Origin of the sequence: Streptomyces piniterrae (assembly GCF_005048155.1) — a bacterium.
GTDB lineage: Bacteria > Actinomycetota > Actinomycetes > Streptomycetales > Streptomycetaceae > Streptomyces > Streptomyces piniterrae.
Genome location: NZ_SUMB01000009.1, coordinates 1 through 115343, shown reverse-complemented (window position 1 = coordinate 115343; position 115343 = coordinate 1). Strand labels below are relative to the sequence as shown.

The window sequence follows — 115343 nt, the reverse complement described above, 5'->3', positions numbered from 1 at the left end:
GATGTCACGGTCGGTTATCAAGCCCTTGAGCTTGTTGTTGTCGCCACAGATAGGCAGACAACCGACGTTCAGCTCGCGCATCATCTTCGCCGCGTCCAGCAGCGTCTCGTGCGCGCCGACGCACTGCACACCGGCGGACATGATGTCTCGGGCCAGCAGCTTCTTAGCCATGATTCCTCCCGCCTTGGCACCTTTGCTTGCTTCCGCCTTCGATGACACCACGGATGGCTCAATGCCGCTTCCGGGGGCGGGGGAGCCGCGCGGTGCATGCCGTCGGCGTCGTCCGAACGGGTGAGGTGCCGCGACGGAGGGCGGGGTGGAGAACCGCCCGCGGTCCCGTTGGCGGACGAGTGATCGCTTCAAACAGGCGTGGGGATGCGAGGGGCGGTGGACGCCTGCACCCCCACGCCATTGAGGAGATCGTCACACTGCGCTTTGATCAAGAATCGGAGCGTGTTCGCACGGCGTCCCGACCGTCTCGACGAAGGAGATCCGGTGTCCCTGCTTTCCCGTATGTCCGCACCCGCCGCCACACATGAGCTGGCGGGCCTGGTGGCGGCCCTGCTGTCCCGGCCGGCAGGCGTGGCCCCGCGGGGGCTTCCCGGGGCAGCCGGACTCCAACAGGACTGCCTCGGCGGGAAGTTGACGGGGATGACGGGCCGGCGGCTGATCCGCAACCCCACCGGTCTGGGGACGTCCGCGGCCCGCATCCGGCCGCTGTCGATCACCGGCCCTCGCCGGCCTTCCGCCGCGCCGCCCGGCACGCAGGGCGCGGCGGAGGGCCGGCGGGAGCCCCGCCGAACGCGCGACTCCTCCCCGGCGGAGGGCGCCCCCCGCCCGCCCGGCGGTCCCACCGGGCCGGGAACCTCGGGGCTGAGACCGTGGTCCGCGCGGTCCCGCGGCGGAGCGTCCGTTCCCGACCTGTACTGCCCGCCGCCGGTCCGAGACGACCCGGCTCTCGGCGAGGAGGTCAACGAACGGCTCGTCGGGTGGGCCGAGCAGTGCGGCATCTACGAGGGGCGGCTCGACGACCTGCGCGCGGCCAACTTCGGGCGGCTGCTCATGCTCACCCACCCCGACACCGACGACCCCGACCGACTGCTGGCCGCCGCGAAGTGCGGCCTGGCCGAGTGGGCGGCCGACGACCACTACTGCGACGACGCCTCGGCCGGAGCGGACCCGAAACAGCTCGCACCCCGGCTGGCGATCGCCTACGCCGCGGTGGACCCGGCGCATCTCGTCGTCCGCTACGCCCCTGAGCTGGAGCGGGCCATGCGGGACGACCCGGTACTGGTCGCCCTGCGCTCCGCCGTCGAGCACATCTCCCGGTACGCCACCGCGCCCCAGGTGGCCCGGCTCCAGCAGGAGATGTCCGCGCTGTTCGGCGGCTTCAACGCGGAGGCGGGCTGGCGCACCACCGGACGGCTGCCATCGGTCTGGGAGTATCTGACGGACCGCCAGTTCAACAGCTTCATACCGATGACCGCGCTGATCGACGCGGTCGGCGGCTATGAGCTGAGCACCGCCGAGTACGCCGACCCGCGGGTACGCCGCGCCGTCCGGATGGCCTCCGCCGCGGCCACCCTCGTCAACGACCTGTACTCGATGTCCAAGGAAGACGCCGATTCGGGCTTCAACCTGCCCACCCAGATCGCCGCCGAGGAGAACTGCTCGCTGGCGGAGGCGGTCGAGCGGAGCGTCCAGGTCCATGACGAAATGGTGCACACCTTCGAGGCGGAAGCGACCACCCTGAGCCTCGTCGGCACCCCTCAGCTGCGACGTTTCCTCGCCGGGCTGTGGGCCTGGATGGGCGGCAACCGCGAGTGGCACAGCACCACCGACCGCTACCACGGCGCGCGCGCCGAGTAGACGACACTGTCGTGGAAACGGGACCGCCCCGGCTGGACGGAGTGCCAGCCGGGGCGGAACGGGATTCAGCCTGAGCGTCGGCCTCAGCCGAGGATCGACAGAGCCTGGTTGAGGGTCGTCGACGGACGCATCACCGCCGTGGCCTTGGCCACGTCCGGCTGGTAGTAGCCACCGATCTCGGCGGGCGAACCCTGGACCGCGATCAGCTCGTCGACGATCGTCTGCTCCTGCTCGGTCAGCGTCTTGGCGAGAGCCGCGAACGCCTCCGCGAGCTTCGCGTCGTCGGTCTGCTTGGCCAGCTCCTGCGCCCAGTAGAGCGACAGGTAGAAGTGGCTGCCGCGGTTGTCGATGCCACCGAGGCGGCGGCTGGGCGACTTGTCCTCCTCCAGGAAGGTCGCGGTCGCGCGGTCCAGGGTGTCGGCGAGCACCTGGGCGCGCGCGTTGCCGGTGGTCTGCGCGAGGTGCTCGAAGCTGGCCGCCAGCGCGAAGAACTCGCCCAGGCTGTCCCAGCGCAGGTAGTTCTCCTTGACCAGCTGCTGGACGTGCTTGGGCGCGGAGCCGCCGGCACCGGTCTCGAACAGACCGCCACCGTTCATGAGCGGGACGACCGACAGCATCTTGGCGCTGGTGCCCAGCTCGAGGATCGGGAACAGGTCGGTCAGGTAGTCGCGCAGCACGTTGCCGGTGACCGAGATGGTGTTCTCGCCGCGGCGGATGCGCTCCAGGGAGAACTTCGTCGCCTCGACCGGCGACATGATCTCGATCTGCAGACCCTCGGTGTCGTGCTCCGGCAGGTACGCCTTGACCTTCTCGATCAGCTTCGCGTCGTGCGCGCGGCCCTCGTCGAGCCAGAACACGGCCGGGTCGCCGGTCGCGCGGGCGCGGGTGACGGCGAGCTTGACCCAGTCGCGGATCGGCGCGTCCTTGGCCTGGCACATTCGGAAGATGTCGCCGGCGCCCACGGTCTGCTCCAGCACGACATTGCCGGCCTCGTCGACGACCCGTACCTCACCCGTGGTGGGGATCTCGAAGGTCTTGTCGTGGCTGCCGTACTCCTCGGCCTTCTGCGCCATCAGGCCGACGTTCGGCACCGAGCCCATCGTCGACGGGTCGAAGGCGCCGTTCGCGCGGCAGTCGTCGAGGACGACCTGGTAGACGCCGGCGTAGCTGCTGTCCGGGAGGACCGCGAGGGTGTCGGCCTCCTGGCCGTCCGGGCCCCACATGTGGCCGGAGGTGCGGATCATGGCCGGCATGGAGGCGTCGACGATGACATCGCTCGGCACATGCAGGTTGGTGATCCCGCGGTCGGAGTCGACCATCGCCAGCTCCGGGCCCTCGGCGAGCTCCGCGTCGAAGGACGCCTTGATCTCGGCACCCTCGGGCAGCGACTCCAGGCCCTTGTAGATGCCGCCGAGGCCGTCGTTCGGCGTGAGGCCGGCGGCCGCCAGCGTCTCGCCGTACTTGGCGAACGTCTTCGGGAAGAAGGCGCGCACCACGTGGCCGAAGATGATCGGGTCGGAGACCTTCATCATCGTGGCCTTGAGGTGCACCGAGAACAGCACGCCCTCCGCCTTGGCGCGGGCGACCTGCGCGGTGAGGAACTCACGCAGCGGCGCGACGCGCATGACGGACGCGTCCACGACCTCGTCCGCGAGCACCGGCACCGACTCGCGCAGGACCGTGTGGCTGCCGTCGTCCCCCGCGAGCTCGATACGGAGCGAGCCGGCCTCGGAGATGACCACGGACTTCTCGGTGGAGCGGAAGTCGTCGACGCCCATGGTGGCGACGTTCGTCTTCGAGTCGGCCGTCCAGGCGCCCATACGGTGCGGGTGCGCCTTGGCGTAGTTCTTGACCGACGCGGGGGCGCGGCGGTCGGAGTTGCCCTCGCGCAGCACCGGGTTCACGGCGCTGCCCTTGACCTTGTCGTAGCGCGCGCGGACGTCCTTTTCCTCATCGGTCTTCGGGTCGTCCGGGTAGTCCGGCAGCGCGTAGCCCTGCTGCTGCAGCTCGGCGATGGCCGCCTTGAGCTGCGGAATCGAGGCCGAGATGTTCGGCAGCTTGATGATGTTCGCCCCGGGGGTCTTGGCCAGCCGGCCAAGCTCGGCCAGCGCGTCGTCGATGCGCTGCCCCTCCTCGAGACGCTCGGGGAAGCTGGCGATGATCCGCCCCGCCAGGGAGATGTCACGCGTCTCCACACTCACTCCGGCCGTCGAGGCGTAGGCCTGGACCACGGGCAGGAACGAATGCGTTGCCAGGGCCGGGGCCTCGTCAGTGTGTGTGTAGATGATGGTCGAGTCAGTCACCGGGTGCTCCGCTCCACGTCTGCAACATTGCTCGACATCAAGATATCTCGTGATCGGACGAGTCTCGAAAGGGCCCTGGTCGGTCGGTGCGGTGGGCGGATGGCGTGGGCGCTGTCCGGGAAATCCCCGCTCGACCGGGTTTGCCCCGCCCTATGCGTCGTCCCTATGCGTCGTCCAGGGAGAACCGGTAGCCGGTCGACTCCCTGGCCTCGAAGCCAAGGCGCTCATAGAGCCGGTTCGCCGCCGTGCGGTCCGGGCGCGAGGTGAGGTCCACGGTGCGCGCACCCGCTTCCCGGGCCAGTCGCAGAGCGTGGCTAGTGAGCGCGGCCGCGATTCCTTGGCCCCGCGCTGCGATGTCGACCACCACGTCTTCCACGCGGGCCCGCAGCCCGGACGGCAGCGGGGACAGCAGCAGGGTCAGGGTTCCGACGATTTCGCCTTCCAGACGTGCGACCAGCAGCGTGCTCGCTTCGCACCGAAGGCGTCCACGATCTCCTGGCTCGCCTCGTGGGCGATCTCCACCTCAACAGTCATGCGGCTTCACCGACTTGAGTGCCGGTTTCCTGGGCGGGCCAGAGGGCCGCGTCACGGGCCGACCGCGTCGAGCGCTTCCGGTTCGGGCGCCGGCCCTGAGGAGGCGGCGGCGACGGCCGGCTTCCGGAGCAGGAGCAGTGCGGCGTCGTCGTGCAGCTGGCCACCCACATGCGCCAGCAGTTCGTCGTGCAGCGCGGCGAGGGTGCGGGACGGATCGTCCGACACATGACGCGCCACTCGCTCGACGAGCGGGTAGAACTCACGGCTGTGATCGCGTGCCTCGGTGACCCCGTCGGTGTAGAGGAGCAGTTGGTCGCCATCGGTGAACGGCAGCACCTGGAGGCTCGGGGACTCGCCGCTGAGGGCGCTCAGTCCGAGGGGCGGAGCGGGGTGGACCGGTTCGACGGCCAGAACGCCGGATTCGCGGAGCACCAGCGGAGGCGCGTGCCCGCAGTTGACCACCTCCATGCGTCCTGCCTGCGGGTATCCCACGACCACGGCGGTGACGAAGTCATCGGACCCGAGGTTGCGGGTCAGGCTCCGCTCGATCCGGCCGACGACTTCGAGGAGATCCGGCTCGTCATAGGCGGCCTCGCGGAACACGCCGAGCACCAGAGCGGCGGTGCCCACCGCGGGCAGCCCCTTGCCGCGCACATCGCCGACGATCAGGCGGACCCCGTACGGCGTGGGCACCAGCGCGTACAGGTCTCCGCCGATCCGGGCCTCCGCCGCGGCGGCGCTGTAGCGGACGGCCACCTGGAACGGGCCGACGGTGGCGGGCACGGGCTGAAGGAGGGCGTGCTGGGCGGCCTCGGCGACCGACCGGACGGCCGCCAGTACCCGCTCGCGACGCTCGCGCAGCGCGCTGGCCAGGCTGCTTGCCAGGGTTACGGCGGCCAGCGTGGTGAGCACGATCGCCTGGTCACGGCCGGGTGCGCCGCCGTGGATGCCGAGCGCCGCACCCAGTGCCACGGCGAGGACGCCGATACGAAGCACTCCCCAGGGCTTGCTGGTGGCGGCGGCCAGCGCCGGCCCGATGGCGAGCAGCGGCAGCCAGGTGATCCCGGCCCCGCTGAAGAGGGCGAGGAGGGCGACGGCGAGGACGATCAGTGCGGGCGCACCACCGGCGAGGTGGGTGGCGGCGAGGTGGGCGGCGGCGCGCGGCTGATGCGGCGCGGCCGAGCCGGAGGCCGAAGCCGGGGCCGGGTGCGGGGCCGTGGCCGGCCCGGATTCCTGCCCCGACGCCGGGCCGTCCTCCCGTCGACCGGCGGCCGACGCTTCGATCGCCCGCTTCGTCTCCTGGGGCCTGATGAGCTTCCGCGTACTGCGCTGCCGGGTACTGCATCCCTTCCGGTCCGGTCGGCGGTCGCTTTGATGATCTCGACGAGCCTGACTCATGTTCCTGACCGCAACTCCCTGCTCCAAGACCCTGCTCCGTTCGCGCCGCCTGAGCGTCCGATTTGTCCAGGAAACAGGGGTCCGGGGGTAGCCCACAAGGTCAGGGTTTTCAGATAGTGAACGAGGCCCCTCCGGCGGGGCGCGAAGGCGCCCGCCGACTCACGTGGCGAGCGAAAGACCCCTGGTCACACGGCTTGCCGTCGGGACCAGCCGGGCTCGGATCTGATCGAGGACGGCGAGCCGGTCCGACGGCAGGGAGACCCCGAGCGAGCCCAGCGTCTGCCCGCTGAATACCGGCACCGCGGCACACACCGTGCCGAGGGAGTACTCCTCCAGGTCCGTGACGCCCGGGGCGGCGCGCGGTTCGTCGAGCCGTCGGAGCAGCTCGGCACGGGCCGTGATGGTGCGGGGCGTGAGATCGGCGAGGGGGTGCCGGGAGAGGTAGTCGTTGCGGGCGTCGTCGTCCAGCTCGCGCAGCACGCACTTGCCCAGGGCCGTGGCATGCCCGGCATCCTCGAATCCCACCCAGAGGTCGGCGCGAGGCGCCCGGGGGCCGTCGATGATCTCGACGACCCGGATCTCGCCATCCTCGTAGAAGGTCAGGTAGGCGGCGGCCGACAGCTCGTCCCGCAGGGCGGTCAGCACGGGACGGACCCGGGTCAGCAGCGCCTGCCCGCGACTCCCGGCGTGCAGCAGGTCCAGCTTCTCCCCGATGACGAACCCGCCGTCGTCCAGCTTCCGCAGATAGCCGTCGTGGACCAGGGTCCGCAGCAGGTGGTACGTGGTGGCCAGGGGCAGCCCTGCCTCGCGTGCCAGCTGCTTCGCCGGGGCACCGCCCTCGTGTGCCCCCACGGCTTCCATCAGACGGAAGGCTCGCTGCACAGACGCGATCAACGTAGGGCCGTCCTGAACACCCACATCACAAGCTTGCGCCCGGCTTGCGGCGCTAGCAAGGTCCGCCGGGCCCGGGTGCGGCGGCAGCCGGCTGGTGTCGCCGTCCGCCGTCCGCCGTCCGCCACCGCCCACGAGCCACTGGCCCGACTCAGCCGTTACGCCCCGGCCGGGCGGCGGGTCCGCACACTCCACCGGCCGTCGGTGCGGGTGAGGTGTACCGGGTGGTCGAAGCACTTGCCGACCTGATCGCTGGTCAGGGTGTCGGCGACCGGCCCCGAGGCCAGACAGCGCCCGTCCCGCAGCAGCATGGCGTGCGTCGTACCGGGAGGCAGCTCCTCCAGGTGGTGGGTGACCAGAACCGACGACAGCTCCTGATAGGTGCGCTGGAGCGTGTCGATCCGTTCGATGAGCTGCTCCCGCCCGGCGACGTCCAGACCCGTCGCGGGCTCATCCAGCAACAGCAGCCGCGGACTGGGCATGAGCGCGCGGGCGATCAGTGCCCTGCCGCGCTCGCCCTGGGACAAGGTGGGCCATCGCGCGTCGCGCCGGTCGCCGAGACCGAGCAGCTCGATGAGGCGGTCGGCCATGGCGGCCTGCTCGGGCGTCGGACTCCACCGGGGGACACGTTCGACGGTGTTGGTCAGCCCGGTCAGCACGACGTCCCGGACCCGCAGGGGCGAGCTCGGCCCGTGGCGCGGGTCCACATGCCCCACGCAGTACCGCAGTTGGCGCAGGCCCACCCGGCCCAGCCGGTGCCCCAGGACCTCCACGGTGCCCCGCGTGGGATGGGCGAGCGCCCCCAGCAGACCGACACGAACATGGTCAAGTCCGCTCGGGGCACCGTCGAGGAGCGGGCGCCAACGTCAAGGCCAAGGCCGGGTTCAACCGCTCCAACCTCCAAGAGGCGTGGGGCCACACGGTCACGATGCTGACGTACAAGCTGGAGCGCCTCGGCGGCGAGCTGGTCAAGGTTCCCGCCCCGTACACCTCCCAGCGCTGCTCGGCGTGCGGCTTCATCACACCCGGCAGCGGGGAAGACCAAGCCACGTTGGTATGCAAGAACCCGGACTGCGGATGGTCAGGCAACGCCGACCACAACGCAGCCCGGAACATCTTGCACGTGTACCGGATCGGCCACGGAACCGTGGTCATCCCGGCTGCCGGGAGAGCAGTCGTCAGGCGCGCTCGCGGCGTCCAGCCCGCCGCCGCAAGGTAGGCGGGAATCCCCCGGCTCTGGCCGGGGAGAGCTTCAAGAAGTCCGCATGCTCATCGAGGTCGAGGCCGCGCAGATGGTTGCTCAGCGCCGTACGGACGACGATCTCGCCGCGGTCGAAGCGGCCCTGGCGAAGCGTCGTGACGCGGCGAAGGCCGGCCACGCGGAATTCGTCGACGCCGACATCGCCCTGCACGCGGCCGTGGTCGCTGCCGCACACAACCCCGTACTCACCGCCCTGTTCGGCGAGTTCGTACCGGTGCTGCGCCAGGGCCTGATCGACCTGGGGGAGCTGCTCGACCTGCGGACCGAAGACCCGAACCACGGTGACGAGGGGCACGCCCTCCTCGTCGAGGCCATCGCACGGGCAGACGCCGAAGCGGCCGGGCGCACCCTGCGGGAAGAGCTGAGGCAGACGCTCGACCGGCTACATGCCGTCTGACTCGAGCGGGCCACTCGATACGCAGGGGTCGGGAGTCGGGTCGGGAGCCGGGCTCCCGGGGGTGACGCACCATCGCAGGACGGTTTCGAAGTCCCTTGCCAGCGAGGCGTGGTCGCGGGGCATCGGCGGCGGGTGTGCGATGTCGTCGTAGACGAGGCCTTCTACGGCCGCCCGCACCAACCGGGCATCGCGATCGGGGGCGGGGGCGCCCAGGGCCGCCAGCAGCGCGCGGGTCTGTTCGAGGAAGCAGTCGGCCACGCGGGCGAGCGCCGCTGCCGGTTCGGGCTGTCCCGCAGCCAGCAGGGAGAGTTCCAGGCGGACGCGGGTGCGTTCGCGGGCCGGCCCCAGCCAGTGGCCGGTGACGCGGGCCATCATCGCCGCCGCGTCTGCCACGGAGGGTGTCGCCGCGTCTGCCACGGAGGCCACTGACTCGGCCGGCTGGGAGAGCACCGGTTCGGCGGGGCCGGAAGGGGCCTCCCGGGCGATGTCCGCCAGTTCCCTTTCGGCGATGACCTCAGCCATCCCGACGAGCAGCGCCTGGCGGGTGCGGAAGTAGTAGCTGGTGGAGCCCGGTGCCACCCCGGCGTGCGCGTCGACTGCGCGGTGGGTGAGCCCGCGCAGCCCGCTGGCGGCGGCGACGGTCACGGCGGCATCGAGCAGGACCTGGGCTCGCGCGGTACGAGACATGCGACTCACCCTACCCCGCCGCCTCTACAGGTGTAGAGTCATCTACGGAGCCCAATCCGGGAGGTGCCCTGTGACGAATCTGGTGGACCAGTTCCTGCCGTCACCCCATTTCCGTGAGAAGCACACCATCACCATCGCCGCTCCGGCCCCCGCCGTCTGGGCCGCCTGCCGGCGGCTCGACCCGCGCGACATCCGGCTGGCGCGCCCGTTGTTCGCTGCCCGCGACGGGATCGCCCGGCTGCGGCACGGCCACGGTCAACGCGACATGCCGACTCCGGGAGCGATGACTCGGCTCGCCGAGGAGCGTCATCGCGAGATCGTGGAGGGACTGGTGGGCCAGTGGTGGAAGTTCGGCGTCCCGGGCGGACACCAGGTCACCTCGGCCGAGGAGTTCCGGGATTTCCACCAGCCGGGGTACGCCAAGGCCACCCTGAGCCTCTTGCTGGAGGAGGCGGCCGACGGCCGGACCCGGCTGACCACCGAGACCCGGGTGCGGTGCCTGGACGACTCCTCGCGCCGGGTCATGGCGCGGTACTGGCTGCTGATCCGGCCGTTCAGCGGCTTCGTACGGCGGCTGATGCTGGCGGCCATACGACGGCGCGCGCTCACGGAAGCAGCCGCTGCTCCTTCGCCACCGCCACCGCGCCGGCTCTCGTGTCCACGCCCAACTTGTCGTAGATCCGGCCCAGATGGGTCTTCACGGTGGCCTGGCTGATGAACAGCGCGCGGGCGATGTCACGGTTTCCGAGGCCCTGCGCCAGCTGGCCGAGGATGTCGAGTTCGCGGGCGGTCAGAGCGGGCCGCGTGGCACCGCGCATCTGGTTCATGACGCGGCTGGCGATGGGCGGGGACAGTGTGGTGCGCCCCTGCGCGGCGGCGCGAATCGCCGCGAAGAGCTCCTCGGGACGCTCGGCCTTCAGCAGATAGCCGGTGGCGCCTGCGGCGATGGCGCGGGCGATGTCGGCGTCCGTGTCGTAGGTGGTGAGGACCAGCACATGGATGCCGGTGGCCGCGATGCGGCGGGTGGCCTCCACGCCGTCGATGCCGGGGCCGAGCTGGAGGTCCATCAGCACCACGTCCGGCCGGAGTTTCGCGGCCAGGGCCACCACCTCCTCACCGGTGCCCGCCTCTCCCACCACCTCGATGTCGGGTTCGCTGCCGAGCAGAGCGAGCAGCCCGGCACGCACCACGGCATGGTCGTCGCAGAGCAGGATGCGGACAGTGGCTTCGGTCATGACGAAGGGCCCAGGGGGATCGCGGCGGACAGGACGGTGCCCTCGCCGGGCGCCGACTCGATGACCAGGGTGCCGCCGAGCCGACGGGTCCGGGCGCGCATCGCGGGCAGCCCGTGCCCCCGTGCACCCGGTGCCGACTCCACCACGGCCGGCGGGTCGAAGCCGGCGCCGTCGTCGGCGACGTCCAGGACCACCTGGTCCTGCAGGTGGGTGAGGGTGAGGGTGGCCGTGGTGGCGCCGGCGTGCTCGCGTACGTTCGCCAGCGCGCCCTGTGCGATGCGCAGCAGCGCGGAGGCGACGCGGTCGGGCAGTGGAACGGCCGACGCACCCTCGACATGGCAGCGCACCGCAAGGCCGCCGGACTCCTTCGACTCGCGCGCGGCCAGGGCGCGCAGCGCCTGTTCCAGGGTGCCGCCGTCGTCGAGATCGGCGGGTGCGAGGTCATGGACGAAGCGCCGTGCCTCGGCCAGGTTCCGCTCGGTGATCGAGGCCGCCGTACGGACATGCCGGTGAGCGGTTCCGGGGTCGGCGGCCCAGACCCGGTCCGCCGCCTGGAGCAGCATCTGCTGGCTGGACAGGCCCTGGGCGAGGGTGTCGTGGATCTCCATCGACAGGCGCTGCCGTTCGGCGAGGGTGCCTTCGCGGCGCTCGGTGGCGGCGAGTTCGCGCCGGGTGCGGAGCAGATCGTCGATCAGCTGCCGCTGCCGGTCGGCCTGGCGTTGCATATGGACGAAAACGGCCGCCGCGATCGCCGCGACGGCGGGCGGGGCAAGGACCAGGTTGGGGTCGAAGCCGCCCGTGGACAGCTTCAGCTGAGCGGCGACCACGAAGGCCGTGAGCACCGCGACCAGCGCAAGAGAGGTGCGCGGGGTCAGGGTGCGCAGCCCCGTGAAGAACAGCGGCACCGCGCACCAGGCGAAACTCGGCGCGAGGACCACCAGCACCATCCAGACGGCGACCACCGCCCCCAGCCAGCCGAACCGACGCGGCACGGGCGACGAGGACGGCGGCGGGCCGAGCATGTACAGCAGGGCCAGACCGGCGGACAGCGCGATGATCCACGGAATGCGCGGCTCACCGGGGTGACGCAGCAGGAACCGGGCCAGCGACGCGCCGAGCAGCAGGAAGAACGCCGCGCGCATGACGAGCACGAGCCACCGCTCTCCAGGGGCCGTGGCCTCCGCCGTCGGGCCTCCACGTCGCATCCAACCCTCCTCGGCCTGCGCGTATCCGCCCACTCTGCCCCGGTGGAACCATCCTCGCATCAACCGATCGGCCGACCCGGGGGTCAGCCGTCACGCCCGGAACGAGCAGCCGCCGGGCCGAGGCGCCGGGCCGGTCCTCGGCCGGAGGATCGAGCCATGACCAAAACCAAGAAGCTCCTCGCCGCCACCGCCGCCGTCCTCGCCGCCGGAACGATCGGTGCCGTCGGCGCCAACGCGGCCGCCCCGGCGGCCGAGACCAGGACCACGGTCGAGGCCGACGCCGCCGACCGCAACCTCGTCCGGTCGACGCACCTGACGATCGCGGCCGCCACCGAGGCGGCCAAGGCCAGCCTCGACGCCGCCGCCAAGGAGGGCCAGAAGGTCTCGGTCGCCGTCGTCGACCGCAACGGCAACACCGTCGTCACGCTCCGCGGCGACGGCGCGGGCCCGCAGTCCTACGCCTCCGCCGAGAAGAAGGCCTTCACCGCCGTCTCCTGGAACGCGCCCACCTCCACCCTGGTGAGCCGCCTGTCCCAGACCCCGAACCTCAAGGACATCCCCGGCACGCTGTTCCTGCCCGGCGGCGCCCCGGTCCAGGTGAAGGGCGCCCCCATCGCGGGCATCGGCGTGGCCGGCGCTCCCAGCGGCGACCTCGACGAGAAGTTCGCCCAGGCCGGCGTGGCCGCGCTGAACAAGTAGCCGCGCCAGGGCCTGTCCGGCCCTGCCCTTTCTCGGCCGGCAAAAAGGGTTGGCGCCGCTGGGTGGGGCGGGGCTAAGGTCGGCGACGAACCGGATGGCGCCCGAGGGTGCCGTCGTTGGCCGTTGAGGAATCGGGAGGTGAGTACTGATGACTGTCGTTGCGATGGGCGTTGCCCGCATCCAGAAGATCATCAACTCCATTCCCGTGGTCTCCGGCTGATTCGCCTCTTTCCTTTCTCTCGCGCGTTGCGCGCAGCCGGGACCGCTCTTCCCTGAAGGGCCTTCCCGTTGTTCGACCTCGATTTCCCGCTTTCTGCCGCGCATCCGTTGATGTCCTATGGCTGGGACGACGGATTCGCGGAGAGTTTCACCCCCTTTGCCGGGCAGGGGGTCGTGCCCGGCCGTATCGTCCGCGTGGACCGCGGGCGGGTGGACGCCGTGGTGCCCGACGGCGACGGCATCCGGACGGTCCTGGCCGACACCGCACTCGTGGCGACCAGCGACCCGATGCGGGTGCCGTGCACCGGCGACTGGGCCGTGATCGACCTGGAGAACGGGCGTGGCGGCGACCATGTCGACGGCGTCGTAAGGGCGTTGCTGCCGCGCCGCACGGCGTTCGTACGGTCCACCTCGTCGAAGCGTTCCGAGGGCCAGGTGCTGGCCACCAACATCGACATCATCGTCATCTGTGTATCGCTCGCGGACCAGTTGGACCTCGGGCGGATCGAGCGGTTCCTCGCGCTCGCACAGTCCGGCTCGACGGGTGAGGGGGCGGCGCACCGGACCGCGCTCTCCCCGGAAGGCGGCGCTCGGCCGTTGGTGGTGTTGACCAAGGCGGATCTGGCCGGGGACGCGGCGGGTCTGGCGCATCTCGTCGCCGATGCGGAGGGCGCGGCTCCTGGCGTGCAGGTGCTGGCGGTCAGTTCCGCCACGGGGGAGGGGCTCGACGTGCTGTCCGCCGTGTTGGCCGGTGGCACGTCCGTGTTGCTGGGGCAGTCCGGTGCGGGGAAGTCCACGCTGGCCAACGCCCTGCTCGGGGAGAACGTCCAGGACGTGCGGGCCACCCGCGACCGGGACGGCAAGGGGCGGCACACCACGACGACACGGGACCTGCTGGCGCTGTCGTGGGGCGGGGTGCTGATCGATACGCCCGGACTGCGCGGCGTCGGGATGTGGGACGCGGGGACCGGGCTAGCCCGGACGTTCTCGGATGTCGAGGCGCTGGCCGAGGAGTGCCGGTTCCATGACTGCGCCCATGAGGCGGAACCCGGGTGCGCGGTTCAAGAGGCCGTCGCCAACGGGGAGTTGGCGGTACGGCGACTGGAGAGCCATCGGAAGTTGCTGCGCGAGAACCAGCGCATCGTCGCCAAGACCGACGCACGTCTGCGGGCGGAGATCCGGCGGGACTGGAAGCAGAAGCAGGCGCTGGGGCGCCACATGATGGAGCGGAAGAGGGGAGGGGGACGGCGCTAGCGGGGGCGCCGGCGGAGGGCATCGCCGGGGCGGTCCGGCCCGGCGGTGCGCCCCCACCCCCATGTCCGATTTCCGCCAGTGGTGGGGGTCGGGGCGGCGCACACTGGGGGTGTGATGGATGACGAGGCCAGGTACGAAGCGGTTTCCAGCCGGGATGCGCGGTTCGACGGGGAGTTCTTCTTCGCGGTGACGACCACCGGGATCTACTGCCGGCCGAGCTGCCCCGCGGTCACTCCCAAGCGGGTGAATGTGCGCTTCTTCCCGTCGGCGGCGGCCGCGCAGTCGGCCGGGTTCCGGGCCTGCCGGCGCTGCCGGCCGGATGCCGTCCCGGGTTCCGCGGCGTGGAATGTGCGGGCCGACCTGGTCGGGCGGGCCATGCGGTTCATCGGGGACGGGGTCGTCGACCGGGAAGGCGTCGGCGGGCTGGCGCGGCGGCTCGGCTACAGCGCGCGCCAGGTGCAGCGGCAGCTGACCGCCGAGCTCGGCGCGGGCCCGGTGGCACTGGCGCGGGCCCGCCGGGCGCACACCGCCAGGGTGCTGCTCCAGACCACGTCGCTGCCGGTCACCGAGCTGGCGTTCGCCGCCGGGTTCGCCAGCATCCGGCAGTTCAACGACACGATCCGGGAGATCTACGCCGGTACGCCGAGCGAGCTGCGGGCCGCGGCCCAGCGCCCCCATGGCGCCGCCGCCCGCCCGTCACCCAGCGGCATACCGCTCCGGCTGGCCTACCGCGGGCCGTACGCGGCGGCCGAGATCTTTGACTTTCTGCAGGTCAGAGCCGTTCCCGGGGTGGAGGAGATGCGGGGCGCCCGGGGCGACCGCACCTACCGCCGTACGCTGCGGCTCGCCTACGGCAGCGGGATCGCCGAGGTCGATGAGCACGGTGGCGCACGGCCGCGCCGTAAGCCGCCGGCGGGCCTGGTGTGCCCGGCGGCGCGCGGCGCGGACGGCGGCTGGCTGGAGTGCCGGCTGCGCCTGACCGATCTGCGGGATCTGTCGACGGCCGTGCAGCGGCTGCGCCGGCTCTTCGACCTGGACGCCGATCCGTACGCCGTCGCCGAGCGGCTGGGCGCGGATCCCCGGCTCGCCCGGCTCGTGGCGGAGCGCCCCGGGCTGCGTTCACCGGGCACCGTGGACCCCGAGGAACTGGCCGTACGGACCGTGCTCGGCGGGCCGCCGGAGCGCGCCGCGGAGCTGGTGCGGTCGTACGGGAAACCGCTGGATGTGGCGGACGGCGGGCTCACCCACCTCTTCCCCGCGCCCGGCGAGCTGACCGGCGCGGAGGTCGAGGAACCGGTGCGCGCGCTGTGCACGGCGCTCGCCGACGGCGCGGTCCTGCTGGACGCGGGCACGGACCGCGGCGCGGCGGAGCGGGCGCTGGCCGCCCTGCCGGGCGTCGGCCCGCGGACGGCGGCGTACATCAGGATGCGGGGGCTGGGCGACCCGGATGTGCGGACGGGGACCGGGACGGGGACCGGCTCGGCAGCGGGGACCGCGGGGGCCGCGGGTGTGGCGGATGCGTGGCGGCCTTGGGGCGCGTACGCCCTGCACTACCTGTGGAGCGCCGGGCGCCTTCGCCCGGGGGAGATGCCCGGATAGGGATCGGACAGGAGATCGGCAGGGGCTGGGGCAGGTGCACGGTCTGGGGCAGGGGGCGTTCGGCGCGTCCTCCCGCTTCGGCCTCACCCCGCGATCACCGCTCCCACCCATGCCCCGGCCACCATCAGGCACGCGAACAGTTCGATCAGCACGCTCAGGCCGATGGTCCGCATGACCGTGCGGGTGGACGCCAGCGCGTCCCCGTGGCCGCCGAGCCGGACGCGTTCCATGAGGTAGAGCCCGCCGATCGCGCCCACCAGCGCGCCCACGACGGGGATCACGACGAAGCCCACGATGCCGGCGACGCCGGCCAGGAACAGGGTGCGGTACGGCGCGCCGGCGGCCCGGAGATCGCGGGCCGGGAGCAGCCACTTGACGACCTGGTTGAGCAGCAGGACGGCGGTGGCGCCCATGAGGACCGTCCAGGCGAGCCCGGACCGCTCGGTCAGGGCCCACCACACGACGGCCGCCCAGACGATCGGCGGCCCGGGGACGCCCGGAAGCAGCACCCCGAGCAGACCGAGCAGCATGACCAGGCCGACCGCGACCAGCTGCGCCACACTCATGCGCCGGCCTCACTCCGTCCGGCGGACGCCCGCGCACAGCCGTCGGCCGCCGGCCACGCCCCGCCCGGCGCGCGGCACGCAGCGGCTCGTACACGGCGCTCCCTCATGGCCCGAACCCGCCGGACGCGCTCCCGGACAGCCTCATGGGCCAAGCCTGCCGGACCCGGCCGGTACGCGCTTCCCGGAGCGAGGCCGCCGCTTCGGCGCCGGTGCCGCCCCGCTAGCCCTTCCGCGCCACCCATCCCCGCTCATACGCATGCCAGCCCAGCTGCAGCCGGGTGGTCACCCCGGCCAGGTCCATCAGATGCTTGACGCGGCGCTGGACGGTGCGCAGGCCCAGGTCGAGCTGTTTGGCGACGCTCGCGTCCGTCAGGCCCGCCAGCAGCAGCGAGAGCACCTCCAGATCGGAGTTGTCCGGTGCGGCCGAGTCCTCTTCGTGGGTGGTTCCGTCGGCGGTCAGCCGGAGCGGTACGGCCTGCCGCCAGACCGCCTCGAACAGGCCCAGCAGCGATTCCAGCAGTCCGCTGTCGTGCACCACCAGGGCGGCCGGCTCCGCGGCGGCGGCGCCGGTCGTGCCCGCCGTGCCGCGGGTCCGCAGCGGCACCATCGCGATCGAACGATCCGCGATCACCAGCTTGGTGGGGACCTCGTCGAGCACCCGCACCTGCTGGTCGCGGCGGAGCGCCTCGGCCAGCCCGAGCAGCCCGCCGGGCGCGTCCAGCACCCCGCGCTCGATCACCACGCGATACTCGACGCCGCGCTCGACGGCCCGGTCCTCGGCGTCGTTCTCCATGTCCGTCACCGCCGCCGGAGTGGTCGTGACCAGGGCACACACCTCGTCCGCCGCGCCGAGCTGGAGCTGCAGAAAACGGTGCGCGACGGCGCCGGGGCCGGTCACCACCTCGACCAGATCGTGCACGGCGGGCTCGGCGGCCCGGCCGCGGAACTCCTCGGCGAGCAGCGCGGCGGCGAGCTCCGCGCGCTCCAGCTCGTGCCGCTGCTGGGTGAGCAGGGCGCCCAGCGCGACCGCGGGCGGCGCGGCGACCCAGCGGCCGGGACGGGTGGAGGACTGGGCGGCCAGCCCCTGCCGCTCCAAGTGGCGCAGGGTGCGGACGGTTTCGTCCTCGGGGAGCGCCAACCGGTGTGCCAGATAAGGGACTTCGGCCGCGCCGAGCCCCACCAGCGTCCGGTAGGCCGTCTCCTGCGCCTCGTCCAGTCCTATGGCACTCAGCATCCGAATCCCCTCCGACGCATCCCGTGTTGGGTGACGCATCCGCATGTTCCGTCACGCCTCAGCATGTCCTCCGAGGCATCCGCGCTGCTCCGGCGCCCCCGTATTCCCGCCGGTCGGCGGGTGGCGGGAATGAGTCATGGCGCAAATCCGCCGCCGACATCATCCCCGTACCACCTCGCGCTCTGCCAAGGTGTCGGAACCGCAGAAGCAGTTGGCGGCCGGTGGGGATGGGGTTTGCGATCCGCACCGGCTCGGGCAGCAGTTCACAAGGGGCTCGAAGATCCCGTATGTGGGGTACGGGGTATTCGAGGGGGCGACGGCCAGGGCGGATACCGGTCTCGGGGCGGCAACCGCCGGGCGTCCGGGCCGCCGCCCCGGCCGCGCCGTCCCGGGGGTACGGTCGGGCCGCGGGCATCCGTGCCGCGCGGCCCGTACGCCTTGCACCCCCGAGGACGTGCGCCGGCCTCTGAGCTCCGCCGGGCGGTCACCTGTGGGGGGTGGGCCGCCCGGCGGGATCCCGTTTTCGTACCGGATGGCGTGCCTGTCGGCAGGCCCGTTTTTGTGCCCTGTTTCCGGCGGGTCCGCCGATGGACAATACGGGCCATGAACCAGCACGGGGCACCACGCGGCCACGAGGACGACTGGTGGCGGCAGTTGTACGGCGAGGACGGCGGGACAGGGACCGGGGCAGGGACTGGAGCCAGGGCCGGGGGCGGAGGCGGTTCGGGAGACGGCGCGGTGCGGGACGCCGGGCCGTCCGACGCGTCGGACACGCTCGACGAGCGGGTGAACTCGGCGCTGCGGGCGGTGGGGTTACGGCCCCGGGGAACGTACGGGGCGGCGTCCGCGGAGTCGACGGCGGAGGCTTCCGTAGAGCCGGACGTATTGCCGACGGTGGAGGCGTCCGCGGAGCCGGCCGTGGAGCCCGCGGTTCCGGAGCCCGAACCGAATCCCGAACCGGAGCCCGAACCGCCCGCGCCATCAAGGCAGTTGACGCCCCACGACTTCATCGGTGACCGGCCGCCCACCTACCACCCCGAACCCGTCGCGCTGCCCGCCGCCGACCCCGCCGCCATCGACGCACTGGTGCCCGACACCACCCTGGACGGCGCCGCCTACGGCTCGCTGACGCTCCGCGCCGCCTCCGTGCGCGGCGACTCCGCCCGCTACCGCGGCGAACCGCGCCGCGACGCCCTGCTCGCCGCCCGCTTCGGCACCGGCCGGCACACCCTGATCCTGGTCGCCGTCGCCACCGGCCGCCCCGCCGTCGAGGGATCCCATCGCGCGGCCCGCGACGTCTGCGCCGGGATCGGCGGTGCGGTCGGCCGCAGCTACACCCGGCTGGCCGAGGACATCCGTACGGACAGCCGCGCCGCCCTCAAGTCCGGGCTGCGGCGGCTCACCGACCGCAGTTACGGCAGGCTGCGCGGCCGGGCGGCGGAACTGGGCGCCGCCCCGGAGGGGTACACCGCAGCGCTGCGCTGTCTGCTGCTGCCCGCCGACCCCGATTGCCGTACCCGGGTGTTCTTCGGCGTGGGCGAGGGCGGTCTCTTCCGGCTGCGCGACGGCTCCTGGCAGGACCTGGGGCCCACCGCGGGGGACCGTGATCCGGTCGAGGAGTTCGAGGAGCCGCCGGTCCCCGGCCTGCCCGCGGGCCCCTATACGGCGGAGAGCGCGGTGCCGCCGGAGCCGTTCCTCTTCCGGGCGTCCGCGGCGCGTCCCGGGGACACACTGCTGCTGTGCAGCGCGGGGCTGGCGGAGCCGCTGAGCGAGGAGCCCGCGTTCGCCGCCCGGCTGGCCGCCCAGTGGTCGGCCACCGAGGCGCCGGGCCTCCTCGACTTCCTGGCCGCGGCGCAGCTACGCGTCAAGGGACATGCGAAGGACCGGACGGCCGTGGGGGTTTGGGAGTCGTAGCGGGGCGGAGGGGGAGGGCCATGAACCCTCCAGATGCCTTCAGATGCCTGCAGATGGCGGACACCGCCTGATGGGTTCTGTGCGAGCCGCGCTTGCGCCGTAAGGGCCACTGCCCTCGCTCGCGCCTAGTATCGCCCGGTATGAGGCTTCTGCCCCAGTCCTGAGCGCGAACCCCGAGGAGCCGCCCCGTGCCCAAGCCCACCGTTGCCGAGCAGTTCGTCGACCTCCTGGTGCGTGCCGGGGTGCGGCGGCTGTACGGCGTCGTCGGCGACAGTCTCAATCCCGTTGTCGACGCCGTTCGCCGCAATTCCGCGATCGACTGGATCCAGGTCAGGCACGAGGAGGCCGCGGCCTTCGCGGCCGGCGCGGAGGCGCAGCTCACCGGCAAGCTGGCCGCCTGCGCCGGCTCCTGCGGACCCGGCAATCTGCACCTCATCAACGGCCTCTTCGACGCGCACCGCTCCATGGCCCCGGTCCTCGCGCTGGCCTCCCACATCCCCTCCAGCGAGATCGGCACCAGCTTCTTCCAGGAGACCCACCCCGACCGGCTGTTCAACGAGTGCAGTCACTACAGCGAGCTGATCTCCAGCGCCAAGCAGATGCCCCGGGTGCTGCAGACCGCGATCCAGCACGCCATCGGGCGGAGCGGTGTCTCCGTCGTCTCGCTCCCCGGCGACATCGCCGCCGAGCCGGCTCCCGAGCGCGCCATCGAGCACGCCCTGGTCACCTCCCGTCCCTCCGTACGCCCCGGCGACGCCGAGATCGACAAGCTGGCCCGGATGGTCGACGAGGCCGACAAGGTCACCCTGTTCTGCGGCAGCGGTACGGCGGGCGCGCACGCCGAGGTGATGGAGTTCGCGGAGCGGGTGAAGTCCCCGGTCGGGCATGCGCTGCGCGGCAAGGAATGGATTCAGTACAACAATCCCTATGACGTCGGAATGAGCGGGCTGCTCGGATACGGCGCGGCGTACGAGGCCACCCATGAGTGCGATCTGCTGATCCTGCTCGGCACGGATTTTCCGTACAACGCCTTTCTTCCCGACGACGTCAAGATCGCCCAGGTGGATGTCCGTCCCGAGCACCTGGGCCGCCGCTCCAAACTGGACCTCGCGGTGTGGGGCGATGCCCGCGAGACGCTGCGCTGTCTGATTCCCAGAATCCGGCCGAAGGCCGATCGCACATTCCTGGACCGGATGCTGAAGAAGCACGCCGACGCGCTGGAAGGGGTGGTCAGGGCATACACCCGCAAGGTGGAGAAGCACGTCCCGATCCACCCCGAGTTCGTCGCCTCCGTGCTGGACGAAGAGGCCGCCGACGACGCGGTCTTCACGGTCGACACCGGAATGTGCAATGTCTGGGCGGCGCGTTATCTCAGTCCCAACGGGCGCCGCCGGGTGATCGGTTCGTTCAGTCACGGGTCGATGGCGAACGCCCTGCCGCAGGCGATCGGTGCCCAGTTCATCGACCGTGGCCGGCAGATCGTCTCGATGTCCGGCGACGGCGGATTCACCATGCTGATGGGGGACTTTCTCACCCTCGTGCAATACGAACTGCCGGTGAAAATCGTCCTCTTCAACAATTCCTCCCTGGGGATGGTCGAGTTGGAGATGCTGGTTTCCGGCCTTCCGTCGTACGGCACCACCAACCGCAATCCGGACTTCGCGGCCATCGCCCGCGCGGCCGGAGCGCATGGCGTACGGGTGGAGAAGCCCAAGCAGCTGCGTGGCGCGCTGCGCGAGGCTTTCCAGCACGACGGGCCGGCGCTGGTCGATGTCGTGACCGACCCCAATGCGCTGTCCATTCCGCCGAAGATCAGCGCGGAGATGGTGTCCGGCTTCGCGCTGTCGGCCGGGAAGATCGTGCTGGACGGCGGGGTCGGGCGGATGCTTCAGATGGCCCGCTCCAATCTGCGCAACATTCCGGGGATGTAGGGCGGAAATGGGGATGTAGGGCGGACGCCGGTCAGGTGCCGGGCGGGTGCTGCGGGCGCAGCCGTAGCGTGAGGATCTGGAACGGGCGCAGCCGGACCGTCACGTCCGAGGTCGGTCCCGCCTCCTCGTCGTGCAGGGGGCGTTCCAACAGGTCGGTGACGGTGGCGTGTTCGACGGGGAAGCCGGGGGAGAGCGTGCCCGTGGCGCGTCCGCCGCGCGACTCGTAGAGCCGCACCACCACATCGCCGCTGCGGTCCTCGGCGAGCTTGACCGACTCGACGGTGATGGCCGGGTGGTCGACGCGCAGGAGAGGGGCGACCGGCGGTGCGGCGGCGGGCCTGAGGGGGAGGTTGAGCGCCAGGCCCTCGGCGACCGCGTCGCCGACCTCGGCCCCCGGCAGCAGTGCGTAGGTGAAGCGGTGCGGGCCCTGATCGGTCTCCGGATCAGGGCTGTGCGGGGCGCGCAGCAGCGTCAGCCGTACGGTCGTGCCCAGGCCCTCGGGGTGCGGGGTGCGGGTGACGTCATGGCCGTACGTCGAGTCGTTGAGCAGGGCGATTCCATAGCCGGGCTCGGCGACGCGCAGCCAGCGGTGTGCGCAGATCTCGAAGCGGGCCGCGTCCCAGCTGGTGTTGGCGTGCGTGGGGCGGTGGACATGGCCGAACTGCACCTCGGAGGTGGCCCGTTCGGCGTGCACATCGAGCGGGAAGGCGGCCTTGAGGACCTTCTCGGACTCGTGCCAGTCGATGTCGGTGGTGATGTCCAGCCGCCGCGAGCCCGCCCGCAGCGTCAGCTCCTGGACGATGCGGGAGGCGCCGAACGCCCTGGTCACCCGCACGGTGGCGGACAGCGGCCCGGACGCGACCGGCTCCACGGATTCGACGGCGGTGAGATCGGTGTGCCGGTTGCGGTAGTGCCGGTCGAGGTCCCAGGCGTCGTACTGGTTGGGGTGGTCGGGGTGCAGCTGCAGCAGATTGCCGCGCGCGCCCGGTGCCAGGGCCTCCCGTCCGGCGTGCAGATCGTGTACCGAGGACAGCAGTCCGTCGGCGTCGACGCGCACCCGCAGCAGGCCGTTGTCGAGCGTGCGGGTGTCGCCTTCGGACGTCATCCGCACGGGCGGGAGGACGGCGGAATCCGCGCGCGGCACCACGGCCGCCGCGCTCAGTGCGGGGACATGGACGGCGACGGCGGCACGCTCCGACCCCTGCCCCGACCCCTGCCCCGGCGTCTCGACGATCTCGTCCCGGTCGTACGGCGAGGCATTGAACACCGCCGGCAGCCCGCCGTCGGGCGCCGCCCCCAGCGCCCCGATCGCCCCCTCGACGATCGCGGTCAGCTCCGCCTCGACCGCCGCGTAGGTGTCCCGCGCCTCGCGGTGCACCCAGGCGATGGACGAGCCGGGCAGGATGTCGTGGAACTGATGCAGCAGGACGGTCTTCCAGAGGCGGTCGAGGGCGTCGTACGGATAGCTGTACCGGGCGCCGTCGCCCGCCCGCACCGCGGCCGTCGTGGCCCACAACTCCGCCTCCCGCAGCAGATGTTCACACCTCCGGTTGCCCTGCTTGGTCTTCGCCTGGGAGGTATAGGTACCGCGGTGGAACTCCAGATACAGCTCGCCCGACCAGACCGGTGCCGCCGCCCCGTACTCCTCGTGTGCGGCCTCGAAGAACCGGGCCGGCGGCTCGACCTCGACGCGCGGCGAGCCCTCCAGGGAGCGCAGCCGGCGGGCCCGCTCCAGCATCTCGCGGGTCGGGCCGCCCCCGCCGTCGCCCCAGCCGAACGGCACCAGGGAGCGGGTGGCGCGGCCCTTGTCGGCGAAGTTCCGTTCCGCGTGGGCGAGTTCACGGGCGTGGAACTGGGAGTTGTAGGTGTCGACCGGCGGGAAGTGGGTGAACACACGGGTGCCGTCGATGCCCTCCCACCAGAACGTGTGGTGCGGCATCCTGTCGGTCTGGTTCCAGGACAGCTTCTGGGTGAGGAACCACTTCGCCCCGGCCAGCCGCGCCAGCTGCGGGAACGCGGCGGTGTAGCCGAAGGAGTCCGGCAGCCAGATCTCCTCGGTCTCCACCCCCAGCTCCTCCAGGAAGAACCGCTTGCCGTGCACGATCTGCCGGGCCAGCGCCTCGCCGCCGGGCATGTTGGCGTCCGACTCCACCCACATCGAGCCGACCGGCGCCCAGTTCCCCGCCCGGACGGCCTCCTTGATCCGCTCCCAGATGTGCGGCTGGTGGTCCCGCACCCAGGCGTACTGCTGGGCCTGCGAGCAGGCGAACACCAACTCCGGGTATTCCTCGGCGAGTTGGGTGACATTGGCGAAGGTGCGGGACGCCTTGCGGACGGTCTCGCGCAGCGGCCACAGCCACGCGGAGTCGATATGCGCATGCCCGGCGGCCGAGACACGATGGGCGCTCGCGCTGGCCGGGCGGCTCAGTACGTCCGCCAGCTCGGCACGGGCGGCGGCGGCCGTGGCGCCCACGTCGTGCAGATCGAGCGCGTCCAGCATGTTCTCCAGGGCGCGCAGGATCTCGTGCCGGCGCGGGCGGTCCGCGGGCAGCTCGTACATCAGCTCCGACAGCACCTCGATGTCGAGGATCAGCTGCCAGACGGTCTCGTCGAGGACCGCGAGATCGGCGGACGCGAAGCGGTAGAGGGGCTGTCGCGGGGCGGTGCGTACGTCGCCGAGGTCGGTGGGGCGGAAGTCGCGCAGTACGGCGGGGTTCGCGGCCGCCTCCAGGAGCAGCCGCACCTCCTCGCCGCCGCGCGCCGGGGAGCCGACCGGGATGTGCCGGTTACGTGGGTGGATGCCCTTGAGCGGCACCCCGTCGGCGTCGTGGACCAGGCCCTCGGCCTGGAACCCGGGCCCGTCGCCGCTGAAACCGGGATCGATGACGGCCTCCACCCGGCGCCCGGCCCACTCCGGCGGCACTTCGCCGGCCAGCCGGAACCAGCTCGTCGACCACGGCGGCCCCCAGGCGTCACCGGCCGCGAACGGCTCATAGGTGGCCCGCAGCGCCTCCCGCACCGGCACCGGCTCGCCCGCCACATGCCAGACGGACAGCCGCAGCGGCACCCGCGCCGCGTACTGCGCGGGCCTGATGAACTGCCCCAGCGCCCGCTCCAGGCGCCCCTCCACCAGCAGTCGGTCGTCGTGCACGGCGGCTCCTCACGGTCGTTCGGGAGATGAGTCCCGGTCACTGTCGTACGGGACATGGGTCCGGCCGGGGTGTCCGGGGCGGTCACCGCAGGCATACCCAGCGGCGGCCGGATCGGCCCAGCAGGCACGCGGGCGGCGGAAGGGCCGAAGCATGGCGTCCGGTCCGATGGGCATGCTGAGCGTGAGGCCGTTCGACAGAGCGCCGATGGTTCGTTCGGGGGCGGGGGAGAGCATGCGTCAGCCTGTGCGGCGCGAGGAACGGGACAGAGGAGAGGCAGCGGGCGGGGGGAACCGGAGCGGGGGGCTCGTCGGGTGGCGTCCGCGGGTGCTGGAGCACAAGGTGCGGCCCGCCGATCTGAGGGCGGTCGGCGAGGTGCGGCGCGAGTTACGGCAGCTGCTGAGCCGCTGGCGGGAGCCGGCCGGCGAGGATCTCACGGAGATAGCGACGCTGCTGACCAGCGAGTTGGTCACCAATGCCCTGGTGCATGCGAAGGGCGGTGCCCTCGTCAGGGCCACGGTCACGGACCGGCTGCGGGTGGAGGTCAGGGACTTCGCCGCCCGGCGCCCCGAACCGCGCGCGGCGACCGCCGACGGAACGTCCGGCAGGGGGCTGATGCTGGTGTGCTCCTTGGCGGACGCGTGGGGCGTACGGTCCCACGCGGTCGGCAAGAGCGTGTGGTTCGAGCTGGGTGGCGGACCGGCCTGACGAGGCGTATGGGGGTGTGACGTCGGCGCGGTCCGCCGTTTTCAGCCGAATTGCCGCTCGATCGCGGCGAGTTTCTCCTCGAGCGAGTCCAGACGGGGGAGCGTCTGGGTGTCGTCCTCGGCCGTGAGGTCCACGGTCAGCCGGGGCTCGGCCGAGTAGGCGGCGGCGTGCTCAGCGCCGGACACGGCCTTGAGAGCCGGGCGTGAGCGCACCGGCAGTTCTCCTTCGGGCAGCGGTTCCCGTTCGACGGTTATGGCGGAGTCCGGGCCGGCCACTTCCGCGGCCCCCTGAGCCACCGTCAGCTGACGGCTGCCCCGGTTGATGCCCCAGGAGCGGTGCTGCCGGTTGATGGCCTTGATGCGAGCCCGGTCCAGCCTGCCCTGTTTGCGCCTTCGGTGCCGGCGCTGCGACTTCTCCCGGCGGTCCTCCCGGACCTCCTCGACGGCCTCGTCCAGCGTCCGTACGCCCTCCAGCAGCATCAGCGACCAGGCGGCGAACGTCTCGCGGGGAGCGCGCAGCCAGCGCACGACGCGGATCTGCGGCAGCGGCCGGGGCACCAGGCCCTGCTCGCGCAGCGCCGCCCGGCGGGTCTGCTTCAGCGCCCGGTCGAAGAGGACCGCGGCCGACAGCGACATACCGGCGAAGAACTGCGGCGCGCCCGCGTGGTCCAGGCCCCGGGGCGCGTGCACCCAGTTGAACCAGGCGGCGGCGCCCGCGAACGTCCACACCAGCATGCGCGAGCCGAGCGCCGCGTCTCCGTGGCTGGCCTCGCGCACGGCGAGGACGGAGCAGAACATCGCGGCGCCGTCGAGACCGAAGGGCACCAGATACTCCCAGCCGCCGGTGAGGCTGAGATTCTGTATGCCGAATCCGACCAGGCCGTGGAAGGAGAGCGCGGCGGCGACCGCCGCACAGCAGAACAGCAACACATAAGAGGCGGAGGCGAAGAGGGCCTCTTTGCGGCGGCGGCGTTCCTCGTTGCGTTCCCAGGAGTCCTCGCCGGAGGGCCGCGCGGACTCGCGCTTGCCGCGTAATACCAGGGCCACGGCCGCTGAGCCGCCGGCGATCACCAGGGCTGCCGGAACCAGCCAGTCCAGCGATATTTCGGTCATGATCATTCTTGGTCCCTTGCGTCGCGTAGGCGGTTTCGCGCGACATCCTGGCGGAGCGTGTGGCTCTGGCAGAGGGTTTCCCGGCAAGAGAACGCCAAGGGGGTGCAGGGGTGGCGGATATGTGACTGTCCTACCGAACTCCCTTGTGCAGGAGGCGGGTTGAGTTCGAATTAAGTCCCTCTAATGGGTTACGTGCCGGTCAGGTGGGGCCGGTGAGGCGCTTGATGCGGTCCGCGTCGCAGGTGCGCGGGCAGGTGACGCAGGTGTCCTCGGGGCGCAGCGTGTAGAACATGCAGCAACTGGCGCGGTCCCGGGTCGGCAACGCCTCGCCCTTCGGCCCGGTGAGCTCACGGAAGGCCGCGCTCCCCACGTACGGGGCGGTGGCGCCCGGCAGCAGCCGCTCCAGCTCGGCCACGGCGCGCGACTCCTCCCCGAGCAGATGGCCGAGGTACCACAAGCCCTCGACGATCTCGTCCGACGCCATGCCCCACAGCGCGCGCGGACCGCGCCGCATCCGGGTGCGGAAGCCGTCCAGCACGGGCCGCAGGTGCTCGGCGACCGCGTCCCGCACCTCGGCGCGCAGCGCCTCCTCGTCCGGTACCACCCGGGCGCCGGGCAGCGCGGCCGCCGGATCGTCCGGAAGGCACGCGAACGAGCGAACGCGGACGGCCATCCGGCCCAGTTCCCGCTGGAAGGAGACGTCCTGGACGGGCAGCCGCGGCACCCGGCGGTGCAGGAACCAGGGGATGGTGATCAGCAGGCAGGCCGGCCAGGCGTAACGATGCAGCGCGAAGCTCGCGACGACGTCGGGCCGGCCGCGCTGCCCGTACTCCCGCAGGATCTGGGCGTCGTCCCAGGCGAGAAAGGTGTCCAGGGTCTCACCGCCGGCCGCCAGACCGGCCGCGCACACCCAGCCGTCGCCGCTCGGCGGTGCCGCGTCCCACTCGGACACCTGCAGGCCGGGAAACACCTCGGAAAGCCGGGCATACGCGCCGGCGACGGCATCGGTGAGGGGCGGGGCGGCGAGGGCACGGGGCATGCGGGAGACCACCGAATCGCGATCGTTAGCAGGTAAGGCTTACCTTATCGGAAGACTTTACCCGGGCCCTCTCGGATTTGAACTGTCGCCCGCGCCACCTATGGTGCTGGGAACGTCAGAAGGAGCGGTCATGGAGCAGGGCACAACGGAACAGGACCCGCACACGCGGGCGTGGGTGCCCGCACCGGCCGGTCCCGCCATGCCGCACGGCGCACCCGTCGGCCACGAGCCCGCCGCGCCCCCGGCAGCCGCCAAGGCCGTGGGCCCGCCGCCGGCCATCCGGCAGCAGGCCCCACGTCCGCAGCGGCACTCCGTCCGCGGCCAGGTCCTCGCCGCCCTGCGCCACGCACTGGCCGACGGCGAGCTCACCCCGGGCGAGGTCTACTCCGCGCCCGCCCTCGCAGAGCGCTACGGCGTCTCCGCGACCCCCGTACGCGAGGCCATGCAGCAGCTGGCCTGCGAGGGCGCCGTCGAGGTCGTGCCCAACCGCGGCTTCCTGGTCTGCCGGCGCAGCTCCCGCGACCTCGCCGAGCTGGCCGAGGTGCGCGCCATGCTGGAGGTGCCCGCGATCATCCGGCTGGCCCGGACACTGCCGCCGGAGCGCTGGGAGGAGCTGCGCCCGCTCGCCGACGAGAGCGTCGCGGCCGCCGCGCACGGCGACCGCGCCGGCTACGCCGAGGCGGACCACGCCTTCCACCACGCACTCATCTCGCTCACCGGAAACCGGCAGCTGGCCGAGATCACCGACGATCTGCTGCGCCGCGCCCAGTGGCCGGCGGGCGGCGGCACCCGGCCGCGCACCGCCGACCTGCTGGCCGACGCCTCCGAGCACACCGCGCTGCTCGACGCCCTGGTCGCCCAGGAGTACGCGGTGGCCGAACGCATCGCGCGCGATCACCTCTGGACGGCCCGCCACCCGCACTGACCCCTCCCGGGCGCCACCGGACGGCCCCGGACGCGGCGGCCCCGGCTCAGCCGGGCAGCAGCTCCGTCAGCGGCAGCGCCGCGACATCGGCGGCGGGCCGGGACAGATACAGCTCCGCGTGGTAGAAGCCGTCCGACTCCTTGCCCGCGGTGGACAGACCACGCGCGGCCAGCGCCGCGAACGCCGCCCGCCGCTCGTCTCCGTCGGCGAACCGCCGCTGCCGGAACGTCCTGGTGGTGAGCTTCTCCGTGACCAGGCCCGCGCGGGCGAGCAGCGCCGAGACCGGCTGGTAGGACACCGTCCGCAGCACGAACGCGGCGACCCAGGGCGGCTCCGCCATGCAGTCGAAGAGCCGGCCGAAGGTCCGCTCGGTGATGTAGCCGACGCCGCCCGTGACGGTGATGAGGTCGGTGCCGGCCAGCGCCTGGCGCAGCGCCGGGCTGGGCTCGTCGAACTCCAGGTTCTCCGCGAAGCCGCGCTCCAGCAGACCGATCCGCTGCGCGTAGTCGACCGCGTTCTCCGCCGCGTCCAGACCTATGACACGCGCCGCTTCGGGAAGTCGCCGGGTGGCGAAGAACGTACTGTCCTCGCGGGCCAGCTCATGCGTCGGTGGCACGGTGAGGCTGTGCCCCGCGTACCGGCGGTAGAGATCGTTGAGGTCCAGCCGGCAGTTGAGCAGCGCGGCGTTGACCCCGTATGAGCAGCAGAGGTCGACGACGTTGAGTGGCGTACGGTCCGGCCGCCGTCGTCGCAGCACCTCGGCCACGGCACGGAACACCGCTTGGCCGTGGTGCGGAATCTGATAGTCCAGGGGTTGCAGAGTGGTGAAGTACCGACGGGGATCAGGGCAGTTGTAGATCGCCTCGAAATCTGCCTTGCCCCAGTCGTTTCCAGCGGTGGTGTTGATCGCTCCTGCTGCCACGGATGGGCCTCCTGAAAGGCTGCCAGAGGGTAGGGAGTCAGCTGGTCCCGGACCAGCATCCAGGCCCCGGCACCGCCTTACAGTGCGACTTGCGGCCATTCTCGGGGCGCATGGGGCACGGTGTGGCGCACCGGTCCCGCGTCATTCCCCGATCTTCTCACCTCGCGGTTCACCCCGCTCGTCGTCGCGAGGCGGAGGCGGCAGGGTCCGGGCAGGTGGGGACCGGTGGCGTCCGGATACCGGCTGATGGGGTCGCTGCCAGCGACCGTCCGACGGGCCGCCGGATCCGACTCCGGCGACCCGCCCCCGTCGCCGCCGCGTCCCGGCCGAACCGCGCACCGTTGCGTATGAATTCGGCCAATCGGTGCCGGGAACGGCATGGCCGACGACGAGGGCTTGACGGGACGGGCTCGGATCTTTGTTCGCGACCCCTACACCCTTCCTGCGTGATCTTTACCGTGTTCCTTCGCACCCCCTACAAGACCCGGACGCACCGCCCGGCGCGGTCCTTGGCGGGCGGGTCGATGAGCACCGGGTGACGGTCCACCGGATGACGCCAATCGGGTGACATCCACTGGGCGGTGCGAGCTGCCCGTACACGCCGACGGGTGCCCGCCGCGTGGACCGTCCGACGTGCGCTCGCTACGAGTCCACCGGATCCGGCGGGAGATGCTCCGCCAGCCAGGTGGGCACCCCGCCCATGAGGCGAAACAGCCGGGCGGCCTCGGTGCGCAGCCGGTGCGCCTCGGCATCCGGGGCGGCGTCCGCCAGCGCCGCGAGCGCCGGTGCCGTACCGACCAGGAATCCCAGCTCCTCGCGGATCCGCAGCGACTCGGAGAAACCGTGCCGGGCCTCCGCCAACTCGCCGTCGCGCAGGGCGAGTCCGGCCAGATGACGCCAGGTGAAGGACAGCAGCAGAGTGTCGCCCTGGACGGTGGCGCCCGCGTGCGCGCGCCGGTAGGCGGCGCGCGCGGAGTCCGGGCTGTCGGCGACATGCTCGGCCATCAGCCCGCGCCGGAAGTCCAGCAGCGGACGCCCCGCCGCCGTCGGGGCGAGCAGCGCGGCGGCCCGGCCGAGCGCCGAGCGCGCCTCGTCGGCCCGGTCGCGTACGCCCAGGACCGTGGCGGCGTACGCCAGATGGCCCCGTTCGCAGGCCGCGCCGCCCCGCTCGTCGTCGTCGCTCGCGAGCGCCTCGGCGCCGCGCAGCGCGTCCTCGGCCTCGGCCCATCCGGTTGCCGTGAACATGCAGCGCTCCACCAGGAGGGCCGCCCGGCGCAGCGCGGAGGGGGCGTGATGGACGGAGTGCGGTTCCAGCAGCGCGGCTGCGTCGTTCCAGCAGCCGCGGGATCGCAGCCGCCAAACGGCACGGTCGAGGGGATCGTCCCCGTGGACGTTCCTCTCGACCGTTTCGAGCGTTCTGACTGCCGGTACCCCTGGTGCGGATGCCGGCCCCGGCACCCACCTGCGATCTGACACCGGGTCCGATACCGGGTCCGACACCGGGTTCGATCCCGATTCCGCGGACCTAACGGAGTCCGCGGAATCCGCGGACCCTGACATGGCGGTATCCGCCACATTGCCCTCCCCGAGCGCGCCATTGAGCTGGAACTGGATGCAGTGGGCGAATCTCAGCACGAATTCCGTAGTGCGGCCAAGGGGGTGGGTGAATGATTTCACAATCGCCAACAGGGGGCCTGCACACGGCGGAACGGCCCTGATCGGCCCCGCTGCGGCACGGCCCGCCCGCCGTACGCCGGAACGCCGTTGACGCGATGACGCCCAAACGAGTTACCCCGAATGGCGGTTTCGGTCCGTCGGGTCCTCACCCGGTCCGCGGGTCGGTGCCGGCTCTTGTTCCCTCCGCGGGCACAAGACCCGGACCCCGCTGTTGGAGGGATCCAACAGCGGGCTCAGCTCATCCGCAGCGCCAGGAAGAAGTCGAGCTTGTCCTCCAGGCGGGACAGATCGCGGCTGGTGAGCTGCTCGATACGGCCCACGCGGTAACGGAGCGTGTTCACGTGCAGGTGGAGGCGGGTGGCGCAGCGGGTCCAGGAGCCGTCGCAGTCCAGGAACGCCTCCAGCGTCGGGATCAGCTCGGCGCGGTGCCTGCGGTCGTAGTCGCGCAGCGGGTCCAGGAGACGGGCGGTGAAGGCGCGGCGGACGTCGTCCGGGACGAAGGGCAGCAGCAGGACGTGCGAGGCGAGCTCCTCGTGACCGGCCGCGCAGACCCGGCCGGGGCGGGCGGCGGCGACCCGGCGGGCGTGCCGGGCCTCCTCCAGAGCGCCGCGCAGCCCCTCCGCCGAATGCACGGAGGCGCTGACGCCGACCGTCAGCCGGCCGTCGCCGTCCAGGCCGCGGCCCAGCGGGGCCTGGATGGCGGTGAGCAGATCGTCGGCGTGCAGGCCGGCCACCGCGGGCTCCCCGGACTCGTCGGGGACGGCGGGCAGCGGCACCAGCGCCACCGCCTCGTCGCCGGTGTGCGCCACGGCGATCCGGTCGGACGGTTCCGGGCCGAACGTGCCGGGGTCGACCAGCACCTCCTCCAGGAGGGACTGCGCCACCGGGCCGCCGGCCACGTCGCCGCCCTCCCACTCGACCCGGGCCACCACGATCTGCCAGTGCGGGGCGGTGCCCAGACCGGGCAGCAGCACTGGGGCCGCCACCCGCAGACGGGCCGCGATCTCGGCGGGCGGCGCGCCGGTCTGTACGAGCTCCAGCACCTCCTGGGCGAGCCGCCGGCGCACCGTACGCGCGGCATCGCGCCGGTCGCGTTCGACCGCGATCAGCTGGGTGACGCCGTTCAGCAGGTCGAGGCGCTCCTCCGACCAGTCGCCGGCGTCCGCCTCGACGGCCAGCAGCCAGTCCGAGAGCAGCGTCTCGCGCAGATCACGGCCGTCGTAGCGGATCGGGAAGAGGGAGTAGGTGGCATTGGCCAGGGTCACGCGGTGGGGGCCGCGGCGGCCCGTACGGGCGGCGGCCAGGTGCTCGCCCGCGAGCCGGGCCGCCAGCTCGCCGGGCAGCTCGGGCCCGGAGCCGGCCAGCGTCGAGCCGGCGATCTGCCGTCCGGTGGGGGAGAGCACCCAGGCCCGTAGGTCCAGGTCGGAGCCGAGCAGGTCCAGGACGACCTCCGGGCCGCCGCCGGCGGGCCCCGACGTCATCAGCCGCCGGTGCCGGTCCACCACGGCGGCCAGGTCACCGGCCCGCTCGCTGGAGACCTGGCGGACGACATGCTCGGTGATGGACGCGAACGAGACGTCCTCGTCGACCGAGAACAGCGGCAGCCGGTGGCGGGAGCACGCCTGCACCAGGTCGTCGGGGATGGCGCCCAGCTCCGCCTCGCCGGCCGCGAGCCCGGCGACGCCGGCGGAGGCCAGGATGCGGACGAACCGCTCGGAGTCCTCCGGCTCGCGCCGCCAGGCCAGGCCGGTCAGCACCAGCTCGCCGCCGGACAGATATCGGCTGGGGTCGCGCAGGTCGGTGGTCATCACGCCGCGTACGGTGCGGTCCAGCTCTTCCTCGCCCCCGAGGAGCCGCAGGCCGAGGGTGTTCGTTTCCAGGAGTGCGCGGAGCCGCATGTCCTCGCCCGCCGATCTTTGCTGTCTGGTGTTGCCGGTGGAATGCCGCGAGGTTTCGGGACCTCGTCTTTCGTTCGAATCTACAAGACGGGGGCCTTGGCCAGCCAACCGCTTCATGGTTTCGGTGACTGCACCGGGTGGGCTGTGGGCGCGTTCACTAAGCCCAACCGCGTTAACAAGACATGAACGGCTCGATGGCGACAAGGACCCGAGGTCCTCACCATGAGCAGCGAACGACCGATTCGTAGAAGAGGCCACCCATGGACTTCCTTCGCCCCGCCAGCTGGGAGGAGGCGCTCGCCGCTAAGGCCGAGCACCCCACCGCTGTGCCCATCGCGGGCGGCACGGATGTGATGGTCGAGATCAACTTCGACCACCGCCGCCCCGAGTACCTGCTCGACCTGAACCGTATCGGTGACCTGAGCGAGTGGGAGGTCGGGGAGAAGACCGTTCGCCTGGGCGCCTCCGTTTCCTACACCAAGATCATGGAGAACCTGCGGACCGAGCTGCCTGGCCTGGCACTCGCCTCGCACACCGTCGCCTCCCCGCAGATCCGCAACCGCGGCGGCGTCGGCGGCAACCTCGGCACCGCCTCCCCGGCCGGCGACGCGCACCCCGCGCTGCTCTCCTCGGGCTGCGAGGTCGAGGTCGAGTCGGTGCGCGGCGTCCGCATGATCCCGATCGACGACTTCTACGTCGGCGTCAAGCGCAACGCGATGGAGCCCGACGAGCTGATCCGCGCGGTGCACCTGCCCAAGGCGGACGGCCCGCAGCAGTTCTCCAAGGTCGGCACCCGCAACGCCATGGTCATCGCGGTGTGCGCGTTCGGCATCGCGCTGCACCCCGAGACCCGGACCGTACGCACCGGCATCGGCTCCGCCGCGCCCACCCCCGTACGGGCCCGCGAGGCCGAGGACTTCCTCACCGCGGCACTGGAGGAGGGCGGCTTCTGGGAGTCCGGCGCCCCCATCCCGCCGTCCGTCGCGAAGCAGTTCGCGCAGCTGGCCTCCGGTGCCTGCAACCCGATCGACGATGTGCGCGGCAGCGCCAAGTACCGCCGGCACGCCGTCGGCATCATGGCGCGCCGCACCCTCGGCTGGACCTGGGAGTCCTACCGCGGCAATGAGAGGAGCGCACAGTGCGCGTGAACTTCACCGTCAACGGCCGCGAGCAGCAGGCCGACGACGTCTGGGAAGGCGAGAGCCTGCTGTACGTCCTCCGCGAGCGGATGGGCCTGCCGGGCTCGAAGAACGCCTGTGAGCAGGGCGAATGCGGTTCCTGCACGGTCCGTCTCGACGGTGTGCCGGTCTGCTCCTGCCTGGTCGCGGCCGGCCAGGTCGAGGGCCGTGACGTGGTGACCGTCGAGGGCCTGGCGGACTACGCCAAGCAGCGCGCCGAGCACGGCGGCTGCGGCACCGGCGCCTGTGGCACGAGCCTGGACGCCGCCAAGCAGTGGGAAGCGCGGCCGGCCGACTCGCAGACCGGCGAGGGCACCCAACTCTCGCCGATCCAGCAGGCGTTCATCGACGCGGGCGCCGTCCAGTGCGGCTTCTGCACCCCGGGTCTCCTGGTCGCAGCCGACGAGCTCCTGGAGCGCAACAGCGAGCCGTCGGACGCCGACATCCGCGAGGCGCTCTCCGGCAACCTCTGCCGCTGCACCGGTTACGAGAAGATCCTCGACGCGGTCCGCCTGGCTGCGGCCCGCGAGGGAGAGGCGGTCTGATCATGGCTGGCACCACTGCACCTTCCCCCGCGGGGGTCCCCACCAACGTCACCCAGGGTTCGCAGACCAAGGGCGGCATCGGCGAGTCGACGCTGCGCCCCGACGGCACCCTGAAGGTCACCGGCGAGTTCGCCTACTCCTCGGACATGTGGCACGAGGACATGCTGTGGGGGCAGACGCTGCGCTCCACCGTCGCGCATGCCGAGATCGTGTCCATCGACACCTCCGAGGCCCTGGCCATGGCCGGCGTCTACGCGGTCCTGACCTACGACGACCTCCCGGCCGAGGTGAAGAACTACGGCCTGGAGATCCAGGACACCCCGGTCCTGGCGCACGGCAAGGTCCGCCACCACGGTGAGCCGGTCGCCCTCGTGGCCGCCGACCACCCGGAGACCGCGCGCCGCGCCGCCGCCAAGATCAAGATCGAGTACAAGGAGCTGCCCCTCATCACCGATGAGGCCTCGGCGACCGCTCCCGACGCCGTACTCGTGCACGAGGGCCGCGACGACCACCACATCGGCCATGTCCCGCACCCCAACATCGTGCACCGCCAGCCGATCATCCGCGGCGACGCCGACGAGGCCGCCAAGAAGGCCGATGTCATCGTCAAGGGCGAGTACACCTTCGGCATGCAGGACCAGGCCTTCCTCGGCCCGGAGTCCGGCCTCGCCGTACCGGGCGAGGACGGCGGCGTCGACCTGTACGTGGCCACCCAGTGGCTGCACTCGGACCTCAAGCAGATCGCCCCGGTCCTCGGCCTGCCCGAGGAGAAGGTGCGCATGACGCTCTCCGGCGTCGGCGGTGCCTTCGGCGGCCGCGAGGACATCTCGATGCAGATCCACGCGTGCCTGCTGGCGCTGCGCACCGGCAAGCCCGTCAAGATCGTCTACAACCGGTTCGAGTCCTTCTTCGGACACGTCCACCGGCACCCGGCGAAGCTCTACTACGAGCACGGCGCCACCAAGGACGGCAAGCTCACGCACATGAAGTGCAAGATCGTCCTGGACGGCGGCGCCTACGCGTCCGCCTCCCCGGCGGTCGTCGGCAACGCCTCGTCCCTGTCGGTCGGCCCGTACGTCGTCGACGACGTCGACATCGAGGCGATCGCCCTCTACACCAACAACCCGCCGTGCGGCGCGATGCGCGGCTTCGGCGCGGTCCAGGCGTGCTTCGCCTACGAGGCGCAGATGGACAAGCTGGCCGACAAGCTGGGCCTGGACCGGGTCGAGTTCCGTCAGCTCAACGCGATGGAGCAGGGCACGATCATGCCGACCGGGCAGCCGGTCGACTCCCCGGCCCCGGTCGCGGAGATCCTGCGCCGCGTCAAGTCCCGCCCGCTGCCGCCCGAGCGCCAGTGGGAGGTCGCCGACGGCGACGCCGACGTGCGCGAGCTGCCCGGCGGCCTGTCCAACACCACGCACGGCGAGGGCGTCGTCCGCGGCGTCGGCTACGCGGTCGGCATCAAGAACGTCGGCTTCTCCGAGGGCTTCGACGACTACTCCACCGCCAAGGTGCGCATCGAGGTCATCAACGGCGAGCCCGTCGCGACCGTGCACACCGCGATGGCGGAGGTCGGCCAGGGCGGTGTCACCGTCCATGCGCAGATCGCCCGCACCGAGCTCGGCGTGCAGCAGGTGACCATCCACCCCGCCGACACCCAGGTGGGCTCGGCCGGTTCGACCTCCGCGTCCCGCCAGACGTACGTCACCGGCGGCGCCGTCAAGAACTCCTGCGAACTGGTCCGGGAGAAGGTCCTGGAGATCGGCCGCAGGAAGTTCGGCTCCTACCACCCGGCGTGGGCCACGGCCGAACTCCTCCTGGAGGGCGGCAAGGTCGTCACCGACGGCGGCGAGGTCCTCACCACGATCGCCGAGGTCCTGGAGGACGAGGCCGTCGAGATCGAGGCCGAGTGGCGCCACCGCCCGACCGACGCCTTCGACCTGGTGACGGGTCAGGGCAACGGCCATGTCCAGTACTCGTTCGCCGCGCACCGCGCGGTCGTCGAGGTGGACACCGAACTCGGCCTGGTCAAGGTCATCGAGCTGTCCTGCGCCCAGGACGTCGGCAAGGCCCTCAACCCGCTCTCCGTCGTCGGCCAGATCCAGGGTGGTACCACCCAGGGCCTGGGCGTGGCGGTCATGGAAGAGATCATCGTCGACCCCAAGACGGCGAAGGTCCGCAACCCGTCCTTCACGGACTATCTGATTCCCACGATTCTCGACACCCCGACCATCCCGGTCGATGTGCTCGAACTCGCCGACGACCACGCTCCCTACGGGCTGCGCGGCATCGGTGAGGCGCCGACCCTCTCGTCCACTCCGGCCGTCCTCGCGGCGATCCGGAACGCGACCGGGCTGGAGCTCAACAAGACGCCGGTACGCCCCGAGCACCTCACCGGCACCAGCTGAACAACCGAATCCTCCGGGGGCCCCGCGGCCCCCGGACCCCGACCTCCGGGCGGTGCGTGTCTAGGGGTGTCCCTGTCCGTCCTCCTCCGCGTACCGCCCGGAGCCCACGTAGTGACCAGCAACACCGCTCAACACAGCAACACCGCTCAACAAGAGAACACCGCTCAAAGCAACACCGTGTAACACAGCAACACCGCAGTCGCTGCTCGGCGTACCACGTTGGCAGTACCCACGTTCGTCTCGGGCCGTCCCCCGGGTCGTGCAGCCGAAGTTCCATCCCAAATCTCGCACTTGATGCGGGTGTCCCATTGAACCTTGGGAGTCAGGCACCATGACCCAGCAGTCCACAGAGCCGAAGACCACGGCGGAAGACGCGGGCGAGGGCACGCGTCAGCCCGCCGGCCGGTCTTGGCTCGACCGGTACTTCCACATCACCGACAGAGGATCAACGGTCGCGCGCGAGGTGCGCGGCGGCATCACCACCTTCATGGCGATGGCCTACATCCTCCTCCTCAACCCCATCCTTCTGGGCGGGCCGGACGCCAGCGGTCAGACGCTGAGCCCGACCGCAGTCATCACCGCGACAGCATTCGCCGCCGCCTTCACCACCCTCCTGATGGGTTTCGTGGGCAAGGTACCGCTGGCTCTGGCGGCCGGACTCAACGTCTCGGCGGCCCTGGCCGGACAGGTCATCAAGGACCTGACCTGGCCGCAGGCCATGGGTCTGTGCGTCATGTACGGCGTCGTGATCATGCTTCTGGTGCTCACCGGGCTCCGCGAGCTGATCATGAACGCCATCCCGCTTCCGCTGAAGCACGGCATCACCATGGGCATCGGCATGTTCGTCGCCCTGATCGGCCTGGTGAAGGCGGGCTTCGTCGGCAAGGGACCGGAGCACGGTCCCCCGGTCACGCTGGGCGTCGACGGTGTGCTCCAGGGCTGGCCCGTGCTGTTCTTCGCCATCACCCTGCTGCTCATCTTCATGCTCCAGGCCCGTAAGGTCCCCGGCGCGATCCTCATCGGCATCGTCGTCGGCACGGTCCTCGCCGTGGTGGCCAACGCCGCCGGCGTCACGAACGTGAAGGACTGGGGCGGCGTCGCCCCGGCACTGCCCGGCAACCCGGTGTCCACCCCGGACTTCAGCCTCTTCGGCAATGTCGAGTTCGGCGGCTGGGAGGAGATCGGCGCCCTGGGTGTGGGCATGCTCGTCTTCACCCTGGTGCTGGCCGGCTTCTTCGACGCCATGGCCACGATCATCGGCGTCGGCACCGAGGCCAAGCTGGCCGACTCCCAGGGCCGGATGCCCGGCCTGAGCAAGGCCCTGCTCATCGACGGTGCGGGCGGTGCGGTCGGCGGTGTCGCCGGCGCCTCCGGCCAGACCGTCTTCATCGAGTCCGCGACCGGTGTCGGCGAGGGCGCCCGTACGGGCCTGTCCAGCGTCGTCACGGGTGGGTTCTTCGCACTGTGCCTGTTCTTCACCCCGGTGACGCAGATCGTTCCTGGCCCGGTGGCCTCCGCCGCCCTCGTCGTCATCGGCGCGATGATGATGAGCGCGGCCAGCCACGTGGACTGGCGCGACCGTTCGGTGGCCATCCCGGTCTTCCTGACCGTCGGCCTGATGCCGTTCACCTACTCCATCACCGCAGGTGTCGGTGCGGGCGTCATCGCCTACACCGCCATCAAGGCGGCGCAGGGCAAGTGGCGAGATGTCGGTGGCTTCATGTGGGTGCTGACCGCCATCTTCGCCGTCTACTTCGCCCTGCATCCGATCGAGCAGCTGCTGGGCGTCAGGTAACCGCCCAGCCCGCTCCACCATCCGTAGCCGCAAAGGAGACCGACATGCTGGACATCGCCGAAGAGCTGAACCGGTGGGTCGAGCAGGGACGCGACTTCGCGGTGGCCACCGTGGTGGCCACCAACGGGAGCGCGCCCCGCCAGCCCGGAGCCGCCCTCGCCGTCGACACCGACGGCACGGCGATCGGGTCGGTCTCCGGAGGCTGCGTGGAGGGAGCGGTCTACGAGCTGTGTCAGGAGGCGCTGGAGACCGGTGAACCGGTCCTGGAGCGCTTCGGCTACAGCGACGAGGACGCCTTCGCCGTAGGCCTGACCTGCGGCGGAATCATCGACATCCTCGTCACCCCGGTACGGACGAGCACCCCCGGATCCGCCCGCGACAGCGGATCCGCGGGGGACCCGGTGGACAGCACCGCCGACACGCTCGCCGCCGCGCTGGCCGCTGCCGCCCGTGGGGAGGCGGCGGCGGTCGCCCGGATCATCGACGGGCCCGCCGAACTCCTCGGCCGTGCCCTCCTCGTCCGCCTCGACGGCAGCCACACCGGCACCCTCGGCGGACACCCCGCCCTCGACCACACCGCCGTCGAGCAGACCCGCGCCCTGCTGGACGCCGGGCGCACCACCACCATCGAGATCGGCGCGGACGGCTCCCGGTGCGGCCAGCCGGTCGTCCTCCTCGTCGAATCCTCAGTGCCCGCGCCCCGGATGATCGTCTTCGGCGCCATCGACTTCGCGTCCGCCCTGGTCAGGGTCGGCAAATTCCTCAACTACCACGTCACCGTCTGCGACGCCCGGCCCGTCTTCGCCACCCGGACCCGCTTCCCCGACGCGGACGACATCGTCGTCGACTGGCCCCACCGCTACCTGGACTCCCAGGACCTCGACTCCCGCACCGTCCTCTGTGTCCTCACCCACGACGCCAAGTTCGACGTCCCGCTGCTGGAGCGGGCATTGAAGCTTCCCGTCGCCTACGTGGGCGCCATGGGGTCCCGCCGCACCCACCTGGACCGCCTCCAGCGCCTCCGCGACGTGGGCCTGACCGAACTCGAACTCAACCGCCTGCGCTCGCCGATCGGCCTCGACCTGGGGGCGCGCACCCCCGAGGAGACGGCGCTGTCGATCGCTGCGGAAATCGTCGCCAACCGGCGCGGCGGCACCGGCGTACCGCTGACCGGGGCGCACACCCCGATCCACCACGACGGCGGACGCACGGTGGGCAGGATCGGCTCGGTGGCCTGAGAGATCGTCCACGAAGCAGCGCGAAGCCCGTACCCCCTCCCCAGGAGTACGGGCTTCGCCTCGCGGCGCGGCGGAAAGGCGCGGCCGCGGCCTCCGTTCCGATAACACCGGTTAGCCGGAGCGGAGTTGAGTCAAGTATGCCGCACCGGAGCGGGCCACGGGCGAACGGCCGGAGTGACGGCCATAACAGAGGCTTATGGCGGCCTTATGGCGTTCTCCATGGCCGGCCGACCGCGGCCCCATAGCGGCCTTTGATGCAGGCTTGACCAAGAGGATGACGGGGCGCAGTGGGAGATATGGCACGATGGGGCGCTGAGGCATTCCTCTGAGTGGGTGCCTGGATATGTCCGCGCGAGCGAGGAGGTGATCGGGATGAGTCCCGAAGGAAGTCCTCGCAGCTGCGTGACAGTGGTAGTCACCCTCTGCTGACTGTTGCTCCTGCGCGCGTATTCCTACGCGTTCATCTGGGATTTCAGGGCCGTTGCCCTAGGGCGTCGCTCTCCTTGAGTGCTGCCCTTGCTCAGCGCCGCATTCAGTGCCGCATTCGGCGCTGCCCTTTTCCAGAGGTGCCCCCTTTCCAGCTTTCACCGGCCTGAGAAATGCGCTGTTCCGGTTCATGTATGAGCCCGACAAAAGGCCGCGGAGGAGAGTGAATCATGATCAACCAATGGCAGCTGGCCGCCAATATCGCCGTCGGACTCGGCTTCGGAGCCTGTATCGGACTGGAGCGCCAATGGCGCGCCCGGATGGCGGGACTGCGTACCAACGCCCTGGTCGCGGCCGGCTCGTCGCTCTTCGTGCTGCTCTCGCAGTACGGCTTCGCGGCCGCGACCAGCAGCACCGGCTACGACGGCTCGCGGGTCGCCGCGCAGATCGTCTCCGGCATCGGCTTCCTCGGCGCCGGCGTCATCATGCGGGACGGCCTCAGCGTGCGGGGCCTCAACACCGCGGCCACCCTGTGGTGTTCGGCCGCCGTCGGCGCGCTGGCCGGCACCGGTCTGTACGTGGTCGCCGCGCTGGGCACCGCCGGTGTGGTCGGCGCGAACCTGGTGCTGCGGCCGCTCGGCCGGCGGCTGGACCGGGAGCCGAGCGGCGGTGCCGAGGTCGGCACCGACTACCACTTCGAGGCGGTGTGCGCCGAGTCCGAAGAGGTACACATCCGGGCGCTGGTCGTGCAGGCCGTCACCCGGCCCGGCTTCCGGCTGCGGTCGGTGCACAGCCGGTACGCGCAGACCGCGGGCAAGGTGACGGTGGCCGCCGAGCTGACCATCGACCGCCGCGACGACAGCCTCCTCGAAGAGGCCGTGAGCCGGCTCTCGCTGGAGCCCGCGGTCTCGGCGGTGAGCTGGACGGTCATCGGCAACGAGGACGTCGAGGACGGTCAGGAGTGGTCCACGGAATCACGCGCGCATGCCTGACCCGCGCATGCCTGACCTGCGTATGCCTGACCTGCGTATGCCTGACCTGCGTATGCCTGACCCGTGCCACGCGGCCCTTGCGGACGTGACCTGTCCGCAAGGGCCCGTACCGTCGTCCCCATGACGCAGCGCCCCGCTCCCGTACTCACCGCCCGCGCCCTCGGCCGGGCCACCCTGGAACGCCAACTCCTGCTCCGCCGCAGCGAGCTGCCGGTGCTCGACGCGGTGGAGTGGCTGCTCGGGCTCCAGGCCCAGTCGCCACGCCCGCCGTACCACGCACTCGCCGCACGGCTCGCCGGATTCCGCCCGGAGGAGCTGTCCGGTCTGCTGGAGGCCCGGCAGGCCGTACGCATCTCCCTGATGCGCTCCACCATCCACCTGGTGAGCGCCCGGGACGCCCGGCTGCTGCGGCCGCTCACCCAGCCCGTGCACGACCGCGTGCTGCACGGCAACTTCGCCAAACAGCTGGTCGGCGTCGATCTCGACCGGCTCGCGACGGTCGCCCGTGCGCTCGTCGACGAACGCCCGCTGACGTTCAAGGAGCTGGGCGAACGCCTCCAGGAGGAGTGGCCTGAGCACGACCGCCAGCCGCTGGCGCTGGCCGCCCGCCAGCTGCTGCCGCTGGTGCAGGTCACCCCGCGCGCGCTCTGGGACCGCGCCGGGCAGGCCGCGCACACCACACTCGACACCTGGCTGGCGCGGGACCAGACGCCCCGGCAGGAACCGCAGGAACCGCAGGAACCGCAGGAGCCGTCGGACGCGCTCGCCGCCGTCCTGCTGCGCTATCTGGCCGCGTTCGGGCCGGCCTCCGTCAAGGACATGCAGACCTGGTGCGGGCTGACCCGGCTGCGCGAGGTCGTCGACCCCCTCCGGCCGCGCCTGCGCACCTTCCGGGACGAGAACGGCGTGGAGCTCTTCGACCTCCCCGACGCGCCGCTGCCGGACCCGGACACCGAGGCGCCGGTCCGGTTCCTGCCGGAGTACGACAACGTCGCGCTGTCGCACGCCGACCGCTCCCGGATCATCGCGCCCGAGTGGCAGGGACGCACCTGGGGCCCCAACGCCGGCTACCGGGCGTTTCTCGTGGACGGCGGCATCCGCGGGCTGTGGTCCCTCGACACGGGCGGCGGCACCGCGCGGCTGACCGTCGAACCCTTCACTCCGCTGACCCGCACCGAGCGCACCGCGCTGGAGGACGAGGCTGCCGGAGTGCTGCGGATGACGGACCCCGACGCCGGGCACGACATCCGCTACGGCCAGGTCGCCCCGCGGCGGAAAACCGGATGACGGCCGGCGGAGGGCGGGTTAGCGTCCCGAGGTGACCTTGGACATCCGGGACGTACCCGAGGCCGATCTCGATCGGGCCCTCGACCTCAGCTACCTCGCCTTCCATCTCAGCCCCGGCGAGAAGCGGCGCAACCGCCATCGCGAACTGCTGCGGCGCTGCACCCGCATCGGGGTCTATGACGGCGGACAGCTCGCCGGACTGGCGGCCGCCCACCTCCTCACCCTCTCCCTTCCGGGCGGCCAACTCCCTTGCGCCGCAGTGGACTTCGTCTCCGTCGCGCCCACGCACCGCCGCCGCGGCGTACTGTCCTCGATGATGGCCGAGCTGTGGCGCCGCTGCGCCGCCGACGGACAGCCGCTGTCCTGCCTCTGGCCGTCCGAGAGCGCCATCTACGGCCGCTACGGCTATGCCCCGGCCACCGAGACGTACCGCATCGAGATCGACTCCGCGCGCCCGCTCGCGCTGCGTGTCGCCCCCGACGAGCGGCCGCTGCGGCTGATCGACCCGGCCGACGCACCCGCCGTACTCGGGCCGCTCTTCGACGCCACGCTGGCCGACCGCGCCGGCCGGTTCACCCGCGACGAGGCCTGGTGGCGCCAGGAGGTGCTGAACCTCGACGGCGCCCGCGAGAGCGGCAGCGGGTCGCAGCCTCCCGGCCCGCCGCGCGTGGTGGTGCTGGGCGAGCCCGGCGAGCCCCCGGCCGGCTACGCCCTCTACCGTGCCGACGGCAACGGCGCCGGCACGGTGACGGTCGACGAGCTGGAGGCCGAATCCGCGCCGGCCGCCGCAGCCCTGTGGGCCTACCTCGCCTCGATCGACCTGACGACGACCGTACGCGTCCAGGCCCGCCCCGCGGACGACCCGCTGCTCTACATCGCCGCCGATCGCGACCAGGTGCGGGTCACCCGGCAGGAAATCGACCTGTGGGTCCGGCTCGTGGACGTCCACGCGGCACTGACCGCCCGCTCCTGGGCGGCCCCGGTCGATGTGGTCCTCGACCTGCGCGACACATCCGTTCCGGCCAACGCGGGACGGTTCCGCCTGACGGTCGGGGACGGGGAGCGTGCGGGGGCCGGAGCTGCGTCCGGGGCTACGTCCGGAGCTGCGTCCGGAGCTGCGTCCGGGGCGACCTGGAAGCCCACCGACGATGCGGCCGACATCTCCCTGGACGTAAGGGAGTTGGGCGCCTGCTACCTCGGCGGCACCCGCCTGCGGCACCTCGTACGAGCCGGCCTGGCCACCGAACACACCCCGGGCGCCGTCCGCCGCCTGGAGGCCGCCCTGGAGACGGAGTGGCTGCCGTTCACCGGGGAGAACTACTGAGCGGCGGAGGCGCAGGACGGTGCCGGCTGCCGGGGAAGTGCGGCGGTATCGATCACGGAGGGATGATGTCGGGCCGCCGGTACCGCCGCGGCAGAGGGATGGGCCGGTAGGGCAAGGGCGGGCCCGGGAGGTGGAAGGCGGGAGGGCGTGGAACTGCGACAGGTGCGGTATTTCGTCATGGTCGCGCAGGAGCTGCACTTCGGGCGGGCTGCCGAGCGGCTGCACATCGTGCAGTCGGCCGTGAGCCAGCAGGTCCGTCGGCTGGAGCGGGAGCTGAAGGCCGAGCTGTTCGACCGTTCGGCGCGGCAGGTGCGGCTGACGGCCGTCGGCGAGCGGTTTCTGCCCGAGGCACGGGCACTGCTCGCCGCCGAGGAACGCGCCCGCGCCGTCGTCGCCGACCTCACGGCCACCCGCGCCACCACCCTCCGCCTGGGCACGAGCACGGGCCTGGGCACCCACCTCGACCGGGTGCTGGACGTGCTCGCCGGCCTCGCCCCGGAGATCGGCGTGGAGCTGGTCTCGGCCCGCGCACAGGAGCGCCTCGAAAGGGTCGCGGCCCGCGAACTGGACGCGGCGTTCATCCGCGGTGAGGCCGACGGTGCCGGTCCGGGCGGTCTGAGCTTCGTGCCGCTGTGGCAGGACCCGCTGGTCGCCGCCGTTCCGGCACGGCACCCTCTGGCCGCCTCGCCGGGCACGGTGGCGCTCGGCGAACTGGCCGGCCTTCCCCTCGTCCTGACCGACCGCCGCAACAACCGCGCCCTGGTCGACCTGGTCGTCAACGCCTGCCATGACGCCGGGTTCGTGCCCGTACCCGGCCCCAAGTCCGGCTCCCTGGACAACACGTTGACCGCTATCGGCGCCGCCGGCCCGGCCGATGCGCTGTGGACCGTCGTCTACGCATCGCACGCCGGCCGGCTGAGCACCCCGAGGGTGACGTACCTGCCGTTCCGCAACCCGGGCATGGAGCTGACGACATACCTGGCGGTGCACCGCACGGACCCGCCCGCCGGGCTGGATGCGCTGCTGCGGGCCTGTGCGGCGACAGGCGAGAGCGGTGCTCTCGTCCCGAACCACTGCCCGCGCTCTTGACCACTGTCCGCGACTTTGACCACTGCCCGCGACCTCGACCACTGCCCGCGACCGCGACCGTTGATCTCCCTCTCGGCCGCTGATCTCCCTCCCGTCCAGTGACCCCGACGCGGATCACCGGCCTCGACTTCGGCCTCGATCTCGATCTCGATCGGTGATCGCTGCGTGCGCGATCCGCTTCTTGGTCGCGCGCCCCGTCCGCGATGGACTGGGGTCACGCCGGCGAGCCATCAGGAATCCCCCGCAGACCAGGGGACTCCGGTGAATGGCCGCCACCGACAAAGGAGTTCCCCATGCCGATCGTCACCGTCCAGCAGGGCCCGCGCAGCGTCGAGCTCAAGCGGGAGCTGGTCAAGCAGATCACCGATGCGTTCGTCGACGCGTACAGGATTCCCGCCGAGACCGTGCAGGTCTGGATCCAGGAGGTGCCCACCGACAGCTGGGGCGCGGCCGGAAAGCTGACCGCGGACAAGTAGCCGGAGGCGGGGGAGGGGCCGCCCCGGGCGGCGGCCCCGTCCTCACCCCACCTCCCGCAGCGCGTTCGTCGCGCAGTGCACCTCGCCGCCCACCCGGTGCGCCCAGGAGAAGTCCTCCACCCAGTGCACCCGCACGCCCCGCGCCGCCAGCCGTCGCCCGGCCTCCTCCCGGAAGAGGTCGCGTCCGGCGACCCGGGGGCCGTGTGGGTCGGGCGCCGCGAAGTCGCGGGCGGTCAGCGACAGCCCGTTGGCGAGCGCGGGCGACAGGGCCCACTGCCGCCGCGGCAGGCCGTCGCCCACCTCGACCCGCGTGTAGAGCACCGGCAGCCGGACGATCTCCCGCGGCCGCAGCCCGGTCGCCCGCAGCAGCACTTTCAGTTGCCCGTCCAGGTGGCGGGCGGCGTCCGCGTTGTCGCCGCGCGCCGCCTCCGTCCGCAACAACTCATCGACGGTCGGCCGCAGATCGGCCTCGGTGCCCGCGAACAGCCGCTGTCCGCCCTCGCCCGCACGCTGCGCCCGCCGCAGCAGGTCGAGGGCGAGCCGGGGATCGGAGACCGCGAGCGTCCAGCCGCAGGCGTTGTCGGCCCGCACCACATGCACGGTTTCGTCCGCGTGCCCGACCACCAGCCACGACGTGTCCAGCTCCACCGGCGGCTGCTGCCCCTGGGCCCGCAGCATCCGTACGAACGACGGATCGGGGCGGCGCCCGGCGCTGCTGCCGTAGACGACCCGCCCGTGCGGAAAACCCCTGTACGGCGGCAGCGATTCGAAGTTGCCGGTGAAGTTCAGCAGCTCGTCGACGTTCGGATCGCGGTGGGTCGTGTACTGCTGGACGACGCCGATGTCCGGGCCGCGCAGATCCCGGAACAGCAGCCGCCCGGCCCGCCGCAGGCTGGCGGTGCGCTCGTCCGGCGACGCCCAGTAGTTGGGGGAGCGCAGCAGGATCCGGAGGGTGTGCGGGCCGTCGGGGGTGGGCCGGGTGGCGTAACCGGGCTCGGCGATGTCCTGCCGCCAGATGTCCCGCCACCACTGCGAAGTGCCGCGCTGGAAGGTCAGTTGACGGTCTCTCATGCCAACAGCGCGGGTCGCCTCGCGCAGCGAGTCGGCGAACCGCCGCCACTGTCCCGGCGGCCGGGAAGAGACCGGCACCTCGGCCGGCCGGCCCGTGCCGGGGCCCGGCGCGGCCGCGAACACCCGTTGCGCGCGCTGCAGATCGTGCTGGAGGAGAACCGGGGCGATATGCAGCGCCAGGTGGGCGGTCCGGGACACGCCGCCGTCGGTGACCGTCAGCGCCAGCGGGATCCGGCCGTCCCACCGCTTCGGATCGCGCACGATGTCCCGCCCCTCGACGGCCAGCCGCACCCCGTGCCGCAGCTCCGCCGCGGTCAGCCGACCGTCACCGCCCAGCGAGACATAGCGTCCGCCGCGCTGCACAAAGATCCGTGCGTACGGCCGCTGGGCGGCCGGTACGAAGACCCGGCCGCCGGCATCCGGGGCGACCGCCGTCCGCGCCACCCGCACCGGAGTCAGATCCGGCAGATCCCGCGGCCCGTTGACGATCCGGTCCGCCGCGTCATGGCAGCCGGCCAGCCGCTCGTCGACGGCGACGTCCAGGCGGTCCAGATCGCCCGGCCGCAGGGTGCAGCGCCGGGTGTCGTCGTCGAGATTCGGCAGGACGACGGTGCCCTGCGGGGCGGTGAGCCGGGGCCCGTCCGGGACCGGGCCGCCTGCGCCGGCGGCCGGCAGCGCGCCGGCCACCAGCGCGGTCACGGTCCCCGCCGCGGCGAGCGCCCCGAAGGCCAGGGCGGGTTTGGTGGAACGCCGGTGAGGACGTGGAGTGGTCATACGGGCGGTCCTTCGCTCGCGTCCGGTGCCCGCCGTCCGGTCTGGCGGGCGACGGGACGTGCACCCTCACCACTCTTCCGGCCTTCCGCCCCCACCACGTCCTGCGCCGGATCGATTGCCGGCTGCCCCCTTGGATGCAGCCCCGGGTGGAGCCGCTTCCACCCGCGGTACCAGGCCGGTCGGAGAGCCGCCCGGGACCGTCGACAACGCTCGTAATCAATCCACCTAAGCCGCGGCCCGCTTCTCCAGGCGGCTGCCACGCGGCAGGGTGACGGTCAAGATGTCGCCGGGGGCGTCCAGTGCGGTGCGGTGCCATCGCCCGCGCGGCACGATGACCGCGGCCCCCGACGTCAGCCTGATCTCCTCCGCCCCCTCTCCCGGCTGTTCCGGACGAAGGACGAGGCGTATCCCGCCGCTGAGGCAGCAGACCAACTCGTCCGCGTCGGGATGGACTTCCCAGTGGTCGGCGTGGAGGTCGGCGTCGGACTCCACATGGAAGGCCATCACCTGCCAGCCGTCCCGCTCGGTGTCGAACACCGGCTGCTCGGCGTGCGCCCGGCCGTCCTGCTGAAGGTGGATGAAGGAGGCGAAGAGATCGATCGGGGTGACGGTCATGTCGTGCTGCCTTCCTGCGTGATCTTTCCTCGGGTGGGTTGTTCCGCCATCCTGACCTTCGCCATCCCTCGGGATCATCCGCCAACTGTCGGGCATCCCACCCGGATCACGCACCGATCGGCGCTTATCCTCCAGGCATGGAGGCACTTGCCGAACGGCTGTCGCAACTGGACTCGCACGTCGATGGCGCCATCCGCGTGATCATGTTCTACGACACCCTGATGCGCCGCCGGGTGGATCTCCCGGCACTCGCGCGGGCCTCGGCGGGTCTGGCCGAGTGCGTGGCCGGGATTCGGATCCACAGCACGGGGCGGTCGATCCGTGTCTCACCCGATGGCAGGGAAACGTCCGCCCCGCCGTCACCCGCGTCCGCCACAAAGCCGATCACCCTCGACGAGGAGGAGATCGGCACGGTGTGGCTGGAACGCCCCGGCGCGCCCGGCTCGCTCGACCTCGACGAACTGCTGCTGGACCGGCTCGCCCTCGCCGCCGCGGCGGTCGTCGAGCGGTACGGTCCGGCCCGCACCACCATGGCCGACCCGGCCCTCGTCGAGCTGGTGATCAGCGCCGACAGCGACGAGGCGGCCCGCGCGCGGGCGCTGCGGCTCCTGGGGTTCGCCGCCGACCTGCCGGTCCATGTCGTCGCCGTACGGTCCCGGCTGCCGCTCGACCAGATCGGCGGCCTGCTCTGCCCGGCCCGCCCGGTGAAGGCGGCACCGCTCGCCGACGTGGGCGTCATCCTGGCCACCACCGTGGATCAGGCCCGGCTTCCGGCAGACGTACGCGCGGGCATCGGCGCCGCCGAACGCCCCGACCGCTCCTGGTGGGAAGCCCGCACCGCCCTCCGCTTCACCACCCCACGCCGGCCGGTCGTCCGCTACGCCGGTCTGGGGGCGTTGGCGCTGCTCGCACAGGTACCCCAGGACACCGCGCGCGACAACGCCGACGTGGCCGCGATCGCCCGAATCGCCGGCAACCCGGAAGACCTGGAGACGCTGGACACCTACTGTGCGGCCGGCTCCCTGCGCCGGGCCGCCGACCTTCTCCACCTGCACCACAGCAGCGTCGCCCGCCGCCTCGAACAGATCGAAAAGACCCTGGGCATCGAACTCACCGAACCCACCGGACTGATACGGGCCAGGCTCGCCCTCACCGTCTGGCGGCTGCTCGACGACTGAAGAGGATCGGTGCCGGCGTGTTCGGCCCGTGGTCGCGCGCCCCGGCGGTGAAGAGGGCGCACTTGTATCAGATCCCGTGCGCCGGTGCCCCCTGTGCCCGCGCCCCCTACGGCAACAACCTCGCCCTGCGCCCCCCGTTCACCGCCTGCAACCGCGAATGCTCCCCCAACTTCCGCATGGACGACCGGAGATAGCCCTTCACCGTCTCCGGGCGCAGCCCCAGCCGCTCGGCCGCCTCCGCGTTCGTCGCGCCCAGTGCCACACACGCGAGGACGTCCACCTCGCGCGGCGACAGCGCCGGAACCTCCTGCCGGGGCCCACACGGCCCGTCCCCCTGGCCCGGCCGTCCCGAGGAAGCCGCCGCGAGCCGCCCACACGCCGCCAGCATCTCCTGCCGCAGCAGCGGATCACCCACCCGCTGTGCCAGCGCCCGCAGTTCGCCGTGCGCCTCGCGGACCTCCTCCCACCTCGCCGGGTCGGCGGCGGCCGGCCGGCCATGGACAGCAGTCGCGCCGCCTCGTCCTGGAGGAGCAGCGCCTGCTCCAGCTCGCGGGCCGCCTCCATGGCGGCCGACAGCGGACGGTCACCGAGCCTGACCGGCCGGCGCAGGGCCCCGTACAGCACCCCGCGCACCCGCCGCCGCACGACCACCGGCACCGCCAGCACGGACCGCAGCCGCTCGGCCACCACCGGCACGTCGTACTCATGGCTGATCGCCGGCGAAGTGCTGTAGTCGGTCACCGCGAGCGGGCGGGACAGCGCGACGGCCTTCCCGCCCAGGCCGTTGCCCTGGAGGATGTCGAGCCCGCGCAGCTCCGTCGTCGCCGTCCCGCAGAGCTCACCGATGCGGAAGCGGCCCGCCCCGGTGAGCAGGCCGCCGAACGCCACCGGCAGCCCGCTCGCCCGCCGCAACCGCGACATGGCCGCCCGTACGTCCACGCGCCCGCCCGCCCCCGCCTCGCCCGCCACGCCGAAACCTCCGCTTCCCCCCCGTTCGGGGGTGGTGGGACCTGAGCCACTGATCACACGATGGCAGCCGGCGGTGCCGCAATGAGGAGGACCTATGACGGACACGGAAGCCGGTGCGGCCGGTCATTCACCGGAGACCGATGCGGTCGGACGCACACCGGCGGCCACCGAGGAGTTCCGGACGGCACGGGATCTCCTGCTGCGGCACCGGGACGACTACGACGCGGCCCGCGCGACCTTCCGATGGCCCCGCCCCGAATACTTAGCCCCCCGGCCAGCCGGCGTACGAGAAGGTCCACGACAGCCCCGACGCCTTCCGGCCGGTCGGCCCCACCCGGGGTGACGACCCCCTGATGCTCTACTTCACGTCCGGCACCACGGCCCGCCCCAAGCTCGTCGAGTACACCCATGTCTCCTATCCCATCGGCCATCTGGCGACCATGTACGGAATCGGTCTGCGCCCCGGGGACGTGCATCGCCACATCTCCTCGCCCGGTTGGGCCAAGCACGCCTGGTCCGATCTCCTCGCGCCCTGGAACGCCGAGGCCACCGTCTTCATCCACAACTACACACGCTTCGACGTGGCCCGGCCTGGCCGAGATGGACCGGGCGCGGGTCACCAGCTTCTGCGCCCCGCCCACCGTGTGGCGGATGCCGATCCACGGATCTGTCGGCGCTCCGCCACCCGCCGCGGGAGATCGTCGCGGCCGGCGAACCCCTCAACCCGGAAATCATCGAGCAGGTCCGGAACTCCTGGGGCGTCGTCCCCATCCGGGACGGCTTCGGGCAGACCGAGACCGTCGTCCAGGTCGCCAACACCCCTGGCCAAGCCCGTCGAACCGGGCTCCATGGGCCGCCCCACCCCCGGCTTCGGCATCGTCCTGCTCGACCCGCTCAGCGGTGCCCCGGCCGACGGGGGCGAGATCGCTGTCGATCTGCCCGCGCGGCCGGTCGGCGTACTGACCTGCTACCACGGCGACCCGGCGCGTGCCGCCGAGGCGATGGCCGGCGGCTACTACCGCACCGGCGACATCGGCTCCGGGGACAGCGACGTGGATCACCTATGTCGGACGCGCCGACGACGTGTTCAAGGCATCAGAATCAGGGGGCATTTCTTCTCCATTGCAGCTGACCGCCTGACCGCCTGACCCCCGACCGCCCGGGGCCTGACCTTCGCCGGCGCGGAGGCCGCCGCTTCACCCGCCGGCGAGACCGACAAGCACCAACCCCCCTTCCACACATGTTGTTCCGGGTATCCAGACATCCAGCCATCCAGGCATCCAGACATCCAGGTATCCGGGTAGAGGAGACAGACCGATGCGCACACCGATGACGATTGCCGATTTCCTCGACCGGGCCGAGCTGGGGTTCCGCTCCAGTCCGGGGGTGGTCGACGAGCCGCATCAGCCCGCCCCGCCGGTGCCCGAGGCGACGTACGGGCGGTTCGGCGAGCGGATTCGTGCTTGGCAGGCGGGGTTTGATGCGCTCGGCGTCGGCGAGGGCGAGCGGGTAGCGGTGGTCAGCCATAACTCCGCACGCCTACTGGAGCTGCTGTTCGCGGTGCCGATGAGCGGCCGGATCTGCGTACCGGTGAACTTCCGCCTCAAGCCCGAAGAGGTCGACTACGTGGTGCGGCAGAGCGGGGCCTCGGCCGTGCTCGTCGACCCGGAGCTGGACGACACACTGGCCGCAGTCAAGGCACGCCACCGCTTCGTCCTCGGCGAGCAGACCGAGACCGAGCTGATGCGGTTCGGCGTCGAGCCGCGCCCGTGGTCGAACCCGGACGAGGATGCCACCGCGACGATCAACTACACGTCGGGCACCACCGCCCGCCCCAAGGGCGTCCAACTGACCCACCGCAACATCTGGGTCGACGCGCTGACCTTCGGACTCCACACGCGGGCATGGGAGCGCGATGTCTACATGCACACCCTGCCGATGTTCCACTGCAACGGCTGGGGAATGCCGTACGTGATGGCCGGCCTGGGCGTGAAGCAGGTGGTGCTGCGCAAGGTCGACGGCGCGGAGATCCTACGGCGGGTCGAGGAGCACGGCGTCACGCTCATGTGCGGCGCCCCGGCTGTCTGGAACATGGTGCTGGATGCGGCAGCGACCTGGGAGGGCGAGATCCCGGGCCGCGACCGCGTGCGGATCATCTGCGCGGGCGCCCCGCCGCCGACCAGGACGATCCAGCGCCTGGGGGACGAACTGGGCTGGGAGTTCACGCAGATCTACGGCCTCACCGAGACCTCGCCACTCCTCACCTTCAACCGCACCCAGCCGGGCGACGCGGACCTCCCTGCCGAGGACCGGGCCCGCAAACTCTCCCGCGCGGGTCTGCCCGCCCTCGGCGTCAAGCTGAAGATCTCCGAGTCCGGCGAGGTCCTGGCCCGCTCGAACACGGTGCTCGACGGATACTGGGACAAGCCGGAGGAGACATCGGCTGCCCTGGAGGGCGGCTGGTTCCACACCGGCGACGGCGGCACGATCGACGAGGCCGACGGCCACCTGACGATCTCGGACCGCAAGAAGGACGTGATCATCACCGGCGGCGAGAATGTGTCGTCGATCGAGGTGGAGGACACCATCTTCAGCCACCCGGCCGTCGCCGAGGTTGCCGTCATCGGCGTGCCGCACGAGAAGTGGGGCGAGACCATCAAAGCCCTCGTGGTCCTCGCCGAGGGGGCGACGGCACAGGAGTCCGACATCATCACCCACTGCAAGCAGCACCTGGCGGGCTACAAGGCCCCGACCTCCGTCGAATTCCGCGACGCGATCCCCCGCACAGCCACCGGCAAAATCCAGAAGTTCAAGCTCCGCCAGCCGTATTGGTCGGGGCTCGACCGGGGGGTCAACTGACTGGCTGTGTGGAGCACCAACAGGATGTCATTGGGCCCCGCCGGCATCTTGGGCAAGTGCGGCCTGTGCGCTGACCACTTCAGGTGCTGCTGACACTTGGCGGCGTACTCGGCGTTGCTGAGTACGCCGAGGTGTTTTCCATGGATGGTGGGTCCGGACAGAGGGGGGACTTGAACCATACGCACATGCCAGTGAGGCGGGGTGAGCTGCGGCTGCCGTAGCCGCGTACGTCTCCAGCCCTGCTCATGGCCGTGGTTCACAACACGGTCCTCGCACCGGGCCTTGCACCCCGAGCGGATCGCTCCTCCCGGACACGGACCGTTGCTAGGGGCGTGGCCTCCGGGTGATTCGCCGCGGTCGGATACTGGTCGCTGCCCCGAAGACTTTCTTGAACTCGGCCTCCCAATCGTCCTCCTTCACTCCGTGCAGGTCGTCGGTGACCAGTAGCACCCCATGCGGCCCACCGCCGGGGAGGATGCCCTGCTCGGCGTACCAGGCCTTCTTCTCCTCCCACTTCCGGGCGTAGGTCGGGTTCTCGAGCAGGCCCAAGTGCTCCCAGTAGACGGGTCTGTCCGGGGTGTCGGTGGTGATGGTGAAGTCGGGAAACTTCCTCCTGCCGTCACGTCCGATCAGGGGCTGCTCGTATGTGAAGCGCCCTTGTGCGTGGCGCTGCAGCAGGTCGGCGATGATGACCTCGTTTTTGCTGCGTACCGGCAGGCCGAAATGGGTGATGTGGATCAGGTTGGCGTCGAACAGTCCGATGCGGCGACCTTGTTGGTCGACCACCGGGACAGGTTTGGGTGCCCTGGTGAGGTCGGTCAGCCTGCGGCCGGTGTCCGAAGCGGTGGGCCGCGCCAGTTCCCGCAGTTCGTTCAACGGCCCTTCGTGGCAGATGATCACCTTCTCGGTCTGGCGGGTCAGCGCCGTATAGAGCAGCTCGCGGGAGACGCCTTGCAGGTTGGCGGGCAGCATCAGGATGACCGTGCCGAATTCGCTGCCCTGGCTCTTGTGGACGGTCAGTGCCCAGGCCAGTTCCATGGCCGGATCGTCGTCCCCGCCGGCTCCTGCGGCGGTGAACCTCAGGCCCGGCTGCGAGGAGAACTCGACGTGGGTCTGCCAGGGGGGCGTACGCGACGCCTTCGAGGTCAGCTGGCCGGTGACCACCCCCAGCTCGCCGTTGGCGACGTACTTCTTCTCTCCGGTCCCGCTCTGCGGCTCGTAGGCGTACAGCGGCTGGTTGCGGGTGTTGACGACCTTGTCGCCGACGACGATCTGTTCGGGACCGAGCGGCTCGGGAACGCGCCGTGCGTAGTGGCGGACCTTCGCCTTTGCCAGGGCCTGCTGACGGAAGGTCTGCTTTAGGTAGCGGTTGAGGTCAGTGGTCCCGTGTGCCCTGCCGCGAGTCGGCGACAGCGCCTGCCACCGGTCGCATACGGCCGGCGCGGTGGAGTAGTCGGGGTATTGCCTGCCGCCTGCACTCGTCCATGTGCCGGCGCCGTAGGAATGGGCGAAGGTGAGCTCGTCGTGGACGCCGAACTCTTTCCGCAGCACGTCCTTGAGGACGTCGGCGGGTTTGCGGCCGTCCCAGGCAACCGCCCGTAGGGTCGGCATGTCCTGTCCGGCCAGGAGCTTTCGCCACACATCCTCGGCGTCGTCAGGGCGCCCGTCGCCGCTGTACCAGTGGGCGAGCGCGAGGTCGTCGCGATCCTGGCCCCGCTGGCGGCGCAGTACCGTCAGCTCGGCCCAGCCTGGGGCTCTGCGGGGCCACGGCATACTGTCGGGCCGACGGCGCCGTTCGAGGTCCACGAACGGCCGTCCGGCGCCGATCGGCGGCAGCTGGCGCGGGTCGCCGACCAGAACCAGCCGATCGGTGACGTCGACGGCATCCAGCAGAGCGGCGAGCATGTCCTCGGTGAGCATGGACGCCTCGTCGACCACGACCGTACCCACCCGCATCCGGTCCGCATCCGGGTTGGTGAGGTAGCGGGCGGACTGATCGTCGTAGCGTTCCCGTGTGCGCAGGAACTGGGCGAGCGTGAAGGCTCCATGGCCGACCTTCTGCTCCAACTGCACGCGCGCCTTGCCGGTCGGGGCCAGCAGGAGCAATCCTCGCTTCAGCACCTCGGGCCGTTTGGCCAGTGCGTGGATCAGCGTGGTCTTACCGGTGCCTGCTGGGCCGTTCAAGAGGGTCACGCGCCGCTTGTACATCTCCTCGAACGCGGCGGTCTTCTCCTCACGCGCTCGCTGCTCGGCATCCGAGTCCCCATCGGCCGCCAGGTCTCCGAGTGCTTGGTCGAGAGTCGCCGGCAGGTCGGAGGGGACGGCGTGGGGCGGGGCTGTGAGGACCTGGTTGAGGCGGTCACGGATGAAGTCGCGGCGCACGGCGGCCGAGGCCAGCTTGTAGGCGGACTCGCCGCCGTCGATGTCGGCACGCCGCAGCTGGCTCCAGGGCTCGGGTACTTCCTCGCTGTCGGAGGGCGGCAGCGCGCCCGGGGCCAGGCCCAGGGACGTCAGGATCGTCCTCTCGGTGGCGAGCGGAGCGGTGACGGTCAAAAGGGCGAGGCGCTCGACTGTCTGCTCGAACGGGAGGAGGGTATGTCCCTCCACCTGGGCGCGGGCCAGCACGGTGGTGATCGCGGCGTCGAGGCGGCGGCGGTCGTTGGCGTCGTCGAAGGGCTGTGTGAGGGGCAGCGGGTGGTGCTCGGCGAGCTGCAGGTCGGGGAAGAGGCCGCGGTCCACTGTCTCGAAGGCGATGGGGTCGCCGTCATCGACGGTGCAGGTCACGAGGTCATAGGGATTGTCCAGCAAGTCCTCGGCGCTGATGGGTACGCCGGTGTGGCCGTCCAGGACGCGGGTGACCGTCTCGGAGGTCAGATCGAAGCGGGAGAGGGTCCGCAGAGCGCGTCGGTCGAGTTCGCTCGTGCCCTTCCAGATCGCGCGGCGCGTCGTGGTCACCAGCTCAGCGAGGTCGGGTCGGACCGCGCGTCCCTCCAGGAGGTCCTCCAGCAGCGGCCACGGGTCTCCGCCGTCGTCGACCGCGGAGACCAGCCGGTGAGCGGCGAAGGTGGGATGCCGGAACCCGAGGCGCGGAAGGACCGCCGGAAGTCCAGGGGCGGGACCGCGGCGCTCCCATGCGCGGGCCAGTTGTGCGTCCAGCCACTGGAGTGACGCCTCGGGGATGCCGACGGCGGGGTCCCCCAGGGCGATGGCTGCCCCCGCCGCGCGGTGGAGCTCCATCAGGGACGCCACCGCACAGTCCGGGGAGACATGCTCAGTGGCGTAAGAGAAGTTCCGGCCGGACTCGGGGGCCACGGCCAGGGCTGCGGCCACATCCGTACCACGGGCGGCCAGGGCAGCCAGGGCCTGGACGGGCAGCAGGATGCCGCCGGTGCCGTCGGGGCGCAGGCTGTGCCGGAGTGTGGTCTCCCACATGTGACTGGGAAACGTGCTGGCGTGGGATCCAGGCCACGGCTCCGGCGCGGTTTTGCCGGTTACCGTCGCGGCCCCGACCAGCATGCGCCGGGGCTGGTCCTCGAACGGGGAGTGCTTGAGGTAGAAGAAGATCAGCGTCTCGTCGGGTGTGACATGCCGGAAGAACGCTTCGATGATCGCCTGCTGGTTCTCGCCGTGCATCACCCACGGCATCGCCCTCTTACGGAAGTGCCGAGCAATGTCGTCTTCGGCTTCGGCGCGGTACCGGGTCACGGGGTGCTCCGTGAGAACGGTCTCCTCGGCGTTGCTGCGGTTGAGCCAGAAGTAGGGGATGGCGTGGACGGAGTACGCCGGAATGGGCAGGCTGGCGGGCCGCAGTTCCTTGAGGGACCAGGCATAGGGGTGGGTGCGCTGCACTGTATGGGCGCGGTCGCCCATGAAGCTGCCGCGTTCCAAGGCGCACGGCGGGATCTTCTCCCCAAGCGCGCTCCACGCCTGTCCGCGGTGGACTGCCTCGTGCTGGTCGTCGCGGTCCTTGGCGATGTTGCCGAGCATGACGCACGCATGGTTGGCCACCGGGTCAGCGCAGACCGTGCCCTCCCAACCCGTGTCGTGCCACGGGACACGCACCGAGAGATGCTGCACGTAGGCCATCGTGCTCCCCCCAGATCACAATTCGACTGCGCCCGACAAGCCTAGACGCCAGTCGCCGGGCTACGGATAGCCAACGCGGACCAGCCCGCCGGCCCGTGGCTCACGCGGGGCGCAGGACCCGGCCAGCCTTGTACGTTCACCATGTCGGCACCGCGCGCAACTTCCCTATCCCGCGCGCACGTCCGTACGGCGGACGACATCGCGTGACCAGCCTGTACCCGGACCTGCCCGAGGACGCTCCTTGACTTACTTCATGTCGCAGCCACGGCCATACCCATGTCGGACGACACAGCTGTCGCGCGGAGGCGGCACTGCCAACTTCCATCTCAGAGGGCGGCATATGAGTTGGCAGGTGTTTGTCGTCATCTGAACGCAGGGGACGCGGTATCCCAGCCGGTCGGCGGGCTCGGGCGTGCTGGGCTGAACACGGAGAGCGAGCGCAAGCCCTACAAGACCGACCTGTCCAACGAGCAGAGTAATTGTCAATTCCTGTGGATGTCGTCGCGTGACTTGATGACTCGGGATGCAGATGCCTGTGCCGTTCTGGCGTTGATGGCCGGCGGTTCGGTCGGGCGTGCGAGGGTGTTGTCATGTTGATCGCGATGGCGGGGCTGCCCGGCGCGGGGAAGAGTTCGGTCGCCGAGGCGTTGGGGCGCAAGCTGGCTGCTCCGGTCGTGTCGGTGGACCCGATCGAGGCGGCGATGTGGCGTGCGGGGGTGGCCCGTGACCAGCCCACGGGCCTGGCGGCGTATGTCGTGGCCGAGGCCGTGGCTGATGGTGTGCTCGGCTTGGGGCAAACCGTGATCGTCGATGCGGTCAACGCCGTGGAGGCGGCGCGGGGACAGTGGCGGTCGCTGGCGGATCGTCATGGTGTGCCGGTGGTGTTCATCGAGGTGGTGTGTTCGGATCCGGTGGTGCACCGCCGTCGGTTGGAGAATCGGTCCCGGGGGATCGAGGGCTTCGCTGAGCCGACGTGGGAGGTGGTGGAACGTCTGCGGGAGGAGTTCGCCTCGTGGGTCGATCACCGGTTGGTGCTGGATGCGATGACCGACCTGTCGTCGAACGTTGCGACGGCCCTTGGGGTCCTCTCCGCGACAGCCTGATCCTGAAGTGATGCGATATCAGTGGTCAAGATCTCTGGATCGTGGGGCAGTTCAGGCTGCGTGGGTTTCGGGGCGTTCGAGGAGTTGGCCGAGTTCGAAGCGGGCTCCGGCCCGGACGAGGGCGACGAGGTGCGATGCGTTCACGGCCCGCCAGCGGGCCTGACGGACTCGATGAGCTTGAAGACCATGGCCAGGGCGGCGGCCGCGCTGCCGGCGCCCTTGGTGACCTTCGTACGCAGGCGGACGGTGGCGAAGGTCGACTCGATCGGATTCGTGGTCCGCAGATGGATCCAGTGTTCGGCGGGGGAGTCGTAGAACGCCAGCAGTTCGTCCACGTCGTCGGTGATCTTCTTGACGGCTTTGGGGAACTTGGCACCGTAGGTCTGGGCGAACACCGCGATCGCCTTCACGGAGTGCTCACGGTCCTCGGCGTTGTAGATCTCCTGCAGGGCCTTCTTCGCACCGGGCTGGGCGGACTTCGGCAGGGCTTTCGCGACATTGGCGATCTTGTGAACCCAGCATCTTTGATGGCGCGTCTCGGGGAAGACCTCGGCCAGGGCCTTCCAGAATCCAAGCGCCCCATCGCCGACCGCGAGAAGGGGAGCGGGCATCCCTCGCCGCGCACAGTCGCGCAGGAGATCCGCCCAGGAGTCGGCAGATTCGCGGTAGCCGTCGCTCATCGCGATCAGCTCCTTGGTGCCGTCCGCGCGCAGGCCCATCAGCACGAGCACACATGACTTCGCCTCCCGCAGGCGTATGCGCAGGTGGATGCCGTCCGCCCATACGTAGACGTAGTCGCTGGCAGACAGATCGCGCTCGCCGAACGCCTGGTGGTCGGCTCGCCATTGCTGGGTGAGCCGAGTCACCGTCGCGGGTGAGAGGCCAGCCGCCGAGCCGAGGAACTGCTCCAACGCGGGCACGAAGTCGCCGGATGACAGGCCATGGAGATAGAGCAGGGGCAGCACCTCGCTGATCTCCGGGGACTTGCGGCACCAGGGCGGCAGGATGGCCGAGGAGAAGCGCTTGCGCTCGCCGGTGGCTTCGTCAACGCGCTTATCGTTCACCCTCGGGGCTTTCACCTCCACCGATACGGCCGCGGTGGTGACTTTCCTTGGCTGGTGATAGCCGTTGCAGACCACCAGGCGGCGCCCGTGCCCGTCTCGCCCCTCTTCAGCTGGGCGTTCTCCCGCCGCAACCGCGCGAGTTCCTCGCTCTCGTCGGCAGCCCCGGTCCCGGCGGCCCTGCGGGACACCCAGCTGGCCAGAGCGGTCTCGTTGATTCCAAGGTCAGCCGGTGTGGTTGCGGGTGCGTTCCCGGTGGCCTTTGATGTCGGGCTTGCCCAGGTGGACGCGCTCCCGCTGGGACTCGCCGAGCCACAGCTGGGGCACGTACTGGCGAACAGCATCCACAACCGCTCGCTGGTTCACGGAGGTGAGGGGGAGCTGGTAGCGCAGGCGGGGGAGCGTGGGGTGCAGCGGCTCCTCGTCATGTACCAGGGGCCACAGCACTGGTGCGTCGCTGCCGCCACGTGCCCGACCGCAGGCGACCGCCAGAATCTTCAACCCCGCGCTACCACGAGCCACCAACTACCACTTCAGCGAGACGTGGAGACCGACACCGGACTACAGCTACCTGAACTCCTGCAACGCGGAGGGTGACGACGACGAGCCACTCCTCCATCTCACAGCCGACACGGGCGTTGCCAAGCCCTGGCGGAGGTGGGCGGGGCACGACCTGCCTCCGGCCGCCGACGGGAAGCGTACGTACTTCAACGCTGGTGTTAGGGGCTTCTTGACCGCGGACCTGGCCGCTCTTTACGTCCCCTACTACTCCAGTGAAGAGCGAGCAAGGAGCCCCACAACCTCACCGTGTTCGCCTTGGCCCTGAAACCCCTGGAGGGCTCAGACATTGAAGTCCGGCAGAAGCTCATCGACCTGGCCACAGAGTTCGCTCGCGCCGCCCACAAGGAGGCCAAGTGCGACCTTCCTTCAAAGCTGCCGGGCTAAGCGAACTGCCCGGGGCGAATGAAGACTCAGAGCTGCCCGCAAAGCTGCATGAGCAGGTGGTTTGCTTCGACACGATGCGCGAACCGCCTGCGGGATGCCAAAGACGAGTTGACCGCGATCGTCAACCTCCAGGCTCGGACCGCGTTTCCTGCTCAGGAACTCAGTCGCGTCCTGTACGAGCCGTTCACCGTCGTGGAGTCCTTCGACCGGCGAGCCAGGCTGTTGACGGCGTCCTCGCCCACGCCAAGGACATGGCGGCGGGAGCAAGCTGAACAGCCTGTCTGCGCACGGATGGCGCTTCTGCACGACGTCACCACGGGGCTCGGGTCAACGCGCTCCACGGTGAGAAGCAGCAGCCGGGGCCGCCGGCGGCGTCCGTGAAGCCGCTCACCTCGGCCGCGTCCAGGCCGATGTTGACATTGGTTGCGGCGAGGCAGCTGGGGCGGCCAGCCACCCCGCCTTCGGCCGCGAGGCGAACAAGCAGCCCAACACAGTTGAACGGTGGACCAACCGCCTGAAGCAGTGGCGTGGGATCGCCACCCGCTATGAGAAGACCGCCACGATCTACCTGGTCGCCCCCGGGCGTTAGATGCTGGCACGGCTCCCCAACAGGGAGGTATATGCCTCTTCGGCCAGGCGGGCGGGGGCGCTGCCCTGTGGGGCGTGGGCGAGAAAGGAGGGTGTGGTGCCCGAGTGCAGCAGGGAGCCACCGTGCAACACCGCCACGTGGTCTGCTTCTTCGGCGAGGTCGGTGACGTCGTGGGTGGACAACAAGACCTGTACTCGGTCGGTGAGTCCGTTGAGGAGGTTATGGAAGACCCGTCGCTGATGTGGGTCCATTCCGGCCGTGGGTTCGTCGAGGAGGAGAACACGGGCGTCATGGACCAGCGCACTCGCGACGCCAACACGGCGCAGCTGTCCACCAGAAAGTTGATCGGTTTTGGCATCGGACTTGTCCGTGAGCTCGACGCTGGCGACCGCTTCGGCAGATCGGTCCCAGGCGTCGCTCCGGCTCATTCCCTTGAGCCATCCCACGTAAGCGACGTATTCGCGCACTGTGAGACTGGGCATGGCGCTGATGTTTTGCGGCATCCAGGCAACGGTGGTGCGGTACGCCTTGGAGCGGGAGGACAAACGGCCGAAGGTGATGTCGCCGGATCGGGGTTGCACGACAGCTGCAGCAAGCTTGAGGAGGGTCGACTTCCCTGCTCCGTTGGGGCCGAGCAAGATGGTGAGGCCCTCGGGGAGTTGGTAGTTGAAATCCTCCAGAACGGGAGCTTTCCGGCGGCCGTAGGCGTAGGTGCAGGCGGTGAGTTCCACGGTCATGAGAGCTTCCTTGAAGTACGCAGCAGGGTCATGATCCCGGCCAGGAACAACACTGCGGCGCCGATGGCGGCATGCGGTGCGCCCGCAGGCTCGGGGACGATAGTCCAGGGATAGGGGTCGCCCGAGGCACGGAATCCGAGAAGTACCACGGCCATGAGCCATGCCACCGGGATGAGGACAGCACGCTGTCCCACAACAGCTTTGGCGCAGAGGAAGAGCCCAACGAGAAATGCTGTGTTGCGGCCGGCCGCTGCCGCTTGAGTGGCATCAGTGACGTTCATGAGCAGAAGTCCGATCGCGACTGCTGCTGCTACGACGGTAGTGGCCAATACCGCGTCCATGCGCGGGATCTGCCTCGTTCCGGAAGCCTCGGCCGCGGGAAGCCGGGACGACAGAGACATCGCCAGCCCCACGACGACCGGTATGGGGGCGAAGGAAGAAAGCACCACGTTGCTTGCCCCCACGATGGAGGGCAACGGCACGAACGTGTTCCGCGACACCAGTACGTAGAGGAGATAGCCGGCCAGCGCAGCAGGCAGGACTGAGTGAGCACGGCGTGTCTTGATCCACCAGATCACGGAGTCACGCGCCCTTGCGGCAAGCCTGGATGCGGCTCTGCTCGAACCACCGGGCCTGCTCGGGTGCCGGCTTGGCAAGAGCGGCGTCGAGCAGGTTTTTCGAAGCGGTCCGGATACGGGCGGCCTGTGAGGCGGGATCCCGTTCCTGACCATTCTGGTGGCGCCAGGCGGTTTCCTCGCCGGTGGTCTTTGCTGCCCAAGCAGAGACAGCTCCCGCGATCACGGGATCGGGGCGGGAACACGGCCAGCTTATGGCAGCCCCGGTGAGGAGGTACCGCACTCTCCCGCTGGCTGCCGCGGAGGACAGACGCAGTTGCCACACTTCGGGTGTGGAACGCACGGTGAACCGGCCGTTGTTAATGCTGTCGGTGATCTTTGTAGGAGACCTGTCCACACCCGCCGCCTTGAAATCCGAAAGTACGGACACTGCTGCGCGATGGACAGCGTTCAGTCGCGTCGACTTCTCTTCCGGCATACACACCACGGGGGCTGATCCCGTACAGCGCATGGCGCCGCGCCCGATCGCCAGCGGCGGATCGTGGTCCCAGTCGCTGACGATGTTCGTGGCGCCCACCATCGAGGCGATCGCGGTGACGGCCGCCAGCGGCACACGGACGAGTCCGTGTCGAAGGGGGAGCCACAGTGCTGCGACTGCAACTCCAATTCCGCCGGTGAACAGCAGGTGCGGCAAGAGCGAGGCCAGAGTGGCCTCTTCACCGAACATAAGGCGGCTTGAGAACTGACCGGAGATGTGCCGGGGCCAATACGGAAGGATGCTCCGAGAGAAGGCCACGAGAATCCAGACGGCAACCGCGAGGATCGGTGCGGCGATGGACCGCGGCACCACCTTGCCGACACCGAAGCCGATGACAGCATGCGCGCAGCAAAGGATCACAGCCAGAGCGAGCGGCCCAAGGCTGCCAATGGTGGGGACGGCCCCTGACTCGACGAGCGCGAGGACGGCAGGGAGAACCACCATCAACGAGGAAATGCACGCCACGGGCAAAAGCACGTCGGCTGCAACGCGGTAGCGCGAGCGGGCCGGGGCGAGAGCCCATACTCCGCCGCTCTCGAGCCTGCCGCTTTCCCAAGCTCCCAGACAGGAGGCCACAGCATACGCAAAGGCGTACATAGGGGTGAGCGCATAAGAAACTGCGGTCGGGGCGTAGTGTAGGTCATCATCGATGAGCCTGGATACGGTGACGAAATAATAGAAGAGCGTAAGCGGAATCGCAAAGAGCGCACCCCAAGCCGCGCTGCTACTACGAAACCGCAGAAAGAATCTCAATGGATATCTCCGAGAGAGGAAGGTATCCGTGCTTGCATGCGCAGCTGCGTTTGCACGAACTCGAAGTGGGATTGCGATGGATGTGGTTATGGTGACGACCGTCCCGCCGCCGGACTTTGTCAGGGCCGGCGGCGGGGTTTGTATTCCATGGATGCGCGCGTTCCGGTTATGCTCTCGCTTGAAATCGCGCGCTCATGCCGGATGCGTGCAAGCAAAAAATCTTACTGGTCAGCTGCGGTGGTGTCCACGGTTACGTGTTCCACGTCGGCGTACGCAGCCCCAGATTTGTTGCTGACGCCTGTGATGGTGAAGTAGAAGTCGCCATTCGGGAGATTGTGCCACTCACCCATGGATGGGGTTGACCAGTTCTCGAAGCACGCAGAGAAACGCTTTTCGTCATACGCATCGTCGGGCTGGAAAGAAATGTCTTCGTAGTACTGAACGTCAGCATTGAGATAGAAGGCGCCCGATCCTGAAACGGAGCAGTTATCCCACCAGAGCTGGGAGTAGGATCCGTCGGCCCAGCGTCGGGACTCGAATCCCGCCCCTCCGTCGTTTATGGAGCTAGTCCAGTTTGCCCAAGCCGCCGGCGCGGTAGCGAGCAGAAGTGCCCCGCTGATCCCGACAATTGCTGCAGCTCTCTTCTTTTTTGACACTTAGATTTCCCCCCACGGGAATCCTAATCCAAGGCGCTCTGATGCGGCCTTGAGTGCTCGGTGAGGTTAAAGGTGGGTGAAGTTCTTGTCAAAAGCTGCTCATAGGTTGGTTGCTCAGTTGAACATCGCCAAAAGCCGGCATCACAGGGCAATCGGGTGACATGAATTGTCTAATGCTCGCAGACAGCTCTACAAGCTGGCTTAACGGGATATGTCTCTCGATCTCGTTGCCGGACCCAGAGCTGTCCGAAGGAACTGCGCAGATGGCGTTGGCGTGACCGCCTCCTCCTGTGCGGCGGTGACATCGTGGGGGCGCCTCGAGCAGCGGGTTGGACATCGTCTTCCACCCTGCGGCGTCCTTGCGGCTTACAGGCCAACGAACTTGGGGAGCGATAGGAGCGCCCCGATCTGTGTGTCGGCCTGAGTCTTGAGTGGTCGTCAGGCCATGAAATTCGGACAGTCGACTACCCCTCGGGGGCATCGGAGGCGGGCTGGTCAGGCGGCCAGCAAGAGTGGTGGTGCCGAAGTGATGAGTTGGTGTCCACTCGCTGTAGCCCCCTAATACTCCAGCTGTAGATCGTGATCTTCATGTCTGAAGTGCGGCTTGTCGGCGGTAATGACTGGCTCGCGATCGTGCCTGGTGGCGGCGTCACCAGTCGGACCAGTGGGACCAGTCGAGCCGGTGGGCCTGACCATGGATGGGCCGAACGGCGATACTGATGACCAGGCGCTGGACCTCGTTGCAGGTCAGCGGGATCAGGTTGTCCGGCGTGGGGCGGTGTGTGTGTTCGTCGGCGCGGATGACGGCGAGGAAGGCGTGGGCGAGCATCGCGAGGGTGACCCAGCGGGTCCAGGAGGGGTAGCGGCGGACCTGGTGCTCGTCGAGGCCGGCCAGGCCCTTCTCCGGCGTGGTGGAATGGCAGCGGTAGTAGGCGAGTTCACCGGTGGTGCGGTTGCGGCGGATCAGCAGCTGGTGGTGGCCCGGTGCCTCCTCGGAGAGGTCGATGACGGCCCAGTCGTAGAACCGCTGTCCCTTCGCGCCGCGTCCGGCCAAGAGCTTCTGCCGGGCCCTCTTCGGTACCTTCTTCACCAGGGCGTCGGCGCGGAACGTGCCTGTGACGGTGGGCTGCACAGCGGACCCGTCGGGCCCGAATAGCCGTTCTCGCAGATGCTGACCGCGCTGACCGCGCTGACCGCGCTGACCGCGCTGACCGCGCTGACCGCGCTGACCGCGCTGACCGCGCTGACCGCGCTGACCGCGCTGGGCGTGCCCGACGTGACAGTGTGGTGGATCATCACCCCGTTCACCGGGCCCCACGGGCCCTTGTGATTACGGTTGTGGCCACGCCATCCCGGCCGTTCCACGACCTTCACGCCCTCGGCGCGAAGGACCGTGACCAGGCGATCGGGGCTCATGGGTGTCGCCAACGCTGGCGCTCTCAATCTCCCCGCGCCTCAAATCCATTGATATGTGGCTCCGTTGCTACAGAGCCGACCCCCGCGAGGCGAGCCACAGCTGGACCGTTGTTACCAGCAGCGGTGAAACGAACGAGCTGATCACCAGTCGGCGCGTTGCAGCCGCCTGGTCCTGATCCTCGCGACGCTGCTGGGCCGTCCGCTCCACCAGTTGTTCATGCTCCCCACCCAGGCCGGCCAGCCCTGCCTCGACCAGGCCGATCCGCTGCTCGACTGCCCGCTGGTCTGCCCGGTAGACATCCTCGGTGACCACGTGATCGAGACGGGCAGCGAGCTGAGTGAGATCGCCGCGCAAATCCTCGCGCAGCTGCGACACGGCGCGGTGCAACTCCCACAGCGTGGGCTCGGTGTTCGGCGACACGGCCACCGCAATCACTCCTGGCTGCCTCGCGCCATCGATAACTCTACGGGCACGAGCGACGGCTCTATTGGGCTTATGCCCTGGAGATCGGTATCGACGCTGCTTGAGGTACCGCACCTTGGTGATGCAAATGTGAGGTTGTCGAGAGTGAGCATGCTCGTGGCCCTGTTTGCTGGAGCTGTGGGGCCCACTCGTGGGTGAACAGGACGCCTGGCATGGCGCTGGCAGTACGTGCTGCTCGCCTTGGTTGAACCATTAGGCATCTGAGAAGCGGAATCGCCTGTCACGAACGTTCCCATGGGCCGGTATTTTCCAGATGCGCGCGATGGGGTCATACAACTGCTATGGCCACCTTGGTGATGGGGGACTTCTTTTGGCGAATGGTGGGCACCTGTCGATCTGTTCATCGAACGTTTATCGAGTCGGCATTAAATTGCGGTGACCGACTGGCCGCGTAGAGCGGTTCGGGAGAATCGATCAAGGGGGAACCATTCGTAATATCGTGAAGGTCTCGTTAGCAAGTCTGGCGGCGTTCACCGCTTTCGCTGCATCCACCGCGCCTGCTTCAGCGCAGGAGGGAACTGCTTCTTCTCAAGCGGTCGTGGCTCGGGATGCGAAGGGTAAGGGGGTGGTCGGCTGCTGGTTCACTGCAGAGGCTCCCGGGTACCTCACCAAGGGGACGATCGGCGCTGCGGGGAGAATCACAAAATGCACCACTCCGGCGCCTGACAAGTGCCGACTTCAGACGAGCATCCTGATGAATGCCATCAGCACAGTCGCCCACAAGGACAGCGGCTGGGGATGGTGCAGGAAGACGCACAAGCTCACGTACAAGTGCCCAGGCATCATCCAAAAGCACACCTACTACACCCAGTCCGTGCTCCAAGTTGAGTATCAAGGTCGGTACAGCTCAGAAATAGTTGAGAGTCCGAAGGTGAGCCTCTTCTGCGGGTAGCCGTAAGTGCGAGGGGTCGGCTCATCGCTTGAGGGGAGCCGACCCTGTCACTCGGGCGGCTGGGTGATCCTGGCGAGCGCTACGCCAACCCCCTCGGCGCTGGCCCCCGGCCCCAGGTCATCCAAGTCATCAGACTCATCCTCGAAACGTCTTTCCGCCTCAGCGACCTCCCGGTCGCTGGACTCGATGCAGAATTCGTTCCCTTCAGGGTCGACCATCACCGCCACGCCCAGACCGCATGTTTCCATCGTCCAACGTTTTTCGATGAGCACTGCCCCGAGCTCCGTAAGCCGCTCCACCTCGCTGGCGAGTGACCCTTGCTGGGGATTCAGCCACAGGCGAGTCCGGCTCCTGGGGCGTTCGGCACCTCGCTCCTCTACCAGATAGAGCGACATGGAGTGACCGTCCCCTTGGGGGGAAATGTATACGCCGTCTGCACCCGGTCCGATCGGGGCTTGCAATACGGCGCTCCAGAATTTCCCCAGTTCAAGGGGGGCAGTGCACTCCAATTCGACCACACGCATCGATACACCCATGCCCTCACGGTACTCGACATACAACGATCCCAGCAGGCCCCGAGCGAACCAAGTGGTATCTGGAGCCCGGTCCGTACGACCGCCAGTCGTGGGATGGAGCCCAGAGCGCTGGGCGGGCAGAGGGCGGTCCGCAGTTGTGTGGTGGGGGAATTCAGTCCGCTCTACAGCTCACGCCGTCGAAGCCCACCCCCCGCCTTACTTCCGGGTCCTTCAGGTCGACATACCCCGAGAGTTCGATGGTGCGGTGGCTCGTAACGCGAACCTGAGGGGGCACTTGCCCTTCGGTGACGTTGGCCGAGAGCTGGATGGGGCACCAGTCCGTACCGCGGTGGGACACCCACGTGCCGACGGTGATGTTCTCGGGAGCGAGGGTGGTGGTGGCATCACCGCCGGAAGAAGCGGTGCGCACGGTGACCTTGGTGCCTTGGACGTCGAGCTGAGGGGAGAGCAGGGTCAGCTGGGCTATGTCGGGTCGTTCCCAGCGGTCGAGCTGGACAGCGGGCGCGGTCAGTTCGAGGGCGGGATATGCCTTCCCGTCCGTCCTGATGTTGGCGCGCAGGCTCCCGGGTGCTTGCTCCATATCGGAGGCGGAGTGCAGGAGCAGTGAGGGGATTTGCTCCATGGGAGCCGGTGGATTCGGCGTAACGATGACGCGGCTGCCGCTTGTTCCCGTACGTAGGGTGCTGCCGGTGACGATTGCGCCGTCGATGGTGCCGCCAGTGATGTGCTTGCCGGAGATCGCATCGGCGGCGAGGCTGTCCGCCGTCACGGAACCTGCTTGGAGGTCAGTGGTACCGGCCCGTCGCGGGGTGCCGGCTACCGCGTCACTGGCGGAGCCAGCGACGCCGGGCAAGCTCCGTGCGCGTAGCTTCACCCACCAGTCGGTGTACCGCAGGGCCACAGTGCAGGACCCGCCCTGCGGGGTCTCGATGGTGTCGCGCAGCGTCCCCTGCGTCGGCTCTTTCACGAGGTCGTCGAACTGACCGCCGAGGACCGGGGTCTCCCACCAGCGTGAGTGCCATGGCTCGGAGGGCGTGCCGACCATCGCCTTCGACGTAGTTGAGTCGACGCGCAGGCCAAGGTCGCCGTCCGGGATCGATTGGGCGTAGGCGACGATGTCGCGTGCGGTCTTGCAGGGGTCAGTGCGTACGTAGGGGCCGCGGCCTCCGAGCTCACCGTCGAGGTCGTGCCGCTGCTGCAGGTAGGACGTCCACCCCGCTGCCTCCACTTTCAGCTCGTCGCCCTCTGGCTCAGCCTGCCAGATCAGCCCGCCCCACCGCAGCTGCCCCTTGCGTTCGGCGTAGATCAGTGTCGTCCCGGGATCCACCAACTCGGGGTGCAACCAAGCCAGTCGAGGCGACAGCGCCCCCAGGCAGCGGCCAGCGGTGCGTGCAGCTCGGCGGTGCGGGGCTCGTACTCCTCGTGCGAGGCGGGGACGAAGACGGTGTCGGCCTTGGCCAGGGGCTCGGGTCCGTGGGCGACGTTGGTGGTGAAGTCCACGTCCGTACGGACCGCCCCCGTCGTGGGCGGCGAGCGGGTGACGACCTCGTCCAGCAGGTCGCCTGCGGCGGAGCGGGCCTGGCCGAACGGCCGGTGGACGATGCCCAGCTCGATCGGCAGCAGCCCCTGGCGGACGAGGACGGCGACGCGGTGGCGACCGGATCCGCGAAGACAGCCTTGGCGCGACTCTCACATGTGCCGGGCATCGGGGCTCACATGTGCCGGCATCGGGCCAAGGGGTCCGTCCAGCGCCGACGTCACCGGCCCCGGCAGAGGAGCTCAGCGGCGGTACATGGCCTCGATCACGGCGGCGTGCGCCTCCTCGACCGCCCGCCGCTTGAGCTTGCGCGAGGGGGTGAGGAGCCCCTCCTCCTCGGTGAACGGGGCGGCGACGACACGGAAGGCGCGGATCGACTCCGCCCTGGAGACCTGGGTGTTGGCCGCGCTCACCGCCCGGCGCACCTCGGCCTGCAGCTCGGGGTCCCGCACCAGCTCCGCAGGTGTGAGGGCCGGCCGGCTGTGGAGGGTGAGCCAGTGCTCCACGGCCTCCAGGTCCAGGGTCACCAGGGCGGTCACGTACGGGCGGTCGTTGCCGACGACGACGCAGTGCTCGACCAGTGGGTGGTCCCGCACCCGGTCCTCCAGGACCGAGGGCAAGAGGTTCTTGCCGCTGGCGGTGACGATGAGCTCCTTCTTGCGCCCGGTGATGGTGAGATAACCGTCCTCGTCCATCGAGCCAAGATCCCCCGTGGCCAACCAGCCGTCCCGCAGCGCGGCCGCCGTGGCCTCTGGGTCGTCCAGGTAGCCGGAGAAGACCGTGCCGCCGCGCAGCATGATCTCGCCTTCGTCGGTGATGCGCACCGTGGTGCCGGGGACGGGCAGGCCGACCGTGCCGAAGCGGACCTTCCCGGGCGGGTTGGCGGTGGCGGCCGCGGTGGACTCGGTGAGGCCGTAGCCCTCGTACACCGTCACTCCGGCCCCGTCGAAGAACAGCCCGAGCCGGCGGCCCATCGTCGAGCCGCCGCTCACCGCGTTCTGCACGCGTCCGCCCATCGCCGCACGGAGCTTGCTGTAGACGAGGGCGTCGAAGAGCTTGTGCTGCAGGCGCAGGGCGGGTGTGGGGCCGGGACCGGTGCCGAACGCATACCGCTCGCGGGCCTCCGCGTAACGCACCGCCACGTCGGCGGCCTTGTCGAAGATCTCGAGGTTCCCGGCTTTCTCGGCCTTGCGCCGGGCAGCGCCGAAGACCCGCTCGAAGACGTACGGCACGGCGAGGATGAAGGTGGGGCGGAAGGCGGCGAAGTCGGGCAGCAGGACGTCGGCGTTCATCTCAGGCTGGTGCCCGAGCCGGGCGCCGACCCGGATCGCCCCGACCTCCACCATGCGGCCGAAGACGTGTGCGAGGGGCAGGAAGAGGAGGGTGGAGGGCTGGTCTCCGTTCGCGGGCTCGAAGATCGGGCGCCAGCGGGCGATGAGGTTGTCGCACTCGGCCATGAAGTTCGCATGCGTGAGCACGCAGCCCCGGGGGCGGCCGGTGGTGCCGGAGGTGTAGATCACCGTGGCGACGGCCTCGGGGGTGACCGCGAGGCGGTGCCGGTGCACGACGGTGTCCTCGATGTGCGCGCCGTCCGTGGTCAGTTGCTCCACGGCGCCGGCGTCCAGCTGCCACACCCGGGTCAGCCACGGGGTACGGCCGATCACGGATCCGAGGGTCATCGCGTGGTCGTCCTGTTCGACCACACACCCCATCGCGCGGGTGTCGTGCAGGATCCAGGCCAGCTGTTCGGCGGACGCGGTCGGATAGACCGGGACGGGCTGGGCGCCGATGGTCCACAGCGCGAAGTCGAACAGCGTCCACTCATAGCGGGTGCGGGACATGATGGCCACCCGGTCGCCGAACCGGATGCCCTGGGCGAGCAGGCCCTTGGCCAGTGCCAGCACCTGGTCGCGGAACGCCGCCGCGGTCACGTCCTGCCAGCGGCCGTCCGTCTTGCGCCCGAGCTGCACCCGGTCCGGCGTCTTCACCGCGTTGTTGAAGACGGCGTCGGCCAGGCCACCGACCTGCGGAGCCGTCGCAAGGGCCGGCACGGAGAGTTCGCGCACGCACGCACCTCGTGGGGAGGGAGAGGGAGATCGAGCGCGCGTAAAGTACCTGCTTCCCGGTGCGGGGGTCTGACACCGGCCAGGTGCGTCGAAAAACAGACAATTATTCAGGTCTTGTTTCTGACCTGCCGAAACGGGGGAGCGGCGCTGGGCGGCGCCCTAGTCGCATCGCCGCCACCCCCGCCACTACCTTCACGCGATCTCCCCGTCTCCTCCCCGAGGGAGTGCGGGTGCACGGTGTGGGGGCCGTCGTCCCGGAGGGCACCTCCTGTGCCGATCCGGGCCAGGCTCTGGCGTCGATCCCGAAGCAGACGGAGCAGGAGTTCACCGAATCCTGCAGCAAGCCCGTGCAGTCCGCGGACGAGCGGACGGCGTGGTCGGCCTCCGGTGTGCCTCAGCCTCTGCTGCGCTTCCGGTTCCTGCGCGCTTCGCGGAGCCGCGGCCGGCGGCGGGGCCACACGCAGCGCCGCCTCCAGCTCGTCTTCGCCTCGCGGGTGGGCGCGGCGCGCAGCGCCCTGGCGGGGGTCTCCAGCGCCTCCGCGAGGGCGCGCTGCGAGATGTGAGGGGTACAACACGCTTCAAAGCGTTCCAAGCGGCATGGTCTCCATGCATGATCAACGCCCTGTTGGCGCAGAGGATCTGCGCTCGCCTCCAAGGTCACCTGGCTGGCCCGGACACCCCGTGGGCAATCTGGCTTGATCGTCCGTTGAAAGGTGCCACTGCGGGCGTGCGGCCGGCCGGGTTCAGACGTGAACATGCTCCGGCACAGCTGCAGCAGGTCTGAGTGGACCGTGCCGGACGCCATCCGGCGCACCAGGTGGGGTTCCCCGACCGTGGATGCCGAACCGTTGAGTGCCCATGGGGAGCAGCGGTCGTGCGGTGTTCGGACCGGACCCTTTGCTCGGTTCCTGGACTTGGTGCCGTGCACTCGCGCTGCCGCGGTGCGTCGGAGGTGGCGCGCAGGGTGGCGGGGCTCCCTCTTGCCGCCCGGACGTGCTGGATCGAGGGGATCAAGGAAACGGCCCTCGGTACTGGTGAGCTCGCGTAATCGACTGTCGCGTATTCCCCGCCGCCGATGCCGGAGGCACCTGGCGCCTGGCACCACCATGCCCACGGCGACCACACACGGTGACCCCAGCGCCTCACTCACCAGGGAGTGGGGGGCAGTCGATTACACGAGGTCGCCAGTTCACACCCCCTGTTCTCTCGTGCGAAGCTTCACCGCTGTCATCTCAGGGCCCTGGGTCGCTCTACGGGCTGGCGCTGGCCACACCGCTTTCGTCGACGGTGAACTGTCCGTTCGCGGCGCCGTTGAAGGTCCCGCTCTTGATCCACTCGATCAGCGCCGCCTTGACCGTGGCGTGGGGGCCGGCCCAAGGTTCGCCGGGGCGCCCGCCGTAGGGCGTTCCGGACTCCGGTGTGCAGCGCGAGCCGGAGCAACCGTCCATCTGCAGCAGGTGGCCCGCGCACCGGACTTGCACGAGCACCTTGTTCGTCATCGATGCCGGGAGCGCGTTGAAGATGGAGTTGGAGTTGGCCGGTGGCGCGGTGGTGTCTTCGAGACCGTGGAGGACCAGGGTGGGCGGGGTCAGCTGCCCCGCGACGGCGGTGTTCCAGCCGTAGCTGGAGAACGTCGGCGAGCGGTTGAGGCCGGTCGGGTTGCCGGGATCGTCACCTCCCCAGTTCCGCCCCTCGGTGTCCTGCTCCATGATCTGCTCCCAGAGCTGATCCTGGCTGCCGGGGATGACGCGCCCGGTGCACTCGGCCTCGGCATCCGGTGCCGGCGCCGCTGTCGCCGAGCGGCTGGAAAGCGTCAGCGGGAACGTGACGAAGCCCGCCGAGGGCTCTGTCTCCTCAGTCGGCCCACCGAAGATCGACGCCATGAACACGGCACGGTTGACCTTCGCGATGACGTCGGCGCTTCCGGGGAGGAGCGGGTTGGGGTTGGCTGCGTACAGCGTCCGCCCGACGCGCGGCCCGCCGAGCGAATAGCCGAGCAGGGTGACCTTGCCGTCCGTAGGCTGCGCGCGCGTGATGGCGTCGTCGATGACCTGGCGGATATCGCGTACCCAGACGTCGGTGCCCGCAAAGCGGTGATTGCTTGAGTGTGCGCGCCTCTCCCCGCCCAGCGGATTGGTCAGGAGCAGGGTCCCTTGCTGATCGAGGGTGAAGATCGGGTTGTGGGTACGGTCGCACCCCTCAGGGTGCGGACAGGTGCCGTCCGGGTTGTAGGGCCTGAGGCTCGCGTTGCCGGGATCGTTCAGGCCCTCGTCGAAGCGCGTCGAGCGGCCGTAGCCGAGCAGGCTCGGAGCGAAGGTGTCGATTCCCGCCCGCGCGAGCCCTTCCTGCACGCTGAGCGAGCCGCCTTCCGGGGCGGGGTGGCGCAGGTCGAAGGTTGGCGAGGCGGTGACAGTGCGGCCGTGGATCAGCACTGCGGCCCTGTTGGGCACTCCTGGGCATTTGCCGTTCGCGTACACCGGCTGGACGCGATGCACCTGGATCCTCGCCGGGCGCCCGTCGAACTGGGGGTCCGGCATGAGCCCGGGCGGCACCCTGAACCTCAGCCAGTGATCGCGGGCGGCGACGCCGGTCGGCACCTCGTCGCATTGCTGGGCCGACGGCTTGGTGGCAGCGGCCATCGATGTTGTGCTGGAGCCGAAGGCACTCATGATCAGGCAGACGCACAGCAGAATCCACGTCGTCCGGGCCCTGGACCTTCGGCGTCCCCTGGCCCACGCCCGTCGCCCGCGCCCCATCGAGGCCGCCGGTATGCCCATTCTCCGGAGGATCGCTCTGTGTCGCCGAGTCATGCGCGGTGCTGCCATGCCCAAACCTCCTGCCGCTGGACGCGGGTGAAGCCGATACTCATCAGTGTGCCGAGCAGGCATGTAGAGAGCGCCCCGCGCACGGGTGCACAGGTGGCACATCGGCGCGCGGCGGCGGCGCTTTCACCCTCGCCCCGGGCGGTGGCCAGCTGCCCATGTCCTGTGCGGTCGTAGGACTTGGGGGTGCTGACAGAACGTCGTTTGTAGCGCGGCTGGTGTCTTCGTTGTCCGATACCGAGGTGCCCTAAATAATCAATTCCAAGGGATGGGAGTTGCGAGCCGACCGCTACGATCAGGCTTGGGATGTGGGAGCTCTGGGGGCGGTTTGTGGGCGACATGGCGGAGCTTGGGCGCCGGACGATGCTCGCGCTTGGCGCGGTGACGGTGCTTGCAGCGTGTACGTCGCCAGCGAAAAAAGCGGCCAGTGGCAAGGTCCGCACAGACGCGGAGCCGCTGGAACGTCGGTTCGCTGCGCTCGGCTCGCTGTCCGGCGCGCACTGGCTCGGCACCGTACTGGGTACCGATTCGAGAATGTCCGTTCCGGGTCCCACCGATATTCGAGTGGTGGGAACCGCCCAGCTGAGAGCAGGTGCCGTCGCCGCCATCACGGAGGCACCGCAATGGAGCTTTCGGCCTGGGATGCCAGGCCAACTTCCGGGAGCACTCACCGAGTTCATGCCCAAGGGCGCCAGGTGGGTCCGGAGTGACGCCTTCGACCGTGAAGTGACGGGTGGGAGGTATTCCGGCACGTTCTATCTCGATCCGGGCACGGACGCGGTCTACTTCGACACGACCAATCCGAGTGTCGCCGCCAGCACCGGGCCGTGATCGAGTCCTGCGGTTTCCCTGCGGGGACGAGGCGACGGTGTCCAAAGTCAGTGTGTGACGACCGAGTTGGGCACTCTCGCTACCGCACCGTACGTGAGAACCGGCGACCTGCTGAAAGCTTCTCCGTAGTTCGCTCCATGGCGACCGAAGATCGGCATCGCGCCGCGGCTCAGTGACGCTGGCGGTGATGCAGGCCCTGCTCGGGTTCACCTCCGAGGCGAGGTGGCTGCGGCACGCCCATGCCCACCTGCGGCACCTGTTCCCGTACCTGCACCAGCAGAGCGGCTGGAACAAGCGACTGCGGCGATCGGTCGACCTGGTCCGCAGAGTGATGCGCGAGCTAACCACTGACACCGCTCTGTGGCTCGACGATGTGTGAGTGGTGGACTCCACCCCAGTCGAGTGCGGCCGGTCCCGGGAGACCGCGAAACGCTCCGACCTGGCCGGATGGGCGAGTACGGGTACTGCGCCAACCACTCACGTTACTTCTGGGGACTGCGCCTGCACCTGGTCTGCAACCTGCACGGCCTGCCCGTCGCCTTCGCACTGACCGGCGCCAAGGCCCCTGAGCGCGAGGTCCTGCTGGACACCTTCACCGTTGAACCGACCCTGCTCGCCGCGCGGTCGGGGCCAGACCATCCTTGCGGACAAGAACTACTACGGCCGCGAGTTCGAGCAACAGCTCGCCTACCTGGGATCGCATTTGCTGCGGCCGGCCCGCAAGGGCGAACCCGAGCGAGCCGGATCACCACTGTTCAATCCATTGCGGCAACTGATCGAATCGGTCAACCAGACCCTGAAGGCCCAGCTGGACCTCGAACGCCACGGCGGGCGCACCCCTGGCGGGAGTCACCGTCCGAGTCCTCCAATGACTCCTCGCCCTGACCACAGCCGTCTGGCACAACACCCGGACCGACCAACCAGTCCGTTCGATCACTGACCGCCATCGATCACTGTCCTTGGAGTCATTCATCTAGAGTCGCCGCATGCGACGAAGGACAGGACTGGCGATAGCCGGGGCTGCAGCCCTGGCCTGGGGTGAGTGGTTGAACTGGCGCTGGTCTCGAGCTCTCGTGGGGAACAGCGGGGGTGCTGCCGAGGCGGTGGTCGTACTGGGTTACCGAAACCCGCAAGCGACGGCGAACTTCATCAACCGCTGGCGAGTCCGTGCTGGAATTCGCTCCATCGCCGCTGACACACCGCGTGGCACTCGCGTGATTTTCAGCGGCGGTGCGACCAGCAGTGGTGCCGCGGAGGCCCAGTTGATGGCCGACTACGCGAAGTCGGTGCTCGAGTTCGACGGCACAGTGCTCCTCGAAGACCAAAGTGGGACGACATGGGAGAACATCACGAACGTGATCCCACTGCTTGAGGACGTCGACCGCATCAAGATCGCCTCCCAACCAGCTCACGCGCTCAAGGCCCGCGCGTACTTGCGGCGGCAGCGCCCTGATCTTGCCGAGAGGCTCGTGCGCGCGGATGACTACCGCTCTGGTGAGTGGATGGTCGTCAAACCGCTGCTGGCTCTGTACGGCCTTTGGACACTGCGCGGTCTCAAGGCCGACGAACGGAAGCCCCCGCTGTAGACAGCCGTTGTCGCGTCGGCGTCACAAACGATGGTTCTTGAGCCGACGCCAGCAGATGATGCTGCATCCGAGAGTAAGAAAGGCTTGGTGGATGTCGTCGCGGATCTCCCAGCGGATCCGCAGGCGGGGGTACCAGTGCAGATGGGCGAACTCGCGCTCCATGACCCAGTGTTGGATGCCCAGGCCGGAGCCGTGCTCGGTACCGCTGCGGGCGATCAGCGGTTTCACACCGAGCCCAGACTGGACGCCGGTACTTGTCGTGGTCGTAGCCGCGGTCGGCCAGCAGCGGGGCCGGGCGGCGTCGGGAGCCGGCCGCGCTTGCCCCGCACCGGCGGCACAGCTTGCAGCAGCGGGATCAGCTGGGCGACGTCGTTGCGGTTGCCACCGGTGAGGGCGGCCGCTAGCACCATCACGCGCGGCCTCGAGTAGATGCCAGAGGGCGGGCGGGCGTTGGGCGGTGGCCAGTGCATTCCGGGCGTACGCCGAGGCAGGGGGCGGCTTCAGATTTGCCTAACTGATTCCGCCCTTTGCGCTTGCGGCAAAGCTCGCACTTGCAGGCTGACCAGCCGCGCGGCATGGACCGGCTGGAAGCCAGGAACCCGCTTCCTCACCTTCCACTTCACTTTCCAAGACGCTCGCCGAAGTCCACCGGCTGGCCGCCGACTACCGTCCGGCGTTGGCTGCTGTGGAGGGCCTGGACCTGGTTCCCGATGCCTGGCTTCACCTGACCACCCAAGGACTCGTCCTCGCAGACGACGTCCGCGAGGACGATGTCCGGGCGATCCTCGACGTTGCAGCCGAACGTGTCGCCCGTACCCCCGCCTTCGACCTCACGCTGGACCGGCCTGAAGTCACACCGGAAGCCATCCGGTGGGAGGCCACGCCAAGTGAGTCGCCGGCCGAAGTGCGGCCCGCGCTGCGCGAAGCGATCGGGAGCGTCTGGGACGTCGTTCCAGAAGCCAGCAACAGCTTCGCACCGCACATCTCCATCGCCTACAGCAACGCCACCGGACCCGACACCCCCATCCACGCTGCCCTCAACGCCGCGCACAGCCGGCCCACCACTGCTCACATCGAGATCGAGAGAGTCGAACTGATCGTCCTCAATCGCGACCAGCGCATGTACCAGTAAACGACCTACGCCGAACTCCCCCTTGGGAAGTAGGAGGGCGAGCTCCGTCTGAGGCGCGCGGACGGAGCTCCACGGACAACGGCCGAACAGGATGCGCCATGTGCCAACACGAGTAGCTCCCAACCGGCCAGCAACATGGCCAGCTCATGTTGGCGCCCGTTGCCGACTGTCCTGGCGGCGAGGTCGTCGTCACTCGTAGCGCCACACGTGTGCGTAGCGCATGCGCTGCATCGCTTCGCCGCAGGCCAGGCCGGGTAGGCAGCGAACTGCGCAGGATCGGCTCTTCGTCACCAGGTGACCATTTCCCGGCTTGAGGAACCGTCCGCCGGGTGAGAATGTCGGATCATCTGACTAGTGGTTAACGGGGGGTGGGTTTCGCGTGGGTGTTGTGCTGCCGGGGTGGGCGGATGAGCTGCTGGACCTGATCGGTGTGTCGTGGCCGAATGTGGATGAGGACGACTACCGCGAGATGGCCAATGCCATGCGGGAGTTCGCCGACGACATCGACGAGGGCGCGAACGAAGCGCACACCGCGATTCAGAGCTTGGTGGGTTCGGCGGGCGGCTCCCTGGCCGTTGAGGCGCTCAACGCCCACTGGGGAAAGATCAACGGACAGCACCTGAAAGGCCTCGCCGACTGCGGGCGCATGGCGGCGACCGCGATGGACGGTGTCGCCTTCCTCATCGAGGGCGCGAAGATCGGGGCGCTGGTCCAGCTCGGCATCCTCGCCGCCGAGGTGATCGCCGCTCAGGCCGCCGCCCCGTTCACTCTCGGTCTGTCCGAGCTGGGCGCGCTGGGTGCGACGCAGGCCACCCGCATGATCCTCAAGCGGCTGTTCAAGGAGGTCTGCCAGCAGGTCGCCGAACAGGTCATCAGCATCGCCCTGACCCCGGTTGAAGAGGCACTCGGTGCGATGGTGGGTGACCTCGTCGTCCAGCTGGGCGCCAATGCTCTCGGCGTCAAGGACGGCGTAGACCTGGGCCAGACAGCCAAGGCCGGCAAGGATGGTTTCAACCAGGGCGTGCAGGATGCTAAGGACGCTGCAAAGTCAGCCGCCGACAACCCGATGGAACTCCTCAGCGCTGGCGGTCGTCGAGGCGGGGGAGGTCTCAGCGGATCCGGTGGCAGTGGCGGAGGCGGCGGGGCCGGTGGCGGTGGTGGGTTCAGTTTCGACAAGGACGAGCACGATCGCGTTGTGACGAGCCTGGAGGGCGCGGGCGGCACGTTCCGTAACAAGGCCGGCGGCAAGATAGGCCGGGCCAAGAGCCACCATGGCCGTACGCGCGGCAAGGACGCCATCGCGGATGCCGCCAACACGATGCTCGACAAGGTCATCGACGGCATCGAGGACGCGGTCAAGAAGACCGCCAAGCACCTCGACGACAACATGACCCGCGGCATCAAGCAGATGGCCAAGAACCATCACGAGAACGACAAAGGGCTCGCCGACCACTTCAAGGGCCTCGGCAAGGGCGACAAGAAAGATCCCAAAGCCCCCAACAGCAGCCCCGGCACGTCGTTGAACTCAAGCGGCAAAAGCAGGAGCAAGTCCCGCGACCAGCTCAGCCAAAACCACCCCAACAACAACACGCGCACCGATAAGGCTATCAACGGCTGCGGGGATCCCGTGGACGTCGCGACCGGTCGGGTCTTTCTCAGCAGCACCGACGTCACACTGTTCGGGAAACTTCCGTTGGAGCTCACCCGGAAGTTTGAATCGTCCTACCGCGTGGGTCGCCATCTGGGGCCCTCCTGGGCGTCCACCCTCGACCAGCGACTTGAAGTGGACGACCAAGGCGTCATCTTCATCACCGAAGACGGCATGCTCCTGTCCTACGGCACTCCCGAACCAGGGCAATCAGCCCTACCCAATCACGGCCCCCGCTGGACTTTGACGCGTACGCCGCAGGATGACTGGGCCATACATGACCCCGATACCGGCCTGACCCGCTACTTCTCGGACTCATTCCACACCGCGGGGTTGGCGCAACTCGAGGAGATCTCGGACCGGAACGGCAACCACATCACCTTCGACTACGACGACAAGACCGGCGCTCCGCTCAGCATTCGGCACTCAAGTGGATACCAACTGCGGCTTTCCAGCGACGAACGTGGCCAGGTGTCTGCAGTTCATCTGGTCGGAGCGGCTGAGGACAGCTCGGACCTCCTGCTCGTCTCGTACGAACACGACGCACAAGGCAACCTCACGTCGGTGACCCGCTCCTGCGGCGTTCCGACACGCTTTGAGTACGACGACGTCCATCGCATGACGGCATGGACAGACACAAATGGCAGTCGGTATGAGTACACCTACGACCATGCCAGCCGCTGTACCGCCCAGGGAGGCACGGAGGGGCACCTTCGCTATCTCTACAGCTACGGCGCCCGCGATCCCGAGACGGGCCACCGCAGCACTGCAGCTACCAACTCATTGGGTCGCACCACCCGCTACCTGGTTAACGAGCGTCTTCAGGTCGTTGCCGAAACCGACCCGACAGGTGCCACACGCCGCACTGCCTACAACGCTCTCGACCGGGTCACCTCCACCACCGACCCCTTGGGACGCACCACCGCCTACGAATACGACGAGCATGGGCGCCTCCTGACAACCACACAGCCAGATGGCACCTCCGCTCGCACGGAATACGACGAACTCGGACTTCCTTGTGTCATCACCGACGCAGCCGGTGGCGTCTGGCTCCAGGAACACGATGAACGAGGCAACCGCATCGCCTTCACCGATGCATCTGGGGCCACCACCCGCTACGCACGCGACAGTCATGGCGGCCTGGTCTCCATCACGGATCCGATGGGTGCCACCATTCACGCCTCCTGCAACGCAGCGGGCCTCCCGCTCACCGTCATCGATGCTGCTGGGAACGTAACCATACGCAGCTATGACAGCTTCGGCCGCGTCGTGGAGATGACTGAGCCCACAGGCGAGACGACGCGGTATTCATGGACCCTGGAGGGCCTCCCTGCCGCTTGTGCTCACCCGGATGGAACAGAGGAAACCTGGTCCTACGACGGAGAAGGCAACTGCCTTAGCCACACCGATACAGGCGGCCACGTCACGCGCTTCGAATACAGCCATTTCGACCAGCTCGTGGCACGGACCGACCCAGACGGATCCCACTACGAGTTCACCCATGACGCAGAGCTCCGTCTACAGAAGGTGGTGAACCCCCAAGGACTGACCTGGACCTACCAGCACGACGCCGCTGGACGGTTGGTTGCCGAGACCGACTTCGATCAACGTACGCAAACCTACGAGTATGCCGCGGACGGGGAGCTGATCGCCCGCACCACAGCACTGGGCGAAACGATCCGCTACACCCAAGACGAATTCGGCCGCACCACTGCAAAGCACGTGGGCCAAAAGACCACCAGTTACCAATACGACGCCCTTGGACGCTTGACGTCCGTATTTAATGCCGACGCTGTCCTGGAGCTCGAACGGGACGCGTTGGGACGCGTCACCGGTGAGACCGTCAACGGACGGAAGCTGACCGCCGTCTACGACGCCAATGGCCGCAGGACCACCCGGACGACCCCGAGCGGTGCCGTTAGTTTCTGGTCCTACGACAACGTCGGCAGCCCCATCTCCCTCACAGCATCTGGTAACAGCATCACCTTCGAGCACGACGCGGCGGGCCGCGAGATTGAGCGTCGGCTGGGACAGACGGCTATGTCAACCGCTTGGGACGGCGCCGGCCGCCTCGAAGAGCAATCACTGACCACAGCTCACCGCCACCAACACCGCCGCTACAGCTACCACGCAGACGGCCACCTCGCCTCGGTTCGCGATCAGTCGACGGGAGAGCGCCAATACGACCTGGATGCCGCCGGCCGCGTCATCTCCGTTCGCGCGAACAACTGGACCGAGACGTACGCCTACGACGCAGCGGGCAACCAGACCCATGCCACGTGGCCCACGAGGCACCCGGGTGCAGCCACGCAAGGCGACCGCAACTACGACGGCACGCGCCTCACACAGGCCGGCCGTTTTCGCTACGAGTACGACGCCCAAGGCAGGGTTGTCCTGCGCCAGAAGACCCGGCTTTCCCGGAAACCGGACACCTGGCTGTACGAGTGGGATGCAGAGGACCGACTGACTCAAGTCACCACTCCAGACGGAACAATCTGGCGCTACCAATACGACCCTCTCGGACGCCGCATAGCCAAGGAAAGGATGACTCCCGACGGCGAAAACGCCGTCGAGCGAGTCACCTTCACATGGGATGGCTACACCCTCGTCGAGCAGACCACCACTGCGCTGGGCCAACCGCACGCAGTGACACTCACCTGGGATTACCAAGGCACTCGTCCACTGGCACAGACCGAGCGCAAATCCCTTGCCCAAGCACCGCAAGATGAAATCGATCAGCGCTTCTATGCGATAGTCACTGACCTCGTCGGCACTCCTACAGAACTTGTAGACAACGCCGGCGAAATCGCATGGCGCACACGGCCCACCCTGTGGGGTGCGACAACCTGGAATGCGGAAGCCACCGCCTACACCCCCCTACGATTCCCCGGCCAGTATTTCGACGCCGAAACCGGCTTCCACTATAACTACTTCCGACATTACGACCCAGAAACAGCGCGCTACGCAAGCCCTGACCCTCTTGGTCTTGACCCAGCACCCAACCCCGCCACTTACGTAAACAACCCGCATACTTCTTCCGACCCATTGGGGCTGGCGCCTTGCCTACAGGCTTTGGAGGACATGGCGACAAAGATCAACAATGTCATCGCCAATCCCAGATCTCGCAAAGCGCAAACTGTTGCTGCTGTCCATATTGAGACACCTAATGGACCTGTCATTGTCGTGGCGGGGACGAGTAAATCTAAACTCACACCCGCCCAGCGGAAGTTGGCAGAAGAGCTGGGCGCTTTCCCGCTGCCCAATGAGCATTATCTCCCCCCAACCGGAAAGGGTGTAAGAGGCGGCCACTCAGAACAAAATATCCTGCACTTCGCAAATCGCATGGGAAGCGACTGGAACCCCACGCACGGAGCAGCCAGCAGAAGTGTGTGTACAGATATATGCTATCCGGTAGTCCGGGCGGGCGGCGGACTGATGACCGGGCCAGTCCACGAGGAAGACAAGGGTCATGAGGGAAGGTCGACGCACCAGCGGCACTTCTACTGGCCCGGGCGGCATAACCCAGGCTAGTCGGCCGCCGGCTTCCGTCCACCTCACCAGGGTCACCCCGATCCCATCTCCCGAAAGGCAAGCGCATCCGTGGCACATACGACCGTCACTGCAGAACTGACCGCCCAAGCCACCTGCCCAGGTATCGAAGAAGCGATCGGCTGTGAAGATGGCTGGCAGGTTCGCGATGGAGCCCACTGGTTGGTGACCCGCGAAGGCACACGCATCGTGACCCGCCGTATTGACGGGAGTCGAGAACGCGTCTTTGCTGAAGAGCGAGAATGGAACTCTCCTTCCCCTGACGTGCGTGGCTACGCCTCTCCTGCACGAGGTGGTCTCATTTTCAGCGGTACAGATGCCCTCACCGCTGTCGGTGCTGACGGCGAAGTTCTGTGGACCCATCAGCACGCCGCCTGGCAGGATGATGATTTCGCCCAAGGAGCGTGCGCGCTGACCCCATCAGGGCGACACGTCATCGCTACAATGTGTGGCCCCCGGGTAGACGGAGGATACGCTGGGGATGTGTGTGTAGCTTTTGATGCTCACACCGGTCAGTTGGTCACGCAGGTCATACTCCCGTCGTCATCCGCTGGCTACATGCTCCAGCAACTTGTCAACGGATCCGAGCCATTGATGCTCTCGGCTGCACAAGGTGAGGAAGACTACCTATCCCTGCTGGTGACTTGCGGGGCCGGGGGGCTAACTGTGACGCCGTGTGGCACTTTCGACGATCCGTTCACGGGGAGCTCAAACACCAACGGTAGTTTGCTCAAGCTGTCCCTCGGAGGAGAATCGCTCACTCGCTGGGAAGCCGACGCCACAGGGAACTATCGGGAGGTGGCCGAGGCTCATCCCGATACACTGCCACTTCCAGGACAGCAATTCGTTTTGCGCCCCGGCTATATTGATGACAAGACAGTGATCGCGCCAGTCGCGGAGAAAGACGACTGGGCGCCAGAGCAATCCACGCACTTCCTGCTCGACGGCCAGTCCCTGCGTGTGCACGGAGAAGTGAGTTACCCCTTCCCTGTCTCCCCGGATCCCGTTGCTCTGGGAGACGGAACTTGGCTGACAGCTACGGGGGATGAGATTTTTCGGTGGCGTGTGGCGGCATGAACGGTAACTGCACAGCGTATTGGTCGGTATTGGTTGACGGTGTGTTCAGTAAGCGTCCCGGGTCGAATGGAGGCTCGATGTCGCAGCTGCCCCCGACGGTGGCGAGGCCGACCCTGCACCGTAGTCGCCGACCAGCCCCCGTATCCCGCGAGCAATTCCGAGGCCGGGATGTCGGCCACCTCGCCGCCGCCCGTCCCTGACTCCCGAGCCGCCTCGGCACAGTTCCGGGCGGCACGCCTACGTCGCGACCGACTGGCAGCCACGACGGGGCCGGGCGCACCCCGCCTGATCTGCGGGGGTGCGTCGGCTTTGTGACGCGGGGCTACTGGGTCTAATCCGCCGAAGAGGAATCAGCCAGCCGGAACATGCGCGGCCTGTCACTCACCTGCTCGGCGATCCCGGAAGCAATCAGCCCTCTCAAAGACCTTTTGACCAGCGGGTTCCGCTCTTCGCAAGAATCACGGTTCGGTGGTCGCGTCCCAGCCGCGATCACCGTGGAGGTCCCCCCGTAATGGTTCCGGCCTTGTTCACCGCCGCACTCCTAATCCCGCTGTTCGTCCAAGCGAGCCCCTTAGCGCTGAGCGAAGCGAGCACGTATCTACGCCCTGGACGCGGGCGACACCGCCGTGTCGCTCGCGGGCGCCACGCAGCCCGAGGGGGCCGACGATGACCTCGACGCCTCTGTCGACAGCACACCAAACAACCCGAGTTCTGTGGCTGTCTCCGAGCTGGTTGCCGATGCTCTTGAGCAGGCGCCTGGTTCGTATGAGATGCGGTTGCGCTTTGCCGTAGCCGAGCTGATCTGTGAGGTGGTGGACCGGGATCCTCGGATCCCGATTGTCCCCGCCGTTCCTGCAACGGCCCCGTTTGAACCTGCTCCGGAGAGGCGGGGAGGTGGCATGGACGCGTTGCTGGAGGCCTTGGGAGAGCGGGGGAGGGGGCTCCATATGTTCATCACCTCACCAGCGGGGCTTGGGGCTTCACGGCGCGGTGACGTGAAGGGGTGAAGGTGGCCTGGATAGCGAAAACTGGCGGCAACGACGCGCCGGGCGCACCCCGCATGGTGTGCGCAGTGCGCCCGGACCGGTGCCGGTGGGCTGCTGATTCAGTAGGTTCGCTGCGTGCTGAAGGTCGCAGTCAAAGGCTTGGCGCAGGACCTCGTCACCGTTGTTGTCCACAGCGCCAAGCAATCCGAGCGAAACAAAAATGGGCTCACGCCACAGTGGCGGGCTGCGCTCCGAAAGACACCTCAGCTCCCAGTCCGCACGGCCAGCCAGGCCGCAATGGATGCGGCGATGGGCTGGCCCGTATCCAGCTGGATGAAGCCGAACTGCCCACCCTGGTTGCATTCAAGGAACCACCAGGTTCCCTCGCTGTCCTCGGCGAAATCAAAAGCTCCGTAGGCGAGGCGGGTGAGGGACAGGTAACCGCGGATGGCCTGCTCGATGCGGGCGGGTACCTCTGCGGGTTCCCAGGTGCCGCCGTCGTCGGCGAAGCGAACGTCCACCTGGTCGGGGTCGGACGCCTTCCGCGCGGCGAACAGCTCGTAACCGACGCAGGTCAGCCGGATGTCCGCGCGCTTGGGTACGCGTTGCTGCAGCAGGGTGGGGCTGGCTGCCACTCCCGCGAAGTCCGTATCCGGCTCGATACGACTGGTGGGCAGCGCCATCGGCGGGTCACTGGGGTGTGCTCCCGACACCGGCTTCACGATGAGGTCCGGGTACTCGGTGGCGAACTCGCGTGCCACCCTCGGAAAGGTGGTGATCAGCGTGGGCGGTACCGCGAAGCCGCTGCGGTGGGCGACGGACAACTGCCATGGTTTGCAGCGGGCTTGCGCGGCTGCGACGGGGTGGTTCATCCAGCGCACGTCTGCGCTGTTCAGCGTTCCGTACAGGGCGTGTGCGGACTCCGCCCTGAGCCAGCGGGACTGATGAGCGGCGCGCGCGCCCGGTCGGCCTGGCCGGCGTACCCATATCGACCGCAGTCCGCTCATGCTCACCACGCGGCCACCCGCGGACAGGTATCCACGGAACTCTCCTTTGACGTACTCAGTCGATATATCGGCCCGGCCGGGGACATCGGCGGGGTCCAGGCGGACGACCGGGACGTCCGCGTCGTGCAGCGAGGCCACCACCAGGTCCGCGGTCACGTCCTCTTCGCAGGTCAGTACCAGTACCGTCATGAGGCTCGTCAGTCGTCGAAGTGGGTTTTGGAGCCGGCGGTGGAGGCAGTGGTACCGGTCGCCAGGAGCAGGGCGCGGTGGCTGATGACAGGACGTCCGTCAGGCAGGACATTCCACTGGCGTACGGGGTCGTACCGGTAAGGAATGCTGATGGACGGGTTCACGGGCGGGCGGGTGTAGTTCAGGGCGAAGGGGGTCTGGGTCTCATCGTGTTTCCTCCTGAGTGCCAACACGGACAGCAGGCTCTGAGCCTGGCTGCGGGGTAAGGGGGATTGCATGGGGGGCGGGTGGCCATGCAGCCCGGTCGGGTCGTCGGCAGTCCGCCGGGGTGACGGCGCGCCAGCCCGATGACGTCTTTCGGGCAGCGCGTTTTGCGGCGGCGGCAGTGCTGGTATCCGGGCCGACCGAGCCCGGAGCGTCCGCGGCTGCGCCGCCGAGGACGTGCTGTTCGCCATGGCGACGGGCTGGTGAGGGCTGGTACGGGCTCGTATGACGAGTGGTGATTGCCCCTGGACGTCTACGGCTGTGATCGCGCCACCGTGTGGTCGCGTTCCTTCGTCATCCGTGCGGAGAATCCGGTGCGGTCGATCATGTGTCGCCGCTGTCTTCGACGCCGGGGGGCAGGGCGCCGTTACCGTCTCCGGTGACCGGGGAATCGGGGGTCGCGCCGACGGCGAAGCCGCTGCTGACGAAGTGTCGGGCCGTGAGCCCGGAGGCCTTGGGTGCGGTGTCGTGCAACGGAAAACGTCACGGTGGGTATCCATACTCCGGGACGCCTGCGAGGTGAGCTGTCGGGTTCGGGCTGGAGATGGCCCGGCCGTGCGGCTGCCACGGCTTCACCCCAAGCCGTCCGGTCGTGGTGTTCCGGACGGCAGAAGTGGGTCCCCCGCTCCTGCCCGGCGGTGCGGTGATGTGAGTGCCGCGCAGGCCGGGGGCAGGATTCGGCGGTCCGGCCGCGCGGTGTTCGCCTCGCGAACGGGGAGCACGCTAGTTCCGCCTCGCGGCCAAACACAAGCTCTTCACAAATGGATTCGCCTCAACGTGGCTTTTTTACAAGGGAGTTGCGGATAGGGGGGTAGATACTCCGGGTAAGGGAGTATCCCGGCGCACGCTACGGCAATCCGCCCACCTCGGCTGCCCGGCGCCAGCTGATGCCGTCCCGCGCTACCTGCTAGGCGTCTGGTGGAGCTCGGGAATGGTGGGCTCGTTCGTACTCAAGTACTGGTTGTACGTGGTCACATGGTGAAGAACAGCGGGATCGGGATCTTCCCGGGGTGACGCGGATGTCGGCGAACTGCTGGCGCCGGGCCCCTGGCTGTGGGCGGAAGGGGCGGCTTTGGCTTCGAAGGGGCCCGGTGGTGTCCGCTGCCGTCTCGCTCCCGTCCAGTTACGGGAGCTGGAGGCCTACTGGACACTGGCCCGGCCGCGCACGGCTGGGCCGAGGGCCAGTGCTGGACCTTGGCCCGGATCGCCGAGGTGATCCGCACACGGTTCGGTGTCAGCTACACCGTGGCCGGGGTCGACCTGCTGCTGCACCGGATCGGATGGAGCGTGCAGATGCCCGCCCGCCGGGCCGCCGATCGCGACGAAGCGAAGATCGCGCAGTGGAAGGATGAGCAGTGGCCCGCCATAAAAAGACTGCGGCGGACTTGGGCGCCTGGCTGTGCTTCGAGGACGAGACAGGGCAGGGGCTGAGGCCGCCCAAAGGCCGGACCTGGGGACGTAGGGGCCGTACCCCCATGGTGCGGGTGACCTCAGCCGGCACCGGCGCGTGTCCGTAGCCGCGCTCGTCTGCACGAAGCCCGGACGCCCACCCCGGCTGATCTACCGCACCCTGGTCGACCGAGGCCCGCGCAAGGGTCGCCGAAAGGGTTCACCGAGCCCGACTACGCTCGGCTCCTGGACGCCGCCCACCAGCAGCTCGGCGGTCTGGTCGTGCTCGTCTGGGGCAATCTGAACACTCATGTCAGCGCCCGGATGAGACAGCTGGTCGCGCAACGACCCTGGCTCACCGTCTACCAGCTGCCGCCCTACGCACCGGAGTTCAACCCGGTCGAACCGGTCTCGTCACACCTGAAGCGGCCCCTGGCCGACCTCGCCAGACACGGCATCGACGAGCTGACCGGGCTCGTGAAGACCCGGCTCAAACGGATGCAGTACCGGCCCGGCCTCATCGACGGCTTCATCACCAAGACCCGGCTGGACTTCAGCCTGCCGTAGCCCCAGCTGTCGAAGATCTCTAGGTGTCAGTCAAAGATCATTAATGGTTGCCTAGGAGTTATCCGGCCGATCATGAGGAGCCTGTCTGTGCGATTCGGCCTCGACCTATGGCGCGGATCTACTGCACCAAATGCGGCGCAACGCCGCTGAGCTGACGCCCGGCACGACGGAGGCCCCCACTCTCGAAAGGGTGGGGCCTTCGTCGTACGTCAGGCGGGAAGTGGCCACCACGGGGGCACGTTGTCGTACCCGCAGTGCCCGCTGTCGCTCGTGCCGCCGAACGGGGTCCCCAGCCACGCCATGTGCGCCCACGCGACCAGGAACAGGAACACCAGCAGCAGCACGACCGGGACGGTCGCCTGCCACCAGGCCGGGCCTCGGACGGGCGCCCGGACCAGCGCTGCCAGCGTCACACCGACGGCGACCGCGATGAACGGCTCGAACGGGCGGCCCAATTCAAGACTGCCCTCATCCAACCCGTACGAGCCGCAGTACCTGCGAGCCTCGTCAGCGAGCCGGAACGACAAGTAGCCGCCGATCGCGCCGGCAGCGAGCAGCACCCCGCGCAGTGTCCTAGTCATCGTCTTCGGGCACCTGCAGCCGGTCCCACGAGTACTCGCCCGGCCAGCCGTCGGCCTTGGATCCGTTGAAGCCCAGCTTGCGCTGCCACACGGCGTAGGAGTGGCGGTCGGCCTCGGTCCACTGCGGGCCCGGGCCCTTGCTGTAGTGGCCGCAGCCTTCCTCTACCAGACGCTTCCCCATGGCAGTGATGATCCGCGACTTCGGCTGGTCGTGGAACCACGCGTCGCCGGGGAACTCCTCGAAGTCGCCCGGCTTCTGCCCGACGTACGGCACCCGCAGCTGCTCCCACGACGTCTCGCCCGGCCACCCGTCGGCCTTCGCCCCTGCGTACCCGAGCTTTCGCTGCCACTTCGCGTACGACGCCCGGTCGGCCTCCGACCACTGCGGCCCGGGCCCCTTTGCGTACTCGCTGCAGCCCTCGGCGACCAGACGCTCCCCCATGGCCGTGATGATGGGGCTGCTGGGCTCCTCGTGGAACCACTTCGCGCCGGGGAACGGCTGGAACTCCGTCGCATCATCGCCCGGGGTCGGGTCGGCGCCCTTGAGCGGAACGCCGCGGGCCGGGATCCACAGCTTCATCCCGTCCTTCACCTTCCCCGAGGCGTCGAGGTCATCGGGGTTGGCGAGGATGATGTAGTCGCTCGGCACGTTGTAGCGGACACTGATCCGGCCCAGCGTCTCGCCGCCCCGGACGATGTGATTCCCGCCGTCCCACAGGACACCGGGGTCGAGGCTGCCGTTCAGCACGTGCCCGTACAGCAGGTCGCCGGGGCACTGGGTGGCGTAGCCGTCGCGGTGCCCGGCTATCTCCCACCCGGCGCCGTGACGACGCAGGTAGGCAATCGCGTCCTGGATGCCGCGGACCATCTTCTCCGGGACATCGGTGTAGCCGCCCGAGCCGGTCGGCGCGCACACCGCGTGGTGGGCGCGGTTCAGCTCCCTGTTGCCGTTGGCGGCGTTCTGCTCCCTCCAGCCACGGCCCTCGAACACGACGCCGTGGCGGCACACCAGGAGGTTGTAGTCGATTTCCGAGTCGCCCTTGCCCTCCATGTGCTCGCGCTGGATCTCCTTGACCCGCATGGCGCACAGGGCATGCACCTCCAGGAACGGCTCGAACCTGGTTCCGGTGTAGTGGACCTTCACGCCTTTCGTGGACGTGACAGGCTCGTGCAGGTTGTCCGGCTTGGTCGCCTTCCAGTCGGCTCGGCGAGCAAAAAGCACGAAACGTTCCCCCTTTTTGATCGGTCAACTCCCCACGCCCTAGTGGCAGTTAGGGTTAGGTCAACGAGGTTGTCTCGGCAGCGCGAAGTGCTGGGTTTCTTCTACGGTGTGGACGATTTCCACGGTGTCGCATCCGGTCGTGGCGAGGTGGTCGACAAGTTCGTCGGTGAGGATTTCGGGGGTGGATGCGCCGGAGGTCACCCGATCGCCGCTGCAGAAGCCGCCGTTCCAGGTCCGATCAAGTGGCGGTAGGCGCGCCGTGGCAGCAACGGGTTCGACGCAATCGCCGTAACCCTGGCCATTAAAGATCTCTAGCCTGACAAGCGTGCCCCGGCCGAATCAACGGCCGGGGCACGCTGCTTTTGCCGAACAACATCCCAGTCCCCTTCGTGGCAGTATTTTTGCTTGTCATCGTCGCCCTTCTCGCAATAGAAGTAGCCTTCGCTCTGCTCCAGGATGAACTCTCCAGGCTCCTTAGGGGTCCACTTCAAAATCGCATTGTGAATGCAGTATTTCTGAATCAAGTGCGTATCACCTATGACGTCGTCAGGATCGCCGCATGCGCCGCGCTTCGGTGAACTCCACCTGATCCCCTCGGGATGTTTTCCACCGACACCTGTGCGTTCCTCGTCACTCACCCTCGATGGCACGAACTTACTGGTTCATCAATCTGCGCTGACAATGATCACGCTTCGCCGGCACCCGCTCCTTCTCCGCACTCATGCCGGCCCACCGAGCCGTCCACCAGCCCCGTCACCCGGCCAGGAATGGAGGCAGGTGCCAAGAGGCTCGGGCGCTGCGCTGGATGCGAAGGATTCCTGCGCTCTCCGCTAAGGCGGCACGGGCGATGTAGGCGACAGTGAAACCACACCACCCGAAACCTCAAAACCTCAGGAGGGGACATGCGTAAGCGGATTGCCGCACTTGCCGCAACGTCGGCGACCATCTGTGCGCTCGCAGCGACCACCACGGCGAGTGCACAGGAGACCCGCGCCACCGAGACTTCCGGCGTACAGCAGATGAACCGGTACAGCGGAGGTGACCAGCAGGCCATAAGTGGCTGTGTGTACCGGGGGTCCCTTTCCGGTGCAGGGGGCAGCGCCGACTGGTATCTGTGCGACGGCGTCCACGCAATAGGAGAGGTGAAGGACGACAAGGCCGACGGAAGGTGCCCCTTCGTCATGTTCCGGCTGTCCAACAGTGAAGTGCGGACGTCCAACTGGGCGGGGCCCAAGGGCGATACGAGCCCCATCGATGTCTGGGCCGCGCCTGGCACGTCGATCATCGACGCCTGGATGTCCAACATCGCCTGCTAGTAACCTCTCGGGCCCGCGATGCTGCCACGGGCCCGGACGCGCGCTACAGCAGTCCGATCCGCCGGCGCTCAGGCGCTCAGGCGCTCAGGCACTCCAGCACCCAGGCGCTCAGGAACAGGCCGTGGCGGTGCCCGGGAGCGCGGGCGGTGTTCCCATGGCGGCCCGACGCCACTCCCGGGGCGATGTCCCGTACGCGGCGAGGAAGGCGCGGCTGAAGGCGGACGGGCTGTGGAAGCCCCATCTGGCGGCGACCGCGTAGACCGCGGTGCCGCGCAGTGCGGGGTCTGCCAGATCTGCCCGGCAGCGCTCCAGACGTCGGTGGTGGATCGTGGCGGCCACGGTCCGCTCCCGCGTCCGGAAGAGGGTATGGAGCGTGCGTACGGAGATGTGGTGCCGGGCGGCGACGGCCGGGGGATTCAGGGCGGGGTCGGCCAGATTGTCGTCGATGAAGGCGTCGATGCGGGCCAGCAGCATCCGGGTGTGGGCCTCGGGGGGAATGCGGTCGTGTGCGTTGAGACGGTCGGCGAGGAAGGCCACCGCCAGCTCCCACACGGCCGGCCCGATCCGCTCCCGCTGCCGGTCGGTCATGGTCGGCGCCTCATCGACCAAGTGCCGCAGGAACCGTGCGAAGACCGCGGCTGTGCCCCGGTTCGTCGCGGTAGCGGTCGCCAGCAGTTGGTCCGTCCTGGAGTCGGAGAACGGCAGCTCGGGCCTTGGCAGGTGCACCATGATGGCGCGGGATGTCCCGTCGTCCGACGTGCGCAGCCCGCGCGCGTCGAAGGGCCGCGAGGTGTTCCACAGCCCCAGGTCACCGGCGCTCATCGTGGCTTCATTGCGGGCCTGGGCGATCCACATATCGCCCCCGGCGTTGAGCGTCAGCTCGTACACGTCGGGGTCGGATCTCCTGATGAGAGCGGGCGTTCGCTCGGATCTGATCGCGGGGAAGGAAAGCGTGCTCACCTGGATGCCGCCCAGTCCTATGGCACCCGCACCCGCGGCGAAGTCACTGGTGTGCTCGCTGGTGATCCGGGTGGGCGCGACATCCTGGCTGATCAATTCGCACCACCAGTCGAATCGCTGCTCGGGCGGCACACAACTGCTGTGGAGCGCTGAGAAACTCACCGGTCTTCCCCCTCAAAGACACCAGTCACCGCACGCACAAACACCCAGTCTCATCAAGGCTCCAGAGGGCACAACCCGGCGCACGGACGAAATCGGCCAAGGCTGCCGCGTGATGCTGCCGGCACCGAGTCGGGTGACGATGCGGAGCAGGTTCCGGTTGGCTTCGTTCACTTCCCGCAGCTGCATTTGTTTGTGAGAGTTCGGGAGGCATCCGCAGCGTCTATAACAGTGCAGCGTGGGCCGTGACTGGCGCGACGCCTCGGGCGCTGAGGTGGAGCACCACCAGGGAGCGGTCTGACGAGAAGTCGATGCCGTACAAGTGGTAGCCCGTTTGCGCTCACTGAGTCGGCCCTGTCGGGGATTTCGAGTCCCGTCCCCACTCCGCCGGCCTCGCGGCTACCGGCGGAACTGGGCGCGCAGCTTGGAGATCCGGCTCGGCAGCCAGGTCATGAGGGTCACCGTCGCGGCCAGGCTGCCGATTGTCACCAGGAAGGCTCCCGGATAGAGGTGGTTCACCCAGCATGGCTGCCACTCGTTGAGGCAGGAGTTCGAGGAGCTCCTTCCGGGGATCGCGCGGGAGACGGCCATCGCGTTCACCACAGTCGCGGCCGCGCATACGATGCCGGCCGCGGTCCATTTGGTCGAGTGCTTGCTCCTGGCCGAGTTGACCCGGTGGAAGGAGCGTTTGGCGGCCGTGAACGTGATCGGGAGCAGCACGCCGACGGTGGCGCCGAATCCGATGCCGGTCGCCGGCCAGTACGCGGCCAGATCCCACAACTCGTCACCGAGCCACAGCGTCAGTGCAAAGAATCCGCCGACGGCTATGAGCGCGGCGGCCGGCTTGGCGATCTTCTTCCAGCTCGCCTTGGAACGGTTCATCAGCGAATCCTCTCGGTGGTCTTGTCCGTGCGGCCGGTGCGTTGCCGCGGCCGCGAAGCCCGACCGTCCGCGAGCGTAGGAGTGGGCGGGCGCGTGGCGGCACCTGGGGCGGCCGTCGCGCCAGGGCAGCCAGAACGGCTGCGATGAGCTCCCTGTCGCCTGCGGGGCAGCGTCGAGGAGAATCAGCCGGCCCCGCTCCAGCCGCGACTCGCACCCGATGTGCTCAGCGGTCGTGGCGAAGAAGTACCAGCCCGCGAGGCTCTTCCCGACCTTGGACCAGCGGAACGGCCGCACGGGCGCCATCAGCTCGAACCGGACGCCCCAGCAGCAAGAGGCGGGAGACCGCCGAACGTGTATGCCGTCTTCGAGGAATCCCAGGTCAAATGCCACAAGGGCCGGACCTGTGTACGCTCCCGCGAGCTCACCCGCTGCCACCCCTGACGCCCCAGCACGTCATGCCACTCAGACTTCGGTGACACAACCCAATGATCACCAAGGTTCGCTGGCGAAGACCAAGATTCGATGACACGGGACACACACAAGTGTGACTGAGGGCCCAAGCTGGCCCGTGAGTGGTCGAGTTGGTCCGGCGGAGAGTTGTGGCCGGCCCGCAATCAACGCCGCGGTCCAGAGGGTGGTTGTTCGGCGAACGAGGTGCGGTAGGCGCGCGGGCTGGTCGCCAGACGGGATGTGAAGTGCTGGCGCATGGTGACTTCGCTGCCGAAACCGGACCGGCGGGCGACCTCGGGCATGGGCAGGTCGGTGCGCTCCAGGAGCTTCTGGGCCGCCGCGATGCGGTGGTCCACGAGCCAGCGCAGCGGGGTGGTCCCGGTGGCTGCCGCGAAGTGTCGGGCGAAGGAGCGGGGCGACATCCCGGCGCGGGCGGCGAGCGCGGACACGGTGAGTGGCTCGTCGAGATGAGCCAGGGCGAAGGCGCGCACCTCGGCCAGCGCGTCCGCGTCGCGGTCGGCGTGCGGTGTCGGATGTTCGATGAATTGGGCCTGGGTGCCGGTCCGGAAGGGTGCGGTGACCATGGAGCGGGCGACTGTCGCGGCCGCCTCCGCGCCGTGTGCGGAGCGCTCCAGATGCAGACACAGGTCGATTCCGGCGGCGGTTCCGGCGGAGGTCCACAGGTTGCCGTCCTGGACGAACAGGGCGTCCGGTTCGACCCGTACCAGTGGGTGCCGGGCTCGCAGCAGGTCGGTCAGCGCCCAGTGGGTCAGCGCCCGGCGGCCGTCCAACAGCCCGGCCTGGGCGAGCGTGAACGCGCCGCCGCACAGTGCGGCGATGGTGGTGCCCCGGGCGTGGGCGCGGCGCAGCGCTGCGAGGACGGGCTCGGGTACGGGGGTGACGTGGTCGTCGAGGCCCGGCACCAGGATCAGGTCGGCGCGGGGGAGCCAGGCGAGGGTGCGGTCCGGAGTGAGGGCGAGCCCGCCGCGCATCGGTACCGGTTCGGGGTCCGCAGCTACCCGGCGCAGCTCGAACGCGGGCACCCCGCGGTCGGTGCGGTCCGTCCCCCACACCTCGGTGATCACCGAGACGTCGAAGGCCCGGATACCGGGGGAGGCGAGCAGGGCGATGCGGCGTGCGGGTGCGGGGCGGGCCATCTTGGCAGTAAACCATCGATCGCTGTCTTTTCGCCTTCTGTGAGAGTGCCCTCCGGGGCGGCAGGATCGTGGGCATGGAGATCACGCAGAACGCGGCGCTGGTAGTCGTGGACGTACAGAAGGGCTTCGACGAGTCGGAGTTCTGGGGCTCACGCAACAACCCGGCCGCCGACGAGAACATCGCCTCGCTGATCGAGGCCTGGCAGAACACGGACCGTCCGGTCGTCTTCGTACGGCACGACTCGAACAAGCCCGGCTCGCCGCTGCGGACCGGGTATGAGGGAAACGACTTCAAGGAGTACGTCGAGGAGCGGCGCGGCAAGGGCGGCGGGTCGGAGCTACTCGTCACCAAGTCCGTGAACTCGGCGTTCTACGGCACCCCCGACCTTGACGACTGGTTCAAGGCGTCGGGCGTCACCCAGGTCGTACTGGCCGGCATCCAGACCAACATGTGCGTGGAGACCACCGCCCGCATGGGCGGCAACCTCGGCTACGACGTGCTGGTCGCCCTCGACGCCACCCACACCTTCGACCTGACCGGCCCGAACGGCTGGCATCTGACGGCCGACGAACTGGCCCGGGCGAGCGCCGTCTCGCTGCACGGCGGGGGCTTCGCCCGGGTGGTGACGACCGGCGAGCTGGTGGCCGCCGTCCGCCCCTGACACTCCAGATCAGGGGCTACTCCCTCGGGTCCAGATGACGGCGCCCGCGTAAGTGGAGTCCGGTGAGGGTGAACTCGGCGCACGCTGAGGGGGCGGCGTACCCACGGGGAGTGTGTGCCGCACGGTCGGCGGTTCCCTCTCCTGCTCCTGCTCCTGCTCCTGGTCTGTCACGCGGCCTGTCCGGTCGCGGCCAGTACCAGTTCGCGGACGGTGATCCGCTGCGGTTGCTCGTAGACCCAACGGACCGCCTCCGCGATCTCATCGGCCGTCGGCAGTTCCACCGCGTCCTTGAACGCCTGATAATCGGCCTTGGCGGCCTCGTCGGTGGTGTGTGACAGCAGGTCCGTACGGACTGCGCCGGGGGCGATGGTCACCACTCGCACTCCGTGCGCGGCGACCTCCTCGCGCAGGCTCTCCGAGATCGCGTGCACCGCGGCTTTGGTGCCGCTGTAGACGGTGTGCTTCGGGTAGCTCTTGAGACCTGCCACCGAGCCGATGTTGATCACTGTGCCGGTTCCGCGGTCGACCATGCCGGGCAGTACCGCGGCGATGCCGTTGAGCAGGCCGCGTACGTTCACGTCCACCATCTGGTCCCATTGCTGGGCTGGTTGGGCGGCGACCTCGCCGAGCAGCATCGTCCCGGCGTTGTTCACGAGCGCGTCGACGGGACCGAAGGCGGCCTCGGCCTCGGCGACGGCGGCGGCCACCGCGGAGCGGTCGGTGACGTCCACCGCCCGTGCCAGCGCGTGGGGCAGGCCCAGGCCGGTGAGCCGGTCGAGGCGACGGCCGAGCAGCAGGAGCGGGTGGCCGCGGTCGGCGAAGGCGCGTGCGGTGGCCGCGCCGATGCCCGTACCGGCGCCGGTGATGACGATGAGTGGCTGTTCCATGACGTGCTCCATTCCTCATGACTTCTGGAGAGGTGATCGAGGCCCCCACCTCCGGGCGGGAACTGCGGAGGTGACGTCATCAACCCTGCTTGCGCGGCGACTTCCGAACAATGCCGAACCCCGCAACGATCGATAACCTGAGGGTTATGGAAAGCCGTGAGATCGAGATCTTCCTGGCGCTCGCCGAGGAACTGCACTTCGCGCGCACCGCCGAGCGGCTGCTCGTCTCGCAGGCCCGGGTCAGCCAGACCATCAAGAAGCTGGAGCGCCGGTTCGGCACCGCGCTGTTCGAGCGGACCAGTCGGCGGGTCGCCCTCACCCCGGTAGGCCGTCGCCTCCGGGACGACATCGGCCCGGCGTTCCTCCGTATCCAGGAAGGCATCGCGCGTGCGACCGAGGCCGGCCGGGGTGTTGCCGGACCGCTGCACGTGGGCTTCTCCGGGGCGCTCCAGGGCGACTTGGTGCTCTCCGTCCAGGCCGCCCTGCGCACCGGCAACCCTGAGTGCGAGGTGCGACTCCACGAGGTCCCCGAAGGTGATCCGTACGGCCCCCTCCGGTCCGCCGAGGTCGACCTGGCCATCGTCCGATTCCCCGTCAGCGAACCGGACTTGACGGCCGGGCCGGTGCTGATATCCGACGCCGTGATGCTCGCCGTTCCCGCCCGCCACCGGCTGGCCCGCCGCGACGCGGTCGGCGAAGGCGACCTCGCCGGCGAGAGCGTGCTGCCGGCCGGCTCGCTCCAGGAGACACTGGCCCGGGTCGGCGCCGGCCACGGCGTCCACCCCGTCCCGAGCCAGACAGCGGTGTACCAGACCCGCCCGACGATCGCCTTCGTCCCCTACCCGGACGCGCCACCCGCCGAGTTCGGCGCGGTATGGCGGACAGCGGCGGACAACGCCCGCATCCGCGCCTTCGTCGCCGCCGCCGCTGCCCTGGTGCGTACCGAAGGCGGCCCCGCACAGGTCTGTGGAGCCTGCCGGGCCGACGCCATCAGGCCCGCGCCTCGGTGAACGCGTGGCAGATCGCCCGGCGTCCACGGGCACGGACGCGGACACTGAAGGACTGGCGAGCCATCGCCACCCGCCATGACAAAGCACCCGAGAGCTATCTCACCGGCGTCCACTTCCGCGCAGCACCCATCTGGATCAGCCAATCAGGAAACCCGTCCCAATCCAGGGACCGTGGAACCTCTTTGTTGGGCCATCGTGGCGCGGTCCGTTGCTGGGCATCTTGGTGGCCCTGAGGCTGCCGCGCGGTGTGGATACCGGGCAGTAACCGTGATTGCCGTGAACTGCCCGAGGTTCCGCGCCCGTAGTTTTTTGCGCCGCACCCGTAGAACATCATCGAAATTGCTTCCGTGGGAATTCGAACATGGATCACAATGCCGATCCCCCCACAGGAAGGCGTGATTGTCGCGTGCCCGAAAACCCTGCAATCCCCCCGTCTGACGCCGAACTCATCGCAGAGATAAGGAAGTCAGAGTCCGACGCACCCGTAGATGAGCTCTATCGTCGGCACCGCTCCGCCGTTCTCGCCTATGCGCGTGCCTACTGCCGTGATCTGCACACCGCCGAGGACCTCACCTCGGAGGCATTCGTCCGCACCCTCCAGGCCGTACGGACCGGTGGCGGCCCGGAAGCCGCCTGGCGTCCGTATCTGCTCACGATTGTCCGACGCACCGCCGCCGACTGGGCCGGCACAGCCCGCCGTACGGAACTGTCGCCCGACTTCGAGCAATGGCTCGCCCATGTGCCCGACACCCCGGAGACGGAGAGCGGCGAGGAACGGATGCTGCGCCTGGAGGAAAACAGCCTCATATTGAGGGCGTTCCGCTCCCTGCCCGAGCGCTGGCAGACCGTTCTGTGGCACACGGCCGTCGAGGAGGAGCAGCTGTCGAAGGTCGGCGTCCTGCTCGGCATGAGCGCCAGCGCCGTCGGCTCGCTGGCGTCCCGCGCGCGGGAGGGGCTGCGTGAAGCCTACCTGGCCGTGCACGCCGAGAACGGTTCCGACAGCGACGAGTGCCGCCACTACAGCTCACTGCTCGGCGCCGCCGTACGCCGCGTCGGCCGCCGCACGAACAAGGACCTCGAAGGCCACCTCGCGGCGTGCGAACGCTGCCGCACCGCGTTGGCGGAACTCACCCGCCTCAACGAGCGGTTGCCCTCGGCCCTGCCTGCCGGTGTTTTGCTGTGGGGCGCCTCCGCGTATGTGGCGGCGCGCCTGGCTGGAGCAGCTGGGGCGCATGCCGGTACGGCGACCGCGTTCCGCGCGGCGGACGGCGCCGTCCCCTTCGATCACGGTACGGGGTGGTGGGCCACCGGGTCCCCGTTCTACTCGGGCGCCGTCGCCGGTTCCGTCGTCGTCGCTCTGGGGATCGCAGTCCTGGTCGTGCCGATGCCCTTCGGTGACAAGGGCAGGGTGCCGGTGCTCTCACCGCCGCCTCGTGCGGAGAGCCTGCCGCCCACCGTGGCCAAGACGCCGACCAGCACTCCCACGGTCACGCCTTCCCCGACCCGCTCCCCGTCACCGCGTCCGGCCGAACCTCCCCCCACCGTGTTGAAGGTGCCGGAGCCCTCGCCCACCGAGGCCGTCCTGGGATCCGCTCGATGGTCCGGCCGCCTCCGCAGCGCGCAGTACGGCGGGATGTGCATGGAGCCCGCCGGCAGGGCGGTCGTACAGACATCGTGTCGCGATGGAGGGGACCAGGTCTGGCAGCTGGTGTCGTTCCGGCAGGCCCAGCACGCCGGCTGGCTGCGCAGCGCCGCCACCGGCAAGTGCATCGACTACACCGGCCCCGTCGAAAGCACCGGCACCGCCCAGCAGATCCGGCCCACGATGGAGCCCTGCCGACCGAGCGGAAAAGGGCAGGTGTTCGACTTCGCCGGCAGGGGTGACGGCAGCTATTACGTGAAGACCCGGCGGGGCGGCGCTTGGGACCGTATGCAACTCGGCATGGAGCAATGGGCGTCGGGCGCACAGCCCGCGGAGGGGACTCCTGTCGTGGTCACGTACAACTACTACGACGAGGCGGCCCTCCGCTATCGGCCCGATTACCCGTGACCGACGAACCGGGCCCGTGCAAGTCCGCCAGCGCGCACGGGCCTTGTTGGCAAATCCCTGGCAAAGTCACGGGATGCTCGCCGCCGAACGCCGTCCTTCGTTGTGACCGACCCTGCACACAACACCCCTGGGGGGACTGGATGACTTTATCCGACGCTGCTCTGATCCAGGCGGTACGCAATGGACGGGCCGAACTCTTTGGGCACGTCTATCGCCGCCATTATGCCGCAGTGCAGGCGTATGCCTCACAATGCATGCCCGATCCTCTGCACGCTCATGAGCTGACCTCATATGTATTCACACAACTCCTGCAAAGGATGCTGGCTGGGGAGCCGTTCGTCGGACTCCGTCATTTGGGCTGTCTAAGGCGCCAATTGCTCGACAGTGTTCGTGCCACCGCGATACGGCGCCGGGAGTACGCGCCACTGTCGCCGGCATTCCGCGACTGGGTCGAGGGGGGATGCCAATGGCCCTGGGATGAGGACGTCCAGCTGGGAATCGCATTCCCGCGCCTCCCGACCGCGACGCAGTGCCTGCTATGGCACTGCGTGGTGGACCGGGACGATCTCGCGTTGACGGCCCGCATCACGGGCTTGTCCCGCAACGCCGTTCAGGGCAAGTGCCGCCAGGCCAAGGGCATGCTGCGTCAGGCCCGTACGGACTTGTATCTGGAACGCCTGGGGCGTCAGAACTGCGCAGAGGTGATCAAGCAGCTGGCCCTGCGCCCCGAGGCGCCCCCGGCGCAGGAGATCACGGCCCATCTTCGCGACTGTCCGGCCTGCCTGGGCGTGTACAAGGACCTCACCAGGCTCGATTCCCGGATGGAAGCGCAGTTGCCCGTACGGCTGTTGGGATGGTGGCCCGGCGAGAGCTATCTGAGCGCCAAGGCGACCATCCCGGTACCGCTGGATGATCCTCCGTTCCTCGCGCGGCTGATGGAGCGCGGCCGCTCCCGTACCGCCGCACAGCCTCCGGGTGCGCGCCGGGGCATGGCGGCCACCACTGCGGGAGGTCGCAGGAGTTGCGGAGTGGTGCCCTCGCATGTTCGTAGCCCCCGGACTTCGGGCGCGGTCGTCGGCTTCCTGGCCGGTGTCGTTGTGGGCTTGGGAACGCTGGCCGCTTGCGATCGCCAGGGGGAGATCGTCCCGCGGCCTCCACAGGAAGGGGTGTCGCGTGAGTCGGACAACCACTCGTTCGTGAGTGGGGAGACTATGCGCCCCTGAGTCGCTGCGGGCTCCCGGATTCCGGGGCAGAGATGGGCAGATGGCCATGAACGTGTCTGCCGCAACCCGCTCCGTGGAGGTGAGCGGCGAGGTCGCCGGAGAACACGGTGATCGCTGAATCGACGAACCGGTGTATCTGCCGGGTGTGTGAATACCTAGCAGGTGTGTCGAGCATTGCCAACGAGTGGCTGACGAGGTCCAGTGCCCCTTGTCCACCCACTGTCACCAGTCTGTTGAGGCCCCACATGAGATTGGCGACCTCCCGCACACAGCAAGTGCAGCGGTGTCCCTGTTTCTCCGTCAGCCAGTGGGCCACCCGGCTGACCTCTCCCAACGGGCAGGTGACTTCGGGCATGGTCAGGATCGTGCCGTCGCCGAATTGCGTACCGTGGGCTTGGCCATGGCCAAGAGAGTCCCTGGACACCAGGGTGTGGGAGGCGACTTCCGGGGAGAGCCAGCGGCCGCCATAACCGCCGACGAGCACACCCTGCCCAGCGCTCAGGGCGCAGAACCGCAAAAGATATCTCAGCGGCACGCCGGTGGGTGCTTCCACGATCCACGTATGCGCGAAATTCAGCAGCATGGTGCCCGGTTCCGACGGGAGTCCGGTTGACCCGAAGGCGCAGATTCCTCGTCGAGCCGCTACGGCGAGTTGGGCCATGGTCTCGGTGTTGGTAACGAGTGTGGGAGTAGGAGTCCTTGCCCTTTCCGGCCGCCGTCTGCTTTCCGGCCGCCGTCCGCTTTCCGGTCGAAGCTCATGTCCCGGTATGGCGGAATGAACGGCCTCGGGCGGCGAAGCGGACAGGCGTATCTCTTTGCCCCGCGACGTACGCTCCGCAATCGCCGACCGCAGGGCGTAGCGCGCATCCGCCGAGTCGGAGGTGATGACGATGTCCCTCGCGCCGATCGCCGTTGCGGCCAGTAGGGTTCCGTCCAGGACGAGGTGCGGTGTGCGCTGCAGGAGCGTGCGGTCTTTGGCGCCGTACAACCCGTCGGGATCGCCGCAGACCACTACCGATGTACGTCCCACGTGGGCAGCCGAATCCAGGACGCGCTGGAGCTCGTCGCCGAATCGTGAGCACCGGTGATCCCGCTCCCTCAGACCGATGCCCCGGCTGAGGAAGAGGAGTTCGTCCACGTGCAGGGGAGGAATTTTTCCATGCTCTGCCAGATGCATCTTGTGATTGAGGCGGATATGAGTATCCAGGCCTGCCAGGACATACGACGGCCCGAACGCGTGCGCCTCCAGTAGTTCATTCACCTGGCCTTCTCGCGGCGGATTGGTTCGGAACATGTGACCGCACCCCTCGAAGGGTCGGGGAGCTCGCGCGGAACTCTAACCCCTTCGTAGCGTCAGCGGGAGATTCTGTTGTTTCTTGATAAAGAGGGATTGCCTGGGCGTCTATCGCGGTGCATGTGAGTGACGGGGCGGCGGATCCGCCTTCAAGGTATCTCCGGGGCCACCTTCGACACTTGAGTCAAAAGATCGTAAAGCGTCGTGATGTGTGCTCTCGTGGGACGTCCTTCACACGCCGGATGGCCCCCGCTCCCAGTGGGGCGGCTGGTAGGGGGAGCAGCGAACATTCCGTTCTTTTCCTGGAGTTCACTTGAAATCGGAAAGCCTGTGTGATGCTCGGCAGAATTCCGAGCAGAACGACCGGTTGCGCGATGCGGCACGGCAGCGGCTCTTCGTAGGTCTGACGGGACCTCAACTACCTTCTCGCGCAGTGCTGAAGGCGCTGTGCGAGCAGGCTGAATGGCCGTTGCCCACGACCGTGCGAGCCGTGGCCTCGGCCGCGCTCTGGATGCCGCGGTGGCCTGGAACGGTGGGGCGGCGGCCGTTGGTATCTGTGGGCGGACAAGGGCTCTGCCTCCTCGTACCGGACCCGACCGCGCGTGCGGAAGCGGTGGTGGCAGCCGCCTTCGACGGCGTCGGCGCGGTGATGGGCCCGGTCGTGACCACCGAGGAAGCCGGCGCGTCCCTGCGCTGGGCTCTGAGCTTGTTGAACTTGCGGAGTGCTCGCGACGCGGCAGGCGTCATATTCGCCGAGAACCATCTCTCGACGCTGACCCTTCTGCACAATGAGTCCCTGGCCAAGGTGCTGGCCGACCGCCTCCTCCAACCGCTCGCCGCATTCACACCCCGGCAGCGCGAGCGTATAGAAGAGACACTTCTGGCCTGGCTGGAATGGGGCGGCGCCCCGGAGGTGGCAAAGTACCTGAGGATACATCCGCAGACAGTGCGCTACCGCATGCGTCAGATCGAGAAGATATTCGGGCAGAGCCTCCGGGAACCTGACATGCGGTTCAACCTCGAACTGGCGCTGCGGACCCGGCAACTCATGTCGGCTGCCCCGAGGGCACAACCTCTACACATACCCGGACGCCGGATGAGGGGTCCAGAGGCCGTGGCCGGAACGAGCGCACGAGAGGCACGGAAGAATGGACGCTGACCGTGAGAGCGCGGTCGTGGCCGAACTGGCATCGCGCTTGCGCTGGTTTCTGAACGAGAGGCCAAAGCGGGTCCCTGAGCCAGCCGCTGTCGGTCGCTCCGGCCCAGCTGCGGGCGACATCCTCTATTGGCTCTACAGGCTGGAGTCGGTGGCGCAACGCGCACGGTCCATGCGGGAATGCCGCTATCCCGGGGAAGCGCGCGGAGCTTCGGCATTCGGTTGTTCCAGACGGCTCGCAGAGGTGCTACGCCCGTGCGGAATAGGGGTGGACCATGGTCTTCGCCTTCTCCGTGAGGAGTTCAAACGCACGGCGCCCATGCTGCGTCGGTCCGGCCCCCAGCCAGGCAGGGGGCCACGTATCGGCATGGTGACATGGGCTCATATCGCGTGCAGCGTACGGGCGGAAGCGGCGATCTGTGCGGAGCGGGCAATGGCCGCCCGCGCCGGTGCTCGCGAGGCCGACGTGGCACAGCGCGCTGCCGAATCCGTCGCAGAACTGGCACGCCTTGCGGAGCAGCTCTTCCGTGATATGTCCCGGCTTCCCGGCTTCCGGGCCTGGCGTCCGTTGGCTGACCCTCTCTACCGTGCCTGGCTGGATGGCGCGCTGGCGCGCACCGTCGCGCCGCCTCCGTTGTTCAGAAATCGCCAGGACTTCTACGCCGCGTTCCCGCAGTTGGCCAGCGGTTGGGACGTCCTGGAGAAGGTGATGGCCCCCTCCGCATTCACGGACAATCTCCCGCTCGGGAGTCTGGAAAGGCAAGTAGAAGACCAGGACGGCTTGAAATGGGCTCTCATTGTGGCGGTTCCGAAAGACGGCGCAGACCCGCGCGAATGGAACGAGCCGAGCGCCGCTGTGGTGGCCGCTCGTGTTCCTCGCTGGTCGACAGACGCGTTGTGCTACGTGTTGGCCCACACGGTCGTCCCGCGCAAGGTCTTGCCTCGCCTTCGCGGCCCTCGGGCGTTCGACAGCCTTGAGGGCGTGGCTGCGGCACTCGCCATCGCGTAAGACGGGCCCCGGCCCCCTCCAGGAAGGCGGCACGACGCAGGCGTGGGCAGAGGTGAACGCTACGGGGAGAGGCGGGCGGAGGGGCGCACCGGAAAAGCGCCGAGCGGCGTGGGGTGAACGCGGATGCCGGCCCGTGCGCATTGCTGGAGGAACCCGATCGTCTGATGGCCGTGGCAGAGGACTGGATCGATTTGGGGCCAGTCGGGCCAGGCGGATTACGCCAGTCGCATCGCCGGCCTGGAGAAGCAGGTGGCCGCCCATGACGCCGCCATTTCCGCTGCCGTTGTCGTGGCTGCCAGGCAACCCGGTGCCGAGGCCGCCATCGAGCGAGCGGTCGCCACGCTCACCAAGGAGCGGGAGCACACCGTTCAGGTTCTGGAAGACGTCAAGTTGTGGCAGCAGGAAGCCGAGCATGCCGCGCAGCGAGGCCGTGATCTTCAGGACTTGGTTCAACTGGCTCGTCACCGGCTACGTCACATGGAGCCGGGTCAGCAGGCGGAGGTTCTGGACCTGTTGGAGATCCAGGTCACCATCCTGGGCGAGATCCCGAGGAAGACCCGGTGTGATGGCGGCGTCAGTGCGTGGTTCCGTGGTCGGGCGCGCCGCGTTCGCTTCTGACGGACGACGCTTGGGCGAAGGTCGCGCCGATCTTTGCGGGGGTGTAAGGGTAGGCGCCCCAAGGTCCCTCGGGGCACGCTGGATGCCATGCTGCACAAGGCGTGTACCGGTTGCCCCTGGAGAGATCTGTCATCTCCGCCCGGCAACCTTGCCGGTGTGTGGCAGTGCTTGGGTGAAGACGGGCTTCTGGGAGCGGCTCATGGACGCACTGACCGGCATGCCGGGGGAGTTGCTCCCGGATGGCGGAGTGACGCTGCCGCCCCTGGAAGTTCGAGGGCGGGTGGACCCCCGGCTCATGCTGAGCAGAGATCCGCTAAGCCCCAAGCTGCATGTCGTGCCGGCCGTCGGTTGGGAGCCGGGCCCGGGAACCGCCAAGATGCTCTTCGAGCACTCCCGTGAAGTGCTGGCCCTTTACAAGCGCATTCGGCGGCTGGAGTTCGCCGAGCTGCCCAAGACCGTCTCCGGCAAGATCCGCCGTATCGAGCTGCGCGAGCGCACCGCGCAGGGCGACGGCGGTGCCGAGTACTGGGAGGAGAACCACCGATGAGCCAGCCGCAGAAAGAGCTGTCATACGCGAGCGGGGTGGCCGAGCGGCCGCTGCTCGGGCACACCATCGGCGCCGATCTGGCCCGCACCATCGCCCGGTTCGGCGACCGCGAGGCGCTGGTCGAGGTGGCCGGCGGCCGCCGCTGGACCTATACGGAACTGGGCCGTGCGGTGGACGAGGTGGCGCTCGGCCTGCTCGCCAAGGGAGTCGGCAAGGGCGACCGGGTCGGCATCTGGGCGCCCAACTGCGCCGAATGGGTACTCGTCCAGTACGCCACCGCCAAGATCGGCGCCATCCTCGTCAACGTCAACCCCGCTTATCGGGTACACGAATTGGCGTATGTGCTCCAGCAGGCCGGCATCACCGTGCTGGTCTCCGCGGTCCACCACAAGACCAGCGACTACCGGCGGATGATCGAACAGGTACGGGCCGACTGCCCGGCGCTGCGCGACGTCGTCTACATCGGCGACCGGACCTGGGGCGGACTGCTGGCCGCCGGCGCCGCCGTGCCGACCTCCCGGCTCGCCGAGTGCGAGAAGACGCTGACCGCCGACGACCCGGTCAACATCCAGTACACGTCCGGGACGACCGGCTTCCCCAAGGGCGCCACCCTCTCCCACCACAACATCCTCAACAACGGCTACTGGGTGGGCGAGACCGTCGGCTACACCGAACACGACCGGGTGTGCCTTCCGGTGCCCTTCTACCACTGCTTCGGCATGGTCATGGGCAACCTCGGCGCCACCTCGCACGGCGCCTGCATCGTCATCCCGGCGCCCGCCTTCGACGCCGCCACCACCCTCCAGGCGGTCCAGGACGAGCGCTGCACCTCGCTTTACGGCGTCCCCACCATGTTCATCGCCGAACTCAACCACCCGGACTTCGCCGACTACGACCTCTCCTCCCTCCGTACCGGCATCATGGCGGGCTCGCCCTGCCCCGAAGAGGTCATGAAGCGGGTGGTCGCCGAGATGCACATGGCCGAGGTGTCCATCTGCTACGGCATGACCGAGACCTCCCCCGTCTCCACACAGACCCGCCGTGACGACGACCTGGAGCACCGCACCGCGACCGTCGGACGGGTCCTCCCGCACATCGAGGTGAAGGTCGTCGACCCGACGACCGGGGTGACCGTGCCGCGCGGCACACCGGGCGAGCTCTGCACCCGCGGCTACAGCGTGATGCTCGGCTACTGGGAGGAGCCGGAGCGCACCGCCGAGGCCGTCGACGCCGCCCGCTGGATGCACACCGGTGATCTGGCCGTCATGAACGACGACGGCTACATCCGGATCGTCGGCCGCATCAAGGACATGATCATCAGGGGTGGTGAGAACGTCTACCCGCGCGAGATCGAGGAGTTCCTCTACTCCCACCCCAAGATCGCGGACGTCCAGGTCGTCGGCGTCCCGGACGAGAAATACGGCGAGGAGATCGCCGCCTGCGTCATCCTCCGCGATCCCCAAGTCCCGCTGACTCGTGATGAGTTGGCCCGCTACTGCCGCTCCCGGCTCGCCCACTTCAAGGTGCCGCGCTATCTCGACATCCTCGACGCCTTCCCGATGACGGTCAGCGGCAAGGTCCGCAAGGTCGAACTGCGGGAGCGCCTGGCGAAGGAGCTGGGGCGGATGGCGCGGACGTAGGCGGAACGTGGCCGAGCTCGACCGGGGGTGGGAAGGGGCCGTCCGGGCCGCGCAGTGGTGCGAGCAGGGCGGGTAGTTGGGGCGGCCAGAGAGCATCAGCGGAGCCGGCCAGGTCCGCCGGGCTCCACCAGCGCCAGTGCAGGATCCTGTCGTCGGCGTGCGCGGCCGCCACGCCGTCGGCCGGGTCCCGGCGCGGCCCGTAGGCGAGATAGATGTGCTCGTGCTGGCGCACGGGCACGCCGATGGGGGTCCCCCCTGCTCGAGCGGAGCCGAGAGCTTGGGGGATGGTGAAGTCGTGCTCCCAGGTGCACAGCAGCGGGCCCGGCTCCAGATCGGTCCAGCCGGTCTCCTCGCGCAGTTCGCGCCGGGCCCCCGCGCGCGGCGTCTCCCCGGGGTCCAGGCCGCCGCCGGGCATCGCCCAGTGCACGCCGACCTCTTCGTTGTCGTACCGGAAGAGGAAGACCGCGCCGTCGGGATCGAGTACGGCAATGCGCGCTGCCCGCCGAGGTGTTCGCATCGAGGCAGCGTACGCCGCCGCTCCGGCGCAGCGGCGGCGGGGCGGCGGGCTCGATTGTCAGACCCGCAAGGCAGGATGGAAGGCGGTGGACGATCGGCCGGGAAACGCCTGGCCGGGAAAGGCCGGGCGGGGAAGCGCCCGGCAGGAAGCGGGGGACGCAATGGCTGAGACGATCGCGGAGCTGGCCGGCCGGCTCATCGGCTCGGACGCCGGCGGCTGGTCGCAGGACGGGGCGCGGGCGCTGGTCGCCGGGCTCGGCTGGAGCTGGACGGACACCGCCGCGGGGCCGGTCATCGGCACCGGGCGGGCCACGGGAGAGGCGCGGCTGCGTCCGGTCGGCTCGATGGAGCAGCGCTACGCCGGCGGCGAGGCGTATGTCGAACTCGCCGTGCCGGTGGGGCCCGCGGAGCCGGACGCGGCCAGTCAGGCGGCCGCTTTCCGGGCGGCGCGGGAGGAGCTGACCGCCGCGCTGGGCGAGGCGTCCGTCATCGGTGTCTACGGCGATGTCGGGCCGTTCTACGACTCCGGGCAGCTGTGGGGGAGCCCGTACCTGCGCTGGCGCGACCGGCCCAGCATGCTGGAGCTGCGCGCCGGCAGGACCGGCCCCGAGCTGATCCTGCAGCCCAGCGACCCGGTGGAGAACTGCTTCTGGCGCCAGGGCGTCGGCGAGGAGTACTCCATCACCGGCTTCTTCGGCAGCCGCAACGACACGTCCAACGTCGGCCTCGGCTTCCCCGGCGGCTGGTATGCGCGCAGCTGGGAGACGGTGACCGGCGCGCTCGCCGACTTCCTGGACACCCTGCCGGCCGAGATGGCCGCGCTCGGCACGTCCGTGTCGATGCCGTTCTACGGGCAACTGGCCAAGGGCGGCGCCCCGATCCTCTTCGGTGTGAACTGCGGCGAGCGGCTCTCGCTCTGCTGCTTCGATGAGGACATCGACGGGGCGGCCCTGGGGTGGGGGACCGTCGCCGAGCACCCCGCGACTCGGTCGGCGTGGCCGGAGGACGACGACCCGCGGTGGCGGTTCGACGCCGGCGGCCCCGGTGAGCCGTCGGGCCGGGCGCTCGCCGAGATGCTGGTGGCGAGCGCCCGTGCGGTGGGCGTGGCGACGCCCGCCGACCTGGTACTCGGCGGTGAGGCCGAGTACCTGGGCCCGTACCACGTCACCTTCTACGGCCTGGGACTCAAGACCGGCTGAGTGCGGCGGCCGGCGCGCGGTGGCTCCTCAGGCACCGGTGAAGCTGCGGTAGGTCCAGGGGTCGTGGGCGTTGAGCACCCTGATCCGCTCCTCGCCGGCGCCGCCCGTGGCGGCCTCCCGCAGCCGCGCCTGGTTGGCGATCCGCAGACTCTCGTCCACTTGGGCGCTCAACTGGACGACGTCCAGCAGCGGATGCGAGTGCGCAGCGTCGACGGCGATCTCCTGGTGGTAGAAGTACGCGTCCCCCGCGTGCAGCAGCCACTGCTCGCCGTCCCGGACCGTGATTCCGGCGTGCCCGGCGCTGTGGCCGCCCAGCGGAACCAGGCGCAAGTCGGCCTGTACGCCGGTGAGTTGGCGTACTCCGGCGAAGCCGGCCCACTCGTCGCCCGTGCCGTCCGGCGGGTAGGTCTCCCAGCGCGGGCCGTGCGCCCAGTGCGCGGGGCGGTAGCGGCGGCTGGGCGCCTCCTTCAGTGCGGCCTGCAGCTCGGCCTCCATGACATGCACCCGTGCCTCGGGGAAGTCCGGGAGCCCGCCGCAGTGGTCCACGTCCAGATGGGTCAACGCGATATGCCGTACGTCCGAGGCCGTGTAACCCAGCTGCTCGATCTGCCGCAGGGCCGTCTCGGCGGGCCGCAGTTCGGGCTGGGCCAGCTCCACCCACTCCGGGGCGAGGGAGTCCTGCGGCCGTTGCACGTCGTCCGTACCGAGCCCGGTCTCGATCAGCACCAGCCCGTCCCGCTCCGTCTCCACCAGCAGGCAGTGGCAGACGGCGTTCAGCGGCGGCGGCCCGTCGTAGGTGGCGTCGAGCTTCATCATGGAACCGCAGTTGAGGTGGTGGATCATTTCTGGCCGGCTTCCTGTGCGGCGATCGCGCCGATGCGGCGGGCGACCGAATGGACAACGGTGGAGTCGCGGCGTACCCGCGCCAGCAGCAACGCCCCTTGCAGGGAGGACATCGCCAGATCGGCCAGTTCCCTGGCCTCCTGTTCGGCCATGCCCCAGCCGCGCAGCCGCTCGGTCAGCCCCAGTAGCCAGAGTTCGTAGGTCCCTTGGCAGGCGTCGTGGATCGGCCCCGCGTCCCCGGCCTCCTCCAGTGCGACGGTCGCGACCGGGCAGCCGTCGCGGTAGTCGGAGTTCTCCAGCCCCTGGGCCAGCAGCGCGCCGAGCGCGGTGATCGCATCGGCCGGACCGGCCGCCCCAGCCAGTGCCGCGGCCATCCGCTCGCCCATCTCGGCGCCGGCCTGTGCCATCGCCTCCGCGGCCAACTGCTCCTTCCCCTGCGGGAAGTGGAAATACAGCGAGCCCTTGGGGGCTCCGCTCTCGGTCAGAACCTGAGTGAGGCCCGTCGCGCCATAGCCCTGCCGCTGAAAGAGATCGGCGGCGGTGCGCAGGATCCGGGCGCGGGTTTCTCCGCGTGATTGCGCCATGCCCCGAACACTAAACCGACCGGTCTAGAGAGGTCAAGCGGCGGCGAGCCGGGGGGAGTTCGGGCCGGTCAGCGCTCTCCCGGCCAGTCGAGGAGGAGGCGCTGGGCGCGCGGGAGCGAGGCGACGACGAGGTCGTAGGAGTCCTCGATCATGTCCAGGATCAGCTGGTCCGGAAGGTCGCCGTCCAGGGAAACGGTGTTCCAGTGCCGCTTGTTGAGGTGGTAGCCGGGCACCACCTCCGGGTGCGCGGCACGCAGCCGCTCGGCCAACTCGGGATCGCATTTGAGGCTCACGGTGAGTGGCACTGCCTCCAGCGTCGTCAGCGCGAAGATCTTGCCGCCGACCTTGAAGGTCGACACGTCGGGGTGGCGGGGGAAGGGGAATTCCTCGGTCGCGCCGTTGAACTCCAGGCAGGCGGACCGCAGGGCGTTCGCGTCGATCATCTGTTCATTATGGCGCGCGGGAGTTGCTTGACCTGACTGTCCGTCATGTGGCGACGGGGGTGTCGACGAAACGGCTGGCAGGGAACACGCCGGTGGCCACGGGGCGGGACACCGCCGTCACGAGGCGTCCGTCACCGCGCCACGCCACGCCGCATACAGACCCGCGGCCACCGGTCCAGGCCCAGCGCCGCCTCCCGGGCACGGATGGCCCGCAGCCCGGGGGTGAGTTCCCCGTCGCCGAGCACCCGGAAGCCGATCCGGGCGTAGTACGGCGCGTTCCACGGCACGTCGGTGAAGGTGGTCAGGGTCAGCGCCCCCAGCCCGCTGTCCTGGCCCGCGCGGTCGATGAGGGCCCGGCCGATGCCGCGGTGGGCGTGGTCGGGGTGTACCGAAACCTGCTCGACATGGGCGCATCCGTCGACCGGTTCCCACAGCAGATATCCGACCGGCTGCCCGGACCCGTCCTCGGTGTCGTACGCGGCCAGTGCCCGGCCGACCCGCTGATATCGCGTCAACTCGGCCGTCGAGGGCGGCTCGTCGTCCGCGATCGCCGCCATCCCGAGGGCGCGGAAGGGCTCTCCGGCGGCCCGCTCGATGCCGCGCAGCGCGGGCAGTTCGGCGAGGGACGGGGCATGGATGATCATCCGGTCAGTGTCGCCGGTTCCGCTCCGAACGGCGACTGGTTTTGGCCGGCGGCCGCGGCGCCGTCCAGGCATGGCTCGCGCGACGGGGTGCGGAGCGCCCGTAGCACCGCCGTGTCCGCCCCGGCCAGAGCGCGCTCAGCGCAGCGCGCCGCCCCGCGTCACCGCTTCTGCGCGCCGTACTTGATCAGTTCGTCGGCGGGGTCGTTGACCGGCTGCGGGGTGCCGGTGAGGTCCATGACGAACAGCGGTATGTGCAGCTCGTCGGCGCGGGAGCGGGCGTCGCGGGCGTAGCCGGCGAGGGAGAAGAAGACCGCGATGGCGGATTCGTTGAGGCCGTTGAGCCAGACGCACTCGACCTCGCGGAGTTTGGTCGACCGGGTGGTGGGGTCGACCTGGGCAACCACCCCGGTGCCGCGCAGATCCACGCCGGAGGCGGTCCGCTCCTGGGTCCGGGCGACATCGGTGTAGCCCAGCCACTTCAGATACTGCGCGGCGGCGGTGACGCAGTCGCGGGCGGTACGGATGGTGACCGGGCGGAACGCGGGCCGCAGCACGGTGGGCGGCGCGCCCATGGCCGGCACCGGCCGGGACTTGCCGCGCGGCCCGAGGGACGGGAAGCTCGGCGGCGGCGAACTGGGCGCGGGCACGACGGGGACGCGGACGACCGTGCCGCAGGCACAGCCGGACTCCGGCGCCGGCCATTCGTCCTGGCGGCCGCAGACTTCGCAGCGCACCGCCACCCAGGACGCCTGCCAGGTGCGGTGCACTATCTCGACCGGCACCCCGCCGCGCAGCACGGGCATGGTCAGCGGGGCACCGCACGCGCACGGAAAGGTGGGCGGCGTGAAGGCGTTCTCGCGGCGGCACGTGGGGCACCGCACCGGCACGCTGTCGGCCATGGTCGGCTCCTGGCAGTAGGTCGGCAGAGGCAGACAGGACGGCACTGCTGCTGTCGTCCAGCATCTCTCCAAAACCTGGCGACGGGGGCCGAATTCCGTCGCGAGCCGCAGGTCGGGCGAGAAAACCGGGGGAGCGCGGCGCATACGGGGGCGCAACGCGGCGCACACGGGGGACACGAGCGGCGCACACCGGTACCGCCGGCGCGCGGGTCTGGCGCACGCAGGGCCCGGATTCCGTGACCGTACGGATTCCGGGCCCTGCGTGAGTGGTTCCCGTCCGGCAGCGCGAGGGATGGGCGCGACGGGACATCGCACCACCGGACGGAGCTCGTGGAGAGGGGCGGATGGAACTACTGGAGGAGGCGGGCTCCGCGGCGGGGGAGAGGCTCGACCTTCCCTATCGGACGAGCACTCCACCGCACTGGTTTCTCCCCGGATACCGCGGAGCTCCGCACAACCTCTCCCGTACCGGCCGACCACCCCTCAACGGGCCGGCCGGTACGGGCGCGCAAGGCGCTGACCTCCCGTCAGTCCTCGCGCAGCTCGCGGACCCGGGCCTCGACGCGCTTGCCGTAGTCCTGGTCGGCAGCGTGGAAGTGGGCCAGGTTCTTCTCGATCACATCGTCGCGGCTGACCTGGGACAGGCCGCCGGCGATGTTGTCGACCAGGCGCTTCTTCTCGTCCTCGGACATCAGTCGGTAGAGCTCACCGGCCTGGAAGAAGTCGTCGTCCTTGGAGTGCGCCGGCGCCTCGTGCGTGCCGACGTAGCCGGAGACGGCGAGCGGCGCGGAGAGCGGCTCGTTCGTCTGCACCGGGCCGCTGTACGAGTTGGGCTCGTAGTTCTTGGCGTAGCGGTCGTAGCCGTTGCTCGCCATGAGGCCGTCCCGGCCGTAGTTGTTGGCCTTCGTCGCCTTCGGGGCGTTCACCGGCAGCTGGGTGTGGTTGACGCCCAGGCGGTAGCGGTGCGCGTCGGCGTAGGCGAACAGCCGGCCCTGGAGCATCTTGTCCGGGGACGGGCCGATGCCGGGCACGAAGTTGTTCGGCGAGAAGGCGGACTGCTCGACCTCGGCGAAGACGTTGTCCGGGTTGCGGTCCAGGACCAGCCGGCCGACGCGCTGGAGCGGGTAGTCGCTGTGCGGCCACACCTTCGTCAGGTCGAACGGGTTGAAGCGGTAGTCCGCCGCCTCGGCCGCCGGCATGATCTGCACGTACAGGGTCCAGGAGGGGTACACGCCCCGCTCGATGGACTGCAGCAGGTCGGTCTGGTGGCTGTTGGGGTCCTTGCCCGCCAGCTCGGCGCCCTGCTCGCTGCTCAGGCAGCGGATGCCCTGGTTGGTCTTGAAGTGGTACTTGACGAAGAAGGCCTCGCCCTGGGCGTTCGTCCACTGGTAGGTGTGCGAGCCGTAGCCGTTCATGTGGCGGTAGGAGGCCGGGATGCCGCGGTCGCCCATGAGCCAGGTGATCTGGTGGGTGGCCTCGGGGGCGTGTGCCCAGAAGTCCCAGACGTTGTCCGGCTCCTGCTTGCCCGTGAACGGGTCGCGCTTCTGCGAGTGGATGAAGTCGGGGAACTTGATCGGGTCCTTGATGAAGAACACCGGGGTGTTGTTGCCGACGAGGTCGTAGTTGCCCTCTTCGGTGTAGAACTTCAGGGCGAAGCCGCGCGGGTCGCGGGCCGCGTCCGGGCCGCCGAGGTTGTCGGCGACGGTCGAGAAGCGGAGGAACGTCTCGGTTCGCTTGCCGACGGTGCTCAGGAAGTCGGCGCGGGTGAACCCGGTGACGTCGTCGGTCACCTCGAAGTAGCCGTACGCGCCGGAGCCACGGGCGTGCACGACGCGCTCCGGGATGCGCTCGCGGTTGAAGCGCGCGAGCTTCTCCAGCAGGTGCTGGTCCTGGAGGATGATCGGGCCGCCGACGCCGGCGGTGGAGGAGTTCTGGTTGTCGGCGACCGGGGCGCCGGACTCGGTCGTCAGCGTGGGCTTCGACATGGTGACCTTCCGTACGAGAGCGCGGAAGTTGGCTTCCGCATGTCGGAGCGTAAGAACAGCTCCGACCAAACGTCAACAGTTTGTTGAAAACAAAGCTGGGTGGTGTTCCGGACGGCGACCGCGCCTGGGCGCGACAGGACAGGTGTCAGCGCAGCCGCCGCCCGGAAACTCGGGGGTTCCGGGATCCGGGTGAAGACCTAGATCCCGAGGACGGACCCGCGCGGTGAGCCGAGGGGCGGGCCGCCAGGAGCCGGCACCGCGCACTCGGCCCGGACCTCTACGAGGACCGGCCGCCGCGTGGAGACGGCTTCCTTACGGGCCCACTCGACCGCCGAGCGGAGTTCCGCCGGGTCGACGACATCACGGCCGGCGCAGCCGTACGCCTCCACGAGCTTCACGCGGTCCGTGAAGTCGTCGAAGCCGTCGTCGCGGTGGTTCTGGGTGAGCATGATCAGTACGAACGGCACGCCATACTGCGCGGCGACCGCCAGTTCCTCGGCCATGAACGCGAAGCCCCGGCCGTCGATGACCGCGATGACCTCCGACGTCCGCTCGCCCCGGGAGTCCAGGGCCTTGCGTACGCCGACCGCGGCCGGCAGCTCCCAGCCCGGCGGGCCGGTCCTGCCGTGGACCCGGTGCCGGCGGGATTCCCCGACCGCGCCGGCATACGGGCCCGTCGAGCTGGTGACGAGGTACGGGCCGGTGCCCGCACCCGTCGCGGCGCCGAAGATCGCCTTGATCTCGTCGAGGACCCAGCGAGCCGCTCCGACCTGGCCGCCCGCCGGGGCCGCCTCGTCCGCCGCGACGGGTGGCCGTACGGTTCCGGCCTGCGAGGACCGGAAGCCGGAGGCGGGCACCAGCCCGGCCTCGTACCCGATCTCCGCCGCGGCCAGATCCGCCGGGACATCGATCAGCACCGGCCCAGGACGCCCCTCCCGCGCGATCCGGAACGCCTCGCGAAAGGCCCCCGGAATCCGCGCCGGATCCTCGATCCGCTCGGCCCGCTTGGTGACCGGACCGGCGAGCCGGATCAGATCCGGCGGCCGCCCGGCCTCCTGGCGGAGCGCACCGGACGCCCGTCGCCCGGACCCCTCCCGGCCGGTGATGCACACCAGCGGGACGGCGTCCTGCCGGGCCGCGTACAGCCCGGTGATCAGACGCGCCGCGCCCGGACCCGCGGCCACCGCCGCGACGCCCGCGTTCCCGCTCGTACGGGCATAGCCGTCAGCCATGTGCGCGGCACCCTCTTCGTGGGGCACCGACAGATGCTCGATACCGCCGACCTCCTCCATCGCCGCGTACAGCGGGAGGAGCGCGGCACCGGGGCAGCCGAAGGCGATATCGACGCCCTCGTCCTTCATGATCTGAACGGCCGCCTGTATGGCGGGCACGCGCTGCGCCGCCACGGACTCAGCTTTCGGTGGTGGTTCCGGAGAGGCGTTCCACGCCGCGCAGGAGGGCGGAGTGGTCGAGGCCGCCGTCGCCTTGTGCGCGCAGGGAGGCGACGAGGCCGGCGACGACGGCGCCGACGGGCAG

General features: G+C 69.4%; 87 protein-coding genes, 13 pseudogenes and 1 riboswitch (1 of these 101 running past the window's edge). Of the genes and pseudogenes, 45 read left to right on the top strand and 55 right to left on the bottom strand.

What is annotated here, in order from left to right; translation table 11 throughout:
- Positions 1 to 171, bottom strand: partial view of a CBS domain-containing protein gene (locus FCH28_RS24760; protein ID WP_136742353.1) — the 5' end (the start) only. The gene continues 264 nt to the left of window position 1, outside the view; the window shows 171 of its 435 coding nt (coding positions 1-171); the start codon lies at positions 169 to 171; the stop codon falls past the left edge of the window.
- Positions 172 to 495: 324 nt separating this feature from the next.
- Between FCH28_RS24760 and FCH28_RS24755 the strand changes: the two genes are divergently transcribed.
- Entirely contained in the window at positions 496 to 1869 is a 1374-nt protein-coding gene (locus FCH28_RS24755; RefSeq protein WP_136742352.1) for a family 2 encapsulin nanocompartment cargo protein terpene cyclase, read from the top strand.
- A gap of 83 nt (positions 1870 to 1952) precedes the next feature.
- Here FCH28_RS24755 and FCH28_RS24750 read toward each other — a convergent pair whose 3' ends face one another.
- The 5 genes and pseudogenes from FCH28_RS24750 to FCH28_RS24730 all read right to left on the bottom strand — a co-directional run.
- Positions 1953 to 4172, bottom strand: a complete 2220-nt coding sequence (locus tag FCH28_RS24750) for an NADP-dependent isocitrate dehydrogenase (RefSeq protein ID WP_136742351.1) — start codon at positions 4170 to 4172, stop codon at positions 1953 to 1955.
- 163 nt (positions 4173 to 4335) lie between these two features.
- Positions 4336 to 4593 carry a GNAT family N-acetyltransferase gene (locus FCH28_RS24745; RefSeq protein WP_342781667.1) on the bottom strand — a complete coding sequence of 86 codons (258 nt, stop codon included), beginning with the start codon at positions 4591 to 4593 and terminating at the stop codon, positions 4336 to 4338.
- Positions 4594 to 4757: 164 nt separating this feature from the next.
- Positions 4758 to 5816: a PP2C family protein-serine/threonine phosphatase gene (locus tag FCH28_RS24740; RefSeq protein ID WP_246103194.1), complete on the bottom strand. Its 1059-nt coding sequence runs from the start codon at positions 5814 to 5816 to the stop codon at positions 4758 to 4760.
- Between the two features lie 447 nt (positions 5817 to 6263).
- Positions 6264 to 7022: an IclR family transcriptional regulator gene (locus FCH28_RS24735; protein ID WP_136742349.1), complete on the bottom strand. Its 759-nt coding sequence runs from the start codon at positions 7020 to 7022 to the stop codon at positions 6264 to 6266.
- A 131-nt stretch (positions 7023 to 7153) separates the two neighbouring features.
- Positions 7154 to 7810: pseudogene (locus tag FCH28_RS24730) on the bottom strand (ABC transporter ATP-binding protein); the annotation flags it as partial.
- Between FCH28_RS24730 and FCH28_RS24725 the strand changes: the two are divergent.
- Both FCH28_RS24725 and FCH28_RS24720 read left to right on the top strand, forming a co-directional pair.
- A pseudogene (locus FCH28_RS24725) lies at positions 7811 to 8214 on the top strand (zinc ribbon domain-containing protein); the annotation flags it as partial.
- Positions 8156 to 8653, top strand: coding sequence for an FCD domain-containing protein (locus tag FCH28_RS24720; protein WP_425471997.1), 498 nt, complete (start codon positions 8156 to 8158; stop codon positions 8651 to 8653). The pseudogene FCH28_RS24725 and the gene FCH28_RS24720, both read left to right, overlap by 59 nt.
- On the opposite strand, the gene FCH28_RS24715 is transcribed toward FCH28_RS24720, so the two are convergent.
- The gene (locus FCH28_RS24715; protein WP_136742347.1) at positions 8639 to 9340 is read right to left on the bottom strand and encodes a TetR/AcrR family transcriptional regulator; all 702 of its coding nucleotides are present in this window, start codon (positions 9338 to 9340) and stop codon (positions 8639 to 8641) included. The two genes, FCH28_RS24720 and FCH28_RS24715, sit on opposite strands and share 15 nt — an antisense overlap.
- 70 nt (positions 9341 to 9410) lie before the next feature.
- Between FCH28_RS24715 and FCH28_RS24710 the strand changes: the two genes are divergently transcribed.
- On the top strand, positions 9411 to 10055 hold the full coding sequence (locus FCH28_RS24710) for a hypothetical protein (RefSeq protein ID WP_136742346.1): 645 nt from the start codon (positions 9411 to 9413) through the stop codon (positions 10053 to 10055).
- Here the strand turns inward: FCH28_RS24710 and FCH28_RS24705 are convergent.
- Together FCH28_RS24705 and FCH28_RS24700 are read right to left on the bottom strand one after the other, a co-directional pair.
- Positions 9946 to 10575, bottom strand: a complete 630-nt coding sequence (locus FCH28_RS24705) for a response regulator (protein WP_136742345.1) — start codon at positions 10573 to 10575, stop codon at positions 9946 to 9948. The two genes, FCH28_RS24710 and FCH28_RS24705, sit on opposite strands and share 110 nt — an antisense overlap.
- Positions 10572 to 11780, bottom strand: a complete 1209-nt coding sequence (locus FCH28_RS24700) for a sensor histidine kinase (RefSeq protein ID WP_136742344.1) — start codon at positions 11778 to 11780, stop codon at positions 10572 to 10574. The genes FCH28_RS24705 and FCH28_RS24700 overlap by 4 nt, the downstream gene beginning before the upstream one ends.
- Positions 11781 to 11936: 156 nt before the next feature.
- Here FCH28_RS24700 and FCH28_RS24695 point away from each other — a divergent pair, with 156 nt between their 5' ends.
- The 3 genes from FCH28_RS24695 (at position 11937) to FCH28_RS24685 (ending at position 15551) form a co-directional block, all read left to right on the top strand.
- Complete coding sequence (locus tag FCH28_RS24695) at positions 11937 to 12479, top strand: GlcG/HbpS family heme-binding protein (RefSeq protein ID WP_136742343.1); 543 nt, start codon at positions 11937 to 11939, stop codon at positions 12477 to 12479.
- Positions 12480 to 12809: 330 nt separating this feature from the next.
- Positions 12810 to 13952: a ribosome small subunit-dependent GTPase A gene (rsgA, locus tag FCH28_RS24690; RefSeq protein ID WP_136742342.1), complete on the top strand. Its 1143-nt coding sequence runs from the start codon at positions 12810 to 12812 to the stop codon at positions 13950 to 13952.
- Between the two features lie 114 nt (positions 13953 to 14066).
- Positions 14067 to 15551 (top strand): DNA-3-methyladenine glycosylase 2 family protein, encoded by a 1485-nt coding sequence (locus FCH28_RS24685; protein WP_136742542.1) that lies wholly within the window; start codon positions 14067 to 14069, stop codon positions 15549 to 15551.
- Between the two features lie 83 nt (positions 15552 to 15634).
- Here the strand turns inward: FCH28_RS24685 and FCH28_RS24680 are convergent, their stop codons facing one another.
- On the bottom strand, positions 15635 to 16117 hold the full coding sequence (locus FCH28_RS24680; protein ID WP_136742341.1) for a DUF456 domain-containing protein: 483 nt from the start codon (positions 16115 to 16117) through the stop codon (positions 15635 to 15637).
- A gap of 220 nt (positions 16118 to 16337) precedes the next feature.
- On the bottom strand, positions 16338 to 17351 hold the full coding sequence (locus FCH28_RS24675) for a helix-turn-helix domain-containing protein (RefSeq protein WP_136742339.1): 1014 nt from the start codon (positions 17349 to 17351) through the stop codon (positions 16338 to 16340).
- Positions 17352 to 17954: 603 nt separating this feature from the next.
- Here FCH28_RS24675 and FCH28_RS24670 point away from each other — a divergent pair.
- Together FCH28_RS24670 and FCH28_RS24665 are read left to right on the top strand one after the other, a co-directional pair.
- Positions 17955 to 19265, top strand: coding sequence for a protein phosphatase 2C domain-containing protein (locus FCH28_RS24670; RefSeq protein ID WP_136742338.1), 1311 nt, complete (start codon positions 17955 to 17957; stop codon positions 19263 to 19265).
- A gap of 188 nt (positions 19266 to 19453) precedes the next feature.
- Entirely contained in the window at positions 19454 to 21196 is a 1743-nt protein-coding gene (locus FCH28_RS24665; RefSeq protein ID WP_136742336.1) for a pyruvate dehydrogenase, read from the top strand.
- A 31-nt stretch (positions 21197 to 21227) separates the two neighbouring features.
- On the opposite strand, the gene FCH28_RS24660 is transcribed toward FCH28_RS24665, so the two are convergent.
- Positions 21228 to 24347 carry an alpha-mannosidase gene (locus FCH28_RS24660; RefSeq protein WP_136742334.1) on the bottom strand — a complete coding sequence of 1040 codons (3120 nt, stop codon included), beginning with the start codon at positions 24345 to 24347 and terminating at the stop codon, positions 21228 to 21230.
- A gap of 325 nt (positions 24348 to 24672) precedes the next feature.
- Here FCH28_RS24660 and FCH28_RS24655 point away from each other — a divergent pair, with 325 nt between their 5' ends.
- Positions 24673 to 25053, top strand: a complete 381-nt coding sequence (locus FCH28_RS24655; protein WP_425471988.1) for an ATP-binding protein — start codon at positions 24673 to 24675, stop codon at positions 25051 to 25053.
- A 41-nt stretch (positions 25054 to 25094) separates the two neighbouring features.
- Here FCH28_RS24655 and FCH28_RS24650 read toward each other — a convergent pair whose 3' ends face one another.
- Together FCH28_RS24650 and FCH28_RS24645 are read right to left on the bottom strand one after the other, a co-directional pair.
- On the bottom strand, positions 25095 to 26171 hold the full coding sequence (locus FCH28_RS24650) for a DUF2637 domain-containing protein (RefSeq protein ID WP_136742331.1): 1077 nt from the start codon (positions 26169 to 26171) through the stop codon (positions 25095 to 25097).
- A gap of 193 nt (positions 26172 to 26364) precedes the next feature.
- Positions 26365 to 27204, bottom strand: a complete 840-nt coding sequence (locus tag FCH28_RS24645; RefSeq protein ID WP_136742329.1) for a (2Fe-2S)-binding protein — start codon at positions 27202 to 27204, stop codon at positions 26365 to 26367.
- Between the two features lie 130 nt (positions 27205 to 27334).
- On the opposite strand from FCH28_RS24645, the gene FCH28_RS24640 reads away from it, so the two are divergent.
- The gene (locus tag FCH28_RS24640; RefSeq protein ID WP_136742327.1) at positions 27335 to 28129 is read left to right on the top strand and encodes a GntR family transcriptional regulator; all 795 of its coding nucleotides are present in this window, start codon (positions 27335 to 27337) and stop codon (positions 28127 to 28129) included.
- Between the two features lie 46 nt (positions 28130 to 28175).
- Here the strand turns inward: FCH28_RS24640 and FCH28_RS24635 are convergent, their stop codons facing one another.
- The 3 genes from FCH28_RS24635 to FCH28_RS24625 all read right to left on the bottom strand — a co-directional run bounded on the left by FCH28_RS24635 (position 28176) and on the right by FCH28_RS24625 (position 32626).
- The gene (locus FCH28_RS24635; RefSeq protein ID WP_136742325.1) at positions 28176 to 29051 is read right to left on the bottom strand and encodes a hypothetical protein; all 876 of its coding nucleotides are present in this window, start codon (positions 29049 to 29051) and stop codon (positions 28176 to 28178) included.
- A gap of 642 nt (positions 29052 to 29693) precedes the next feature.
- The gene (locus tag FCH28_RS24630; protein WP_246103192.1) at positions 29694 to 30626 is read right to left on the bottom strand and encodes a hypothetical protein; all 933 of its coding nucleotides are present in this window, start codon (positions 30624 to 30626) and stop codon (positions 29694 to 29696) included.
- Positions 30627 to 30961: 335 nt separating this feature from the next.
- Positions 30962 to 32626 carry a PucR family transcriptional regulator gene (locus FCH28_RS24625; RefSeq protein WP_136742323.1) on the bottom strand — a complete coding sequence of 555 codons (1665 nt, stop codon included), beginning with the start codon at positions 32624 to 32626 and terminating at the stop codon, positions 30962 to 30964.
- Positions 32627 to 32886: 260 nt separating this feature from the next.
- On the opposite strand from FCH28_RS24625, the gene FCH28_RS24620 reads away from it, so the two are divergent.
- The 10 genes from FCH28_RS24620 to dmpI all read left to right on the top strand — a co-directional run bounded on the left by FCH28_RS24620 (position 32887) and on the right by dmpI (position 45384).
- Positions 32887 to 33774, top strand: coding sequence for an FAD binding domain-containing protein (locus FCH28_RS24620; RefSeq protein ID WP_136742321.1), 888 nt, complete (start codon positions 32887 to 32889; stop codon positions 33772 to 33774).
- The gene (locus FCH28_RS24615; protein WP_136742319.1) at positions 33765 to 34349 is read left to right on the top strand and encodes a (2Fe-2S)-binding protein; all 585 of its coding nucleotides are present in this window, start codon (positions 33765 to 33767) and stop codon (positions 34347 to 34349) included. Before FCH28_RS24620 ends, FCH28_RS24615 begins: the two co-directional genes overlap by 10 nt.
- Before the next feature lie 2 nt (positions 34350 to 34351).
- A complete protein-coding gene (gene pucD / locus FCH28_RS24610) occupies positions 34352 to 36757 on the top strand; it encodes a xanthine dehydrogenase subunit D (RefSeq protein WP_136742317.1) in 2406 nt (801 codons plus the stop codon).
- A gap of 331 nt (positions 36758 to 37088) precedes the next feature.
- A complete protein-coding gene (locus FCH28_RS24600; RefSeq protein ID WP_136742314.1) occupies positions 37089 to 38552 on the top strand; it encodes an NCS2 family permease in 1464 nt (487 codons plus the stop codon).
- A gap of 44 nt (positions 38553 to 38596) precedes the next feature.
- Positions 38597 to 39790 carry an XdhC family protein gene (locus FCH28_RS24595; protein ID WP_136742312.1) on the top strand — a complete coding sequence of 398 codons (1194 nt, stop codon included), beginning with the start codon at positions 38597 to 38599 and terminating at the stop codon, positions 39788 to 39790.
- Positions 39791 to 40446: 656 nt separating this feature from the next.
- Positions 40447 to 41208 carry an MgtC/SapB family protein gene (locus tag FCH28_RS24590; protein ID WP_136742310.1) on the top strand — a complete coding sequence of 254 codons (762 nt, stop codon included), beginning with the start codon at positions 40447 to 40449 and terminating at the stop codon, positions 41206 to 41208.
- Positions 41209 to 41328: 120 nt separating this feature from the next.
- Positions 41329 to 42495, top strand: a complete 1167-nt coding sequence (locus FCH28_RS24585) for a winged helix DNA-binding domain-containing protein (protein WP_136742309.1) — start codon at positions 41329 to 41331, stop codon at positions 42493 to 42495.
- A 31-nt stretch (positions 42496 to 42526) separates the two neighbouring features.
- Entirely contained in the window at positions 42527 to 43819 is a 1293-nt protein-coding gene (locus FCH28_RS24580) for a GNAT family N-acetyltransferase (RefSeq protein WP_136742307.1), read from the top strand.
- A gap of 147 nt (positions 43820 to 43966) precedes the next feature.
- On the top strand, positions 43967 to 44908 hold the full coding sequence (locus FCH28_RS24575; protein ID WP_136742306.1) for a LysR family transcriptional regulator: 942 nt from the start codon (positions 43967 to 43969) through the stop codon (positions 44906 to 44908).
- Between the two features lie 293 nt (positions 44909 to 45201).
- On the top strand, positions 45202 to 45384 hold the full coding sequence (gene dmpI / locus FCH28_RS24570) for a 4-oxalocrotonate tautomerase DmpI (RefSeq protein WP_136742304.1): 183 nt from the start codon (positions 45202 to 45204) through the stop codon (positions 45382 to 45384).
- A gap of 42 nt (positions 45385 to 45426) precedes the next feature.
- Here the strand turns inward: dmpI and FCH28_RS24565 are convergent, their stop codons facing one another.
- Both FCH28_RS24565 and FCH28_RS24560 read right to left on the bottom strand, forming a co-directional pair.
- Positions 45427 to 47229, bottom strand: a complete 1803-nt coding sequence (locus FCH28_RS24565) for a protein-arginine deiminase family protein (protein WP_136742302.1) — start codon at positions 47227 to 47229, stop codon at positions 45427 to 45429.
- Between the two features lie 225 nt (positions 47230 to 47454).
- A complete protein-coding gene (locus tag FCH28_RS24560; RefSeq protein WP_136742300.1) occupies positions 47455 to 47844 on the bottom strand; it encodes a cupin domain-containing protein in 390 nt (129 codons plus the stop codon).
- A gap of 137 nt (positions 47845 to 47981) precedes the next feature.
- Between FCH28_RS24560 and FCH28_RS24555 the strand changes: the two genes are divergently transcribed.
- Positions 47982 to 49022, top strand: a complete 1041-nt coding sequence (locus FCH28_RS24555; protein WP_136742298.1) for a helix-turn-helix domain-containing protein — start codon at positions 47982 to 47984, stop codon at positions 49020 to 49022.
- A gap of 106 nt (positions 49023 to 49128) precedes the next feature.
- Here the strand turns inward: FCH28_RS24555 and FCH28_RS24550 are convergent.
- Positions 49129 to 49943: pseudogene (locus FCH28_RS24550) on the bottom strand (helix-turn-helix transcriptional regulator).
- Between the two features lie 353 nt (positions 49944 to 50296).
- Here FCH28_RS24550 and FCH28_RS24545 point away from each other — a divergent pair.
- Positions 50297 to 51092, top strand: a pseudogene (locus FCH28_RS24545) (AMP-binding protein); the annotation flags it as partial.
- 216 nt (positions 51093 to 51308) lie between these two features.
- A complete protein-coding gene (locus FCH28_RS24540) occupies positions 51309 to 52850 on the top strand; it encodes an AMP-binding protein (protein ID WP_136742296.1) in 1542 nt (513 codons plus the stop codon).
- A gap of 324 nt (positions 52851 to 53174) precedes the next feature.
- Here FCH28_RS24540 and FCH28_RS24535 read toward each other — a convergent pair whose 3' ends face one another.
- A complete protein-coding gene (locus FCH28_RS24535; RefSeq protein ID WP_136742295.1) occupies positions 53175 to 56936 on the bottom strand; it encodes an ATP-dependent DNA helicase in 3762 nt (1253 codons plus the stop codon).
- A 590-nt stretch (positions 56937 to 57526) separates the two neighbouring features.
- Here FCH28_RS24535 and FCH28_RS24530 point away from each other — a divergent pair.
- Positions 57527 to 58039, top strand: coding sequence for a P-loop nucleotide/nucleoside kinase family protein (locus FCH28_RS24530; protein ID WP_136742294.1), 513 nt, complete (start codon positions 57527 to 57529; stop codon positions 58037 to 58039).
- A 51-nt stretch (positions 58040 to 58090) separates the two neighbouring features.
- Here FCH28_RS24530 and FCH28_RS24525 read toward each other — a convergent pair.
- A pseudogene (locus FCH28_RS24525) lies at positions 58091 to 59199 on the bottom strand (IS256 family transposase); the annotation flags it as partial.
- Between the two features lie 126 nt (positions 59200 to 59325).
- Entirely contained in the window at positions 59326 to 59547 is a 222-nt protein-coding gene (locus FCH28_RS24520; protein WP_136742292.1) for a hypothetical protein, read from the bottom strand.
- A gap of 927 nt (positions 59548 to 60474) precedes the next feature.
- On the opposite strand from FCH28_RS24520, the pseudogene FCH28_RS40125 reads away from it, so the two are divergent.
- Positions 60475 to 60616 (top strand): annotated as a pseudogene (locus tag FCH28_RS40125) (IS5/IS1182 family transposase); the annotation flags it as partial.
- Positions 60617 to 60630: 14 nt separating this feature from the next.
- Here FCH28_RS40125 and FCH28_RS24510 read toward each other — a convergent pair.
- The 11 genes and pseudogenes from FCH28_RS24510 to FCH28_RS24460 all read right to left on the bottom strand — a co-directional run bounded on the left by FCH28_RS24510 (position 60631) and on the right by FCH28_RS24460 (position 70824).
- On the bottom strand, positions 60631 to 61371 hold the full coding sequence (locus FCH28_RS24510) for an ABC transporter ATP-binding protein (RefSeq protein ID WP_136742291.1): 741 nt from the start codon (positions 61369 to 61371) through the stop codon (positions 60631 to 60633).
- The gene (locus FCH28_RS24505; RefSeq protein WP_136742289.1) at positions 61368 to 61949 is read right to left on the bottom strand and encodes a hypothetical protein; all 582 of its coding nucleotides are present in this window, start codon (positions 61947 to 61949) and stop codon (positions 61368 to 61370) included. The genes FCH28_RS24510 and FCH28_RS24505 overlap by 4 nt, the downstream gene beginning before the upstream one ends.
- Before the next feature lie 4 nt (positions 61950 to 61953).
- Positions 61954 to 63237, bottom strand: a complete 1284-nt coding sequence (locus FCH28_RS24500) for a DUF7224 domain-containing protein (protein WP_136742288.1) — start codon at positions 63235 to 63237, stop codon at positions 61954 to 61956.
- 221 nt (positions 63238 to 63458) lie between these two features.
- Complete coding sequence (locus FCH28_RS24495) at positions 63459 to 63893, bottom strand: hypothetical protein (RefSeq protein WP_136742287.1); 435 nt, start codon at positions 63891 to 63893, stop codon at positions 63459 to 63461.
- A gap of 586 nt (positions 63894 to 64479) precedes the next feature.
- Positions 64480 to 65016 (bottom strand): annotated as a pseudogene (locus FCH28_RS24490) (IS701 family transposase); the annotation flags it as partial.
- 116 nt (positions 65017 to 65132) lie between these two features.
- Positions 65133 to 65321: pseudogene (locus FCH28_RS39405) on the bottom strand (peptidoglycan-binding protein); the annotation flags it as partial.
- 55 nt (positions 65322 to 65376) lie between these two features.
- Positions 65377 to 65736, bottom strand: coding sequence for a hypothetical protein (locus FCH28_RS24480; protein WP_136742286.1), 360 nt, complete (start codon positions 65734 to 65736; stop codon positions 65377 to 65379).
- 996 nt (positions 65737 to 66732) lie between these two features.
- On the bottom strand, positions 66733 to 67221 hold the full coding sequence (locus tag FCH28_RS24475) for a VOC family protein (protein ID WP_136742285.1): 489 nt from the start codon (positions 67219 to 67221) through the stop codon (positions 66733 to 66735).
- 151 nt (positions 67222 to 67372) lie between these two features.
- Positions 67373 to 68563 (bottom strand): hypothetical protein, encoded by a 1191-nt coding sequence (locus FCH28_RS24470; protein ID WP_169314245.1) that lies wholly within the window; start codon positions 68561 to 68563, stop codon positions 67373 to 67375.
- A complete protein-coding gene (locus tag FCH28_RS39920; RefSeq protein WP_136742282.1) occupies positions 68527 to 68721 on the bottom strand; it encodes a hypothetical protein in 195 nt (64 codons plus the stop codon). The genes FCH28_RS24470 and FCH28_RS39920 overlap by 37 nt, the downstream gene beginning before the upstream one ends.
- A gap of 279 nt (positions 68722 to 69000) precedes the next feature.
- The gene (locus tag FCH28_RS24460) at positions 69001 to 70824 is read right to left on the bottom strand and encodes an AMP-dependent synthetase/ligase (RefSeq protein WP_136742281.1); all 1824 of its coding nucleotides are present in this window, start codon (positions 70822 to 70824) and stop codon (positions 69001 to 69003) included.
- Positions 70825 to 71054: 230 nt separating this feature from the next.
- On the opposite strand from FCH28_RS24460, the gene FCH28_RS24455 reads away from it, so the two are divergent.
- Positions 71055 to 71387: a hypothetical protein gene (locus FCH28_RS24455; RefSeq protein ID WP_136742279.1), complete on the top strand. Its 333-nt coding sequence runs from the start codon at positions 71055 to 71057 to the stop codon at positions 71385 to 71387.
- Positions 71388 to 72074: 687 nt separating this feature from the next.
- On the opposite strand, the gene FCH28_RS24450 is transcribed toward FCH28_RS24455, so the two are convergent.
- Entirely contained in the window at positions 72075 to 73463 is a 1389-nt protein-coding gene (locus FCH28_RS24450; RefSeq protein ID WP_136742278.1) for an alpha/beta fold hydrolase, read from the bottom strand.
- A 489-nt stretch (positions 73464 to 73952) separates the two neighbouring features.
- Between FCH28_RS24450 and FCH28_RS24445 the strand changes: the two genes are divergently transcribed.
- From FCH28_RS24445 to FCH28_RS24435, 3 genes and pseudogenes are all read left to right on the top strand, one after another.
- Positions 73953 to 74477: a hypothetical protein gene (locus FCH28_RS24445; protein ID WP_136742277.1), complete on the top strand. Its 525-nt coding sequence runs from the start codon at positions 73953 to 73955 to the stop codon at positions 74475 to 74477.
- A gap of 54 nt (positions 74478 to 74531) precedes the next feature.
- Positions 74532 to 75431, top strand: a pseudogene (locus tag FCH28_RS39915) (IS982 family transposase); the annotation flags it as partial.
- A 32-nt stretch (positions 75432 to 75463) separates the two neighbouring features.
- A complete protein-coding gene (locus FCH28_RS24435) occupies positions 75464 to 76063 on the top strand; it encodes a YdcF family protein (RefSeq protein WP_136742276.1) in 600 nt (199 codons plus the stop codon).
- Between the two features lie 21 nt (positions 76064 to 76084).
- Here FCH28_RS24435 and FCH28_RS39390 read toward each other — a convergent pair.
- Positions 76085 to 76467: pseudogene (locus tag FCH28_RS39390) on the bottom strand (transposase); the annotation flags it as partial.
- A 281-nt stretch (positions 76468 to 76748) separates the two neighbouring features.
- On the opposite strand from FCH28_RS39390, the gene FCH28_RS39385 reads away from it, so the two are divergent.
- The 3 genes from FCH28_RS39385 to FCH28_RS24415 all read left to right on the top strand — a co-directional run bounded on the left by FCH28_RS39385 (position 76749) and on the right by FCH28_RS24415 (position 83469).
- On the top strand, positions 76749 to 77195 hold the full coding sequence (locus tag FCH28_RS39385; protein ID WP_246103191.1) for a 2'-5' RNA ligase family protein: 447 nt from the start codon (positions 76749 to 76751) through the stop codon (positions 77193 to 77195).
- 388 nt (positions 77196 to 77583) lie between these two features.
- Entirely contained in the window at positions 77584 to 82374 is a 4791-nt protein-coding gene (locus FCH28_RS24420) for a DUF6531 domain-containing protein (RefSeq protein ID WP_425471996.1), read from the top strand.
- A 69-nt stretch (positions 82375 to 82443) separates the two neighbouring features.
- Complete coding sequence (locus FCH28_RS24415) at positions 82444 to 83469, top strand: hypothetical protein (RefSeq protein WP_136742273.1); 1026 nt, start codon at positions 82444 to 82446, stop codon at positions 83467 to 83469.
- A 1249-nt stretch (positions 83470 to 84718) separates the two neighbouring features.
- Here the strand turns inward: FCH28_RS24415 and tgmB are convergent.
- Together tgmB and tgmA are read right to left on the bottom strand one after the other, a co-directional pair.
- Positions 84719 to 85651, bottom strand: a complete 933-nt coding sequence (tgmB, locus tag FCH28_RS24405; RefSeq protein ID WP_136742272.1) for an ATP-grasp ribosomal peptide maturase — start codon at positions 85649 to 85651, stop codon at positions 84719 to 84721.
- A gap of 8 nt (positions 85652 to 85659) precedes the next feature.
- Complete coding sequence (gene tgmA, locus FCH28_RS39380) at positions 85660 to 85884, bottom strand: putative ATP-grasp-modified RiPP (protein WP_425471987.1); 225 nt, start codon at positions 85882 to 85884, stop codon at positions 85660 to 85662.
- Between the two features lie 525 nt (positions 85885 to 86409).
- Positions 86410 to 86571: riboswitch (cyclic di-AMP (ydaO/yuaA leader) on the bottom strand.
- Between the two features lie 354 nt (positions 86572 to 86925).
- Here tgmA and FCH28_RS40120 point away from each other — a divergent pair.
- Positions 86926 to 87871 (top strand): annotated as a pseudogene (locus FCH28_RS40120) (IS630 family transposase); the annotation flags it as partial.
- A 209-nt stretch (positions 87872 to 88080) separates the two neighbouring features.
- On the opposite strand, the gene FCH28_RS24385 reads toward FCH28_RS40120, so the two are convergent.
- The 3 genes from FCH28_RS24385 to FCH28_RS24375 form a co-directional block, all read right to left on the bottom strand.
- Positions 88081 to 88452 carry a hypothetical protein gene (locus FCH28_RS24385; protein WP_136742270.1) on the bottom strand — a complete coding sequence of 124 codons (372 nt, stop codon included), beginning with the start codon at positions 88450 to 88452 and terminating at the stop codon, positions 88081 to 88083.
- Positions 88445 to 89674, bottom strand: coding sequence for a peptidoglycan-binding protein (locus FCH28_RS24380; RefSeq protein ID WP_136742268.1), 1230 nt, complete (start codon positions 89672 to 89674; stop codon positions 88445 to 88447). Before FCH28_RS24380 ends, FCH28_RS24385 begins: the two co-directional genes overlap by 8 nt.
- A 311-nt stretch (positions 89675 to 89985) precedes the next feature.
- Positions 89986 to 90312 (bottom strand): hypothetical protein, encoded by a 327-nt coding sequence (locus FCH28_RS24375; protein WP_136742267.1) that lies wholly within the window; start codon positions 90310 to 90312, stop codon positions 89986 to 89988.
- Between the two features lie 264 nt (positions 90313 to 90576).
- Between FCH28_RS24375 and FCH28_RS24370 the strand changes: the two genes are divergently transcribed.
- Entirely contained in the window at positions 90577 to 90990 is a 414-nt protein-coding gene (locus tag FCH28_RS24370; RefSeq protein ID WP_136742266.1) for a hypothetical protein, read from the top strand.
- Positions 90991 to 91098: 108 nt separating this feature from the next.
- On the opposite strand, the gene FCH28_RS24365 is transcribed toward FCH28_RS24370, so the two are convergent.
- The 3 genes from FCH28_RS24365 to FCH28_RS24355 form a co-directional block, all read right to left on the bottom strand.
- A complete protein-coding gene (locus tag FCH28_RS24365) occupies positions 91099 to 92112 on the bottom strand; it encodes an AraC-like ligand-binding domain-containing protein (RefSeq protein WP_136742265.1) in 1014 nt (337 codons plus the stop codon).
- A gap of 396 nt (positions 92113 to 92508) precedes the next feature.
- Complete coding sequence (locus FCH28_RS38255; protein ID WP_169314243.1) at positions 92509 to 92991, bottom strand: hypothetical protein; 483 nt, start codon at positions 92989 to 92991, stop codon at positions 92509 to 92511.
- Positions 92992 to 93605: 614 nt separating this feature from the next.
- Entirely contained in the window at positions 93606 to 94598 is a 993-nt protein-coding gene (locus FCH28_RS24355) for a GlxA family transcriptional regulator (protein ID WP_136742264.1), read from the bottom strand.
- A gap of 74 nt (positions 94599 to 94672) precedes the next feature.
- Between FCH28_RS24355 and FCH28_RS24350 the strand changes: the two genes are divergently transcribed.
- A complete protein-coding gene (locus FCH28_RS24350; protein ID WP_136742263.1) occupies positions 94673 to 95260 on the top strand; it encodes a cysteine hydrolase family protein in 588 nt (195 codons plus the stop codon).
- Positions 95261 to 95427: 167 nt separating this feature from the next.
- On the opposite strand, the gene FCH28_RS24345 is transcribed toward FCH28_RS24350, so the two are convergent.
- Positions 95428 to 96147, bottom strand: a complete 720-nt coding sequence (locus FCH28_RS24345; protein WP_136742262.1) for an SDR family oxidoreductase — start codon at positions 96145 to 96147, stop codon at positions 95428 to 95430.
- Positions 96148 to 96293: 146 nt separating this feature from the next.
- On the opposite strand from FCH28_RS24345, the gene FCH28_RS24340 reads away from it, so the two are divergent.
- The 3 genes from FCH28_RS24340 (at position 96294) to FCH28_RS24330 (ending at position 100430) form a co-directional block, all read left to right on the top strand.
- Positions 96294 to 97157 carry a LysR family transcriptional regulator gene (locus tag FCH28_RS24340; RefSeq protein ID WP_169314242.1) on the top strand — a complete coding sequence of 288 codons (864 nt, stop codon included), beginning with the start codon at positions 96294 to 96296 and terminating at the stop codon, positions 97155 to 97157.
- Positions 97158 to 97563: 406 nt separating this feature from the next.
- Positions 97564 to 99207: a sigma-70 family RNA polymerase sigma factor gene (locus FCH28_RS24335; protein WP_169314241.1), complete on the top strand. Its 1644-nt coding sequence runs from the start codon at positions 97564 to 97566 to the stop codon at positions 99205 to 99207.
- 140 nt (positions 99208 to 99347) lie between these two features.
- Entirely contained in the window at positions 99348 to 100430 is a 1083-nt protein-coding gene (locus FCH28_RS24330) for an RNA polymerase sigma factor (RefSeq protein ID WP_136742260.1), read from the top strand.
- On the opposite strand, the gene FCH28_RS24325 is transcribed toward FCH28_RS24330, so the two are convergent.
- Positions 100417 to 101724, bottom strand: a complete 1308-nt coding sequence (locus FCH28_RS24325; protein WP_136742259.1) for an oxidoreductase — start codon at positions 101722 to 101724, stop codon at positions 100417 to 100419. The two genes, FCH28_RS24330 and FCH28_RS24325, sit on opposite strands and share 14 nt — an antisense overlap.
- A gap of 616 nt (positions 101725 to 102340) precedes the next feature.
- Here FCH28_RS24325 and FCH28_RS24320 point away from each other — a divergent pair.
- From FCH28_RS24320 to FCH28_RS24295, 5 genes and pseudogenes are all read left to right on the top strand, one after another.
- A complete protein-coding gene (locus tag FCH28_RS24320; protein ID WP_169314240.1) occupies positions 102341 to 102883 on the top strand; it encodes a PucR family transcriptional regulator in 543 nt (180 codons plus the stop codon).
- A gap of 430 nt (positions 102884 to 103313) precedes the next feature.
- The gene (locus tag FCH28_RS24315; RefSeq protein WP_136742257.1) at positions 103314 to 103889 is read left to right on the top strand and encodes a hypothetical protein; all 576 of its coding nucleotides are present in this window, start codon (positions 103314 to 103316) and stop codon (positions 103887 to 103889) included.
- Positions 103890 to 104138: 249 nt separating this feature from the next.
- Complete coding sequence (locus FCH28_RS24310; protein ID WP_136742256.1) at positions 104139 to 104507, top strand: hypothetical protein; 369 nt, start codon at positions 104139 to 104141, stop codon at positions 104505 to 104507.
- Between the two features lie 319 nt (positions 104508 to 104826).
- Positions 104827 to 105054 (top strand): annotated as a pseudogene (locus tag FCH28_RS24300) (AMP-dependent synthetase); the annotation flags it as partial.
- The gene (locus FCH28_RS24295; RefSeq protein ID WP_136742254.1) at positions 105051 to 106694 is read left to right on the top strand and encodes an AMP-binding protein; all 1644 of its coding nucleotides are present in this window, start codon (positions 105051 to 105053) and stop codon (positions 106692 to 106694) included. The pseudogene FCH28_RS24300 and the gene FCH28_RS24295, both read left to right, overlap by 4 nt.
- Here the strand turns inward: FCH28_RS24295 and FCH28_RS24290 are convergent.
- Positions 106621 to 107211, bottom strand: a complete 591-nt coding sequence (locus FCH28_RS24290) for an NUDIX hydrolase (RefSeq protein WP_136742253.1) — start codon at positions 107209 to 107211, stop codon at positions 106621 to 106623. The genes FCH28_RS24295 and FCH28_RS24290 overlap by 74 nt on opposite strands.
- A 160-nt stretch (positions 107212 to 107371) precedes the next feature.
- On the opposite strand from FCH28_RS24290, the gene FCH28_RS24285 reads away from it, so the two are divergent.
- The gene (locus FCH28_RS24285) at positions 107372 to 108409 is read left to right on the top strand and encodes a hypothetical protein (RefSeq protein ID WP_136742252.1); all 1038 of its coding nucleotides are present in this window, start codon (positions 107372 to 107374) and stop codon (positions 108407 to 108409) included.
- Between the two features lie 27 nt (positions 108410 to 108436).
- Here the strand turns inward: FCH28_RS24285 and FCH28_RS24280 are convergent, their stop codons facing one another.
- The 8 genes and pseudogenes from FCH28_RS24280 to FCH28_RS24245 form a co-directional block, all read right to left on the bottom strand.
- Positions 108437 to 109252, bottom strand: a complete 816-nt coding sequence (locus FCH28_RS24280) for an MBL fold metallo-hydrolase (protein ID WP_136742251.1) — start codon at positions 109250 to 109252, stop codon at positions 108437 to 108439.
- Complete coding sequence (locus FCH28_RS24275; RefSeq protein ID WP_136742250.1) at positions 109249 to 109836, bottom strand: TetR/AcrR family transcriptional regulator; 588 nt, start codon at positions 109834 to 109836, stop codon at positions 109249 to 109251. Before FCH28_RS24275 ends, FCH28_RS24280 begins: the two co-directional genes overlap by 4 nt.
- A 68-nt stretch (positions 109837 to 109904) precedes the next feature.
- Positions 109905 to 110279 (bottom strand): MmcQ/YjbR family DNA-binding protein, encoded by a 375-nt coding sequence (locus FCH28_RS24270; RefSeq protein WP_136742249.1) that lies wholly within the window; start codon positions 110277 to 110279, stop codon positions 109905 to 109907.
- A gap of 131 nt (positions 110280 to 110410) precedes the next feature.
- On the bottom strand, positions 110411 to 110923 hold the full coding sequence (locus tag FCH28_RS24265) for a GNAT family N-acetyltransferase (protein WP_136742248.1): 513 nt from the start codon (positions 110921 to 110923) through the stop codon (positions 110411 to 110413).
- Positions 110924 to 111081: 158 nt separating this feature from the next.
- Positions 111082 to 111822 carry a hypothetical protein gene (locus tag FCH28_RS24260; RefSeq protein ID WP_136742247.1) on the bottom strand — a complete coding sequence of 247 codons (741 nt, stop codon included), beginning with the start codon at positions 111820 to 111822 and terminating at the stop codon, positions 111082 to 111084.
- A 527-nt stretch (positions 111823 to 112349) separates the two neighbouring features.
- Positions 112350 to 113807 carry a catalase gene (locus FCH28_RS24255; RefSeq protein ID WP_136742246.1) on the bottom strand — a complete coding sequence of 486 codons (1458 nt, stop codon included), beginning with the start codon at positions 113805 to 113807 and terminating at the stop codon, positions 112350 to 112352.
- A gap of 197 nt (positions 113808 to 114004) precedes the next feature.
- Positions 114005 to 115213 (bottom strand): thiamine pyrophosphate-binding protein, encoded by a 1209-nt coding sequence (locus FCH28_RS39755; protein ID WP_136742245.1) that lies wholly within the window; start codon positions 115211 to 115213, stop codon positions 114005 to 114007.
- Between the two features lie 4 nt (positions 115214 to 115217).
- Positions 115218 to 115343 (bottom strand): annotated as a pseudogene (locus tag FCH28_RS24245) (2-hydroxy-3-oxopropionate reductase); the annotation flags it as partial.

Excerpts from the sequence above, each read along its gene's own strand:
- FCH28_RS24255 (WP_136742246.1), bottom strand. The coding sequence starts at position 113,807 with ATGTCGAAGCCCACGCTGACGACCGAGTCCGGCGCCCCGGTCGCCGAC.
- FCH28_RS24620 (WP_136742321.1), top strand. The coding sequence starts at position 32,887 with ATGGACTTCCTTCGCCCCGCCAGCTGGGAGGAGGCGCTCGCCGCTAAG.
- FCH28_RS24600 (WP_136742314.1), top strand. The coding sequence starts at position 37,089 with ATGACCCAGCAGTCCACAGAGCCGAAGACCACGGCGGAAGACGCGGGC.
- FCH28_RS24540 (WP_136742296.1), top strand. The coding sequence starts at position 51,309 with ATGCGCACACCGATGACGATTGCCGATTTCCTCGACCGGGCCGAGCTG.
- FCH28_RS24295 (WP_136742254.1), top strand. The coding sequence starts at position 105,051 with ATGAGCCAGCCGCAGAAAGAGCTGTCATACGCGAGCGGGGTGGCCGAG.
- FCH28_RS24285 (WP_136742252.1), top strand. The coding sequence starts at position 107,372 with ATGGCTGAGACGATCGCGGAGCTGGCCGGCCGGCTCATCGGCTCGGAC.
- FCH28_RS24445 (WP_136742277.1), top strand. The coding sequence starts at position 73,953 with ATGTGGGAGCTCTGGGGGCGGTTTGTGGGCGACATGGCGGAGCTTGGG.
- FCH28_RS24290 (WP_136742253.1), bottom strand. The coding sequence starts at position 107,211 with ATGCGAACACCTCGGCGGGCAGCGCGCATTGCCGTACTCGATCCCGAC.
- FCH28_RS24385 (WP_136742270.1), bottom strand. The coding sequence starts at position 88,452 with ATGACTAGGACACTGCGCGGGGTGCTGCTCGCTGCCGGCGCGATCGGC.
- FCH28_RS24645 (WP_136742329.1), bottom strand. The coding sequence starts at position 27,204 with ATGCCCCGTGCCCTCGCCGCCCCGCCCCTCACCGATGCCGTCGCCGGC.
- FCH28_RS24275 (WP_136742250.1), bottom strand. The coding sequence starts at position 109,836 with ATGGCGCAATCACGCGGAGAAACCCGCGCCCGGATCCTGCGCACCGCC.
- FCH28_RS24330 (WP_136742260.1), top strand. The coding sequence starts at position 99,348 with ATGACTTTATCCGACGCTGCTCTGATCCAGGCGGTACGCAATGGACGG.
- FCH28_RS24530 (WP_136742294.1), top strand. The coding sequence starts at position 57,527 with ATGTTGATCGCGATGGCGGGGCTGCCCGGCGCGGGGAAGAGTTCGGTC.
- pucD (WP_136742317.1), top strand. The coding sequence starts at position 34,352 with ATGGCTGGCACCACTGCACCTTCCCCCGCGGGGGTCCCCACCAACGTC.
- FCH28_RS38255 (WP_169314243.1), bottom strand. The coding sequence starts at position 92,991 with ATGAACCGTTCCAAGGCGAGCTGGAAGAAGATCGCCAAGCCGGCCGCC.
- FCH28_RS24700 (WP_136742344.1), bottom strand. The coding sequence starts at position 11,780 with ATGCGACGTGGAGGCCCGACGGCGGAGGCCACGGCCCCTGGAGAGCGG.
- FCH28_RS24565 (WP_136742302.1), bottom strand. The coding sequence starts at position 47,229 with ATGACCACTCCACGTCCTCACCGGCGTTCCACCAAACCCGCCCTGGCC.
- FCH28_RS24340 (WP_169314242.1), top strand. The coding sequence starts at position 96,294 with ATGGAAAGCCGTGAGATCGAGATCTTCCTGGCGCTCGCCGAGGAACTG.
- FCH28_RS24560 (WP_136742300.1), bottom strand. The coding sequence starts at position 47,844 with ATGACCGTCACCCCGATCGATCTCTTCGCCTCCTTCATCCACCTTCAG.
- FCH28_RS24585 (WP_136742309.1), top strand. The coding sequence starts at position 41,329 with ATGACGCAGCGCCCCGCTCCCGTACTCACCGCCCGCGCCCTCGGCCGG.
- dmpI (WP_136742304.1), top strand. The coding sequence starts at position 45,202 with ATGCCGATCGTCACCGTCCAGCAGGGCCCGCGCAGCGTCGAGCTCAAG.
- FCH28_RS24680 (WP_136742341.1), bottom strand. The coding sequence starts at position 16,117 with ATGAGTGTGGCGCAGCTGGTCGCGGTCGGCCTGGTCATGCTGCTCGGT.
- FCH28_RS24355 (WP_136742264.1), bottom strand. The coding sequence starts at position 94,598 with ATGGCCCGCCCCGCACCCGCACGCCGCATCGCCCTGCTCGCCTCCCCC.
- FCH28_RS24705 (WP_136742345.1), bottom strand. The coding sequence starts at position 10,575 with ATGACCGAAGCCACTGTCCGCATCCTGCTCTGCGACGACCATGCCGTG.
- FCH28_RS24350 (WP_136742263.1), top strand. The coding sequence starts at position 94,673 with ATGGAGATCACGCAGAACGCGGCGCTGGTAGTCGTGGACGTACAGAAG.
- FCH28_RS24315 (WP_136742257.1), top strand. The coding sequence starts at position 103,314 with ATGGCCGCCCGCGCCGGTGCTCGCGAGGCCGACGTGGCACAGCGCGCT.
- FCH28_RS24595 (WP_136742312.1), top strand. The coding sequence starts at position 38,597 with ATGCTGGACATCGCCGAAGAGCTGAACCGGTGGGTCGAGCAGGGACGC.
- FCH28_RS24325 (WP_136742259.1), bottom strand. The coding sequence starts at position 101,724 with ATGTTCCGAACCAATCCGCCGCGAGAAGGCCAGGTGAATGAACTACTG.
- FCH28_RS24345 (WP_136742262.1), bottom strand. The coding sequence starts at position 96,147 with ATGGAACAGCCACTCATCGTCATCACCGGCGCCGGTACGGGCATCGGC.
- FCH28_RS24590 (WP_136742310.1), top strand. The coding sequence starts at position 40,447 with ATGATCAACCAATGGCAGCTGGCCGCCAATATCGCCGTCGGACTCGGC.
- FCH28_RS24670 (WP_136742338.1), top strand. The coding sequence starts at position 17,955 with ATGAACCAGCACGGGGCACCACGCGGCCACGAGGACGACTGGTGGCGG.
- tgmB (WP_136742272.1), bottom strand. The coding sequence starts at position 85,651 with ATGACGGTACTGGTACTGACCTGCGAAGAGGACGTGACCGCGGACCTG.
- FCH28_RS24675 (WP_136742339.1), bottom strand. The coding sequence starts at position 17,351 with ATGCTGAGTGCCATAGGACTGGACGAGGCGCAGGAGACGGCCTACCGG.
- FCH28_RS24695 (WP_136742343.1), top strand. The coding sequence starts at position 11,937 with ATGACCAAAACCAAGAAGCTCCTCGCCGCCACCGCCGCCGTCCTCGCC.
- FCH28_RS24535 (WP_136742295.1), bottom strand. The coding sequence starts at position 56,936 with ATGGCCTACGTGCAGCATCTCTCGGTGCGTGTCCCGTGGCACGACACG.
- FCH28_RS24370 (WP_136742266.1), top strand. The coding sequence starts at position 90,577 with ATGCGTAAGCGGATTGCCGCACTTGCCGCAACGTCGGCGACCATCTGT.
- FCH28_RS24280 (WP_136742251.1), bottom strand. The coding sequence starts at position 109,252 with ATGATCCACCACCTCAACTGCGGTTCCATGATGAAGCTCGACGCCACC.
- FCH28_RS24450 (WP_136742278.1), bottom strand. The coding sequence starts at position 73,463 with ATGGCCGCTGCCACCAAGCCGTCGGCCCAGCAATGCGACGAGGTGCCG.
- FCH28_RS24650 (WP_136742331.1), bottom strand. The coding sequence starts at position 26,171 with ATGATCATGACCGAAATATCGCTGGACTGGCTGGTTCCGGCAGCCCTG.
- FCH28_RS24475 (WP_136742285.1), bottom strand. The coding sequence starts at position 67,221 with ATGGGTGTATCGATGCGTGTGGTCGAATTGGAGTGCACTGCCCCCCTT.
- FCH28_RS24510 (WP_136742291.1), bottom strand. The coding sequence starts at position 61,371 with ATGACCGTGGAACTCACCGCCTGCACCTACGCCTACGGCCGCCGGAAA.
- FCH28_RS24625 (WP_136742323.1), bottom strand. The coding sequence starts at position 32,626 with ATGCGGCTCCGCGCACTCCTGGAAACGAACACCCTCGGCCTGCGGCTC.
- rsgA (WP_136742342.1), top strand. The coding sequence starts at position 12,810 with ATGTCCTATGGCTGGGACGACGGATTCGCGGAGAGTTTCACCCCCTTT.
- FCH28_RS24270 (WP_136742249.1), bottom strand. The coding sequence starts at position 110,279 with ATGATCGACGCGAACGCCCTGCGGTCCGCCTGCCTGGAGTTCAACGGC.
- FCH28_RS24685 (WP_136742542.1), top strand. The coding sequence starts at position 14,067 with ATGGATGACGAGGCCAGGTACGAAGCGGTTTCCAGCCGGGATGCGCGG.
- FCH28_RS24640 (WP_136742327.1), top strand. The coding sequence starts at position 27,335 with ATGGAGCAGGGCACAACGGAACAGGACCCGCACACGCGGGCGTGGGTG.
- FCH28_RS24260 (WP_136742247.1), bottom strand. The coding sequence starts at position 111,822 with ATGGCCGACAGCGTGCCGGTGCGGTGCCCCACGTGCCGCCGCGAGAAC.
- FCH28_RS24715 (WP_136742347.1), bottom strand. The coding sequence starts at position 9,340 with ATGTCTCGTACCGCGCGAGCCCAGGTCCTGCTCGATGCCGCCGTGACC.
- FCH28_RS24265 (WP_136742248.1), bottom strand. The coding sequence starts at position 110,923 with ATGATCATCCATGCCCCGTCCCTCGCCGAACTGCCCGCGCTGCGCGGC.
- FCH28_RS24435 (WP_136742276.1), top strand. The coding sequence starts at position 75,464 with ATGCGACGAAGGACAGGACTGGCGATAGCCGGGGCTGCAGCCCTGGCC.
- FCH28_RS24555 (WP_136742298.1), top strand. The coding sequence starts at position 47,982 with ATGGAGGCACTTGCCGAACGGCTGTCGCAACTGGACTCGCACGTCGAT.